The sequence below is a fragment of the Pseudomonas yamanorum genome, assembly GCF_013386765.1.
GTDB classification, from domain to species: domain Bacteria; phylum Pseudomonadota; class Gammaproteobacteria; order Pseudomonadales; family Pseudomonadaceae; genus Aquipseudomonas; species Aquipseudomonas yamanorum_A.
In genome coordinates, this window is the sequence record NZ_JACARE010000008.1 from 42,138 (window position 1) to 138,747 (window position 96,610).

At 59.2% G+C, this 96,610-nt stretch carries 79 protein-coding genes, 2 tRNA genes, 1 other RNA gene and 1 pseudogene; 44 read left to right on the top strand and 39 right to left on the bottom strand.

Features of this window, described 5'->3' with window-relative positions:
* Positions 1-19: 19 nt before the first annotated feature.
* The 5 genes and pseudogenes from HX875_RS33065 to HX875_RS05080 all read right to left on the bottom strand — a co-directional run bounded on the left by HX875_RS33065 (position 20) and on the right by HX875_RS05080 (position 6,362).
* Positions 20-883 (bottom strand): methyl-accepting chemotaxis protein, encoded by an 864-nt coding sequence (locus tag HX875_RS33065; protein WP_371132985.1) that lies wholly within the window; start codon positions 881-883, stop codon positions 20-22.
* Positions 875-1,972 (bottom strand): annotated as a pseudogene (locus HX875_RS33070) (methyl-accepting chemotaxis protein); the annotation flags it as partial. The pseudogene HX875_RS33070 and the gene HX875_RS33065, both read right to left, overlap by 9 nt.
* A 120-nt stretch (positions 1,973-2,092) precedes the next feature.
* On the bottom strand, positions 2,093-3,898 hold the full coding sequence (locus tag HX875_RS05070; RefSeq protein ID WP_177042264.1) for a CocE/NonD family hydrolase: 1,806 nt from the start codon (positions 3,896-3,898) through the stop codon (positions 2,093-2,095).
* Between the two features lie 19 nt (positions 3,899-3,917).
* Positions 3,918-5,357 carry a YfcC family protein gene (locus tag HX875_RS05075; RefSeq protein ID WP_177042169.1) on the bottom strand — a complete coding sequence of 480 codons (1,440 nt, stop codon included), beginning with the start codon at positions 5,355-5,357 and terminating at the stop codon, positions 3,918-3,920.
* 108 nt (positions 5,358-5,465) lie between these two features.
* Complete coding sequence (locus tag HX875_RS05080; RefSeq protein ID WP_177042171.1) at positions 5,466-6,362, bottom strand: LysR family transcriptional regulator; 897 nt, start codon at positions 6,360-6,362, stop codon at positions 5,466-5,468.
* Between the two features lie 172 nt (positions 6,363-6,534).
* Here HX875_RS05080 and HX875_RS05085 point away from each other — a divergent pair, with 172 nt between their 5' ends.
* Positions 6,535-7,758, top strand: coding sequence for an OprD family porin (locus tag HX875_RS05085; RefSeq protein ID WP_256348034.1), 1,224 nt, complete (start codon positions 6,535-6,537; stop codon positions 7,756-7,758).
* A 6-nt stretch (positions 7,759-7,764) separates the two neighbouring features.
* Here the strand turns inward: HX875_RS05085 and HX875_RS05090 are convergent, their stop codons facing one another.
* Together HX875_RS05090 and HX875_RS05095 are read right to left on the bottom strand one after the other, a co-directional pair.
* Positions 7,765-9,222, bottom strand: coding sequence for an ArnT family glycosyltransferase (locus HX875_RS05090; protein ID WP_177042173.1), 1,458 nt, complete (start codon positions 9,220-9,222; stop codon positions 7,765-7,767).
* 111 nt (positions 9,223-9,333) lie between these two features.
* Positions 9,334-9,879 (bottom strand): nucleotidyltransferase family protein, encoded by a 546-nt coding sequence (locus HX875_RS05095; protein WP_177042175.1) that lies wholly within the window; start codon positions 9,877-9,879, stop codon positions 9,334-9,336.
* Between the two features lie 278 nt (positions 9,880-10,157).
* Between HX875_RS05095 and HX875_RS05100 the strand changes: the two genes are divergently transcribed.
* On the top strand, positions 10,158-11,021 hold the full coding sequence (locus HX875_RS05100; protein ID WP_177042177.1) for an NYN domain-containing protein: 864 nt from the start codon (positions 10,158-10,160) through the stop codon (positions 11,019-11,021).
* A 94-nt stretch (positions 11,022-11,115) separates the two neighbouring features.
* Here HX875_RS05100 and HX875_RS05105 read toward each other — a convergent pair whose 3' ends face one another.
* The 10 genes from HX875_RS05105 to HX875_RS05150 all read right to left on the bottom strand — a co-directional run bounded on the left by HX875_RS05105 (position 11,116) and on the right by HX875_RS05150 (position 25,865).
* The gene (locus HX875_RS05105) at positions 11,116-12,144 is read right to left on the bottom strand and encodes a hypothetical protein (RefSeq protein ID WP_177042178.1); all 1,029 of its coding nucleotides are present in this window, start codon (positions 12,142-12,144) and stop codon (positions 11,116-11,118) included.
* Positions 12,145-12,321: 177 nt separating this feature from the next.
* On the bottom strand, positions 12,322-12,615 hold the full coding sequence (locus HX875_RS05110) for a DUF6124 family protein (RefSeq protein WP_177042180.1): 294 nt from the start codon (positions 12,613-12,615) through the stop codon (positions 12,322-12,324).
* 544 nt (positions 12,616-13,159) lie between these two features.
* Positions 13,160-15,484: a restriction endonuclease subunit S gene (locus HX875_RS05115; RefSeq protein WP_177042182.1), complete on the bottom strand. Its 2,325-nt coding sequence runs from the start codon at positions 15,482-15,484 to the stop codon at positions 13,160-13,162.
* Complete coding sequence (locus tag HX875_RS05120; protein ID WP_177042184.1) at positions 15,481-16,950, bottom strand: type I restriction-modification system subunit M; 1,470 nt, start codon at positions 16,948-16,950, stop codon at positions 15,481-15,483. Before HX875_RS05120 ends, HX875_RS05115 begins: the two co-directional genes overlap by 4 nt.
* 88 nt (positions 16,951-17,038) lie before the next feature.
* A complete protein-coding gene (gene hsdR, locus HX875_RS05125; RefSeq protein ID WP_177042186.1) occupies positions 17,039-19,405 on the bottom strand; it encodes an EcoAI/FtnUII family type I restriction enzme subunit R in 2,367 nt (788 codons plus the stop codon).
* A 235-nt stretch (positions 19,406-19,640) separates the two neighbouring features.
* Positions 19,641-19,934, bottom strand: coding sequence for a DUF6124 family protein (locus HX875_RS05130; protein WP_177042188.1), 294 nt, complete (start codon positions 19,932-19,934; stop codon positions 19,641-19,643).
* 386 nt (positions 19,935-20,320) lie between these two features.
* Positions 20,321-20,714: a transfer-messenger RNA gene (gene ssrA, locus HX875_RS05135) on the bottom strand.
* Between the two features lie 103 nt (positions 20,715-20,817).
* Positions 20,818-21,102 carry a hypothetical protein gene (locus HX875_RS05140; protein ID WP_003212250.1) on the bottom strand — a complete coding sequence of 95 codons (285 nt, stop codon included), beginning with the start codon at positions 21,100-21,102 and terminating at the stop codon, positions 20,818-20,820.
* Positions 21,103-21,289: 187 nt separating this feature from the next.
* Positions 21,290-24,100 (bottom strand): FAD-binding and (Fe-S)-binding domain-containing protein, encoded by a 2,811-nt coding sequence (locus HX875_RS05145; protein ID WP_177042190.1) that lies wholly within the window; start codon positions 24,098-24,100, stop codon positions 21,290-21,292.
* A 70-nt stretch (positions 24,101-24,170) separates the two neighbouring features.
* Positions 24,171-25,865 (bottom strand): lactate permease LctP family transporter, encoded by a 1,695-nt coding sequence (locus HX875_RS05150; protein WP_177042192.1) that lies wholly within the window; start codon positions 25,863-25,865, stop codon positions 24,171-24,173.
* 261 nt (positions 25,866-26,126) lie between these two features.
* Between HX875_RS05150 and HX875_RS05155 the strand changes: the two genes are divergently transcribed.
* Positions 26,127-26,894 (top strand): FCD domain-containing protein, encoded by a 768-nt coding sequence (locus tag HX875_RS05155; RefSeq protein ID WP_177042194.1) that lies wholly within the window; start codon positions 26,127-26,129, stop codon positions 26,892-26,894.
* Positions 26,895-26,949: 55 nt separating this feature from the next.
* On the opposite strand, the gene smpB is transcribed toward HX875_RS05155, so the two are convergent.
* A complete protein-coding gene (smpB, locus tag HX875_RS05160) occupies positions 26,950-27,432 on the bottom strand; it encodes an SsrA-binding protein SmpB (RefSeq protein WP_003212238.1) in 483 nt (160 codons plus the stop codon).
* 168 nt (positions 27,433-27,600) lie between these two features.
* Here smpB and HX875_RS05165 point away from each other — a divergent pair, with 168 nt between their 5' ends.
* Together HX875_RS05165 and HX875_RS05170 are read left to right on the top strand one after the other, a co-directional pair.
* Positions 27,601-28,035 carry a type II toxin-antitoxin system RatA family toxin gene (locus HX875_RS05165; protein WP_003212236.1) on the top strand — a complete coding sequence of 145 codons (435 nt, stop codon included), beginning with the start codon at positions 27,601-27,603 and terminating at the stop codon, positions 28,033-28,035.
* Positions 28,028-28,333 (top strand): RnfH family protein, encoded by a 306-nt coding sequence (locus tag HX875_RS05170; RefSeq protein ID WP_177042196.1) that lies wholly within the window; start codon positions 28,028-28,030, stop codon positions 28,331-28,333. The genes HX875_RS05165 and HX875_RS05170 overlap by 8 nt, the downstream gene beginning before the upstream one ends.
* 62 nt (positions 28,334-28,395) lie before the next feature.
* Here the strand turns inward: HX875_RS05170 and HX875_RS05175 are convergent, their stop codons facing one another.
* Positions 28,396-28,923 carry an outer membrane protein assembly factor BamE gene (locus tag HX875_RS05175; RefSeq protein WP_003212232.1) on the bottom strand — a complete coding sequence of 176 codons (528 nt, stop codon included), beginning with the start codon at positions 28,921-28,923 and terminating at the stop codon, positions 28,396-28,398.
* Positions 28,924-29,021: 98 nt separating this feature from the next.
* Here HX875_RS05175 and fur point away from each other — a divergent pair, with 98 nt between their 5' ends.
* Positions 29,022-29,426: a ferric iron uptake transcriptional regulator gene (gene fur, locus HX875_RS05180; protein WP_003212228.1), complete on the top strand. Its 405-nt coding sequence runs from the start codon at positions 29,022-29,024 to the stop codon at positions 29,424-29,426.
* A 95-nt stretch (positions 29,427-29,521) separates the two neighbouring features.
* Here fur and recN read toward each other — a convergent pair whose 3' ends face one another.
* The gene (gene recN / locus HX875_RS05185) at positions 29,522-31,195 is read right to left on the bottom strand and encodes a DNA repair protein RecN (RefSeq protein ID WP_177042198.1); all 1,674 of its coding nucleotides are present in this window, start codon (positions 31,193-31,195) and stop codon (positions 29,522-29,524) included.
* 253 nt (positions 31,196-31,448) lie between these two features.
* On the opposite strand from recN, the gene grpE reads away from it, so the two are divergent.
* The 8 genes from grpE (at position 31,449) to HX875_RS05225 (ending at position 41,915) form a co-directional block, all read left to right on the top strand.
* Complete coding sequence (gene grpE, locus HX875_RS05190; protein WP_003212224.1) at positions 31,449-32,009, top strand: nucleotide exchange factor GrpE; 561 nt, start codon at positions 31,449-31,451, stop codon at positions 32,007-32,009.
* 102 nt (positions 32,010-32,111) lie between these two features.
* A complete protein-coding gene (gene dnaK / locus HX875_RS05195) occupies positions 32,112-34,028 on the top strand; it encodes a molecular chaperone DnaK (protein WP_003212222.1) in 1,917 nt (638 codons plus the stop codon).
* Between the two features lie 316 nt (positions 34,029-34,344).
* Positions 34,345-35,469, top strand: coding sequence for a molecular chaperone DnaJ (gene dnaJ, locus HX875_RS05200; RefSeq protein WP_010174305.1), 1,125 nt, complete (start codon positions 34,345-34,347; stop codon positions 35,467-35,469).
* A gap of 10 nt (positions 35,470-35,479) precedes the next feature.
* Complete coding sequence (gene dapB / locus HX875_RS05205) at positions 35,480-36,286, top strand: 4-hydroxy-tetrahydrodipicolinate reductase (protein ID WP_177042200.1); 807 nt, start codon at positions 35,480-35,482, stop codon at positions 36,284-36,286.
* 259 nt (positions 36,287-36,545) lie between these two features.
* On the top strand, positions 36,546-37,682 hold the full coding sequence (gene carA / locus HX875_RS05210) for a glutamine-hydrolyzing carbamoyl-phosphate synthase small subunit (RefSeq protein WP_177042202.1): 1,137 nt from the start codon (positions 36,546-36,548) through the stop codon (positions 37,680-37,682).
* Between the two features lie 105 nt (positions 37,683-37,787).
* On the top strand, positions 37,788-41,009 hold the full coding sequence (gene carB, locus HX875_RS05215; RefSeq protein WP_003212212.1) for a carbamoyl-phosphate synthase large subunit: 3,222 nt from the start codon (positions 37,788-37,790) through the stop codon (positions 41,007-41,009).
* Positions 41,006-41,482 (top strand): transcription elongation factor GreA, encoded by a 477-nt coding sequence (greA, locus tag HX875_RS05220; protein ID WP_010174313.1) that lies wholly within the window; start codon positions 41,006-41,008, stop codon positions 41,480-41,482. Before carB ends, greA begins: the two co-directional genes overlap by 4 nt.
* Before the next feature lie 28 nt (positions 41,483-41,510).
* A complete protein-coding gene (locus HX875_RS05225) occupies positions 41,511-41,915 on the top strand; it encodes an MFS transporter (RefSeq protein ID WP_177042204.1) in 405 nt (134 codons plus the stop codon).
* An 8-nt stretch (positions 41,916-41,923) separates the two neighbouring features.
* Here HX875_RS05225 and HX875_RS05230 read toward each other — a convergent pair whose 3' ends face one another.
* Positions 41,924-42,232, bottom strand: a complete 309-nt coding sequence (locus tag HX875_RS05230) for a YhbY family RNA-binding protein (protein WP_177042205.1) — start codon at positions 42,230-42,232, stop codon at positions 41,924-41,926.
* A gap of 105 nt (positions 42,233-42,337) precedes the next feature.
* Here HX875_RS05230 and rlmE point away from each other — a divergent pair, with 105 nt between their 5' ends.
* The 16 genes from rlmE to HX875_RS05310 all read left to right on the top strand — a co-directional run bounded on the left by rlmE (position 42,338) and on the right by HX875_RS05310 (position 58,565).
* A complete protein-coding gene (gene rlmE, locus HX875_RS05235; RefSeq protein WP_003212203.1) occupies positions 42,338-42,988 on the top strand; it encodes a 23S rRNA (uridine(2552)-2'-O)-methyltransferase RlmE in 651 nt (216 codons plus the stop codon).
* Positions 42,989-43,188: 200 nt separating this feature from the next.
* Positions 43,189-45,099: an ATP-dependent zinc metalloprotease FtsH gene (gene ftsH / locus HX875_RS05240; RefSeq protein ID WP_008436840.1), complete on the top strand. Its 1,911-nt coding sequence runs from the start codon at positions 43,189-43,191 to the stop codon at positions 45,097-45,099.
* Positions 45,100-45,107: 8 nt separating this feature from the next.
* Positions 45,108-45,959: a dihydropteroate synthase gene (gene folP, locus HX875_RS05245; protein ID WP_177042207.1), complete on the top strand. Its 852-nt coding sequence runs from the start codon at positions 45,108-45,110 to the stop codon at positions 45,957-45,959.
* Positions 45,960-45,975: 16 nt separating this feature from the next.
* A complete protein-coding gene (gene glmM / locus HX875_RS05250; RefSeq protein ID WP_177042209.1) occupies positions 45,976-47,313 on the top strand; it encodes a phosphoglucosamine mutase in 1,338 nt (445 codons plus the stop codon).
* Between the two features lie 66 nt (positions 47,314-47,379).
* Positions 47,380-48,135, top strand: coding sequence for a triose-phosphate isomerase (gene tpiA / locus HX875_RS05255; RefSeq protein ID WP_010174326.1), 756 nt, complete (start codon positions 47,380-47,382; stop codon positions 48,133-48,135).
* A gap of 4 nt (positions 48,136-48,139) precedes the next feature.
* Entirely contained in the window at positions 48,140-48,523 is a 384-nt protein-coding gene (gene secG, locus HX875_RS05260; RefSeq protein ID WP_026078118.1) for a preprotein translocase subunit SecG, read from the top strand.
* Between the two features lie 21 nt (positions 48,524-48,544).
* Positions 48,545-48,630: transfer RNA gene (locus HX875_RS05265), tRNA-Leu, on the top strand.
* A 96-nt stretch (positions 48,631-48,726) separates the two neighbouring features.
* Positions 48,727-48,803, top strand: a tRNA-Met gene (locus HX875_RS05270).
* Between the two features lie 140 nt (positions 48,804-48,943).
* On the top strand, positions 48,944-49,402 hold the full coding sequence (gene rimP, locus HX875_RS05275; protein WP_003235029.1) for a ribosome maturation factor RimP: 459 nt from the start codon (positions 48,944-48,946) through the stop codon (positions 49,400-49,402).
* Positions 49,403-49,449: 47 nt separating this feature from the next.
* Positions 49,450-50,931: a transcription termination factor NusA gene (nusA, locus tag HX875_RS05280; RefSeq protein WP_003212187.1), complete on the top strand. Its 1,482-nt coding sequence runs from the start codon at positions 49,450-49,452 to the stop codon at positions 50,929-50,931.
* 27 nt (positions 50,932-50,958) lie between these two features.
* Positions 50,959-53,481 (top strand): translation initiation factor IF-2, encoded by a 2,523-nt coding sequence (gene infB, locus HX875_RS05285; RefSeq protein ID WP_177042211.1) that lies wholly within the window; start codon positions 50,959-50,961, stop codon positions 53,479-53,481.
* Positions 53,482-53,640: 159 nt separating this feature from the next.
* Positions 53,641-54,042, top strand: a complete 402-nt coding sequence (rbfA, locus tag HX875_RS05290) for a 30S ribosome-binding factor RbfA (RefSeq protein ID WP_088423539.1) — start codon at positions 53,641-53,643, stop codon at positions 54,040-54,042.
* 3 nt (positions 54,043-54,045) lie between these two features.
* Complete coding sequence (gene truB / locus HX875_RS05295; RefSeq protein WP_003212182.1) at positions 54,046-54,963, top strand: tRNA pseudouridine(55) synthase TruB; 918 nt, start codon at positions 54,046-54,048, stop codon at positions 54,961-54,963.
* A gap of 115 nt (positions 54,964-55,078) precedes the next feature.
* Positions 55,079-55,348 (top strand): 30S ribosomal protein S15, encoded by a 270-nt coding sequence (rpsO, locus tag HX875_RS05300; protein WP_003176135.1) that lies wholly within the window; start codon positions 55,079-55,081, stop codon positions 55,346-55,348.
* 194 nt (positions 55,349-55,542) lie between these two features.
* On the top strand, positions 55,543-57,648 hold the full coding sequence (pnp, locus tag HX875_RS05305; RefSeq protein ID WP_177042213.1) for a polyribonucleotide nucleotidyltransferase: 2,106 nt from the start codon (positions 55,543-55,545) through the stop codon (positions 57,646-57,648).
* A gap of 296 nt (positions 57,649-57,944) precedes the next feature.
* A complete protein-coding gene (locus tag HX875_RS05310) occupies positions 57,945-58,565 on the top strand; it encodes a BON domain-containing protein (protein WP_177042215.1) in 621 nt (206 codons plus the stop codon).
* A gap of 275 nt (positions 58,566-58,840) precedes the next feature.
* On the opposite strand, the gene HX875_RS05315 is transcribed toward HX875_RS05310, so the two are convergent.
* The 14 genes from HX875_RS05315 to dksA all read right to left on the bottom strand — a co-directional run bounded on the left by HX875_RS05315 (position 58,841) and on the right by dksA (position 78,499).
* A complete protein-coding gene (locus HX875_RS05315; RefSeq protein ID WP_177042217.1) occupies positions 58,841-61,774 on the bottom strand; it encodes a DUF748 domain-containing protein in 2,934 nt (977 codons plus the stop codon).
* Positions 61,775-61,882: 108 nt separating this feature from the next.
* Positions 61,883-62,899, bottom strand: coding sequence for a class I SAM-dependent rRNA methyltransferase (locus HX875_RS05320; RefSeq protein WP_177042219.1), 1,017 nt, complete (start codon positions 62,897-62,899; stop codon positions 61,883-61,885).
* Between the two features lie 43 nt (positions 62,900-62,942).
* Positions 62,943-63,818, bottom strand: coding sequence for an oxygenase MpaB family protein (locus HX875_RS05325; protein ID WP_177042221.1), 876 nt, complete (start codon positions 63,816-63,818; stop codon positions 62,943-62,945).
* A gap of 6 nt (positions 63,819-63,824) precedes the next feature.
* Positions 63,825-65,762: an acetate--CoA ligase gene (gene acs / locus HX875_RS05330; RefSeq protein WP_177042223.1), complete on the bottom strand. Its 1,938-nt coding sequence runs from the start codon at positions 65,760-65,762 to the stop codon at positions 63,825-63,827.
* Positions 65,763-65,945: 183 nt separating this feature from the next.
* Entirely contained in the window at positions 65,946-67,610 is a 1,665-nt protein-coding gene (gene pgi / locus HX875_RS05335; protein WP_177042225.1) for a glucose-6-phosphate isomerase, read from the bottom strand.
* 224 nt (positions 67,611-67,834) lie between these two features.
* Positions 67,835-68,686: a pantoate--beta-alanine ligase gene (gene panC, locus HX875_RS05340; RefSeq protein WP_177042227.1), complete on the bottom strand. Its 852-nt coding sequence runs from the start codon at positions 68,684-68,686 to the stop codon at positions 67,835-67,837.
* A complete protein-coding gene (panB, locus tag HX875_RS05345; RefSeq protein WP_177042229.1) occupies positions 68,683-69,483 on the bottom strand; it encodes a 3-methyl-2-oxobutanoate hydroxymethyltransferase in 801 nt (266 codons plus the stop codon). The genes panC and panB overlap by 4 nt, the downstream gene beginning before the upstream one ends.
* A 364-nt stretch (positions 69,484-69,847) precedes the next feature.
* Positions 69,848-70,333: a 2-amino-4-hydroxy-6-hydroxymethyldihydropteridine diphosphokinase gene (folK, locus tag HX875_RS05350; RefSeq protein ID WP_177042232.1), complete on the bottom strand. Its 486-nt coding sequence runs from the start codon at positions 70,331-70,333 to the stop codon at positions 69,848-69,850.
* 4 nt (positions 70,334-70,337) lie between these two features.
* A complete protein-coding gene (locus HX875_RS05355) occupies positions 70,338-71,744 on the bottom strand; it encodes a polynucleotide adenylyltransferase PcnB (protein WP_177042234.1) in 1,407 nt (468 codons plus the stop codon).
* Between the two features lie 712 nt (positions 71,745-72,456).
* Positions 72,457-73,893, bottom strand: a complete 1,437-nt coding sequence (locus HX875_RS05360; protein WP_177042237.1) for a sigma-54-dependent transcriptional regulator — start codon at positions 73,891-73,893, stop codon at positions 72,457-72,459.
* Positions 73,894-73,915: 22 nt separating this feature from the next.
* Positions 73,916-76,870: a sensor histidine kinase gene (locus HX875_RS05365; RefSeq protein ID WP_023659379.1), complete on the bottom strand. Its 2,955-nt coding sequence runs from the start codon at positions 76,868-76,870 to the stop codon at positions 73,916-73,918.
* Positions 76,854-77,030, bottom strand: a complete 177-nt coding sequence (locus HX875_RS05370) for a hypothetical protein (protein WP_003176118.1) — start codon at positions 77,028-77,030, stop codon at positions 76,854-76,856. Before HX875_RS05370 ends, HX875_RS05365 begins: the two co-directional genes overlap by 17 nt.
* A gap of 62 nt (positions 77,031-77,092) precedes the next feature.
* Positions 77,093-77,980 (bottom strand): tRNA glutamyl-Q(34) synthetase GluQRS, encoded by an 888-nt coding sequence (gene gluQRS, locus HX875_RS05375; RefSeq protein ID WP_177042239.1) that lies wholly within the window; start codon positions 77,978-77,980, stop codon positions 77,093-77,095.
* Positions 77,981-78,064: 84 nt separating this feature from the next.
* Positions 78,065-78,499: an RNA polymerase-binding protein DksA gene (gene dksA / locus HX875_RS05380; RefSeq protein WP_003212154.1), complete on the bottom strand. Its 435-nt coding sequence runs from the start codon at positions 78,497-78,499 to the stop codon at positions 78,065-78,067.
* A 321-nt stretch (positions 78,500-78,820) separates the two neighbouring features.
* On the opposite strand from dksA, the gene HX875_RS05385 reads away from it, so the two are divergent.
* Positions 78,821-79,993 carry a pyridoxal phosphate-dependent aminotransferase gene (locus HX875_RS05385; RefSeq protein WP_177042241.1) on the top strand — a complete coding sequence of 391 codons (1,173 nt, stop codon included), beginning with the start codon at positions 78,821-78,823 and terminating at the stop codon, positions 79,991-79,993.
* Positions 79,993-80,706, top strand: a complete 714-nt coding sequence (sfsA, locus tag HX875_RS05390; RefSeq protein ID WP_177042243.1) for a DNA/RNA nuclease SfsA — start codon at positions 79,993-79,995, stop codon at positions 80,704-80,706. The genes HX875_RS05385 and sfsA overlap by 1 nt, the downstream gene beginning before the upstream one ends.
* Here sfsA and HX875_RS05395 read toward each other — a convergent pair.
* A complete protein-coding gene (locus HX875_RS05395) occupies positions 80,703-81,020 on the bottom strand; it encodes a Rieske (2Fe-2S) protein (protein WP_177042245.1) in 318 nt (105 codons plus the stop codon). The two genes, sfsA and HX875_RS05395, sit on opposite strands and share 4 nt — an antisense overlap.
* 206 nt (positions 81,021-81,226) lie before the next feature.
* On the opposite strand from HX875_RS05395, the gene HX875_RS05400 reads away from it, so the two are divergent.
* From HX875_RS05400 to HX875_RS05410, 3 genes are read left to right on the top strand one after another with little or no spacing between them, the layout of a single operon-like run.
* A complete protein-coding gene (locus HX875_RS05400) occupies positions 81,227-82,105 on the top strand; it encodes a heme/hemin ABC transporter substrate-binding protein (protein ID WP_177042247.1) in 879 nt (292 codons plus the stop codon).
* A gap of 50 nt (positions 82,106-82,155) precedes the next feature.
* Positions 82,156-83,139, top strand: coding sequence for a FecCD family ABC transporter permease (locus HX875_RS05405; protein WP_177042268.1), 984 nt, complete (start codon positions 82,156-82,158; stop codon positions 83,137-83,139).
* Complete coding sequence (locus HX875_RS05410; protein ID WP_177042250.1) at positions 83,139-83,906, top strand: heme ABC transporter ATP-binding protein; 768 nt, start codon at positions 83,139-83,141, stop codon at positions 83,904-83,906. The genes HX875_RS05405 and HX875_RS05410 overlap by 1 nt, the downstream gene beginning before the upstream one ends.
* Before the next feature lie 249 nt (positions 83,907-84,155).
* Here the strand turns inward: HX875_RS05410 and HX875_RS05415 are convergent, their stop codons facing one another.
* The 3 genes from HX875_RS05415 to HX875_RS05425 form a co-directional block, all read right to left on the bottom strand.
* On the bottom strand, positions 84,156-84,428 hold the full coding sequence (locus tag HX875_RS05415) for a TfoX/Sxy family protein (protein WP_010174414.1): 273 nt from the start codon (positions 84,426-84,428) through the stop codon (positions 84,156-84,158).
* A 200-nt stretch (positions 84,429-84,628) separates the two neighbouring features.
* The gene (locus tag HX875_RS05420) at positions 84,629-84,973 is read right to left on the bottom strand and encodes a pentapeptide repeat-containing protein (protein ID WP_088423518.1); all 345 of its coding nucleotides are present in this window, start codon (positions 84,971-84,973) and stop codon (positions 84,629-84,631) included.
* Between the two features lie 94 nt (positions 84,974-85,067).
* On the bottom strand, positions 85,068-86,624 hold the full coding sequence (locus tag HX875_RS05425) for a bifunctional aminoglycoside phosphotransferase/ATP-binding protein (protein ID WP_177042252.1): 1,557 nt from the start codon (positions 86,622-86,624) through the stop codon (positions 85,068-85,070).
* Between the two features lie 118 nt (positions 86,625-86,742).
* Between HX875_RS05425 and mrcB the strand changes: the two genes are divergently transcribed.
* The 9 genes from mrcB to msrQ all read left to right on the top strand — a co-directional run bounded on the left by mrcB (position 86,743) and on the right by msrQ (position 96,562).
* Positions 86,743-89,067 (top strand): penicillin-binding protein 1B, encoded by a 2,325-nt coding sequence (mrcB, locus tag HX875_RS05430; RefSeq protein WP_177042254.1) that lies wholly within the window; start codon positions 86,743-86,745, stop codon positions 89,065-89,067.
* A 16-nt stretch (positions 89,068-89,083) separates the two neighbouring features.
* Complete coding sequence (locus HX875_RS05435; protein ID WP_177042256.1) at positions 89,084-89,818, top strand: tetratricopeptide repeat protein; 735 nt, start codon at positions 89,084-89,086, stop codon at positions 89,816-89,818.
* On the top strand, positions 89,818-90,147 hold the full coding sequence (locus HX875_RS05440; protein WP_003212129.1) for a YqcC family protein: 330 nt from the start codon (positions 89,818-89,820) through the stop codon (positions 90,145-90,147). The genes HX875_RS05435 and HX875_RS05440 overlap by 1 nt, the downstream gene beginning before the upstream one ends.
* A gap of 431 nt (positions 90,148-90,578) precedes the next feature.
* Entirely contained in the window at positions 90,579-92,303 is a 1,725-nt protein-coding gene (locus tag HX875_RS05445; RefSeq protein WP_010174427.1) for an acetolactate synthase 3 large subunit, read from the top strand.
* Positions 92,304-92,795 (top strand): acetolactate synthase small subunit, encoded by a 492-nt coding sequence (gene ilvN / locus HX875_RS05450; RefSeq protein WP_003176102.1) that lies wholly within the window; start codon positions 92,304-92,306, stop codon positions 92,793-92,795.
* A 50-nt stretch (positions 92,796-92,845) separates the two neighbouring features.
* Positions 92,846-93,862 carry a ketol-acid reductoisomerase gene (gene ilvC / locus HX875_RS05455; protein WP_003212125.1) on the top strand — a complete coding sequence of 339 codons (1,017 nt, stop codon included), beginning with the start codon at positions 92,846-92,848 and terminating at the stop codon, positions 93,860-93,862.
* Between the two features lie 144 nt (positions 93,863-94,006).
* Positions 94,007-94,864, top strand: coding sequence for a CDP-diacylglycerol--serine O-phosphatidyltransferase (pssA, locus tag HX875_RS05460; RefSeq protein WP_177042258.1), 858 nt, complete (start codon positions 94,007-94,009; stop codon positions 94,862-94,864).
* A 64-nt stretch (positions 94,865-94,928) separates the two neighbouring features.
* Positions 94,929-95,942, top strand: coding sequence for a protein-methionine-sulfoxide reductase catalytic subunit MsrP (msrP, locus tag HX875_RS05465; RefSeq protein WP_177042260.1), 1,014 nt, complete (start codon positions 94,929-94,931; stop codon positions 95,940-95,942).
* Entirely contained in the window at positions 95,942-96,562 is a 621-nt protein-coding gene (msrQ, locus tag HX875_RS05470) for a protein-methionine-sulfoxide reductase heme-binding subunit MsrQ (RefSeq protein ID WP_177042262.1), read from the top strand. Before msrP ends, msrQ begins: the two co-directional genes overlap by 1 nt.
* Positions 96,563-96,610 lie beyond the last annotated feature (48 nt).

Consider the following 96,610-nt stretch of genomic DNA (forward strand, 5'->3'; position numbering starts at 1 on the left):
GCTTGCGTTGAAGGTGGGTTTACACCCGGAAGTGGCTGACCATCTGCTGCAACTGCCCGCCCAATCGTGCCAGCTCCACACTCGACTTGGCTGTCTCGTCGCTGGCCGCAGCCGTCTGCTCCGACACGTCCCGCACGTTCACAATACTGCGGCTGATCTCTTCAGCCACGGCACTTTGCTGTTCGGCAGCGGCGGCAATCTGCTGGTTCATCGACTGGATATTCGACACCGTACGGGTGATGTTTTCCAGTGACACACCGGCCTTGCGCGTCAGTTCGACGCTGCTGTCGGTGAGGCTGCGGCTGTTGTTCATCACGGCGGCCACTTGCTGGGTGCCGTTCTGCAAACCGGCCACCAGGCCTTCGATTTCTTCGGTGGATTTCTGGGTGCGCTGGGCCAGCCCGCGGACTTCATCGGCGACCACCGCAAAACCGCGACCGGCTTCACCGGCACGGGCGGCTTCGATGGCGGCGTTGAGTGCCAGCAGGTTGGTCTGCTCGGCCACGGCCTTGATCACGTCCATCACGCTGCCGATCTTGTTGCTCTCTTGCTGCAGGTGCGTCATGGCGTCGGTGGAGCGGGCCACTTCGGCAGCCAGGCGTTCGATCTGGGCGATGGCTTCGGCCACCACCTTGTCACCGGCACGGGCTTCACCGTCGGCGGCCGAGGCAGCCTGGGAAGCTTGTTCGGCGTTACGCGCGACTTCCTGCACGGTGGCGGTCATCTCGTGCATGGCGGTGGCCACTTGATCGGTCTCGATCTTCTGGCTGTTGACCCCGGCGCTGGTCTGTTCGGTGACCGCCGACAACTCTTCGGCAGCGCTGGCGATCTGGGTGACGCCGTCGCGGATGCCGCTGATCAGCTCACGCAGGGTTGTGCCCATGCGCTGGATGCCTTGTTGCAAAACGCCGAGCTCGTCGCGACGCGTGACCTGGATGTTGTGGCTCAGGTCGCCGGAAGCGATGCGTTCCACCACGGCAAGGGTCTCGCGCAGTGGGCGGGTAATCTGGCGGGTGATGATCACGGCCGCCACGATGCCCACCAGTAACGCCAGCAACGTGCTGATCAGTTGCAGGCTGCGGGCCTGTGCGCTTTCGGCGTCGCGGCGTTGCAGCTGGATGTCATACAGCTTGTCGCTGATGGTGACGATGTCGGTGCCCTGGGTGGTCATTTCTGCCCGGGCCGAGACGATGTTGGCGTTGGCTGCCTTGTAGTTCTGCACCGCGCTGCGATAGGCACCGAGGGCCGTTTCCAGTGAACCCAGGGCGGTCTGCTGGCTGGCGCCGAAGGCTGCGTGCAGGTCTTTCAAGCCGTCGATGGCTTTCTCGATCTGCGCAGCCGCACGGGCTTCAGTCTCGGCGTTGACGTTGCCGGTGTAGCCGCGCACTTCGTAGCGGGCCAGCTGGAATTGTTCCTTGGCGCTGGTCACGGCCTGGAACTGGGTGAAGCGCTCAGCGCTGTCGGGCATCTGCCGCACGCTGGAATCCAGGGCACCGATCTGCGCATTGGCGATGTCCGCCTTGTCACCCATGACCTGGCGTGCGGCGTTGCCGTTGCGGTAAGCCTCACGCATTTTGTTCAGGGATTGCTGGTAGGCGGTGATGATCGCTTTCTGCTCGTTGAGCAGCTTGAGGTTGTCCGGGCTCTTGAAGCTGTCCAGCAGCTTTTGTTGCTGGGCCGAAAAACTGTCGAGGTTGGTCTGCACGTTTTGCGCCACGCCTTCGTCACCGTTGGCCAGCATATATTGCAGGCGCACGATCCGCAGTTTGGTCAGCGAAGCATTGAGCTGGGTAATGTCGCTCATCCAGTTGCTGCGGTCGATCAGGCCGCCCAGGCTGGTCCAGCCAGTGAGCGCGAGGATCGAAGTAAGCACCAGGACCAGGCCGAAGCCCAGGCCCAGTTTCATATTGACGCTGATGTTGCCGAACCAACTATTCATCGCATTCCTCCAGGAACAGATTTGCGGGTACATCCGGTTGCTGGAAGTAGCGACCAGCCGATGGGTAGTCAGGGGGTATCGGCAGGCCTGGCGAGAGCTGAAACGGTTTTTTCGTGGCGGCTGGGTTTATGGATCGTGAGCGACCAACGGTAGTCAGTTGGCCTCTGCGCACGGGGTCACGGTCAACACCATGCGCGAGGGATATCGCGGTGTCATGTGCACGGTGTTGCGCGCGACCCTCGGGTATTGCGCCTGGCCGGGTGCTTCACCGCTATTGGGGTTGACATCGAACCGCGGAAAGTTGCTGCCGGCAATGTCCAGGCGCAGGCGATGACCGCGCTGGAACAGGTTGCAGGTGGCGAAGGGTTCGATCACTACCTTGACCGGCTTTCCCGGGGTCAGCCATGTCGGTTGCTCCCACGAGTCACGGTAGCGGGCGCGACGAATGCCGTCGGTGATATTCATGGCGAAACCATCGGGGTAGACATCCACCAGTTTGGCGGTGATATCAGTATCGGGTGCATCGCTGTCGATCCACAGCTCAATGCACACGGGGCCTGCGACGATCAAGTCCTGAGTGAGGGGCTCGGTCTGGAAGCTCAAGACATCGTCACGTTCGGCCAGGGGGCGATTGTCGCCACGGGTACCAAAGAAGTCGGCCCGCTCGCGCTGGTCGAACGCGCCGCCGACAAAAATGGGGGCACCGGAGGTCAGCGCACCGCCGACGGTCGGCACGGGGTTGGCCGGGTCGGCGCAGTAGCTGAGCTGGCTCTCGGCGCTGGGTGGTTCACTTTGCAGGCGCCGCTGCGCGGTGAGGTGCAAGGTCATCTGGGTGCTGCCCGGCAGCGGCCATTGGCTGCTTTCGATCCAGCGACCGCCGTGTTGCAGGCGACCCTGTTGATCCCGCACGCCCGTGCCGCCGCCCATCAAAAACACCTTCACCGATGCCGGGCCCGGCAGCGGTGTGTCATTGAGGGCGCGCTCAAACCAGTCCAGGCGACAGCTCAGCCAGTCCCTGGCGACCTGGCCGTCGAAGGCGCCCATAGCGCCGAATTCAACCTCACCACTGTGGGTGATATTGCGATCGCCGTGGAGCCACGGGCCCATGATCAATTGATGTGCCGAAGTGGTGCCGGCGCTGAAAGCTGCATGGTTGGCCAGGGTCGAGCTGACATAGGCGTCATACCAACTGGACATGAACAGCACCGGAATATCCGGCAAATCCTGGTAATGCCCCTCGGCGTAAATTCCCGGCGCCTGCCAATACGGGCCGAAGTCGCCCTGGGCCCATTGCTCCAGCAAATACGCCTCATATTCCGGCACATGCCGCAGAGGCGAGTGCCCGGCTTGCCAGGGCATGCGCGTGAACCACTGGTGGATATCTTCCTGTTCCAGGGCCTCGAGGATCGCCGGGTCTGCCAGCGCCGCCGGGCTTTCCTTGGCCTGGCGAAACGCCCAGGTGGCCTGTTTGAGTTCCAGTGCGCCGCCCTGGCGAATCCCGCACTGGTAGGCATTGGCGAAGCCGCCACTGTCCAGGACCATGCTGTGCAGGCCCGGCGGGTGCAGACAGGCCATCGCCAGTTGGGTGTGGGCGGCGTAGGACAGGCCCATGCTGCCGATCTTGCCGTTGCACCACGGCTGTTCGACGATCCAGGCCAGGGTGTCGAACCCATCCTCGCCCTCGGCGGTGTATTTGGTGAACACACCTTCGGAGGCGTAGCGCCCGCGGCAATCCTGGAAGATCGCGACAAAGCCTTGGGCCGTAAACCGCGCGGCCATTTGCTCGCGGGAGATGTGCTGGCCGTCGAGCTGTATTTCCGAGCGCGACGGTTTGCTTTTGTCGTAGGGCGTGCGTTCGATCACCACCGGAAACGGGCCGGGACCTTGGGGCAAGTAGATGTCGGTGGCGAGGTGGATGCCGTCGCGCATGGCGATCATCTGGTTGTGCAGCGTCTGCATGGAAAAAACACTCATTGGTTCAGTACCCGGTGCCTACGGCAATGGCCAACAGCACCATCGCCAGCACGGCATAAATCAGAAACAGCGGCAGGATGTAGCGCGCCCACTGGCCCCAGCCGACGTTGGCGGTGGCCAGCAATACCAACAGGCCGCTGGAGGTCGGGGTGATCATGTTGGTCAGGCCGTTGCCCATCAAAAACGCGAACACCGTGGTTTGCGGGCTGACGCCGGAGAGTTGCCCCAGCGGCCCGAAGATCGGCATGGTCACCGCCGCCTGGCCCGAGGTGGAAGGGATCAGCACATCCAGCCCCAATTGCGCGAAGAACATGCCATAGGCCGAGACCACCGGGCCGTGATCGCCCACCAGGTTGGCCAGGCTGTTGACGATGGTGTCGAGCACCTGGCCGGTGCTGAGGATGATTTCCACGGCGGTCGCCAGGCCGATCAACACGCCGGCAATCAGCACCTTTTTCATGCCGTCGACAAAGGCGCTGGCGGCGGTGCTGGCGCCGAGCCCGGCGATCACGCTGAAGGCCACGGTCAGCAGCAGGTAGAACGCCGACAGCTCGTGGTATTTCCACTCCCAGCGGTTGGAGGCGTACACCAGGAAACCAATGCCCGCACCGAGTACGATCAGGTTCAGCAGATGGCGCAGGGGCAGCGGTTTGCGTTCGAAGGTGATCTGCGCGCCGGCATCAAAGCCGTGCTTGCGGATGCTCCACAACACGAATGCGATGCCCACCAGCAGGAACGTGCAGTAGGCCAGGACGCGCATGCTCAAGCCGCTGAAAATCGGCAGCCCCACCATCGGTTGTGCCACGGACAGCGCCACCGGGTTGGAGATGGAGGCCAGGTAGCCGATCTTCACCGAGATGGTCACGATGGCCAGCCCGATCAGGTTCGACAGCCCCAGGCGGTTGGCCATGGCCACCATCAACGGCACGATCAGGATGAATTCCTTGGCCAGGCCCATGAAGGTGCTGCCGGCGGAAAACACCAGCATCAGGCTCGGCACCAGCACGTAGATATTGCCCCGAGTCAGCCCCAGCAGGCGCTCAAGACCGGCGTCGATCACCCCGGCCTTGTTCAGTACGCCGAACATGCCGCCGATGAACAGCACCATGAAAATCAGCGCCGCGCGTTTTTCGATGCCCTGGGGAATGGCCATGAAACCTTCCACCAGTGACACCGGCCGGGCGACTGTATCGCCGGCCTTGCGCGGTTCCAGGGAGAACAGTTGGCCGAGGGAATCGTGTTTCTCCAGCACCTGGTAGGAGCCGGGAACCACCAGGCCATTCTGGCGCTGGAACTTGCCCGAGTTCACCGCGTAGGTGAAGGCGACAGCCAGCAGCACGATGCTCAACAGAATGATCGCCGGGTTGATCTGCTTGCGTTGCGCGGGTTTTTCCACCGGCGTTTCAGTCGGCGAGTGGGTACGGACGATCTGCGGTTCGGTCATGCTGGTTGCCCCGGTGTGCGCTGTTATTGTTGTGTCGGGTGACACTTGTGGAGCGGACACTAGGGCAAAGTTTTCGCGGCGACAACGTTATGCGCGGGCTGGGTTGGGCTATGCGTTTTGTGCGGCCAGGCGCTGCTTGAGGTGCTCGGCAAACGCCGTCACCACTTTGGATCGGGGCTCATTCGCACGAAACGCCAGGCCGAATGCATAGGGCAATGCCGGCCGAAACGGGCGGACCACAATCGGCAAATGCATGAAGTGACTGGCCAGCAAGCCATTGACGATCGATACCCCCAACCCCTCGGCGACAAAGCTGCACGCGGCGCCCACCGAATGCACTTCGACCCGCACCTGCGGCGTCAGGTTGGCCGCGCGAAACACCTGGTTCAACTCGGCCCGCAGCGCCCGTTGCCGGCCCAGCATCACCAGCGGCACGTCCCGCAATTGTTGCACTTCGATGCAGGCATGCCGGGCCAACGGATGGTCCGCCGGCATCACGCACACGCCTTCGGTTTCCAGCACCGGTTCAATCTCGAAGTCGGGAATCTCGGTGGGCAAGCGCACAAAACCGAGGTCGGCGGAACGGTCGAGCACGGCCCGTTCGATCATGTCGTAGGAGCCGGTCAGCAACTCGACGACGATGTCTTCACGGCCCTTGAGAAACTCGGCGACGATCCTCGGCAGCAGCTCCTGGGTCATGCTGGTGGGCACCCCGACCTTGATCAGGCTCTTGCGCGAACGGCCCACGCGCATCTCATCCGCCAGGCGCTGGATACGCTGCATGCCGTCCACCAGGCCGGCCACTTCGGTGAGCAGTTCTTCAGCCTCCGGGGTGGCCATCAAGCGGCCCTTTTTGCGCAGGAACAACGCGAAACCCAAGGCCTCCTCCAGCTGGCTCAACAACCGGCTGACGGCCGATTGCGACAGGCCCATGCGGGTCGCCGCACCGATGGTCGAGCCGGTGGACATGATCGCCTTGAAGGCTTCGAGCTGCTTGAGATTCACCGTGATGTTCCTGTGGTTTGAGGGCTTTGCGCATAGCCTGATGCGCTTCTCGCATAACGTTGCCGGGGGTTCGATCAGCCGTTAGTGTCCGCCGCAATGCGACACGCCGTCCAGCCTGTCGCAGGCAGCAACTGCCCATAAAAAACCACAATACGGCATTCGGGAGACGGTTATGCGTGAGCTTTTCACGAGGGGAGGAATGGTGTGTGCAGGCTTGTTGGCAAGCCTGTCACCGGCATTGATGGCCCAGGGTTTCTGGGAGGACTCCCACGGCAAATTGACCTTGCGCAATTACTACTTCAACGACGGTTACCGCGACGGCGGCGAGGACCGCAAAGAGTGGGCCCAGGGCTTTTTGCTCAACCTGCAATCGGGCTATACCGAGGGCACGGTGGGTTTTGGCCTGGATGCGTTGGGGCTGTCGGGGATCCGGCTTGACTCCAGCCGCGCCCATGCCGGCACCGGCTTATTGCCCGTGCACGACGACGGCCGCGCGGCCAGCGAATTCTCAAGCCTGGGCGTCACCGCAAAGATGCGCATCGGTGAGGCCGTGGTGAAAACCGGCACGCTGCTGCCGAAAATTCCGGTGCTGGTGTACAACGACGGCCGGCTGTTGCCGCAAACGTTCCAGGGCACTCAAGTGGAGTACAGCGGCATCCGTAACCTGTACGTGCACGCCGGGCATCTGGACAAGTTCAAGCTGCGAAACTCGACCGACAGCGTGGATATTTATCCCCAGGGCTACAGCGGGAAAAAGGGCAGCGACTTTGATTTCGCCGGCGCCACCTATGCCTTCACGCCGAAGCTGAGCGGCACCTGGTACTACGGTGAAATGCGCGAATTCTATCGCCAGCAATTCTTCGGCCTGGTGCACAAGCAGCCATTGGGTGCCGGCAGCCTCACCAGTGACTTGCGTTACTTCATCAGCAACGAAGCGGGCGAAGCACGCAATGGCAAGGTCGACAGCGACATGTTCAGCGGGCTGTTCACCTACCGGCTGGGGCCGCAGGCGCTGGGGGTGGGCTATCAGAAAGTCACCGGCGATACCGCGCTGCCCTACGCCAGCGTGTCGACGGTGTACTCCTTCAGCAACGCCGGCGTCGGCAAATTCATCCAGGCCGGTGAGCAAACCTGGATGCTGCGCTATGACTACGACTTTGCCGCCATCCTGCCGGGCCTGACCTTCATGACCCGTTACTACAAGGGCCAGAACGGTGACTTCAAGGGCCGCGAAGCCCGTGAGTGGGAGTCCGACACCAACCTGCGCTACGTGATCCAGGACAGCACCTTCAAAGGCGTGGGCATCGAGTTGCGCAAGGCCACGTATCGCTCGACCTATGCGAGCGATCGTGACAACTACCGGGTTTACCTCACGTACGACCTGGCGCTGTGGTAACAGGCCTTACTGCTCGACGAAATAGTACGGCTGACGGTTGACCGCCATCTCCTTGACCACCGTCACCGGCACGTTCAGCCGGTCTGTATTGTCCACCAACGCCACATTGCCGGGCTTGGCCGCGAGGTAGCTTTTGAGCTCCTCCGGCGTTTGCAGGATCGTCAGATAACCCTGCATGTAAAACACCCCGGCGCCGGCGATCCGCTCGTTGGCCTGATACAACACCACTTCCTTGCCTTGCGCCTGCATTGCCTGGACCTGGCTGATCACCGGCACAAACGACTGGCGCACATCGGCCTTGGGTGCGAACCAGAAAGCGGCAATCAGGTAGCAGGCAACCACCACCGCGAAAAAACCACCCACCAGGCCACGGCGATGTGCATAGACGTGTTCGGCAACGTTGGAGACCTGCCCGCGACTTTTCAGCCAGCCCAGCAACACGCCGCCATACTCGGCGGCCAGTACGGCGGCGGCGGGTGTCAGCGCCATCAGGTACACCGTGCGCTTGCTGGAGGCGAGCGTCAGCAAGGTGAATTGCGCCACCAGCCACACGCTGAAAAACAGCCGGTAGCGGTTACGCACCAGGCTTTTGCGGAAGTGCCACAGTCCCAGGTACACCAGGATGTTCCACGGCAAAAACGCTTCGGGCAATTTGACGATGTAGTAATAGAATGGCTCGTAGTGGCCGGCTTCGACAAACGAGCCGCTGAAGCGCCCGACGCTGTTGGTCAGTAGCACTTCACGTACCGCCTGAAGGCCGTCGCGCTGGTACAGGAAACCCAGCCAGATCATCAGCGGCACCAGCGCCAGCAGCGTGAACAGCCCGGGTTTGATCCAGTCCCCCAGCTTGAATCGTTTATCCATCAAGCTGGTGCTGGCCAGATAGACGAAGATCACGATGCCCGGCATGGCCAGGCCCAGCACACCTTTGCTCAAGGTAGCGATCACCATCCCCAGGGTGAACAGCAACCAGGTGCCCAGGTTGGAACTGTCGCGCTCCGACTCGGGGCGGTTGGCCTGATAGAACGCAAGCAAGGCCATGGTGATACCGAGGGTGAGTAGCGAATCTTCACCCACGCCGCGCACATTGCTCCAGTAACTGGCCATGGTCGCCAGCATCAGCGCCGCGACAAACGCCAGGGTCTTGGGCCGGCCAAACTTGCGCAGCATCCCGTACAGCAGCATCACACTGAACAGCCCGGCAAACGCCGACGCCAGGCGCACCGCCCAGGTGGTGCCGCCGAACAGCCGAATCGCCCCGGCGTCGAGCCACAGGCTCAGCGGCGGTTTCTCCAGGAACGGTTCACGAAACAATCGCGGCACCACCCAGTCGTTATCCAGGTGCATGGCCATGGCGATCCCGGCCACACGGGCCTCGGTCGAGCCTTGCAGCTCGTGATTGCCAAGGGCAAAGAAGAACAACAGCGCAGCAAGCAGGAGCAGCAGAGGAGCGGAACGCGTCATGGATTCTGGCTACCGGGGCAGGGGACCGTTCGGGGGAACGGCCCGGGCAATCGGTGAGTATACGAGGGCGATTCTTAATAATTCGTGAATGAATGTGAGGTTTTTGTTGGGTCAGAGTTGTTTCAGCAGCGGCCAGTGGGTGAGCCAGCGTTTGGAGGTGATGCGCTGCTGGTAAATGGCGTGTTTTTCTTGGACGAAGCGGTGTGTGGGTTTGAGTTGGAGGTTGAACAGGTCGTCCAGGCCGAGAGGGGCTGATACTTCGCACAGGTCTTCTGCGGTTCTTCTGACGGCGACTGCGGTGGCCGTCTCGGGCCAGTAGCGCATTGCATCGCTGGCGTTGCGATAGGGCGCATCGCCGTTTCGCAGGTGCATGCGGGCCTGGTTTTTGACTGACCAGTCGATGGCGGGTTCTGCTGCGCGTAACAGGGCTTCGAGACGGCGGTCTTCGTCGGGGTTGGTGCAGGTGGCGTCGAACCACAGTACGTCGACATCGCCGGTCAGTGGTGACAGGGGGCGACCGTGCAGGTGATCCCACACGGCGTTGCGTACGAAGCCGGCGCCGATCCAGCAGTCGGGGAGGGCGAGGGCGCGGACGACGTGAAGCAGGTGCCAGCGTTGCGTATCACCACTGATGAGAGCTTGGAGAGAGGTAAGCATCGGGCTTCCGTTTGTCTGAAGTGGTTAAGCTACACCGCTTGAGTGAAATGTCTGAAGTGCACTGAAAATCGTATGCCGGCTAGCCATCGGCTGGCTGCTTTCAAGTAGGGTTTCAGGCCCGTAACTCCTTGTGAGCTTCTCATGAATGATGGTCAATATTGCGCGCTTGACTCTCCTGCCGCCGTTCATCAAAATCGCCCAACAGCTCAGTACAGCGCGCAGGCATTCGTTAGAACCTGCCCAGCAGTCCTGGGCTTTTTTGTGCCCGGGGGAAACGAATGAAGCGAACAGCCATTCTCTTTGATGGTGGCTTCTTCTTTCAGCGAGTGCTGTTTTTCGCTAGAAAATATTTTGGTAGCGGACATGGTCTCACTGCTGAGCACCTGACCCAGATAATCAGGAAGTTGGTGAGGCTCCACGTTGAGGATGAGCGATCTGCCAGGCGGGAGCTGTATCGAATTTATTATTACGACTGCCCTCCGCCTTCAAATCAGGTACGCCTGCCGATCATCCCGTCTGGGAATAAAACACCAGGACACATGAATTTCAAAGCGCACCCTCCCTACCAGTTGCGTAGGGATCTACACGATCAGCTGCGCGCGAGTCGAAAAACCGCGCTTCGTCTCGGAGAGCTTGCAAAGAGTGGGGAGTGGCAACTGAACTCCCATTCCCTCAAGGCTTTGTTAAGGGGCGAAAAGACCTGGGACACCTTATCCAACGAAGATTTCCATTACAGCATCGAGCAGAAAACGGTCGATACCAAGCTAGGGATGGATATCACGACGCTCGCTCTGGATAAGCTTGTCGACGTTATCGTTTTGGTGGCGGGTGATTCTGACTTTGTGCCCGCCGCAAAGCTGGCGAGGACGAAGGGAATTGATTTTGTCATCGACCCGATGTGGGCTAACACCACGGGAAGCCTCAGCGAGCATGTCGACGGGCTGCGCTCTTTCGATATCGTACGAATTATTCGAGACGTTACAGGTACCCCCGTAACGTCTTGCCCTGAATGGTGGGTTGAAGAAGTACACATTGCGAGCCAACAAAGCGACGGTTCAATAATCCCGGTAGCGGGGAATCTTGATGTTGATCCTGGGCTTTCGCAGGTTGTTGTACAACAACCTCCTACCGTTAGAAGTTGAGGACTGCTGCCGGGTTGATGCTATGCAGTCAGCAAGTGCCTGCGAAGGGGGGGCTGCTGATCAGTGTCTGGACCATCGTGTGCTGGTCATGCATTCAAGGCGTCTTCAAGCTGGCAAGTGCGGCTTTACCCTTGGCCGACAAAACAGGTTCCAACTGCTCCCAGGTGAAACTCAGGTCATTGTCGCAACCGTCGCCATTGGCGGGCGTGGATAGCTTCATGCCTTGGGTGTCGAAGCTCAGGTCGAACGTCGAGTAACGAGTGACCGCCGGGCAGCCTTCATCGGTGGTGGTTTGCTTCTCCAGCCAGGCGCTGAATTTGGCGGGCAGTTTCAAATGGCCGGAGTAGGCGTCATACCATTCCTGGTGGCCGCCGAGCCAGGTCCATGGGTCAACGCTTTCGCCGGTTTGCAGGTTCCAGGAATGCAGCCCCCAACTGATGCCCCGGGCGCCGGTGCCGGCAGCCCATCGGTAAAACCTGACAGTGATCCACTGGGATGACCAGTAAGTGGGTTCGACGCTGATTTCGCTGGTATAGGCCGCGCCGTTGCGTCCCAGGTATTCGCGTCGTTCGCTGAAGTAATCGGATTGATCATCGGCGTTGACGGCCAGGCTCGCCAACTGCCGGTTGACCTTCTGAATCGCCGGGCTGTCGCCCTCAAGCTTGAGCGTCACCTGGGCGCCTTGGGTCTTTATCTGGTAGCTGTGCCCGACGAAGGACTGCTTCTGCGTCTTGACCGGTAGAGGCGCGGCCTCCATGGGCGCGTTGTACGCATCGCTGGCGCAACCTTCGGGCGGCGTTGCCACGCGCTGCAATGCCAGGGGCAGAGGATTGCTGCCCATGGTTTTGCGCCAGGTGCCTTTCAGGGAATCGCCCTGTGGCGCCTCCAATTGCCAGACACCGCTGTTGCCTTCCTCGGCCCAGGGAGCATCGGGTGTTTCCTGAGTGAGTTGAATGGGTGTCAGGAAGCGCTGGTAGTAGTAACTGCCGCCTGTATTGGGCGAGGCGTTGAAGCAGGCGGTGATTGGCGTCTTGCCGAGTGTGCCCTGCCAGACGCCTGCGAGGTCGGCGTTGGCGAGGGTGGACAGGGCGGCGAGGGCCAGGAATAGAGAGGGCTTGAGCATGGGGTATCGGACTTCCGGTTGTCTGATAGAGGTGTTTTCAGGTGGGGCTGTACTTGGCATGGGATGGAGAAGTATCACAACCATCCGCAATAGAAAAAGGTGACGGATATATTTTCAAGAAAATAGCCCGCTCACCCTTTTCTCAATGTGTGGCGCTTGCGAGTTGGATCGCTGTTTTTAGTACTGGGAAGCTGTACTTCCCTGAGTTTTCGAGTCTGCCGTTGGCACAAGAATGTCCAGTGCGCGCGTCACCAGTAACTCACCCAAGACGCTCAGTTGTTGGGTGGCGAGAAGTTTATGGCGCAGCGCTCCATCAAACTCGAAAGCTAGATCAGTAGTGATCGCGTTAAGCGAGGCTAGGGTTTCGCAGGCTTGTACAAGCAGGGTTTCGGGGTCGATGTTTTGGGCGATACAGAAGATATCCGTGCCGGATTGACTCGGGACTGGAGGATTGGGGCTGTGCTTTTTCATGACTGCAACTCCTTGATTGGTGGAGTCGCCAGACATCGCTGCTAAACGAAAAGGGTGGCGACTGTGCGCGGGTTAGCAGACCAGGAATCAAGGAACCCAGCGCACTCGAAAGTGCCCCACGCACAGCCGCCATAACGTGAGCAAGCGGGCGCAAGATGCTTCGCTTGAACGGATGGTGGCATTGCATGCCTTGATATTAACCGAGCTGCTAAACCCGGTCGCTGATTTTGCAGCGACGTTTCAAGGCTAGTCGTGTCGATTGATGAGTACCAGTTCATCAAGGGCGTGATGTCTTGCGGGAAAAATCCGAAGGTTCATTCGGGGGTGTGTTTTCGGGAGGCCAGAAACGACAAAGCCCGCACGAGGCGGGTTTTGGTGGGGCTTCGTGTTTGGTGGGCCGGGGTAAGTTGAACTGAGTTTTTAGGTATTTGATTTAATTTATTAATGTTGGTTTGTAAATTTCTTTGGAATACCGAGAGAAGCTGGAATGAGCAATATGCTTCGTTTCTATATCTTACAAAGGATGGGCAAAAGGGTCATCTGTTTACTCGAATCCGGGCAGGCTGAGCATGCCGCCCTTGGTGCGCTTGCCAAAGCCGGTAGGCATTAGGATTTTGTGCTTTTTCATCTCTGCGAGTACCGCCAACCATTCGGTTTTGCCAAAGCGCAGCTTGGTGTCGTTCCAGCTATGCATGACTTCGTCCACGATGGCGTCATCGGAAACCGGGCGGCCTTCGAGAATAAAGTCGTTCCAGGCGGCATAGAGCGTCACAGTCATTTCACAACGGTCCGTATCCCAGTCCCGCATTAGCTCGATGACCTGCTCAATGGTGGCGCGCTCAGCGGCCGACCAGGTGCTGCTATACGCCTGCCGATGCTGTCCTGCTTGGGAAAGTGGGCGGTAAGCATGGCCAACAGTCTCGCGCTCGATGCGCTCATACCACTGATGGTCTTGCATCTCGCCTTCGACCTTATTCATCAACTGGCGATCGTGGGGGCCAGCGGCGTCGCGCAGGTAGTTACCTTGGATAGCAGTGAGTCCGGCGGTGTGTTCGGCCAAGTAAATCACTTTCTGCAGCTTGCGTTGGCCGAAGGTGCGTTGGCTATGTAGCTGATGAGTGATCTGTGCGGCGAGCAGGGTGCGGGCTGCTTGCCGATCCGTGGCAATGGGGGATCGTTGGCCATCTTCGGCAATGGCCCGTTCGATCAAGGTGCTGCCCAACTGTTCGTTCAGTTTACGGACCTGGGTTAGTCGGGTCTTCAGTTGGTCACAGAGGGCCATTAGCTGATCGACTTTGACGACGATGCGGTGTTGCTCGGCTATTGGAGGTAGCGCAATTACAAGCTTTCTAAGGACACCCAAGCCTACAAACGGTTGTGCACCGCCTATTGCTACTTTCTGAAGATCAATAGCAATATTTTCGCTAATTAATTTAACGAAAAAAGGAAGGGTAAGTTCTTTGTCGTAGTACTTGAATAGGGCAACATTCTTGATGGCAAATTTAGCATCGGTATCCACTATGACTTGATTGCCAATATTGCCTCCTATCATTGAAAAGAGGATGTCAAAACGCTCCACGCAAGAGCGCTTTGCAATCTCAATGTAGTCGGCTTTACAGATTCTTTTGGCGCTTTCAAAGTTAATCCTGCCCTTATAAAAATCCTTGCTAGTAACCAAGGGGTATGTATCCAAGCCCATTGCAGGCTTCGGCGAATCGTGAGTCCCATCTCTTACATCAATTGCCGATTGTAGCCGAACCCACTCCCAACCAGTAGGTAGCGAAAACTTTTTCTCATCATCTGAGATAGAAGGCAGAGCTTTATCCCTTTTAAATACACCGCTTTCGATCAAACGATTTTTAGTTGCTAATATTCGATCTAAAAGTATGCTGGCAGGCTCATTAATGGGATCTTGCGGGGCTAATTTACCCTTCACGGCCAGTTGCAACAGGGTTTGCTTGAGGGCGTCGATGCTGGATTCGGAGGTAAACAAGGTGTGGAAGTGGTCGGCCAGGCGCTGCCAGTTGGAGGCGAAGTCGCTGGCGTCGCGGGCTTGGGTCAGGCTGTCGAGCAGCGCCTGCACCAGTTGGGCGTGGGCGCTTTCGGCGTCGGCCTGCTGGGCTTCCAGACGGTCGCAGAGGGCCATTAGTTCATTGACTTTGGCGACAATGCGGTGTTGTTCGGCGAGTGGAGGAAGCGGGAAAAAGGCCTGCCTACCGTCTTCGGTTCCTAGCCTAGGCATTTTCATACCGTAGCTTTTAGCATTTACATAGCTAAGGAAGTACGGGCTTTTCAGTGCGATTATGAAATAGTGCGCGACAAAAGGGCCGTAGCATCTGAACGGGAGAATCTCGGTTGTGCAGAACCCGTCGTCCTCAGCTACTAGCACCTTATTGAGATATGGACGGAGCTTCCCGTAAAGCACATCGCCTTTCGTGAAACTGTTCTTTTCACTAAGAGAGTTGCGCTCGTAAAAGCGAGCCTTCTGCAAAAGCCTTGAAGTGTCTTTTTCAATGTCCTCAAGATCGAGTACCCAAGCGTCGTCTGGGATTTCGTCTTTTTTGGTTGTGGTGCCAAAGTTGGTGATTTCGCCGAGGCGAGCCCACGCCCAGTTCGCTGGCACGTCATACGGTATTTCCCTAGGGGAAGTCTCCTCCAGCGGCTTCTGCTTCTTGAGCTTCCCCTCAGCCAGCAACCGTGCCTTTTCCTCAGCAATATGCTTTAGCAGCTCACTGGCCGGCTCATCACTGGGATCTTGCGGCACCAACTTGCCGCGTACTGCCAGCTGCAGAATCAGCTCGCGCAGCTTCTTGACGCCATTGGGCGCACAGGCCAGCAGTGGCAGGTTGTCGGTGAGAAAGGCCGTCATACCTGACGCTCTAGGGCTTCGGCCAGCACTGCTTTAAGCTGGTCGCGCAGGTCGCTGATTTCGTCCTGCAGGCTGGCGTAGTTATGCAGCAGCTCGTCCGGGTCGTGACTGATCTGTTCGCGGATATGCGGGTTTTTGCAGTCCAGGCTCCAGTGGCGCGCTTGCAGCTCTTCGATGCTGACCTGCCAGGCGAATTCGTTTTCCACCCGTGCGGCAAAGCCATCGGCCTCACTGCCCCACCAGTCTTGTTCCACGGCGAATTCTTCGATGCGCATGGGCCGGGTCTTGGAGTAGTTCTTCACTCCAGTCGGGTACTGGTGCTCGTAGAACCACACCTGTTTGGTGGGTGTGCCTTTGGTGAAGAACAGTAGGTTGGTTTTGATGCCGGTGTATGGGTTGAACACGCCGTTGGGCAGGCGAACGATGGTGTGCAGGTTACACTCGGTTAGCAGCTTTTCCTTGATACGACTTTTAATGCCTTCGCCAAATAGGAAGCCATCGGGCAGTACCACGGCGGCGCGGCCACCGTCCTTAAGTAGCTGCATGATAAGTACCAGAAACAGGTCGGCGGTTTCACGGGTGCGAAAGGCTGCGGGGAAGTTGGTTTCGATGCCGTCCTCTTCTATACCGCCGAATGGCGGGTTGGCGACGATGCAGTGCACGCGTTCGCTAGGCCCCCAGCTGATCAGCGGTTTGCCAAGGGTGTTGTCGTGGCGGATCTGGTTGGGCACCTCGATGCCGTGCAGGATCATGTTCGTGGTCGCCAGCAGGTGCGGCAGCGGCTTCTTCTCCACGCCGAAAATGCTGGCCTGCAGGGTGCGTTCGTCTTCGGCGGTTTTTACATAGCGGCTGCGTTTGTGTTCGATGGCGCAGGTGAGAAAGCCACCGGTGCCGCAGGCCGGGTCCATAACCTTTTCGTCCAACTTCGGATCGACCATACGCACCATAAACTCGGTAACAGGGCGCGGGGTGTAGAACTCGCCAGCGTTTCCTGCGTTCTGTAGGTCGCGCAGCAGTTGCTCGTAGAGGTTGCCGAACTCATGGCGCTCCTGGGCCTTGTTGAAGTCCACGCCTTCCTGAATCTTGTTGATTACCTGGCGCAGCAGTTGCCCGGACTTCATGTAGTTGTAGGCGTCTTCAAACACGCTGCGTACCACATAGGCCGAAGGTGTGTCGCTATATTCATTCAGGTTCTGCAACTGGGGGAACAGGTTGTTGTCGATAAAGCCCTTGAGCGCATCACCGGTCATGCCTTCCGGATCGGCGGCCCAGGTACGCCAGCGGCAACTATCGGGAATAGGCGAGCGGTAATTGTCGTCCATTAGCTCCCATTCCAACTCGCGGTCATCGAAGATCTTCAGGAACAGCAGCCAAACCAGCTGGCCGATACGCTGGGCGTCGCCGTCTACGCCAACGTCTTTGCGCATGATGTCTTGGATGGACTTGATGGTGGAGCTAATGGACATGAAGTTCTCTCAACGCGTACCGCAAGGGGGGCGAAATTCTACCGGATAGTGTGGACTGCTGCTTTGGCATGTCGTCGGAGAGTAGCCCTTAGCTTGCGTAAAGCTCGTCTTCCAGTTCGTGGATAGCTTTGTTGTAGCCAGCCTTGCCGCCAAAGGCTTTGACCAGCTCGATGGGAGCTCCGAACTGGCTAAAAGGATCGAGCTGAAGGATTTTGATGTCCTCGATATGCTCGATCCCGGTATCGGCGTATTTATCTAGTAACGCTTCCAGCACCAGGCGGGCTGCGCCTGAGTATTTGGCGAAATAGTTGCGCTTTTTCACCTGCTCGGCTCGCTCGCGGCGTGATAGGGCAGGCTGCTCGAAGGCGACGTGGCAGATTAGGTCAAACGGATCGAGAGGCTTGCCCTGTTTCTTTTCCACTTCCTCCGCCAAGGCTTCCCACATCACGCCCTGGACGGCCATCTCCTCGATGATGACTTTCTTTTGCTCGGAATCACTCCAACGCCGAAGGAAGTCATCTAATGAGGCGAACTGCTTTTGCACGCAGGCGCGGGTGTAGTCGTGCAGCGATTCGGTGATCAGTCGGCCATCCGGGCCGTAATACTGCACACGCTCGGCGATGACATAAATCGGGACGTTGTCGATGATGTACTTGATGCGTTTTTTGCCCTCATCTTCGCCGGTAAAATCCAGGTCATCGCCTTCGCTATCGTTGCCTGCGCTGATGCCATCTTCATCGGCAAGCGGGTCATCCGGCGGTACGGGGGAGTCATCGCCTTCCGGGGCGTAGATCACCACCGGGTCGCCGTCGAAGGCGGGGTCGGCAAACAGCTCGGTGGCCTTTTTGAAATCCATGATGGTGAACCAGTACTTGCCGTAGTCCTCGTTGATGCGAGTACCTCGACCTATGATTTGCTTGAACTCGGTCATCGATTTGATGTGCTGGTCGAGCACGATCAGTTTGCAGGTCTGAGCATCGACGCCGGTGGTCATCAGCTTGCTGGTGGTGGCAATCACCGGGTAGCGCTCTTCCGGGTTGATGAAGTTATCCAGTTCGGCCTTGCCTTCCTGGTCATCGCCGGTGATACGCATGACGTATTTGCGATTCTCGGCCACACGCTCGGGATTGAGGTTGACTAGGGCCTGGCGCATGCGCTCGGCGTGGTTGATGTCGTCGCAGAAGACGATGGTTTTCTGAAACGGATCGGTGGCTTTGAGGAGTTCGGTAACCTTCTGCGCCACCAGTTGGGTGCGCGCCTCGATCACCAGGGTGCGGTCCATATCCTTGAGGTTGTAGATGCGGTCTTCGATCAGCTCGCCATTTTTATCGAGCATGCCTTTGGGGGGGCGCCAGCCTTGCAGGTCTTTGTCGAAGTCGATGCGCACCACTTTGTAAGGGGCGAGAAAACCGTCTTCGATGCCTTGCTTCAAGGTGTAGCTGTAAATCGGTTCACCGAAGTAGGTGATGCTGGATACCTCTTTGGTCTCCTTCGGTGTGGCGGTAAGGCCGACATGGGTGGCGCTGGAGAAGTAGTCGAGGATTTCACGCCAGGCTGAATCCTCCGAGGCGCTGCCACGATGGCATTCGTCGATCACGATCAGGTCGAAGAAGTCGCGGGAGAACTGCTTGTAGATGTTCATCTCTTCATCAGTGCCGGTGACGGCCTGATAGAGCGACAGGTAGATCTCATAGGAGGTATCGATCTGGCGTTTGGCAATTTTGGTCATCGCCTGGCCGAAGGGCTTGAAGTCGTTGTTTTTGGTCTGGTCGACCAGGATGTTGCGGTCGGCCAGAAACAGGATGCGTTTCTTCTGTTTCGACTTCCATAGTCGCCAGATGATTTGGAAGGCGGTGTAGGTCTTGCCGGTCCCCGTGGCCATCACTAGTAAGATACGGTCTTGGCCACGCGCTACGGCTTCGACGGTGCGGTTGATGGCGTTCATCTGGTAATAGCGCGGCATGCGCCCGGAGCCGTCGTCGTAGTAGGGCGCTTCTATCTTGTGTTGGGCTCTTGTATCCAGTCCCTTCCACTGGCAGTAGCGCTGCCAGAGTTCGGTGGGGCTGGGGAATTGATCGAGGGTGAGTTGGGTTTCTACCTGGCTTCCTGTGCCACTGCGGTCATGAAACAGGAAACCATCGCCATTGCTGGAAAATACGAACGGCACGTCCAGCGCCTCTGCATAGCCCAGAGCTTGCTGCATGCCGGAGCCAATTGAGTGCTTGTTGTCCTTTGCCTCGATTACAGCGATAGGCAGGTTGGCCTGATGGTAGAGGATGAAGTCCGCGCGGCGTGCTTCGCCGCGGCTGTGCAGTTTGCCCCGGACGATAATGCGGCCTTTGGTAAAGCTGACTTCCTCGCGTACCTGCTTGTGCATGTCCCATCCAGCTTGCTGAACGGCTGGTACGATGTACTTGCTGCAGATGTCCCGCTCGGAAAGCGACTTTTTGTCCATAACCCCAATTCCCTTTCAAACCGGCCTGGTCGCTCCATTCCGGCACTGCTGATCGTGCTCGATGGGCGTAAATGTACCTTGTTTGATAGTGGCACGGGGGAAGATCAGATTATGTTGGCTGAAGCTGTAGGTAAGAGGAGTTTAGATCGTCGGAAAAAGGTGGCGGATTTATTCTTGAGGAAAATAACCGCTCACCTTTTTTGACTTTTTGGTATGTCCCCGCAGGATGGCTCTTTTAGTGTTTGGAGGCCGTCCTACCAGCAGCTTCTGAATCAGCCGTTGGCACAAGGATGTCCAGTGCACGCGTCACCAGCAACTCTCCCAAAACGCTCAGTTGCTGGGTGGCCAGAAGCTTATGGCGAAAGGATCCATCGGACTCGAAAGCCAGATCAGTAGTAAGCGAGTTTAGCGAGGCGAGGGTTTCGCAGGCCTGTACTAGAAGAGTCTCGGGGTCGACGTCTTGGGCGATACAGAAGATATCCGCGCCAGATTGGCTCGAGCATGGAGGATTGGGAGTGATCTTTTTCATGGTGACGCTCCTACACTGGTGACGGGAGCTGCCATCCCCTGCTGTCAAACAGGTGTGGGTGGCAGCTGTACGCGGGTTGACAGACCGGAAGTGTAGGAACCCGGCGCACCCGAAGATGCCCCACGCACAGCCGCCATGAACGAGGCGGAATGCGCGAAGCATGCCGACTTATCAAGGGGAGTGAAAGGTTACACTTTTCGGCCTGTCAAAGCCGGTTGCTGATGAGCAGCAACCAGGGAAGGCTAACTTCGTGGGATGACTCGCGCCAGTTCATGCGGGGCGCGACGTCTTGCAGGAAAAATCCGAAGGGCCATTCGGCGGCGTGTTTTCAGGACCCCAGAAACAACAAAACCCGCACAAGGCGGGTTTTGGTGACACTTCGTATTTGGTGGAGCCGGGGGGATTTGAACCCCCGTCCGCCAGTACTCCGCTGTCGGTACTACATGCGTAGCCGTTTCTATTAAGTTAACCCTCAGCGACCCGAAGGGCAGGGTGCTTTGGGCGAGTTGTGTAAGTTTTAGCCGCTTCGTCCACAACGTACTGCACGGCGATTCTGTTCTATATGACAATCACTTTGGGTTTACAGACATCCCCTGATGATTGCTGGACCCGAAGGTACCAGGAGGGAAGGGCTAAGGCTGCTTACGCAGCGAGAGCGTATTCCCCGTAGGTTTCGTCATTGGCAACTATAAGAAGTTGCAACAGTGGATTTACGAGTTCTGTTACCAACTCGGCATGCACCTAAAGTTTCGCAACCGGCGTCGAATCCTAAACGGCCCCGTGCTTGTAACTCGTTGTTTCTTGGTGAGTGACAAGCCTGTGCAGTGTACGTCAATCGGTCACAGAAGGCCAACCCGAAGGTTGGCCTTGGGCAATCAGCGGGTTACTGATTGCCGCCTTTGTCCGTGTCTTGCAGGCTTTGCAGGGCCTTGGAGGTGATCTCGATGCATTTCTTGTCATCGCCTGCCGCATGGGCCGCTTTGGCCTGGGAAACGGCGGTGTCGATTTCGCCGGATTTGCCGCTGGTGTCGGTGGCGAGCAACGCTTTACCGTTGTTGATTTTGTCCAGGTTGATTTGGCACAGATCGTCTTTTGTTCCGGCTGCAAACGCGGGGGAGGCCAGCATCGCAGCGGTAATGAACAAACCAGCAAGAGCGGAACGCTTCATGGGTATCTCCTTGTGCAAATAGGGCTCGATGCTGCCGGTTTTCCGTGCAGCCAGCGAGGTCACTGATGAGCCTCGTTTGTCGAGGCCTATGCAGATGACTACGCCAGCGCGCAGGGGTTCTGTTTTGTCGCTGGATTAGTCGAAAAACCCCTGAATCATTGGCTTTTTGCACCCAAACAGGGCGGCGTTAGTGGGCGCGCGCCTGGGTAACCCGATCCACCAAGTACACCAGGCCGTGGTAATCAATGCCGCCATGTTGCGTCAGACCAATCTCACACGTGCGGCTGGTGGAGATGCCTTCGCTGCAATGCTGCACGGCGTCCTTCAGGCTGCGCAGTGAGTGGGCATTCAGCTCCGGCGTGGTGAAGCCCTTGTCGCCGGCAAAACCACAGCAGTGAATGCCTTCAGGGATCACCACGGTTTTGCTGCAACGCCTGGCCAGGTCGATCAACGCCTGGCTTTCTCCCAGGTGTTGGGTGCTGCAGGTGACGTGCACGGCGATCGGGGCTTCCTGGGGGGTGAAGTCGAGGCGGTCCATCAGGTGGGTGCGGATAAAACGCACCGGGTCGTAGAGGTCGAGGCGGGTTTCGGCCAGGTCCTGCACCAGGCGCAGGGTGCACGGGCTGGTGTCGCAGTAGATCGGGTCGAGGCCGCCGCGGCTGGCGTGGAGCAGGGCGCCGATCAGTTCCTGGCGTTTGTGTTCGGCTTGTTCGGCGTAACCTTTGGACGCAAAAGGTTGGCCGCAGCAGAGGTTGTCCTGGTTGTCGGGAAAGACGACCTGGTAACCGGCTTTTTCCAGCAGGCCGCGGGTTTTGTCGTACAGCGACATCTGTTCCTTGTCACCGGCTGCCGGGCCCATTGCGCGTGATACGCAGGCGGCGAGGTACACCACTCGTGGTCGCTCATCGTTCACGGCGGGGCTGAAGCGAATGGCTTTTTCCGGCTGCGGCATGGCGTTGGTCCACTGGGGGATTTGCCCCTTGGACAGCCTGGTCACCGTGGCCGAGAGCTTTGCCAGCCGTGGGGCGCCCAGCAGCATGCGCGCACCGTTGGCTACGTGCAGCGTGAAGCGCGCGCCTTGCAAGGCGGTGGCGAAATGCGTCGACAGCCATTCGGCGGTTTTCGTACGGTCGGCGTCGCGGCTGCGCAGCTTTTTCACCAGGTCGCCGGTATTGATTCCTACCGGGCAGCGTTGGGCGCAAAGCCCGGTGGCCGCGCAGGTGTCGATGCCTTGGTATTGATAGGCCGCTTCCAGTTCAGTGGTGTCGACGCCGGCGCGTTTTCTGGCCTGTATATCGCGCCAGATCACAATGCGCTGGCGCGGGCTGAGGGTGAATCCTTTCGACGGGCAAACCGGTTCGCAGAAGCCGCACTCGATGCACTTATCCACCAGCTCGTCGGCGGCGGGCAGCGGCTTGAGGTGTTTGAGGTGGATTTGCGGGTCTTCGCTGAGTACCACGTCCGGGTTGAGAATACCGTTGGGGTCGAGCAGGCGCTTGAGCTGCCACATCAACTGGTAGGCATCGCTGCCCCATTCCAGTTCGACGAAGGGCGCCATGTTGCGACCGGTGCCGTGCTCGGCCTTCAGCGAACCGCCAAATTCGACGGCGACCAACTGGGCAACGTCGTCCATGAACGCCTGGTAGCGTGCGACTTCCTCTGCACTGTTGAAGCCTTGGGTGAACACGAAGTGCAGATTGCCCTCAAGGGCATGTCCGAAAAGGATCGCTTCGTCGTAGTGATGTTTATCGAACAGCTCGATGAGGCGGTTTACGCCGATGGCCAGTTGTTCCACCGGGAAGGTCACGTCTTCGATGATCACGGTGGTGCCGGTTTTACGCACGGCGCCCACGGCGGGGAAGGTGTCTTTGCGGATCGCCCAGAGGCGGGCGTTTTCCACCGGGTCTTCCGTGAAGTCGACCTGTTTTTCCACCGGGAAGCTGGCGAGGGACGCCATGATCAGCGCCAGTTGCTCGTGCAACAGTGAGGGTGAGGCGGCGCGGGATTCGATCAGCAGGGCGCAGGCATTTTCCGACAGCTGTTGTACGAAAGCTGGCATTCCGGGTTTGTCCTGCACCGAGCGCATGCTGCGCCGGTCCAGCAGTTCAACCGCTGAAACGGGTTGGGTTTTGAGTACGGTCACTGCGTTGCAGCAGGTTTCCACATCAGGGAACACGATCAGGGCCGAGGCTTTGTTCGGGTGATCGATCACCGTGTCGTAGGTCACTGCGCTGATAAAACCCAGGGTGCCCTCGGAGCCCACCAGCAGGTGGCTGAGGATATCCAGCGGCTCGTCGAAATCCACCAGGGCGTTGAGTGACAACCCTGTGGTATTTTTCAGACGGTATTTGTGGCGGATTTTTGCAGCCAGTTCGGCGTTGGCCCGCGTTTCGCGGCCCAGTGTTGCCAGGCGTTCGAGCAGGTCGCCGTGACGCTGGCGAAAGGCCGAAACACTGGCCGGGTCCTCTGTGTCCAGGCGGCTGCCGTCGGCCAGTACCAGGCGGATGCCCGCCAGGGTGTGATAGGTGTTCTGCGCCGTGCCACAGCACATGCCACTCGCATTGTTGGCCACGATGCCCCCGATCTTGCAGGCATTGATCGAGGCCGGGTCCGGCCCGATCTTGCGCCCGAACGGCGCGAGCCACGCATTGGCCTGGGCGCCGATCACGCCGGGTTGCAGGCGGATTTGCGTGCCTTGGCCGCGAATCTCGCGGCCGTTCCAATTGTCCCCCAGCACGATCAACACCGAGTCGCTGATGGCCTGCCCGGAGAGGCTGGTGCCCGCCGCGCGAAAGGTCACCGGCACGCGGTCGCGCTGGGCCAGTTGCAGCAGGGCCACTACTTCGTCTTCCGATTCAACGCGGATCACCACCTGTGGGATCAGTCGGTAAAAACTGGCGTCGGTGCCGAAGGCGAGGGTGGAAAGTGGATCGTCGAAGCGACGATCTTTCGGGATCAGTTGTGCGGCGTCGCTCAGAAAAGCAGCAGGCAGGCTCATCGGTCCTCCAGAAATAGCAGACGCCGGAATCGCTGCCCGGCGTCGGTTCTTACCCTATTACACGCAGGTCTCAGTGCACCAGCATGCCGGTGAACCAGTAGGCCTGGGCCAAGGTGATCAGCCCGACAATCGTCGCGAAAAACAGGCTGTGCTTGAGGGTGAAGCGGAACAGGTCGGATTCCTTGCCCACCAGGCCAGTCGCGGCGCACGCCACGGCGATCGACTGCGGCGAGATCATCTTGCCGGTCACGCCGCCGCTGGTGTTCGCTGCCACCAGCAAGACGTCGTTGACGCCTATCTGGTGGGCGGTGGTGGCTTGCAGCGAGCTGAACAGGGCGTTGGATGAAGTATCGGAGCCGGTCAGAAACACCCCGAGCCAGCCAAGGAATGGCGAGAAGAACGGGAATGCCGAGCCGGTGGCGGCGAGCACCAGGGCCATGGTCGACGACATGCCGGAATAGTTGGTAACGAAGGCGAAGGCCAGCACCATGCCGATGGACAGGATCGGCCAGCGCAGTTCATAGAAGGTTTCTTTCAAGGTGGTCAGACCAGTTTTGAAATCGATCTTCAGCACCAGCATCGATACCAGGGCGGAGAAGAAAATCGCCGTACCGGTCGCGGAAATCGGGTCAAGCTTGAACACTGCCGGAATTGCCGTTGGCGCAGCAACGATCGGCGCAACCTTGATCACCAGTTGGTCCAGGTGCGGGATCGCGAAATTGAACACCGAGCTGTACATCGCGCCGCCCGCGGCGAACAGCGCCTTGAATGGCTTGAGGGTCCAGATGGTGACGAGCACGGTCAGGATCAGGAACGGTGACCAGGCCTTGAAAATCTGCCCCAGGCTGTAAGGCGAGGCCAGGGTGTTGCGAGGCAGGCCAAAACCACCGGCGCTGGCGGTGACGGCAGTGCCGGACGTTGCGCCGGCAATTTGCGCATTGGCACTGCGCTTGGGCTGCCAGACTTTCAGGAACAGGGTCAGGGAAATCAGACTGGCCAGGGCTGAGGTGATGTCTGGCAGTTCCGGGCCGATGAAGTTCGAGGTGAAGAACTGGGTAACGGCAAAGCTCAGGCCCGCGACCAGTGCGGCTGGCCAGGTTTCTCTGACGCCACGCAGGCCGTCCATCATGAACACCAGCCAGAACGGTACGAACAACGACAGCAGCGGCAATTGGCGACCGGCCATGGCGCCGATCTTGAACGCGTCGATGCCGGTCACTTGCCCTGCCACGATGATCGGAATCCCCAGTGCGCCGAACGCTACAGGGGCGGTGTTGGCAATCAGGCACAGGCCGGCGGCGTACAGTGGGTTGAAACCCAGCCCTACCAGCAGTGCGGCGGTAATCGCCACCGGTGCGCCGAAACCGGCGGCGCCTTCCAGGAACGCGCCGAAGCAAAAGCCGATCAACAGCACCTGCAGGCGTTGGTCGTCGGTAATCGACAGCACGGAGCTGCGGATGATTTCGAACTGGCCGCTTTTGACGGTCAGTTTGTAGAGGAATACGGCGGCGACGATGATCCAGGCGATTGGCCACAGGCCGTAGGCAAAGCCATAACCGGCGGCGGCGAGCGCCATGTCGACCGGCATCTGGAAGGCAAAGATCGCTACCAGGATCGACAGTGCCAAGGTGATGCTGCCCGCAACGTGGCCTTTGAGGCGAAACACCGCCAGGGCCAGGAAGAAAAATACGATGGGAATAACGGCGGCCAGTGCGGACAGGCCGAGGCTGCCGAGCGGGCTGTAGAGCTGTTGCCAGGTTTGCATATGGGGTGGCCCCTAATTGTTGTTGGTCAGGCACTGCTTTAGTGATTTGGGTAATTGGTATTACCAATTTACAATCACCGTTGGCTAGGTTAAGAGTCTTCAGGGGGATGTGTCAATTTGCCGCTTGTGAATCTTTGGTCGTAGGTCGGCGTGAGCGGCTGCTGATCGGCTGAAACGAGGGCGTTCTGATAGGTGCCGGATGGGCTGCGATAGGCCAGAATAGGGGCCCCGGCGAGTGGTCGGGATGGTGGAGAGTGAGTTATGGGGTTTGATCAGGTGCGTCAGCGCCGTTTGTCTGACGATATCGTCGAGCAGCTTGAGGGCATGATCCTTGAGGGCACGCTGAAGTCGGGCGAGCGCTTGCCGGCCGAGCGCGCACTGGCCGAGCAGTTCGGGGTGTCGCGTCCGTCGTTGCGTGAGGCGATCCAGAAGCTGGCGGCCAAAGGTCTGTTGGTCAGCCGTCAGGGCGGTGGCAATTATGTAGTGGAATCGCTGGGTTCAACCTTCAGCGATCCGCTGCTGCACCTGTTGGAAAATAATCCCGAGGCTCAGCGTGATCTCCTGGAGTTTCGTCAGACCCTGGAAGCTTCGTGCGCGTATTACGCAGCGTTGCGCGCCACTGAGGTGGATCGCGAACGGCTCACTGCCGCTTTCGAAGAATTGCAGGATTGCTACACGCGATCAGATGAAGTGAGCCGTGCGGAAGAGGGCGCGGCGGATGCGAGGTTTCACCTGGCCATCGCCGAGGCCAGTCATAACGCAGTATTGCTGCACACCATTCGCGGCCTGTTCGACCTGCTCAAGCGCAACGTGGTGACCAACATTGGTGGCATGTATCAGCAGCGTACGGAGACCCGGGACATGCTGATCAATCAGCATCGTGACCTGTACCTGGCGATTATCGAGGGGCGTGCCGAGCAGGCGCGGGAAGTCTCAACACGTCACCTGCTGTATGTGCAGGAAGTGCTGGAGGAAGTGCGTCAGGAGGTTCAGCGCATGGCCCGGGCGGAGCGGCGCAAGGGAATGTAGCGATTGTTGTGGCTGAGGGAGCGGGCTCCCTCGGCCACATCAAGTCACAAGAAAGTCAGTCTTCCTTGCCCTTGTTACGCACGGCACGCTGCAATTCCCGGTTGGAATCGCGTTCGCGCTCGGTGTCGCGCTTGTCGTATTCCTTCTTGCCCTTGCCCAGCGCGATCTCGCACTTGACCAGGTGCTTGCTCCAGTACCACGACAGGCAGACACAGGCGTAGCCCTTTTGCTGCACGGCGGCGTGGAGCTTTTCCAGTTCGCGGGCATTGAGCAGCAGCTTGCGCGTGCGCACCGGGTCGGCAATCACGTGGGTGCTGGCGGTCATCAACGGCGTGATATGACTGCCGAGCAGCCATGCCTCACCGTCTTTGAGCAGCACATAACTGTCGACCAGTTGCAGCTTGCTGGCGCGCAGACTTTTTACTTCCCAGCCGGCCAGGACCAGACCAGCCTCGAACCGATGTTCGATGAAGTAATCGTGTCGCGCCTTTTTATTTTGCGCGATGGTCCCTGTTGGGTGTTTCTTTTGTTTAGCCATAGGGGCGGCATTATAGGGAGTTGCGAGCGCGTCGGCTACGGTCAACCTGCGTGCTTGAGCGTGTTGAATGAATCCCGGACAATGCAGGCTGGTTTTAGATTTTTTTCTTTCGCGAATCCTGTTGTCCTTTCGCGATGTTTGCCGCTCAGCTGTGGAAATAACGCTCACATGACGACGCATATTCAACGTTCGGCCCTGCTGCCTTACCCGGCGCAGGCGCTCTATGACCTGGTCAACGACGTGGCGCGTTACCCGGAGTTCCTGCCTTGGTGTTCGACTGCCGAGGTGTTGGAGAGCAGTGATGAGCACATGGTTGCCAGCGTGGGGGTGGCGAAGGGCGGCTTGAGCCAGCACTTTGTCACGCGCAACACGCTGGTGCCCGGGCAGTCCATCGAGATGAATCTCGAAGAAGGCCCGTTCACTCAGTTGCATGGGGTGTGGGTGTTCAAGGCGCTGAACGAGAAGGCGTGCAAGATCAGCCTGGATTTGTCGTTCGATTATGCCGGCCCTATCGTGCGTGCCACCCTGGGGCCGCTGTTCAATCAAGCGGCCAATACCCTGGTGGACGCGTTCTGCCAACGCGCCAAGCAAATGCATGGCTGAGCCATTGGTTGAGGTCGAGGTGGTGTACGCCGCGGTGGATCGCCAGGTGTTGATGAGCCTGGCAGTAGCGGCGGGCACAAGCCTCAGGGCTGCTGTGCTGGGTTCGGGAATAGATGCGCAATTTCCGGAACTGGATCTGCAGGGTTGCCCCTTGGGGATCTTCGGTAAGGTGGTGGCGGACGCGGATGTTCGTCGTGTGCAGGCCGGAGATCGAATCGAGATCTATCGCCCATTGCTGGCCGACCCGATGGAGATACGCCGCTTGCGTGCGGCCAAGGCAAAACAACAGAATTCTTAGCTTGCGAAACGGCAGGCAACAAAAAGCCCGGCATGCCGGGCTTTTTATCGAGCGTTGCAAACTTATTGCGGGCTGGCGTCCAGAGGTTCTGGAGTCGGCACCGGAACGGTTTGTACGCCGTCGACGCCTTTCTGGATCTCGTCCAGCAAGGAGCCAGGCTTGGCCGGTACTTCGGACTTGGGCTTCTCCTCGTTCTGCGCGGGCGCAGGGGCGGTGGTGCCGTTGTCCTTGCCCAGCAAGGCTTCATCGCGGCTTACGCCCGGTTTGAAGTCCCCCGACAGGCTGACGAGCTGGTCATTGCCATTGAAAATGACACTGACCCGCTCCTGCTGGCGTTCACCGCCACCAGGTTGGATGCTATAGAGATAATCCCAGCGATCGGCATGGAATGTGTCGGTCAGCAGGGGATTGCCCATGATAAACCGTACTTGCCGTCGGGTCATTCCCGGGCGTAACTGGTCTATCATGTCCTGCGTGACGACATTGCCCTGCTGGATGTCGATTTTGTAAACCCCGGGGAATGAACAACCGGCGAGTGCGAGCAGTCCCACAAAGGTGAAACTGGTTAGCAAGAGCTTGGTGTTTTGCATCGGTGGGCGACTTCCACTATCTTGGCTGGGACAACGTAAACGCCGATCATACCCGTATTAAGAGAAGCTGCGAAGCAGCATCCGCGAGAAAGCTAACCATGGTTGAAAATAGCGAACTACGCAAAGCCGGTCTTAAAGTGACTCTGCCACGAGTCAAGATTCTACAAATGCTCGATTCTGCTGAGCAGCGCCACATGAGTGCCGAGGATGTATACAAGGCACTGATGGAGTCTAACGAGGACGTCGGCCTGGCCACGGTTTACCGTGTACTGACCCAGTTTGAAGCAGCAGGACTGGTGGTTCGTCATAATTTCGACGGCGGTCATGCAGTGTTCGAATTGGCTGACGGCGGTCATCACGACCACATGGTTGACCTGGATACCAATGAGGTTATCGAGTTCACCAGTCCGGAAATCGAGAAGCTCCAGCACATGATCGCTGAGCAGCATGGATTCGATTTGGTGGATCACAACTTGGTTCTCTACATACGTAAGAAAAAGTAAGAAAGCTACGCAGATCCGCTCTGCGAAACGATCGAAGGCGACCCTAGGGTCGCCTTCGTGCTTTCTATAGAAAGAAAATGACCAGCAAGCAGGCCTCAGACCTTTGCGGTGACCACCATTTTCTTCGCGTGAGCCAAGGACTCCTTGGTCAGGTCGATGCCGCCGAGCATCCGCGCCACTTCTTCTACCCGTTCGGTCTTGTTCAGCTTGGACACGGCGGTATGGGTGGCATCGCTGCCCCTTACCTTGTGCACGAACAGGTGTTGATGCCCTTGCGCGGCCACTTGTGGCAAGTGGGTGACGGTCAGCACCTGGCCACGATCGCCCAGCCGGCGCAACAGCTGGCCAACAATCTCGGCCGTCGGGCCGCCGATCCCCACGTCCACTTCATCGAATACCAGTGTCGGCACGCGTGAGGTCTGGGCGGTAATCACCTGGATCGCCAGGCTGATCCGTGACAGCTCGCCGCCGGACGCCACTTTAGCCAATGCCTTGAGGGGTTGGCCCGGGTTTGCGCTGACCAGCAGTTCTACCTGCTCAAGGCCGTTGGGCAGCAGCTCGTTGCTGGTGTTGGTGTGCAGTTCGATGGTGAAGCGCCCGCCGGGCATGCCCAGGCGCTGGATTTCCTGCTCCACCGCACTGGCCAGGCCGGTCGCAGCCTGATGGCGCAGGTCGCTCAACTCTTGGGCTTTCTCTTGATAATGGCGAGCAAAGGACGCCAGTTCTTCGCTCAAACGCTCGATGGACTCATCATTGGCATTCAGGGTTTCTATCTCATCCAGCAGCTTTTGCTGCATGGTTGCGACTTCGGTCGGCTGGATTCGGTGTTTGCGTGCCAGGGTGTAGATGGTGTCCAGGCGCTCTTCTATATCCTGCAGGCGTGCCGGGTCGGCATCGAAGTGGTCGAGGAAGCGATTCAGCTCGCCCACGGCTTCTTCCACCTGGATTTGCGCGCTGGTCAGCAGCGTGGTGGCTTCATTCAGCGAGCCTGAGGCGTTATTCACGCTGGAAAGCCGGTTGAGGCTCGCCGTCAGGGCGTTGAGCACATTCCCGGAGTCACTTTCGCTGCACTGTTCCACCACTTGCCGGCAGATGCCCAGCAGGGTTTCTGCGTTGGTCAGGTTCTTGTGTTCCTGTTCCAGTTGCTCCAGTTCGGTCTCGCCAAGCCCCAGGCTTTCCAGCTCTTCCAGTTGATAGCTGAGCAGTTGGTGGCGGGCACGTTGCTCGTCGCCGGAGTTGGAGAGGCGCTCCAGCTCCTGGCGGGTTTGCCGCCAGCGCTGCGCGGCCAATTGCACCTGGCGCGCCAGATCGGTGGCGCCGGCGTATTCGTCGAGGAGCCGGCGATGGGTGTCGGTTTTCAGCAGGGATTGGTGTTCATGCTGGCTGTGGATGTCGATCAGCAGTTCGCCCAGGGCTTTCAAGTCGCCGAGGGGGCAGGGCGTGCCATTTATATAGCCACGGGAGCGCCCTTCGGCAGTGATCACCCGGCGCAGGATGCAGGGGCCTTCATTATTAAGGTCGCGCTCGGCAAGCCAGGCTTCGGCTTCCGGGATGTCAGCCAGGTCAAAGGTGGCGAGGATATCCGCCTTGTCGGCGCCTGGGCGTACCACGCCGCTGTCGGCGCGGTCGCCGAGGGTCAGGCCCAGGGCGTCGAGCATTATCGACTTGCCGGCGCCGGTTTCGCCTGTGATTACGCTCATCCCGCGATCCAGTTCAAGATCCAGATGTTCAACGATGGCGTAGTTATGTACGGACAGGTGCACCAGCATGACGGCCGCTCCCAGGCTTTAGGTCTGGTTATTTATACAGTGTTTTGTTCTGGGGTGACAATCCTGATGCTTAGTCCGATTTGCTTGAATAGACGTCTTTTTAAGTGCGACAGGGAATGACCGGCAGGAGTTGATCCAGGACAAGTGAAAGACTTTTGGTAACGCCTCAACCCTTGAACCTGAAAATTGTGGCCCCATATACCGGAACAGAAGCGCGAGTCGAGTTCGCGCATGATTTTGAAAGGAGAAATCTATGGCTGACGAACAGACGCAGGATACGCAAAATCCAGACGCCAACCAGGCAGCAGGTGAAGACCTGGCCGCTCGTGTACAAGTGCTCGAAGAGCAATTGGCAGGCGCACAGGATCAATCGTTGCGTGTTGCCGCCGATCTGCAGAACGTCCGCCGCCGCGCCGAGCAGGATGTAGAAAAAGCTCACAAATTCGCCCTGGAAAAATTTGCCGGTGATCTGTTGCCGATCATCGACAGCCTGGAGCGTGGCCTTGAGCTGTCCAACCCGGACGACGAAAACATCCGCCCAATGCGCGAAGGGATCGAACTGACCCTGAAAATGTTCCAGGACACCCTGAAGCGTTATCAGTTGGAAGCCATCGATCCGCAAGGCGGCGAGCCGTTCAATGCCGAGCATCATCAAGCGATGGCGATGCAGGAAAACGCTGATCTTGAGCCGAACAGCGTGTTGAAGGTGTTCCAGAAGGGTTACCAGCTCAACGGTCGCTTGCTGCGCCCGGCAATGGTTGTGGTGAGCAAGGCTCCTGCACCTGTTGCACCTTCGATTGATGAGCAGGCTTGAAATAAGTCGTAACGGCCCCATTTATAAGTCAAGCGTTTAAGTACTGCCGCAGTTAGCCACCACTGCTGCGGCAACAAAATCTAAGTTTCGGGAGAGTAAATCATGGGCAAAATTATCGGTATCGACCTGGGGACTACCAACTCCTGCGTCTCCGTGCTGGAAAACGGCGTATCCAAAGTTATTGAAAACGCCGAAGGCGCACGTACCACCCCGTCCATCGTGGCTTATGCCAACGACGGCGAAATCCTGGTGGGCCAGTCCGCCAAGCGTCAGGCTGTGACCAATCCGCATAACACCCTGTACGCGGTGAAGCGTCTGATCGGTCGTAAGTTCGACGAAGAAGTCGTACAGAAAGACATCAAGATGGTCCCGTACAAAATCGCCAAGGCTGACAACGGTGACGCCTGGGTTGAAGTGAACGGCCAGAAAATGTCGCCGCCACAAATCTCGGCTGAAATCTTGAAAAAGATGAAGAAAACCGCCGAAGACTACCTCGGTGAAGCAGTGACTGAAGCGGTGATCACCGTTCCGGCCTACTTCAACGACAGCCAGCGCCAGGCGACCAAAGACGCCGGCCGTATTGCTGGCCTGGACGTAAAACGTATCATCAACGAACCCACTGCAGCCGCTCTGGCCTACGGTATGGACAAGGCCAAGGGCGACCACACCGTGATCGTTTACGACCTGGGTGGCGGTACCTTCGACGTTTCCGTGATCGAAATCGCTGAAGTCGATGGCGAGCACCAGTTCGAAGTGTTGGCCACCAACGGTGACACGTTCCTGGGCGGTGAAGACTTTGACATTCGTCTGATCGACTACCTCGTTGACGAATTCAAGAAAGAAAGCGGCATGAACCTCAAAGGTGACCCGCTGGCCATGCAGCGCCTGAAAGAAGCCGCTGAGAAAGCCAAGATCGAACTGTCTTCGAGCAATTCGACCGACGTGAACCTGCCGTACATCACTGCAGACGCTACCGGTCCGAAGCACTTGAACGTGAAAATCTCCCGCGCCAAGCTGGAAGCGCTGGTAGAAGACCTGGTTCAACGCACCATCGAGCCTTGCCGCATTGCGCTGAAAGACTCGGGTATCGACGTTGGCGCGATCAACGACGTGATCCTGGTAGGCGGTCAGACCCGTATGCCACTGGTTCAGAAGCTGGTTACCGAGTTCTTCGGTAAAGAAGCGCGTAAAGACGTGAACCCGGACGAAGCCGTTGCCATGGGTGCTGCCATCCAGGGCGCGGTATTGGCCGGCGACGTGAAAGACGTTCTGCTGCTGGACGTAAGCCCGCTGACCCTGGGTATCGAAACCATGGGTGGCGTGATGACTGCGCTGATCGAGAAAAACACCACGATTCCTACCAAGAAATCGCAGGTGTTCTCGACTGCCGACGACAACCAGGGCGCAGTGACCATTCACGTGCTGCAAGGTGAGCGTAAGCAAGCGGGTCAGAACAAGTCCCTGGGCAAGTTCGACCTGGCCGAGATTCCACCAGCACCACGTGGCGTGCCACAAATTGAAGTGACCTTCGACATCGACGCCAACGGCATCCTGCACGTAGGCGCCAAGGACAAGGCCACCGGCAAGACTCAGTCGATCGTGATCAAGGCTAACTCGGGTCTGTCCGAGGAAGAAATCCAGCAGATGATCCGTGATGCTGAAGCCAACGCCGACGAAGACCGCAAGTTCGAAGAACTGGCCGCAGCCCGCAACCAGGGTGATGCACTGGTTCACTCGACTCGCAAAATGATCGCTGACGCTGGCGACAAAGTGACTGCCGAAGAGAAAACTGCAATCGAAGCCGCAGTAGTTGCCCTGGAAGCCGCTGTTAAAGGCGACGACAAGGCCGCTATCGAAGCCAAGGTTGAAGAGCTGTCGAAAGTCTCTGCGCCAGTGGCTCAGAAAATGTACGCCGAACAAGGCCAGCCGGCTGACGGTGCTGCACACCAGGCAGAACCTGAAGCCAAGCACGACGACGTTGTCGATGCCGAGTTCGAAGAAGTAAAAGACCAGAAGTAACTTGGTCGCCCGGTTGACCGCTCACAAGCGGTGACTGGTAGGATGTCGCCGCGCGGGAGCTTGCTCCCGCGTTGGCGTGTCTGGGGTACGCGAATTTTTACAGCATGCGACAACGCTCGGATGCTGGCGGTGTGATCGGGAATGCTCCTGCTTTCCGGGCGACAGTCACCGCGTTTTTGGCCGGTTGCCGGCTGAAAGCAGTAACGACCAGGATCGTTGAATTGACGTGAGTTGGGTCCGGGCCTGTATTGGGGCTCAACGAGTTTGGCAAGGCTCAGGAGGGTTTTGCCGGACGTCCTTAAGAGTGCAAAGACTTATGGCAAAGCGAGACTATTACGAAGTGTTGGGTGTGGAGCGCGGCTCCAGCGAGGCGGACCTGAAAAAGGCTTACCGTCGCCTGGCGATGAAGCACCACCCGGACCGTAATCCGGATAACAAAGAATCCGAAGACCTGTTCAAAGAGGCCAACGAGGCCTACGAATGCCTGTGTGATCCAAACAAGCGTGCCGCTTACGATCAGTACGGCCATGCCGGCGTCGACCCGAGCATGGGTGGCGGCGGTGCCGGTTTTGGCGGCCAGAACTTCTCCGATATTTTCGGCGATGTGTTCAGCGACTTCTTTGGTGGTGGCCGCGGTGGCCAGCGTGGCGGCGCCCAGCGTGGCAGCGACCTGCGCTACACCCTGGAGCTGAACCTGGAAGAAGCGGTGCGCGGCACCAGCGTCAATATCCGCGTTCCGACGTTGGTCAACTGCAAGCCGTGCGACGGTTCGGGTGCCAAGAAAGGCTCCTCGCCGATCACTTGCCCGACTTGCGGCGGTATCGGCCAGGTGCGTATGCAGCAAGGCTTCTTCTCGGTGCAGCAAACCTGCCCGCGTTGCCATGGCCAGGGCAAGATCATTTCCGACCCGTGCGATTCGTGCCACGGCGAAGGGCGTGTCGAAGAGTACAAGACCCTCTCGGTGAAAGTGCCGGCGGGAGTTGATACCGGCGACCGCATTCGTCTGTCGGGCGAAGGCGAGGCGGGTACTCAGGGCGGCCCTACGGGCGACCTGTACGTGGTGATCAATGTGCGCGAGCACTCGATCTTCCAGCGCGACGGCAAGCATCTGTTCTGTGAAGTGCCGATCAGCTTTGTGGATGCGGCCTTGGGTGGCGAGCTTGAAATTCCGACGCTGGATGGTCGGGTCAAGCTGAAGATCCCTGAGGGTACGCAAACCGGCAAGCAGTTCCGTATTCGTGGCAAAGGCGTTGCGCCGGTGCGCGGTGGCGGTGCTGGTGACTTGATGTGCCGTGTGGCGGTAGAGACGCCGGTGAACCTGGGCCGTCGTCAGCGTGAATTGCTGGAAGAGTTCCGCAGTTCCCTGGCTGGCGATGACACCCATTCGCCAAAAACCACTGGTTGGTTCGAAGGCGTGAAGCGCTTCTTCGGCGACCTGTAAGGAAGTGAGTATGCGACGTATCGCGGTGATGGGCGCTGCCGGGCGCATGGGCAAGACTTTGGTTGAAGCCGTACAGGCACGCTCGCCGGCGTCCGGGCTTACGGCGGCGATTGTGCGCCCTGGCAGCACCTTGATTGGTGCGGATGCGGGTGAGTTGGCGTCCCTGGGGCGGATTGGCGTTTCGTTGTCCGGCAACCTCGAGCAGGTCGCCGACGAGTTCGACGTGCTGATCGACTTCACCCTGCCGGAGGTGATGCTGAAAAACCTGGCGTTCTGCCGCAAGGCGGGCAAGGCCATGGTGATCGGCACTACCGGCCTGAGCGCCGAGCAAAAGCAACTGCTGGTGGAGGCGGGCAAGGACATTCCTATCGTGTTCGCCGCCAACTTCAGCGTCGGCGTCAATCTGTCGCTGAAGCTGCTCGACATGGCGGCGCGGGTGATGGGGGATGAGGCTGACATCGAGATCATCGAGACCCATCACCGGCACAAGATCGATGCGCCGTCGGGTACGGCGTTGCGCATGGGCGAGGCGATTGCCGATGCCCTTGGGCGGGATCTGTCGAAGGTGGCCGTGTACGGTCGCGAAGGCCACACCGGTGCCCGTGCTCACGACACCATCGGTTTTGCCACCGTTCGCGGCGGTGACGTAGTGGGTGATCACACGGTGCTGTTCGCAACCGAGGGTGAGCGTCTTGAGATCACCCACAAGGCGTCGAGCCGCATGACGTTCGCCAAGGGTGCCGTACGTGCGGCGCTGTGGCTGGATGGGCGTGCGCCGGCCCTGTATGACATGCGCGACGTGCTGGATCTGCATTAAGAAGTAGCTAAAACGGGGCCTCAGGATTATTCTAAGGCCCCGTTTTTACCCGCTAGGCGACGTCCTGTCGCATTCCCCTGCCTTTAAGGCTCATTAGCGGTGGACCAAAAAAGCCTTTTTCTGTAAGCTACAGCTTTAGTGTGTCCACTAAAAGCGCGCAGAATAATTCGGTGAAGAAGCGGGGTGACGTGTCCATACGTCACTCCGCTTTTTTACAACCTGCGATCGCCCTTTCAGGCTTTATTTACGGGAGGTCTTCTTGACTAAGCCAGCCATACTCGCCCTTGCTGATGGCAGCATTTTTCGCGGCGAAGCCATTGGAGCCGACGGTCAGACCGTTGGAGAGGTGGTGTTCAACACCGCCATGACCGGCTATCAGGAAATCCTTACCGATCCTTCCTACGCCCAACAGATCGTTACCTTGACCTATCCGCACATCGGTAACACCGGTACTACACCGGAAGACGCCGAGTCTGATCGTGTCTGGTCGGCGGGTCTGGTAATTCGTGACCTGCCACTGGTTGCGAGCAACTGGCGTAACACGATGTCCCTGTCCGATTACCTGAAAGCCAACAACGTTGTGGCGATCGCCGGTATCGATACGCGTCGCCTGACCCGCATCCTGCGTGAAAAAGGCTCGCAGAACGGCTGCATCATGGCCGGTGACAACATCTCCGAAGAAGCGGCGATTGCGGCAGCCCAAGGTTTCCCTGGCCTGAAAGGCATGGACCTGGCGAAAGTCGTCAGCACCAAGGACACGTACGAGTGGCGCTCCACTGTCTGGGACTTGAAGACCGACAGCCACGCGACCATCGACGCTTGCGAACTGCCTTACCACGTCGTGGCCTACGACTACGGTATCAAGCACAACATCCTGCGCATGCTGGTCGAGCGCGGTTGCCGCGTGACCGTGGTGCCGGCGCAAACCCCGGCCAGTGACGTGCTGGCCTTGCAGCCGGACGGCGTATTCCTGTCCAACGGCCCGGGTGACCCTGAGCCTTGCGACTACGCCATCAAGGCCATCAAGGAAGTACTGGAAACCGAGATCCCGGTATTCGGTATCTGCCTCGGCCACCAGTTGCTCGCTCTGGCTTCCGGCGCCAAGACCCTGAAAATGGGCCACGGCCACCACGGTGCCAACCACCCGGTGCAGGATCTGGACACGGGCGTCGTAATGATCACCAGCCAGAACCACGGTTTTGCGGTAGATGAAGCGACTCTGCCGGGCAACGTCCGGGCGATTCACAAGTCGCTGTTCGACGGTTCCCTGCAAGGCATCGAGCGCACCGACAAGAGCGCGTTCAGCTTCCAGGGCCACCCTGAAGCAAGCCCGGGCCCGAACGACGTAGCGCCGCTGTTCGACCGTTTCATCAATGAGATGGCCAAGCGACGCTAAGTGAGCGGCCTGAGGGTGGCCCGGGAAACCGGCGGCCCCCTCAGGCTCTTCAAAGATTGTTCAAGACGGCTTGCCGACTGACCTGCGGATTTGAGTGACAAACCCATGCCAAAACGTACAGACATAAAAAGCATCCTGATTCTCGGCGCTGGCCCGATTGTGATCGGCCAGGCCTGCGAATTCGACTACTCCGGCGCCCAGGCCTGTAAAGCCCTGCGCGAAGAGGGCTACCGCGTCATCCTGGTGAACTCCAACCCGGCCACCATCATGACCGACCCGGACATGGCCGACGCCACCTACATCGAGCCGATCAAGTGGCAGACCGTTGCCAAGATCATCGAGAAAGAGCGTCCGGACGCGCTGCTGCCAACCATGGGTGGCCAGACCGCCCTGAACTGCGCACTGGACCTGGAGCGCGAAGGCGTCCTGGAGAAGTTCGGCGTAGAGATGATCGGCGCCAATGCCGACACCATCGACAAGGCTGAAGACCGTTCGCGTTTCGACAAGGCCATGAAGTCCATCGGCCTTGACTGCCCGCGTTCCGGTATCGCCCACAGCATGGAAGAGGCCAACGCGGTCCTGGAACGCCTGGGCTTCCCGTGCATTATCCGTCCGTCCTTCACCATGGGCGGCACCGGTGGCGGTATCGCTTACAACCGTGAAGAGTTCGAAGAAATCTGCGCCCGCGGCCTGGACTTGTCTCCGACCAAAGAGCTGCTGATCGACGAATCCCTGATCGGCTGGAAAGAATATGAGATGGAGGTTGTCCGCGATAAGAAGGACAACTGCATCATCGTCTGCTCCATCGAAAACTTTGACCCAATGGGCGTGCACACCGGTGACTCGATCACTGTTGCGCCAGCACAGACCCTGACGGACAAGGAATACCAGATCATGCGTAACGCCTCTTTGGCGGTGCTGCGTGAGATTGGCGTGGAAACCGGTGGCTCCAACGTCCAGTTCGGCATCTGCCCGGACACCGGCCGCATGGTTGTGATCGAGATGAACCCGCGTGTATCGCGTTCTTCGGCGCTGGCATCGAAAGCTACCGGCTTCCCGATTGCGCGTATCGCCGCCAAGCTGGCGATCGGTTACACATTGGACGAGCTGCAGAACGAAATCACTGGCGGCGCAACCCCGGCATCCTTCGAGCCGTCGATCGACTACGTCGTCACCAAGCTGCCACGCTTCGCTTTCGAGAAATTCCCGAAAGCCGACGCCCGCCTGACCACTCAGATGAAGTCGGTCGGTGAGGTCATGGCCATCGGCCGGACCTTCCAGGAATCCCTGCAGAAAGCCCTGCGTGGCCTGGAAGTAGGCGTTTGCGGTCTGGACGAGAAACTCGACCTGAGCAACCCGGAAAGCATGAGCGTGCTCAAGCGCGAGCTGACCGTGCCGGGTGCCGAGCGTATCTGGTACGTGGCTGATGCTTTCCGCGCCGGCATGACCGTCGAAGACATTTTCGGCATGAACATGATCGACCCGTGGTTCCTGGTGCAGATCGAAGATCTGATCAAGGAAGAAGAGAAGGTCAAGACCCTCGGTCTGTCCTCTATCGACCGCGACCTGATGTTCCGCCTCAAGCGCAAAGGCTTCTCCGACATGCGCCTGGCCAAGCTGCTGGGTGTGACCGAGAAGAACCTGCGCACGCATCGTCACAAGCTGGATATCTTCCCGGTCTACAAGCGCGTTGATACCTGTGCGGCCGAGTTCGCCACCGACACCGCGTACATGTACTCCACCTACGAGGAAGAGTGCGAAGCCGCGCCGTCGGGCCGCGACAAGATCATGATTCTGGGTGGCGGTCCAAACCGTATCGGCCAGGGCATCGAGTTCGATTATTGCTGCGTACACGCCGCTCTCGCCCTGCGCGAAGACGGGTACGAGACCATTATGGTCAACTGCAACCCGGAAACTGTTTCCACTGACTACGACACTTCCGACCGTCTGTACTTCGAGCCGGTAACGCTGGAAGACGTGCTGGAAATCTGCCGCGTCGAGAAGCCAAAAGGCGTGATCGTCCAGTACGGCGGCCAAACCCCGTTGAAACTGGCTCGCGCACTCGAAGCCGCTGGCGTGCCGATCATCGGCACCAGCCCTGACGCTATCGACCGTGCTGAAGACCGTGAGCGCTTCCAGCAGATGGTTGAGCGCCTGAACCTGCGTCAGCCGCCAAACGCCACGGTGCGTAGCGAAGACGAAGCGATCCGCGCGGCCAGCAAGATTGGTTACCCGCTGGTGGTGCGTCCGTCCTACGTACTGGGCGGCCGGGCGATGGAAATCGTCTACGAAGAAGACGAACTCAAGCGTTACCTGCGTGATGCGGTGAAAGTGTCCAACGACAGCCCGGTGCTGCTGGACCACTTCCTCAACTGCGCCATCGAGATGGACGTGGATGCGGTCTGTGACGGCACCGACGTGGTGATCGGCGCGATCATGCAGCACATCGAACAGGCTGGCGTACACTCCGGTGACTCCGCTTGCTCGCTGCCGCCGTACTCGCTGCCGGCGCACATCCAGGACGAGATGCGCGAACAGGTCAAGAAAATGGCCCTGGAGTTGGGCGTGGTCGGCCTGATGAACGTACAGTTGGCGCTGCAAGGCGAAGATATCTACGTCATCGAAGTGAACCCGCGCGCCTCGCGTACCGTGCCATTTGTTTCCAAGTGCATCGGTGTTTCCCTGGCGATGATTGCCGCCCGTGTGATGGCCGGTAAGACCTTGAAGGAAATCGGCTTCACCAAGGAAATCATTCCGAACTTCTACAGCGTGAAAGAGGCGGTGTTCCCATTCGCCAAATTCCCTGGTGTGGACCCGATCCTGGGCCCAGAGATGAAGTCCACCGGTGAAGTGATGGGCGTGGGCGATACCTTCGGTGAGGCGTTCGCCAAGGCCCAGATGGGCGCCAGCGAAGTGCTGCCGACCGGTGGTACTGCCTTCATCAGCGTGCGTGATGATGACAAGCCACTGGTTGCAGGCGTGGCCCGTGATCTGATCAACTTGGGTTTCGAAGTCGTGGCCACTGCCGGGACCGCCAAGCTGATCGAGGCTGCCGGCCTGAAAGTGCGTCGCGTGAACAAGGTGACGGAAGGCCGTCCACACGTGGTCGACATGATCAAGAATGACGAAGTCACTCTGATCATCAACACCACCGAAGGTCGCCAGTCGATCGCGGACTCCTACTCCATTCGTCGTAACGCCTTGCAGCACAAGATCTACTGCACCACCACCATTGCTGCTGGCGAAGCTATCTGCGAAGCGCTCAAGTTCGGTCCTGAAAAAACCGTGCGTCGCTTGCAGGATCTACACGCAGGATTGAAGGCATGATCAAATACCCGATGACCGTCCAGGGCGCAAAAGCCCTGGAAGAAGAGCACGCCCACCTGACCAAGGTCGTCCGTCCGAAGCTGAGCCAGGACATCGGTACGGCCCGGGAATTGGGTGACCTGAAGGAAAACGCTGAATACCATGCTGCCCGCGAGCAGCAAGGTATGGTCGAGGCGCGGATCCGTGATATCGAAGGCCGCCTGCAAAACTCGGTGGTTATCGACGTCACGACCATTCCGAAGACCGGCAAGGTGATTTTCGGCACCACCGTGGAAATTGCCAACGTCGAGACGGACGAAAGCGTGGTTTACCACATCGTGGGTGAGGACGAGGCCGACTTCAAACTCGGCAAGATCTCCGTCGGTTCGCCGCTGGCCCGCGCCTTGATTGCCAAGGAAGAGGGTGACGTGGTGGCCGTCAAGACGCCTGGTGGCGTGATCGAGTACGAGATTGTCGAAGTTCGTCACATCTGAAAGACGGCGCCCGCTTCGTGCGGGCGCCATGCTTTGGCAGTTTGCCCAGATGCTTTGGGTTGGCGGCCTATGGCTGTTGCATATTGGTGTACTGCCGGTGCTGGGCCTGATTGGTCTGGCGCCGTTGCTGATCGATGAGTTCAGCGGATTATTAAGCGCGTTGCTGGTGGGTTTTGCGGCGGCGTGCGTAACGCTTCAGGCGCTGGTGCTGATCAAGGCCGAAGGCTTGGGGAGTTTGTGGCGGGATATTCGCGGGCAACTGCTGTTGATGGCGCTGTATGCGTGCGCAATGTTTTGCGTGGTACGCATCTTTCTGCCGGAAGCGTTGCGCTGGCAGCTGTTCAGCTATCTTGTGCTAGGGTTTTCCGGGTTGGTGCTGGTTGTTCAGCCGGTGCCGGGATGGAGTGGCAGGGCGTGCGAAGCACGCCCGTGACCCTTGTTTCACTTGAAGCGGTGTACGTTCGACAGTTGCTTGTTGGCGCTGAAGTTCTTGCGATACAGCAGTGCCATCTTGCCGATGACCTGAACCAGGTCCGCCTTGCCAACCTTGCACAGTTCTGCAATGGCTGCCAGGCGCGCCTCGCGATCAAGGATGCTGACCTTGATCTTGATCAGCTCGTGATCGCCCAATGCGCGTTCAAGTTCGGCTAACACACCTTCAGTCAAACCGTTGTCAGCCACAATCAAAACTGGTTTCAGATGGTGGCCAATGGATTTGTACTGTTTCTTCTGCTCTTGAGTGAGCGGCATAATCTGACCCCTGCGTCTGATCTTGTAAAAAGCGGCGGCCAGTTTACCCGAGCGAGTCCGGGACCGCCCAGTTAATCACGACCCGTTTTATTTTCGAGGTGGCCCGTGGCCCGTTCCAAAACTAGCCTTAAGTGGCTGCAAGAGCATTTCAACGATCCTTACGTCAAAATGGCGCAAAAGGATGGCTACCGTTCCCGGGCCAGCTACAAGCTGCTGGAGATCCAGGAAAAGGACAAGTTGATCCGTCCTGGCATGAGCGTTATCGACCTTGGTGCCGCCCCGGGTGGCTGGTCCCAGGTGACCAGTCGTCTGATTGGTGGGCAAGGTCGTTTGATCGCTTCCGATATCCTGGAAATGGACAGCATCCCGGATGTGACCTTTGTTCATGGTGACTTTACCCAGGATGAAGTGCTGGCACAGATCCTCGAGGCGGTCGGAAATTCGCAGGTAGACCTTGTGATTTCCGATATGGCCCCCAATATGAGTGGATTACCAGCTGTTGATATGCCGCGAGCCATGTTCCTCTGCGAATTGGCACTGGATCTGGCGGGACGGGTACTACGTCCGGGTGGTGACTTTCTGGTCAAGGTCTTCCAGGGTGAAGGCTTCGACGAGTATCACAAGAACATCCGCAAGCTGTTCGACAAGGTGCAGACACGCAAGCCTGACTCTTCCCGGGACAGGTCTCGCGAGCAGTATTTGCTGGGTCGTGGTTTCCGTGGCATTGAAGGCGCTGCCAGTGAAGAGCGTTTTTGAGGAATTTGACGGAGGCGATAGGTTTTTTTATATCGCTTTCGTCACGAAGCTTTACGAATATTGTGTAGTCAAAGTTTCACAAAGGGTTACAGACGGCGCCTGCCAGAGTTGTAGGTAATGTAGTAAGTTAGGCCGGTGAATATCATGCGAAGCGCGCGCCAGTAGCGGAGCTTGCTTCAGAGGGTAGTTAATTGAACGATATGGCAAAGAATCTGATCCTGTGGTTGATCATCGCGGCTGTCCTCGTGACGGTGATGAACAACTTCTCCAGCCCTAACGAGCCGCAGACCCTCAACTATTCCGACTTCATCCAGCAAGTTAAGGATGGCAAGGTCGAGCGCGTAGCGGTTGATGGCTACGTGATTACCGGCAAGCGCAACGATGGCGACAGCTTCAAGACCATCCGTCCGGCAATCCAGGACAATGGCCTGATCGGCGACCTGGTGGATAACCACGTGGTCGTTGAAGGCAAGCAGCCTGAGCAGCAGAGCATCTGGACCCAACTGCTGGTAGCCAGCTTCCCGATACTGGTGATTATCGCCGTGTTCATGTTCTTCATGCGCCAGATGCAAGGTGGTGCGGGAGGCAAGGGCGGGCCGATGAGCTTCGGCAAGAGCAAGGCACGCCTGCTCTCCGAAGATCAGGTGAAAACCACCCTGGCTGACGTTGCAGGTTGCGACGAAGCCAAGGAAGAAGTGGGCGAACTGGTTGAATTCCTGCGCGATCCAGGCAAGTTCCAGCGTTTGGGCGGGCGTATTCCTCGCGGTGTGCTGATGGTTGGCCCGCCAGGTACCGGTAAAACCCTATTGGCCAAGGCTATTGCGGGCGAAGCCAAAGTGCCTTTCTTCACCATTTCCGGTTCCGACTTCGTCGAAATGTTCGTCGGTGTGGGTGCCAGCCGTGTTCGCGATATGTTCGAGCAGGCCAAGAAGCACGCGCCATGCATCATCTTCATCGATGAAATCGACGCCGTTGGTCGCCATCGTGGCGCCGGCATGGGCGGCGGTCATGATGAGCGTGAGCAGACCCTTAACCAGTTGCTGGTTGAGATGGACGGCTTTGAAATGAACGACGGCATCATCGTGATCGCCGCAACCAACCGTCCTGACGTACTCGACCCTGCGCTGCTGCGTCCGGGCCGTTTCGACCGTCAGGTTGTGGTGGGTCTGCCGGACATCCGCGGCCGTGAACAGATTCTGAAAGTGCACATGCGCAAAGTGCCGATGGGCGACGACGTGGCTCCGGCCGTGATTGCCCGTGGTACTCCAGGCTTCTCCGGTGCCGACCTTGCCAACCTGGTGAACGAAGCTTCGCTGTTCGCTGCCCGTACCGGCAAACGCATCGTCGAAATGAAAGAGTTCGAACTGGCGAAAGACAAGATCATGATGGGCGCCGAGCGCAAATCAATGGTCATGTCCGAGAAAGAGAAGCAGAACACCGCTTATCACGAAGCCGGTCACGCCATTGTCGGTCGTGTTGTGCCTGAGCATGACCCGGTCTACAAGGTATCGATCATTCCTCGTGGTCGGGCGCTGGGCGTTACGATGTTCCTGCCGGAAGAGGATCGCTACAGCCTCTCCAAACGTGCGCTGATCAGCCAGATCTGCTCGCTGTATGGCGGCCGGATTGCTGAAGAGATGACCCTGGGCTTCGACGGTGTGACTACCGGTGCATCCAACGACATCATGCGTGCGAGCCAGATTGCACGGAACATGGTGACCAAGTGGGGTCTGTCGGAAAAACTCGGCCCTTTGATGTATGCCGAGGAAGAAGGCGAGGTGTTCCTGGGGCGTGGCGGTGGCGGTCAAGCTGCCAGCTTCTCCGGTGAGACAGCCAAGCTGATCGACTCCGAAGTGCGCAGCATCATTGACCAGTGCTACGGCACGGCCAAGCAGATCCTCACCGATAACCGTGACAAGCTCGACGCCATGGCTGATGCCCTGATGAAGTACGAGACCATTGATGCCGAGCAGATCGACGACATCATGGCCGGCCGTACGCCTCGTGAGCCTCGCGATTGGGAAGGTGGTTCGGGTACTTCAGGCACGCCGCCTGTGGTGCAGAACGAGCGCCCTGAAGCCCCGATCGGCGGCCCTGCTGCTGACCATTAAGGTTTGAAATGACTTCTGCGTTGTCCTCGACCCGGTTGCCTTGCGGCAGCCGGGTTCTTGATTTGGCCCGTACACACGTTATGGGCATTCTTAACGTAACCCCTGATTCCTTTTCCGATGGCGGCCGCTTCAGCCAGCTTGATGCTGCGTTGCGCCATGCGGAAGCGATGGTGGCTGCCGGTGCGACCCTGATTGATGTCGGTGGCGAATCAACCCGGCCCGGCGCACGCGCAGTGTCTCCCCTGGAGGAGCTGGAGCGGGTTGCGCCGATTGTCGAGCGCATCCACCAAGAGCTGGACGTGATCATCTCTGTTGACACCTCGACTCCTGCCGTCATGCGCGAAACCGCGCGGCTGGGGGCTGGGTTGATCAACGATGTGCGTTCCCTGCAGCGGGACGGCGCGCTTGACGCGGCGGCTGCCACGGGGCTGCCGGTTTGCCTGATGCATATGCTCGGTGAGCCGGGCACGATGCAGGACGATCCGCATTACGACAATCTGGTCGGTGAAGTGAAAGGCTTTCTGGCCGAGCGCATGGCTCAGTGCGCTGCAGTGGGGATAGCTCCCGAGCGGATCATCCTTGATCCGGGGTTTGGCTTTGCCAAGACCCTGCAGCACAATTTAAGCCTGTTCAAGCATATGGAATCCCTGCATGCCCTTGGTCGCCCCCTGTTGGTCGGGGTTTCGCGCAAGAGCATGATAGGTCTGGCGTTGAATCGTCCCGTGGGTGAGCGGCTGTATGGCGGCCTGGCACTCGCGGCACTTGCCGTGGTCAAAGGCGCGCGTATCTTGCGCGTGCATGACGTGGCCGAGACGGTCGATGTCATGCGAATGATCGCAGCGGTTGAATCAGCCGAATAAGAATGATGGAGCACTTATGACTAAAAAATATTTTGGCACCGATGGCATCCGCGGTCGGGTCGGCGAATTCCCGATTACCCCAGATTTCATGCTCAAGCTGGGCTGGGCCGCCGGCATGGCGTTCCGCAGCATGGGCGCTTGCCGCATCCTGGTGGGGAAAGACACCCGTATCTCGGGTTACATGTTTGAGTCTGCGCTGGAGGCAGGTCTTTCCGCTGCCGGTGCTGACGTGATGCTGCTGGGGCCGATGCCTACGCCGGCGATCGCTTACCTGACGCGTACCTTTCACGCTGAAGCCGGTATCGTGATCAGCGCTTCGCACAATCCTCACGATGACAACGGCATCAAGTTCTTCTCGGGCCAGGGCACCAAGCTGCCGGACGAGATCGAGCACATGATCGAAGAGCTGCTGGATGCGCCGATGACCGTCGTCGAGTCGAGCAAGCTGGGCAAGGTGTCGCGGATCAACGATGCTTCTGGCCGTTACATCGAGTTCTGCAAAAGCAGCGTGCCAAGCAGCACCAATTTTGCGGGGCTGAAAGTTGTCATCGACTGCGCCCATGGTGCGACCTACAAGGTGGCACCGAGTGTGTTCAAGGAGCTTGGCGCAGACGTTACTGTGCTGTCGGCCCAGCCTAACGGCTTGAACATCAATGACAATTGCGGCTCGACCCATATGGGGCAGCTGCAGGCGGCGGTCCTGGCCGAGCATGCTGACCTGGGCATCGCTTTCGATGGTGATGGTGACCGGGTATTGATGGTCGACCACACCGGCGCGATTGTTGATGGCGATGACTTGTTGTTCATTATTGCTCGCGACTTGCACGAGCGTAACAAGCTGCAAGGCGGTGTCGTTGGCACGTTGATGAGCAATCTCGGCCTGGAGTTGGCCCTGGCAGATCTGGGTATTCCGTTTGTGCGTGCCAATGTCGGTGACCGCTACGTGATCGCTGAACTGCTGGAACGCAATTGGCAGGTGGGTGGCGAAAATTCCGGGCATGTGGTCTGCTTCCAGCACACGACTACCGGCGATGCGATCATTGCGGCGCTGCAGGTGCTGCTCGCACTGCGTCGTCGCGAAGAAAGCCTGGCCCAGGCGCGTCAGGCGCTGCGCAAGTGCCCGCAGGTGTTGCTGAATGTGCGCTTCGCGGGCGGTGACAACCCTATCGAACATCCGGCCGTCAAGGAGGCCAGCGAGCGCGTCACTGCGGCGATGGCGGGCCGTGGTCGGGTGTTGCTGCGCAAGTCGGGCACCGAGCCTTTGGTGCGCGTGATGGTCGAAGGCGAGGACGAAACACAGGTTCGCGGCTATGCCGAAGAGCTGGCAAAACTGGTAACTGAAGTTTGCGCCTGAATTCGGCTTGCCAGTGATGATGTGGTTGGGTAACATCTGCGCCCACTTTGACCGACGAGGTACAGCATGCGTCGCACGATGGTAGCTGGTAACTGGAAGATGCACGGTACCCGCGCCAGTGTCGCTGAGCTGATCAACGGCCTTCGTCATTTGGCCTTGCCTGGCGGTGTTGATGTCGCGGTATTCCCGCCTTGCTTGTATATCAATCAAGTGATTGATGGCTTGAAAGGCAAGTCGATTCAGGTCGGCGCGCAGAACTCTGCGGTGGAATCCATGCAAGGTGCATTGACCGGTGAGATTGCACCGAGTCAGTTGGTTGATGCGGGTTGTTCCCTGGTGCTTGTTGGGCACTCCGAGCGTCGCCAGATCATGGGCGAGCGTGATGGGACACTCAATCGCAAATTCGCGGCGGCACAGGCTTGTGGCTTGATTCCGGTGTTGTGCATAGGGGAGACCCTTGAACAGCGTGAGTCCGGTAAAACTCTTGAGGTTGTCGGGCGTCAGCTGGGCAGCATCATCGAGGAGCTGGGAGTGGGTGCTTTTGCAAATGCAGTAATTGCTTACGAGCCGGTCTGGGCCATTGGCACCGGGCTGACTGCTTCGCCGCAACAGGCGCAGGATGTGCACGCAGCCATCCGCGCGCAGTTGGCGGCAGAGAATTCTGAGGTCGCACGAGGTGTGCGGCTTCTATACGGCGGCAGCGTGAAGGCGGCCAATGCGGTCGAACTGTTCGGCATGCCGGATATCGATGGGGGGCTCATTGGTGGAGCTTCCCTGAATGCAGATGAGTTCGGTGCGATTTGTCGCGCCGCGGGAAACTGAAAAAATGCTGGAAACAGTCATCGTTGTTTTTCATCTGCTGGGTGCACTGGGCGTAGTTGCTCTGGTTTTGCTGCAGCAGGGTAAAGGTGCGGACGCTGGTGCGTCTTTCGGGGCAGGTGCTTCAAATACTGTGTTCGGAAGCCAAGGTTCCTCTACCTTTCTTAGTAAGTTTACTGCTATACTTGCCGCCGGTTTCTTCATAACCAGCTTGGGGTTAGGTTACTTTGCTAAAGAGAAAGCTCATGTGCTGACTCAAGTAGGTCTCCCAAACCCAGCAGTGTTGGAAGTACCAAAAGCAAAACCGGCTTCTGATGATGTCCCGGTGCTTCAAGAGCAAAAGTCGGCTACTCCAGCGACTGACGTGCCTCCAGCTCAAGAGCAGAAGTAAGAAGGTTGTAAACGCTGTATTGCCGAGGTGGTGGAATTGGTAGACACGCAACCTTGAGGTGGTTGTGCCCATAGGGTGTAGGGGTTCGAGTCCCCTTCTCGGTACCAATTATCAGGAGAGCCCGCTGTTGCGGGCTTTCTTGTAGGTGGAAGGTTACATTGACCCTGTAAGGGATCGGTCGTATACTTCCGCCCCAGCTTTGTCGCGGGGTGGAGCAGTCTGGTAGCTCGTCGGGCTCATAACCCGAAGGTCGTCGGTTCAAATCCGGCCCCCGCAACCAGTTTTAGCGGAGCCCCTTTTAAGGGGCTTTTTGTTAGCTGGACACTTTCAACGCCGCTGTTCGACGGCGTTTCAAGGATGGGCGTTTCGCCCATTTTTTTATTTTGCACAGCATGCACATACATGCACGAGGGGGTTCAGGTGTCGAGCAAGCTAGAAGAGTTGCAGGCCTTGTTGGCCCCGGTGGTCGTGGCCCTAGGCTATGAATGCTGGGGTATTGAGTTTTCGGCTCAAGGTCGCCACTCAATGTTGCGCGTTTATATCGATAAAGAGGGCGGCGTGCTGGTGGACGATTGTGCCATTGTCAGCCGTCAGATCAGCGGTGTCCTGGATGTTGAAGATCCGATCTCCGTTGAATACACCCTCGAAGTTTCCTCGCCTGGCATGGAACGCCCACTGTTCACTATTGATCAGTTTGCAAAATTTGCCGGTGAACAAGTGAAGATCAAGCTGCGCTCTCCCTTTGAAGGGCGACGCAACTTTCAGGGCCTTCTGCGCGGTGTAGAAGAACAGGACGTCGTGGTGCAGGTAGAAGACCATGAGTTCCTGTTGCCGATCGATATGATCGACAAGGCCAACATTATTCCCAGTTTTGACTGAGACGCGGATCCCGCGGATCCAATGGCTTGCGAAAGGCGAGGCGTACGATGAGCAAAGAAGTACTGCTGGTTGTTGAGTCGGTATCCAATGAAAAGGGCGTACCGGCAAACGTGATTTTTGAAGCGCTGGAGCTGGCCCTGGCCACTGCTACCAAAAAGCGTTTTGAAGACGAAGTTGATCTGCGTGTGGAAATCAACCGCCACACCGGTGCCTACGAGACTTTCCGTCGCTGGACGGTCGTCGAAGAAGCCGATCTTGATGATCCGGCCATCGAAACCTGGCCGAGCAAGGTTGCTGAAACGCATCCTGGCGCCCAGGTCGGTGATGTCGTCGAAGAAAAGATTGAATCCATCGAGTTCGGCCGCATCGCTGCACAGACTGCCAAGCAAGTCATCGTGCAGAAGGTCCGCGAAGCCGAACGCGCTCAAGTCGTTGACGCCTATCGCGAGCGCCTGGGGGAAATCATCTCCGGCACCGTGAAAAAAGTCACCCGCGACAACGTGATCGTCGACCTGGGCAACAACGCTGAAGCGTTGCTGGCTCGCGAAGACATCATTTCCCGCGAAACTTTCCGGGTTGGCGTGCGTTTGCGTGCGCTGCTCAAGGAAATCCGCACCGAGAACCGCGGCCCACAGCTGATCCTGTCGCGTACCGCGCCGGAAATGCTGATTGAGTTGTTCCGCATCGAAGTGCCGGAAATTGCCGAAGGCCTGATCGAAGTCATGGCTGCGTCCCGCGATCCGGGTTCGCGCGCCAAGATCGCGGTCCGCTCCAAGGACAAACGCATCGACCCGCAAGGCGCTTGCATTGGTATGCGCGGTTCGCGCGTCCAGGCAGTGTCGGGCGAATTGGGCGGTGAGCGTGTGGACATCGTCCTGTGGGACGATAACCCGGCGCAGTTCGTGATCAACGCAATGTCGCCTGCTGAAGTGGCGGCAATTATCGTTGACGAGGATGCCCATGCAATGGACATCGCCGTTGGCGCAGACAATCTGGCTCAGGCCATCGGTCGCGGTGGTCAGAACGTACGTTTGGCCAGCCAGTTGACCGGCTGGACCCTGAACGTGATGACCGAATCGGACATCCAGGCTAAGCAGCAAGCAGAAACCGGTGACATCCTGCGCAACTTCATCGACGAGCTGGAAGTCGACGAAGACCTGGCACAGGTGCTGGTAGATGAAGGCTTCACCAGCCTGGAAGAGATTGCCTACGTACCGTTGGAAGAAATGCTCAACATCGACGGCTTTGACGAAGACACCGTCAACGAGCTTCGCGCTCGGGCCAAGGATCGTTTGTTGACTAAAGCCATCGCTACTGAGGAAAAGCTGGCAGACGCCCATCCGGCCGAAGACCTGCTCTCGCTTGAGGGTATGGACAAGGATTTGGCGATGGAACTGGCGGTGCGCGGCGTAATTACCCGCGAAGACCTGGCCGAGCAGTCTATTGACGACCTGCTCGACATCGACGGCATTGACGATGATCGTGCCGGCAAGTTGATCATGGCCGCCCGAGCCCATTGGTTCGAGTAATTAGGCGCGGCCTGAGGAGAGAAGTGCATGACGCAAGTCACGGTGAAACAACTGGCCGATGAGGTCAAAACACCGGTAGAGCGCCTGTTGCAGCAGATGCGTGAGGCAGGTCTGCCGCACACCGCCGCCGATGAAGGTGTGAGCGATAGTGAGAAGCAGTCTTTGCTGACTCACTTGAAGAGCAGCCACAAGGCGAAAGTGGAAGAACCGCGCAAGATTACATTGCAGCGCAAAACCACCAGCACCCTGCGTGTTGCTGGTAGCAAGAGCATCAGCGTTGAAGTACGCAAGAAGAAAGTCTTCGTACAGCGCAGCCCGGAAGAAATCGAAGCCGAGCGCAAACGCGAACTGGAAGAACGTCGCGCAGTAGAAAATGCTGCTCGTCAGAAGGCTGAAGAAGAAGCCAAGCGTCGCGCCGAAGAAGAAGCGCGTCGCCAGCCTGCTGCTGCGCAACCTGCTAACACTGAGGCCGTTGCTGCGCCTAGCGCGCCTGTAGAAGCTGTTCGTGAGGCCGCTCCGGTTGCCGCCGCGCCTGCTCCTGCAGCCGACACTCGCAAACGCGAAGAACCTCGTCGCCCGGACAAACCACGTGCCGACGATAACAATCGTCGTGGCAGTGGCGATGGTGAGCGTAAAAACGCTCCGCATCGTGCTTCGGTCAAAGAGAAGGCGCCAGCGCCACGTGTTGCTCCACGTACTACCGACGAAGAAAGCGACAGCTTCCGTCGCGGTGGTCGTGGCAAGGCCAAGCTGAAGAAACGCAACGCCCACGGTTTCCAGAGCCCAACCGGCCCTGTCGTGCGTGATGTGCAGATCGGCGAGACCATCACTGTTGGCGATCTCGCCAATCAGATGTCGGTCAAGGCTGCTGAAATCATCAAGTTCATGTTCAAACTGGGTACTCCAGCCACCATCAACCAGGTACTGGATCAGGAAACTGCCCAACTGGTTGCTGAAGAGCTGGGCCACAAAGTGACCCTGGTCAGCGACACCGCCCTGGAAGATTCCCTGGCTGAGTCCCTTAAGTTTGAAGGCGAGACCTTCTCCCGTGCGCCAGTCGTGACCGTAATGGGCCACGTTGACCATGGTAAGACCTCGCTGCTCGACTACATCCGTCGTGCCAAGGTAGCTGCGGGCGAAGCCGGCGGCATCACCCAGCACATCGGTGCATACCACGTTGAAACCGAACGCGGCATGGTCACCTTCCTCGACACCCCTGGTCACGCCGCGTTTACCGCCATGCGTGCCCGTGGTGCCAAGGCGACCGACATCGTGATCCTGGTAGTTGCAGCGGACGACGGCGTAATGCCGCAGACCATTGAAGCTGTCCAGCACGCCAAGGCCGCTGGTGTTCCACTGGTAGTTGCAGTGAACAAAATCGACAAGCCGGGCGCCGATCTCGATCGCATCCGTAGCGAACTGTCGGTTCACGGCGTGACTTCCGAAGAGTGGGGCGGTGATACGCCGTTCGTTTCGGTTTCGGCGAAAGTCGGTACCGGTGTAGACGAACTGCTCGAAGCGGTTCTTCTGCAAGCCGAAGTACTCGAGCTGAAAGCAACCCCATCGGCCCCGGGTCGTGGTGTTGTGGTTGAATCGCGTCTCGACAAAGGTCGTGGCCCGGTTGCAACCGTTCTGGTTCAAGACGGTACCCTGCGCCAAGGCGACATGGTGCTGGTCGGTTCGAACTACGGCCGTGTACGTGCCATGCTCGACGAGAACGGCAAGCCAATCAAGGAAGCCGGTCCTTCCATCCCTGTCGAGATCCTCGGCCTGGACGGTACCCCGGACGCTGGCGACGAGATGAGCGTGCTGTCGGACGAGAAGAAAGCCCGTGAAGTGGCTCTGTTCCGTCAAGGCAAGTTCCGCGAAGTCAAGCTGGCCCGTGCTCACGCCGGCAAGCTGGAAAACATCTTCGAGAACATGGGCCAGGCAGAGAAGAAGACGCTTAACATCGTCCTCAAATCTGACGTTCGTGGTTCCCTCGAAGCGTTGAACGGCGCCTTGAACGGCCTGGGTAACGACGAAGTGCAAGTGCGTGTTGTCGGTGGCGGTGTGGGTGGTATCACCGAATCCGACGCCAACCTGGCACTGGCTTCCAACGCTGTACTGTTCGGCTTCAACGTGCGTGCCGATGCTGGCGCACGGAAGATCGTCGAGCAGGAAGGCCTGGACATGCGTTACTACAACGTCATCTACGACATCATCGAAGACGTCAAGAAAGCCCTCACCGGCATGCTTGGCAGCGACGTCCGGGAGAACATCCTGGGTGTGGCCGAGGTGCGTGACGTGTTCCGCTCGCCGAAATTCGGCGCGATCGCCGGTTGCATGGTTATCGAAGGTGTTGTGCACCGTAACCGTCCAATCCGTGTACTGCGTGAAGACATCGTTATCTTCGAAGGCGAGCTGGAATCCCTGCGCCGCTTCAAGGATGACGCTTCCGAAGTACGTGCCGGCATGGAATGCGGTATCGGCGTCAAGAGCTACAACGACGTCAAGGCTGGCGACAAGATCGAAGTCTACGAGAAGGTCCAGGTTGCTCGCAGCCTCTAACTCGCGCACTTCAAGGGCCACGCGGCGCCCCGGCATGCAAATGCCTGGCGCAGCGTCCGGACTCTAAACGCAACGCCCGGTCTGGCTTTTGTCAGGCCGGGCGTTTGCCGCTTTCAGACCCCACGGGTTTCACCGTGTGGCAGTAACAGGTAACAAGACATGGCAAAAGAATACAGCCGTACCCAACGTATCGGCGATCAGATGCAGCGCGAGCTGGCCCAGCTGATCCGTCGTGAAGTAAAAGACCCCCGTGTTGGCCTGGTCACCATCACCGCCGTTGAAGTCAGCCGTGACGTTGGTCACGCCAAGATCTTCATCACCGTGATGGGCCAGGACAGCAGCGAAGAAATCGCGCAAAGCATCAAGGTGCTCAACTCTGCCGCAGGCTTCCTGCGGATGCAGCTGGCCCGCGAAATGAAGCTGCGCAGCGTTCCACAGTTGCACTTCCACTACGACGAAAGCGTCGTGCGTGGCGCGCACCTGTCGGCACTGATCGAGCGGGCCGTGGCTGAAGACAATCAGCACCCGGAATCCGCCACGCCTGAAGACGCCAAGGAGTAATCGGTGGCTCAGGTCAAACGTATCCGTCGTAACGTCAGCGGCATCATTCTGCTCGACAAGCCCATTGGCTTTACCTCCAATGCGGCGTTGCAGAAGGTCCGCTGGCTGCTCAATGCCGAGAAGGCAGGGCACACCGGCAGCCTCGATCCCTTGGCCACCGGCGTATTGCCTTTGTGCTTCGGCGAGGCCACCAAGTTTTCGCAATACCTGCTCGATTCCGACAAGGGTTATGAAACCCTGATGCAACTGGGCAAGACCACCACCACGGCAGACGCCGAAGGTGATGTTTTGCAGGTTCGCGAGGTGACCGTTGGTCGTGCTGATATCGAGGCTGCCTTACCTGCTTTTCGTGGGCAAATCAGTCAGATACCGCCGATGTACTCGGCTTTGAAGCGTGATGGCCAGCCTCTTTACAAGCTGGCACGTGCAGGTGAAGTGGTGGAGCGCGAACCGCGTTCTGTTACTATTGCGCGCTTGGAATTGCTCGCCGCTGAAGGCGACACTGCCCGATTGGCGGTGGACTGCAGTAAAGGCACCTATATCCGTACCCTGGTGGAAGATATCGGTGAGCAACTAGGCTGTGGCGCATACGTTGCAGAACTGCGACGTACCCAGGCCGGACCTTTCACCCTGGCCCAGACGGTCACGCTGGAAGAGCTGGAAGCGGTACATGCCGAAGGCGGCAACGAAGCGGTTGATCGTTTCCTGATGCCATCGGACAGCGGTTTGCTGGATTGGCCACTGCTGCACTTCTCGGAGCACAGCGCGTTCTACTGGCTTAACGGCCAGCCGGTACGTGCACCGGATGCCCCGAAGTTCGGCATGGTGCGGGTACAAGATCACAACGGTCGCTTTATCGGTATCGGTGAAGTGAGCGAAGACGGGCGCATCGCGCCGCGTCGACTGATTCGGTCAGAATGACCGAACGAGGGTGGCTGTTAACAGGCACGGTCACTACTCATTTTTAGATACAGGGATTTGTCCCTGGCCTGTTGAAACCGTCCTTTGGATGGTTTCCTGAAAAAAGGATTGCCTCATGGCTCTCGACGTTCAAGAAAAAGCTCAAATCGTAGCTGACTACCAGCAAGCTGTTGGTGACACTGGTTCGCCAGAAGTGCAAGTTGCACTGCTGACCCACAACATCAACAAGCTGCAAGGTCACTTCAAGGCCAACGGTAAAGATCACCACTCCCGTCGTGGTCTGATCCGCATGGTAAACCAGCGTCGTAAGCTGCTGGACTACCTGAAAGGCAAGGATCTGGGTCGTTATCAGGCTCTGATCGGTCGCCTGGGTCTGCGTCGCTAATAAGCGATTGCGCTAGAGGTTGGTTGGCTGTCGTGTGTCAGTGGGTTTCCCGCTGGCCCATGGCAGGCTTCCAGCCTCAAGTTTTATCTGGATGCACGTTTTACCCTGGACAGGCGTTGGGCCGATTCCCGACATTGCCCAAGAATTTCGCAAGAAGACAAGTTCCCCAAGAGCCACAAAGAAGGTAGGACACCGTGAACCCGGTTATCAAAAAATTCCAGTTCGGTCAGTCGACCGTTACCCTCGAGACAGGCCGTATCGCCCGTCAAGCCTCCGGCGCAGTGCTGGTCACCGTTGACGACGACGTCACCGTATTGGTGACCGTTGTAGGCGCCAAGACCGCTGACCCAAGCAAAGGCTTCTTCCCTCTTTCCGTTCACTACCAGGAAAAGACTTACGCTGCCGGTAAGATCCCTGGTGGTTTCTTCAAGCGTGAAGGCCGTCCTTCCGAGAAAGAAACCCTGACTTCCCGACTGATCGACCGTCCGATCCGTCCGCTGTTCCCAGAAGGCTTCATGAACGAAGTGCAGGTTGTCTGCACCGTCGTTTCCACCAGCAAGAAGACCGATCCGGACATCGCTGCGATGATCGGTACCTCGGCTGCCCTGGCCATCTCCGGTATTCCTTTCGATGGCCCGATCGGCGCAGCTCGCGTTGCTTTCCACGAAAGCACCGGCTACCTGCTGAACCCGACTTACGAACAACAGAAAGCTTCGAGCCTGGACATGGTCGTTGCCGGTACTTCGGAAGCCGTGTTGATGGTTGAATCGGAAGCCAAAGAGCTGACCGAAGACCAGATGCTGGGCGCGGTACTGTTTGCTCACGACGAGTTCCAGGTTGTGATCAACGCTGTCAAAGAACTGGCTGCTGAAGCTGCCAAGCCAACCTGGACCTGGGCTCCTGCGCCTGAAGCTACCGCACTGCTGGGCGATATCCGCTCCGAGTTCGGTGCTGCGATCTCCGACGCCTATACCATCACCATCAAGGCCGACCGTTACGCTCGCCTGGGTGAACTGAAGGACCAGGTTGTTGCCAAGCTGTCCGGTGAAGAAGGCCAGCCTTCCTCCAGCGAAGTCAAAGCAGCCTTCGGCGAAATCGAATACCGCACCGTTCGCGAAAACATCGTTAACGGCAAGCCACGTATCGACGGCCGCGACACCCGCACCGTACGTCCGCTGAACATCGAAGTCGGCGTTCTGCCAAAAACCCACGGCTCGGCCCTGTTCACCCGTGGCGAAACCCAGGCCCTGGTTGTTGCAACACTGGGTACTGCCCGTGACGCACAGCTGCTGGACACCCTGGAAGGCGAGAAAAAAGACCCGTTCATGCTGCACTACAACTTCCCTCCGTTCTCGGTAGGTGAGTGTGGTCGCATGGGTGGTGCCGGCCGTCGCGAAATCGGTCACGGCCGTCTGGCCCGTCGTTCGATTGCAGCCATGCTGCCTGCCGCCGACGTGTTCCCGTACACCATTCGTGTTGTGTCGGAAATCACCGAGTCCAACGGTTCCAGCTCCATGGCTTCGGTCTGCGGTGCTTCCCTGGCTCTGATGGACGCCGGCGTTCCGATGAAGGCACCGGTTGCCGGTATCGCGATGGGTCTGGTTAAAGAAGGCGAGAAGTTCGCCATCCTGACCGACATCCTGGGTGACGAAGACCACCTGGGCGACATGGACTTCAAGGTAGCCGGTACCGCCAAAGGTGTTACCGCGCTGCAGATGGACATCAAGATCAAGGGCATCACCGAAGAAATCATGGAAATCGCTCTGGGCCAAGCCCTGGAAGCGCGCCTGAATATCCTCGGCCAGATGAACCAGATCATTGGTCAGTCCCGCACCGAACTGTCGGAAAATGCTCCGACCATGATCGCGATGAAAATCGACACCGACAAAATCCGTGATGTTATCGGTAAAGGCGGCGCGACCATTCGTGCGATCTGTGAAGAGACCAAGGCTTCGATCGACATCGAAGACGACGGCTCGATCAAGATCTTCGGCGAAACCAAGGAAGCGGCTGAAGCGGCACGTCAGCGTGTTCTGGGTATCACCGCTGAGGCCGAGATCGGCAAGATCTACGTCGGTAAGGTTGAGCGCATCGTCGACTTCGGCGCATTCGTCAACATCCTGCCAGGCAAGGACGGTCTGGTTCACATCTCCATGCTGAGCGACGCTCGCGTTGAGAAAGTGACCGACATCCTGAAAGAAGGCCAGGAAGTGGAAGTGCTGGTACTGGACGTGGACAACCGCGGCCGTATCAAGCTGTCCATCAAGGACGTAGCAGCAGCCAAGGCTTCGGGCGTTTAATCACCCCGTCGCTGCCAGCTGAAAAAAGGGACTCTTCGGAGTCCTTTTTTTATGCCTGCGGGAAAGTGCCGGAAAATCAGGTGCTTACTAAAATCCCAAAGCCGCAACTTGCATGCAGGCACGATCGACTTCATGCAAGTTGCACGATTCCGAAAATGAGACTGTTTTATAAGTTGTTGTTTTATAAGGATTTAGTTTTGGTGTGAGACTTGGCACACTGCCTGCAATAACCCTGTTAACGCTGCAGCATCAAGGTTCACACACTGCAGACTTTTAATAAAACAGGAGTTACTCGTATGAAGAAGTTCGCTCTCGCTACTGCTACCGCTCTGACCCTGGCCATGGGTGCTAACGTGGCCTTTGCTCAGACTTCCCAAGCTCCAATGACACTGGCGGCTGGTGAAGCCACCAAGGCTAAAGAAAGCGTTTCGGATACTTGGATCACCACCAAAGTTAAATCCGACCTGCTGACCGAGAAAGGCATTCCTGGTTCGGACATCAAGGTTGAAACCAACAAAGGCGTGGTTTCCCTGTCCTCCACAGTTGCTATCTCCGACGCGCAGAAAGCCACTGCTGTAGCGATCACCAAGAAAATCAAAGGTGTAACCGCAGTTTCGGCTGACGGCTTGATGGCTGGCGGCGCGACCAAGGCTGACAACGTCGACAAAACCAAAAGCGCAGCTGCTGGCGCTAAAGAAACTACTTCCGATACCTGGATTACCACCAAGGTGAAAGCTGACCTGGTAACCGAGAAAGGTATTCCTGGCACCGACATCAAAGTCGAAACCAACAAAGGCGTAGTTTCCCTGTCTTCGACCGCAGCGGTCACTGAAGCTCAGAAAACTACCGCGGTGAATATCACCAAGAAAATCAAAGGCGTTAAAGCTGTATCGGCCGATGGCCTGAAAGCAGAGTAACGCTTAACGAATCGCCTGAACTAGGCGCAGGCGGCCACGAGCGAGTCTAGATATCCGCTCAATGCACCTCACAGGTTCATGCGACCGGCCACACGGATGTGGCCATTACAGGCCCCGGCACTTGTGCTGGGGCCTGTTCTATTGCGGGGGGAAATTGTAGGAGCGAGCTTGCTCGCGAAAAACCTGAGGACGACACGCCAACTCAGAAAGCACGCGTTATCGTTGACGTCCTTCGCGAGCAAGCTCGCTCCTACAGAGGATCTCCATCGTTTGAGTTACTCTGCATCCAGATGCATCGGTGTCACCACCCGACCATCTTTCTCGGCTTCACCCAGGTTTGCATCGATAAAGTAAACCCGGTCATCTTCCAACTGGCCCTTGTCCACCAGGTAGTCCTTGATCGCGCTGGCGCGGTCCTGGCCCAGTTGGCGTAGCAGCACGTCGCTGCCACTCCAGAACTTGATCACACCGTCCCGCAGCTTGGCTGTGCGCTCATCGCTGCTCAGGTCTTTCCACTCGGGCGGCGGCTGCAGTTTCAAGCGGGTGCGGTAGATGCCTTCCAGCAACGGCGCCTTTTCCTTCTCCGGGACTTCAAGCAGCGACGCCTGAGCCGGGACTTTATCGCCACGGCGCTGGAGGATCTTGTAATAGTTGTACTGGTATTCACGTTCCAGCCGTTGTGCGGCCAAAAGCGGGCCGTCACTGCTGGCAGCGGCAGTGCCTTCGATTTCCAGGCGCAGGGCAGGGCGCTCCTTGAGGGCCTTGGCCAGGCTGTCCAGGGCCGACTGGGAGTCCTTGCTCAGCTCGCTGGAACCTGCAGCGAATGACACGTTGCCCAGGTCCTGGGCACCGCCACCGCTAATCAGGCCGCCAATAAACTTGAACGGCGCCGTGGCCGCACGTACCACCAGGTTGCGCAGGGTTTGCCAGACAATTGGCATCACGCTGAACTGCGGGTTGTTCAAGTCACCGGTTACCGGCAGTTCAATGGAGATCTTGCCGTCGGAGTCCTTGAGCAGGGCAATCGCCAGGCGAATCGGCAGGTCCACGGCGTCTGCGCTGTCGACCTTCTCGCCCAACTGCAGTTGCTCCACCACCACCTTGTTCTCGGCCTTCAACTGACCCTTGGTGATGACGTAATGCAGGTCCAGGTTGAGCCGGCCCTTGCGGATGCGGAACCCGGCGAATTTGCCCGAGTACGGCGTCAGGGTGGTCAGTTCGACCCGTTTGAAGCTGGTGGCTATATCCAGTGCGGCCATAGGGTCAAACGGGTTCACGCTGCCCTTGATGGTGACCGGCGCATAGCGGTCGACCTTACCCTTGACGTCGACGCTCGCCGGTTTGGCCTGGCGACTGTCGATGGTGCCGATCTGGCCGTTGAGCTGTTGAATGGCGGTGGCGAAGTTCGGGGTCAGGCTGAAGTCGGCGAAGTTGGCCGAGCCGTCGTTGATCGCAATTTGACCAATACGAATGCCCAAGGGCTTTTCTTTACCGGCCGCAGGTTTGGCGGCGGATTTGCTGGCGCTGTTGGCCGGCTGTGGAATCAGCAGGTCATCGATGTTGGTGGTGCGGTCATCGTTGATCATGAAACGTGCGTAGGGTTGGAACAGGTTGACCTTGTCGATCGACAGGCTGTCGCCATGTTGATAGTTCAAGCCTTCGAGCACCAACCGCTGCCACTTCAGGAAGTCGCGGGTCTTCATGGTGTCCAGGGTGTGCAACTGATCGACCTGTGCCCGGCCAGTCACCTGGAACGCCAGGGGCTCGGTGCTTTTCAGGTTCACGTCGAGGTTGCTGCCGAGCATGCCGCTTCGCAGTTCCAACCGGATAAACGGGCTGATGTAGGACTGGGCGACGCGCAGGTCGATGTCCTTGGTATCCACTTTCAACTTGGCGCTGACCGGGCTCAGGTTGACCTGGCCGGTGGCCTGCAACTTGCCTTGTTTGCCCACGCCGGTATCGAGCTTGAGGGTAAACGGGCTCTGGTTGAGGCTGTCGAAATCCTGCAGGTCGAGGTTAAGCGGGCCGACTTCCAGGGCGACTGCCGGTTTGGCCGAGCGGTCCGCCAGATGCACTTGATAGTTGCGCAACTGCACGTCCTTGAGCAGCACTTGCCAAGGTTTGCTTGGCGCTGCCGGTGCAGGTTTTGGCGAATCAGCAGCGGCGGGGGCGGTAGCCGGCTCGGGTGCGGTTGCAGGCTTGCCAGGCTGGCTGGCAAACAGCTTCTGCCAATCCAGTTGGCCATCGGCCTCAAGGGCCGCCCAGGTTTCGAGCTTGTTGCTGCGAATCTTGCCGACGATCACCTGTTGCTTGGCCAGGTCGACCGTGGTCTCGCTGACGTCCAGGCGTTCCAGACGGGCCAGTTGGCGACCATCCGGTGCCTTGATCGCAAACGGCGCGACACTCAGGGCTACGTTGGTCAGGTTCAGCTCGGTTTCCTTGGCCAGGCTCAGCTTGTAGTCGGTGCTGAAGTTGAGAACCCCGTCCTCCAGGACCAGCGGCACCGCGTCACGCACATACGGCCACCAGACTTTCATCTTGCCGTCGGTAACCTTGAGTTTGCCTTCGGAGGCAATCGGAATAAGGCTGAAGTTGCCGGTCCAATCGATCTGGCCACCTTCAGGGCCAGCGGCCACCAAGGTCATATCGGCGTTGTCATCGGGCAGCGTGCTGAGGTTTTTCAGCTCGAAATCGAGTTTGTCGTAGAGAAACTCGATCGGCTCGCTAGGGCGCAAATCCTGGAAGTGCACATAGCCGCCCGCCAGCTTGATGCTGTCGATACGCAGCGGGAATGGTTTGGCGTCCGGATCGGTTGGCGTCGGTTCGCTGGCCGGCAATTTGAACAGCTGTGCCAGGTTGAGCTGGCCGGATTTATCGAACAGCAGCTCGGTCTTCGGCTTGTCGAGTTGTACGTCGGCCAGGTGCAGAGCGCGGGTCCACAGGCTGTCGATCTGCAGGTTGGCATAGAGGCGCTCAAAGGCCACTTGCTCCTTGCCGGGCTCACCGATATTCAGGCCCCACACGGTCAATTCGAGGCTGAACGGGTTGAGCTCGATACGCTGGATATGCGCCGGCACAGTGGCGTAATTGGCCAACTGTTGGTTGGCCACGCGAAGGGCAATACCCGGGAGAATAAGGAAGCCCAGCAAGCTGTACAGGGCAAGGGCGGTCAGCAAAGCGCCAGTGGCGCGAATCAATCCTTTGGGCATATGTGACGCCATCTATGTCGTTCAAGAGTGCCTTGGAGTATGGCACGGGTTTACGGTTCCGAAGAACCGGGCCTTTATTACTGCGCCCGGGACCTTTTAGGACAAGTCTTACAGCTGCAGGATCAGGGTCTTCAGTGGTGGTTGCTGGTCTTGTGACGGGAAGTCTGCGCCGGGTGTCATGACCTGCCAGTCGCGCACCGGGCGGCCGGCCTTTTCGGCGCAGCGCAGGACCTGGTCGCGCCAGTCTTCCATGCTGACTTTTGCCAGGTTGTTGCAGCAGATCAGCACGCCTTCATCGGCAGTGGCCAGCAGCGCAGGCTTGAGCAGGCTCTGGTAATCGCGCAGCAGGTCGACGGTGCCGAAGGCGCTCTTGGCCCAGGCGGGCGGGTCGAGCAGCACGAGGTCGTATTGGCGTTGATCCAGGCGCGGATAACTCGGCAGTTTCTGCCCGCGCCGCTGGCTGATAGGCAGACCGGCCAACTGGCGGATTGCCGGGAAATAGTCCGACTGCACGAATTCCATCGTCGGCAATTGCGGATTGAGCTGACCGTTTTCACGGCCCACCGCCAGGTTGCCTTCGGCGAAGTCGAGGTTGCACACCTCGCGGGCGCCACCGGCAGCGGCGCTCAGGCCAACGCCGCAGGTGTAGGCAAACAGGTTCAGCACGCTTTTGCCGGCGCTGTGGGCCTTGACCCAGCCGCGGGTGTTGCGCAGGTCGAGGAACAACAATGGGTCTTGCCCGGCATGCCGACCGCGCACGCGGTAATTGAGGCCCCATTCATGGCCGATCAGGTCTTCCAGGGCCGCAGGTTCCGCGCGGTACACCGTGTCTTCACGGTCGATGCGCGAGTTGCCCCGGGAGCGGTCGTTGTAGACCAGCAGCAACTCCAACCCCAGGTGCTGGTTGATCGCCTGGTGCAGGTGCAACAGATCGTCACTTTCCAGTGACTGGTGAAAGCTTTGCACCAGTAGTTGAGGGCCATAACGGTCGATGGTCAGGCCGCCGGCGCCTTCCTGGCTGCCGTGGAACAGGCGATAGCAGTCGGTGGCTCGGGCATGCAACTCGGCAAGCAAGTCCTGGCGATGATCGAGGGCGGCGCGCAGCGCCTGATTCAAGGAAGACATAACGCGCGCCTTGCAGGGTCATTGGGGCGCGGGAGTTTAACAGTTATGGCTCCAGCAGGCCCATTCGCCTGTGGGCCCGTTGCACTGAACCATTGCGCATCGCCCAACGCAGCAAGGGCGCGCTGCGCTTGACTCCTGCACGGATCATCTGGCGTTGCATCGGGCTTTGCTTCTGCCCAAGCATGTCGCTGGCCCAGTCCGGCAGCAGGTCGATGCCGGCCTGCATCATCAGCGCGCCGAACGGCTTGGCCAAGGTGCTCGGGGACGGCGCATTGAGCAGCAGGCGCAGCACTTCGTGGCTGCGTTCGTCACACAGCAGTTGCGGGCGAATACGCTCAAGGTAATCGGAAATTTCCTGGCGTGACCGCGGCACATGGCGGGCGCCCAGTTGCTCGGCCACCAAGGCGATTTCGCTGTAGTACCGGTCTTGATCCCTTGGGGATAAATCCGGGTTGCGATAACGCAGGTGGGCCGCGAGAAAGTTGCTGACCTCCGCCACATGCACCCAGGTCAACAGTTCGGGATCGCTGGCGGCGTAGGGCCGGCCGTCCGGTGCATGGCCGACCACTTGCAGGTGAATGGTGCGCACTTTCTCGATCAGCCATTCGGCGTCCCGCCGCGAACCAAATGTGGTGCCGGAAATAAACTGCGAGGTGCGCCGTAAACGCCCCAGCATGTCCTGCCGAAAGTTCGAGTGGTCCCACACGCCGGCCAGCGCCAGCGGGTGCAATGCCTGCAGCATCAAGGCGCTGATGCCGCCAATCAACATGCTGCTGAAGTCGCCATGGACCTTCCAGCTCACCGAGTTCGGCCCGAAGAGACCTGGATCACCCTTGGGGTTTTCCAGGTCGAGTTGGCCCAGCGACAAGCCGGTCAGGCTCATCAGCTGGTTTTCGATGCGGCTGCGAATGAATTCCATGGGTTCCTATCGGTTGAGGCGCTTGTCGATCAGGCCGTCCACTACGCTCGGGTCGGCGAGAGTGGACGTATCCCCCAGGCTGTCCAGTTCGTTGCAGGCAATCTTGCGCAAAATCCGTCGCATGATCTTGCCTGAGCGGGTTTTCGGCAAGGCCGGCGCCCATTGAATCAGTTCGGGCTTGGCGAAGCTGCCGATTTCCTTGCTCACCAGGTCCAGCAGGTGCTTTTTCAGCGCATCGTCGGGTTCGACGCCATTCATGGGCGTGACGAAGGCATAGATGCCCTGGCCCTTGACGTCGTGGGGGTAGCCCACCACTGCGGCCTCGGCGACCTGGTCATGCAGCACCAGCGCGCTTTCCACCTCGGCGGTGCCGATACGGTGCCCGGACACGTTGATCACGTCATCTATGCGCCCGGTGATCCAGTAGTCGCCGTCCTCGTCACGCCGCGCGCCGTCGCCAGTGAAGTAGTAGCCGGGGTAGGGTTTGAAATAGGTGTCGATCATCCGCTGCGGGTCGCCGTACACGCTGCGGATCTGCCCCGGCCAGCTCGATTTGATCGCCAGCACGCCGCTGCCGGCGCCGCTGATTTCCTTGCCTTGCTCATCGAGCAGCACCGGTACTACGCCAAACATTGGTTGGGTGGCGCAGCCGGGCTTGATGCGCTGGGCGCTGACCAGCGGGCTGAGCATGATGCCGCCGGTTTCGGTCTGCCACCAGGTGTCGACAATCGGGCAGCGTTGTTCGCCGACCGCGTTGAAGTACCAGTCCCAGGCTTCCGGGTTGATCGGCTCGCCGACGCTGCCGAGCAGGCGCAGGCTGGCGCGGGAAGTGTTTTCCAGTGGGCCGTGGCCTTCCCGCATCAGCGCGCGCAAGGCGGTGGGCGCGGTGTAGAAGATATTGACTTGATGCTTGTCGATCACCTGCCAGAACCGTGAGCTGTCAGGGTAGCTCGGCACGCCTTCGAACATCAGCGAGGTCGCGCCATTGGCCAGCGGGCCATAGACGATGTAGCTGTGGCCGGTCACCCAGCCGACATCGGCGGTGCACCAGAACACTTCGCCGTCGCGGTAATCGAGCACGTACTTGAAGGTCATCGCCGCTTGCAGCAGGTAGCCACCGGTGGTGTGCAGCACGCCTTTGGGTTTGCCGGTACTGCCGGAGGTGTAGAGGATAAACAGCGGGTCTTCCGCGTCCATCGGCTCGGGCGGGCAGTCGTCGCTGACCGCGTCCAGGGCTTGTTGATACTTGAGGTCGCGGCCTTCGGTCCAATTGACCGTCGCGCCGGTGCGCTGTACCACCAGCACCGTGCTGACGCCCGGGCAACTGGCCAGGGCCTTGTCGACATTCTGTTTCAACGCCACCGGCTTGCCACCGCGCACGCCTTCATCGGCGGTGATCACCGTGCGGCAATCGGCGTCGAGAATGCGGTCGCGCAGGGCGTCTGGCGAGAAGCCACCAAACACCACCGAATGCACCGCGCCGATCCGCGTGCAGGCCAGCATTGCGTAGGCCGCTTCGGGAATCATCGGCATGTAGATGCACACCCGGTCGCCTTTCTTCACGCCACGGCTTTTCAGCACATTGGCCAGGCGGCTGACGTTTTGGTGGAGTTGGCGGTAGGTGATTTTGGAGGATGTCGCAGGGTCATCGCCCTCCCAGATGAAGGCCGGCTGATCGGCGCGTTGCGCCAGGTGACGGTCGATGCAGTTGTAACTGACGTTCAGTTGGCCTCCGGCAAACCATTGGGCGGCGCCGGTCTTGATGTCGGACTTTTGGACGGTTTGCCACGGTGTGGTCCAGTCGAGAAAGCGCTTGGCCTGCTCGGCCCAGAAGGTGTCGGGTTGCTCGACGGATTGGCGGTAGAGGCGCTGGTAGTCCTCTTGACTGAGTTGCGCAGCCCGGCGGACGGCATCGGCGGTGGGGAACGTGCTGATATCGAACATGAGGGATCCTTATTCTTGTTTTTGCGACAAGAGGGGAGCTTTGCGACCCTCGTAGGAGCTGGCTTGCCAGCGATTGCATCACCTCGGTATTGAGTTTCACCGAGGTGTTTGCATCGCTGGCAAGCCAGCTCCTACAAGGGTCCGCTCCCGCAGGTTCAGACCCTCATTGTAGTGCTGATACCATCAACCGCGGTGACGGCCGCGGAAGTAGTTGATCAACCCCTGGGTGGACGCATCGTCCGCAGGCTGTTCTTCAGTGCCGGTCAGGCGGTTGTAGACGCCTTTGCCCAGCTCCTTGCCCAGCTCCACGCCCCATTGGTCGAAGGCGTTGATACCCCAGATGACGCTCTGCACGAACACTTTGTGCTCATACATGGCCACCAGCGCGCCGAGACGGCGAGGGCTGATGCGCTCAACCACAATGGTGTTGCTCGGACGGTTGCCCGGGATCACCTTGTGCGGCGCCAGCTTCTCTACTTCAGCTTCGGCCATGCCTTTGTCGCGCAGTTCAGCTTCAGCTTCGGCGCGGGTCTTGCCGAGCATCAGTGCCTGGCTCTGGGACAGGCAGTTGGCGTACAGCCACTGATGGTGGTCGGAGACCGGGTTGAAGCTGACGATCGGCACGATGAAGTCGGCCGGGATCAGTTGGGTGCCCTGGTGCAGCAGCTGGTGGTAAGCGTGCTGGCCGTTGCAGCCTACGCCGCCCCAGATAACCGGGCCGGTGTCGGTGGAAACCGGCGTACCGTCCTGGCGCACGCTCTTGCCGTTGGATTCCATGTCCAGCTGTTGCAAGTGCTTGGTGATGTTACGCAAGTAGTGGTCGTACGGCAGGATCGCGTGGCTCTGCGCGCCCCAGAAGTTGCCGTACCACACGCCCAGCAGGCCCAGCAGCACCGGCATGTTCGCTTCGAACGGTGCGGTCTGGAAGTGCTGGTCCATGGTGTAGGCACCGGACAACAGCTCCTTGAAGTTGGACATGCCGATGGCCAGCGCGATCGGCAAGCCGATGGCCGACCACAGCGAGTAACGACCGCCGACCCAGTCCCACATCGGGAAGATGTTTTCTTCGCGGATACCGAAGGCCACGGCGGCCGCGTTGTTGCTCGATACGGCGATGAAGTGGCGATACAGCTCGGCCTCCGAACCACCCTGGGCCAGGTACCAGGCGCGGGCGGCCTGGGCGTTTTTCAGAGTTTCGAGGGTGTTGAAGGATTTCGACGAGACGATGAACAGCGTGGTCTCGGCGCGCAGCTTCATGGTCAGCTCGTGGAACTCGCTGCCGTCGATGTTCGCCAGGTAATGGCAGCGCACGCCTTTGTGGGCGTAGGACAACAGCGCTTCGGAGACCAGCTCCGGGCCGAGGAACGAGCCACCGATACCGATGTTCACCACGTCGGTGATCGGCTTCTCGGTGTAGCCACGCCACAGGCCGTCGTGGATGCGGCCGACCAGGTCAGTGATCTGGTTCAGCACCTTGTGCACGTCCGGCATGATGTTCACGCCGTTGACCGACAGCTTGTCACCCACCGGGCGACGCAGCGCGGTGTGCAGCGCCGGGCGGCCTTCGGAAGAATTGACCGGCTCGCCGTTGAACAGCGACTTGATCGCGCCCTGAAGGTCGACTTCCTTGGCCAGGCCCACCAGCAGGTCGCGGGTTTCGCGGGTGATCAGGTTTTTCGAGTAATCGAGGAAAAGCCCGCAGCTGCTCAAGGTGAATTCGGTAAAGCGCTGGGGGTCGGCATTAAAGGCTTCGCGCATGCTGAAATCCTGCATGGCTTGGCGATGTTGATTGAGCGCTTGCCAGGCGGGCAGAGCGGTAACGTCATGAGGAGTGCGGTAGTACGCCATCGCTGCGGGTTTCCTTTTTATTGCTGGGACTGCTGTAGGACACTTCAAAGCCGGGAATGTCCTGTCTTTGTGAAGATGACAGGCTCCGGTCGACGCCAACCAATAGCGTAGGGCGAATACATTAAACCTAGCGTGTCGATCTGTCTTGGCTTTGTCTGCGCTGTGGCCGGTACTTTTTTATACCGGCCGATCAGGCAGTGCAACAGGCGGGGTGTGTCGCGGGGTCAGTTCAGGTGCAAATGCAGGTTGTCGATGAGCCGGGTGGCGCCCAGGTAGGCGGCGACCAGAATCACTACATCCTTGTCGTCAGCGGTGGCCGGGCGCAGGTGCAGGCCCTGGCGGACCTCCAGGTAGTCCATGCGAAAACCTGCAGCTTCGATCTGCTGGACCTGTGCGGCACGCAGTTTGGCGAAGTCGCGGTCACCTGCTTCAATCGCCGCGGCAATCTGGCTGAGGCTACGGTACAGCACCGGTGCGATGGCGCGCTGCTCCTCGGTGAGGTAACCGTTGCGCGACGACAGCGCGAGGCCATCGTCGGCGCGTACGGTCGGCTCGCCGATAATCTGGATCGGCATGTTCAGGTCATGAACCATGGCGCGAATCACCGCCAGTTGCTGGTAGTCCTTCTGGCCAAAGATCGCCAGGTCCGGCTGGACCATGTTGAACAGCTTGCTGACCACCGTGGCCACGCCTTCAAAATGCCCGGGACGGCTGGCGCCGCACAGGCCTTCGGACAGTTGCGGCACGCTGACGCGCGTCTGGCCGGCCATGCCGTCGGGGTACATCTCGTCGACGGTCGGGGCGAACAGCAGGTTGCAGCCGGCCTGCAGCAGTTTCTCCTGGTCGGCCGCGAGGGTGCGTGGGTATTTGTCCAGGTCTTCGCCGGCGCCGAATTGCAGCGGGTTGACGAAAATGCTCGCCACCACGAAGTCCGCTTGTTGCGCGGCTTTGGTCACCAGCGTCGCATGGCCGCTGTGCAGGTTGCCCATGGTGGGCACAAAGCCGATGCGTTTGCCCGCGCTGCGGGCATGGGCGACGGCGGCGCGCAGTTCGCGCACGGTCTTGACGGTGTTCATGCAGAGAATCCGTGTTCGGCGCCCGGGAAGGTGACGGCTTTGACTTCGCTGACATAGGCGGCGATGGCCGATTGAATGCTGTCCTGGCCCGTCATGAAGTTTTTCACGAACTTGGGTACGCGGCCGGAGAGGGACAGGCCCAGCATGTCGTGCACTACCAGAACCTGGCCGTCGGTGTCAGCGCCTGCGCCGATACCGATCACCGGTACCTTGACCGCCTGGGTGATTTCCGCTGCCAATTCGCTCGGCACGCACTCCAGCAAAATCATGCACGCGCCGGCCTGCTCAAGGGCGATGGCATCGGCGCGCATCTGGCGCGCCTGGGCTTCGCCGCGGCCTTGTACCTTATAACCGCCGAGGATGTTGACCGACTGCGGCGTCAGGCCCATGTGCGCGCAAACCGGCACGCCGCGTTCGGCCAGCAAGCGGATCGACTCGGCGAGCCAGGCCGCACCTTCAACCTTGACCATGTGCGCACCGGCCCGCATCAGCTTGGCGCTGTTGGTCAGGGTCTGTTCGATGGTGGCATCGGCCATGAAGGGCAGGTCGGCAATGATGAACGCGCCCTCGTTACCGCGTTTGACGCAGGCGGTGTGGTAGGCGATGTCTTCGGTGGTCACGGGCAGGGTGCTGTCATTCCCTTGCAGGACCATGCCCAGGGAGTCCCCCACCAGCAGCACTTCAACGCCAGCCTGGCAACTGGCCTGGGCAAAAGTGGCGTCGTAGCTGGTCAGCATGGTGATTTTTTCACCTTTGAGCTTGAGGCTCTGCAAGGTGCTAAGGGTAACGTTTGGCATGAAAAGGGTCCTCATTCAGGCGCTTGGAAACAGCGAGTAACGCGCGTGAGTCTTCGTTTATACAGGCGCACTTTCTTAAGGATCAGTGCTTATAAGGCCTGGATTGCGCCCTTTAGCGCCGGGTAGGCGGCAGCGGGACGCCTATAGTCGTGAGGAGAACTCTGGAAGTCAATTGGATGTGTTACCGCATTGTTACGGCCGGGGTGTTACCGCTGTTACTGATGCGATTCAGCAGGTCCACCGGTGTATTCAAAGGCGCCGCAGATCACTGTGGGAGCTGGCTTGCCTGCGATTGCATCACCGCGACATACCTGATGCACCGGGTCGTCTGCATCGCAGGCAAGCCAGCTCCCACATGATCGTGTCAGGCCTCCGGCAGGCGTTCCAGGCCGACAAACGGGCAGGCGTGGAGCAGGTCACTCAGCAAGCGGCCATCGGCCAGTTGCAGGCCGGCGGGAGCCAGTTCTGCCAGCGGGTAAAGCACGAATGCCCGCAGGTGCATTTGATAGTGCGGCACCTTCAGGCGCGGCTCATCGATCAGTCGGTCGCCGAATACCAGGATGTCCAGGTCCAGGGTGCGCGGGCCCCAGCGCTCAAGGCGCTCGCGGCCCTGGTCATTCTCGATGGCTTGCAGCGCATCGAGCAGTTCCAGCGGCGCGAGGGCGCTGTCCAGGGCCGCGACCGCATTGGTGTAGCGCGGTTGGCCCGGGAGCAGGGAATCACTTTGATAGAAGGCAGAGACGCCCGCCAGCGTGGTGTTCGGCAATTGCGCCAAGGCCTCGACGGCATGGCGCAATTGTTGTCCAGGGGCCGCCAGGTTGCTGCCCAGGCCGATGTAGATACGTTCCACGGGCTTACTCGCCAGAGGCGCTCGAGGCATCGCCAGCGCTGCGTTTGCGCTTGCTGCCACTGCTACGGCGACGTTTTTTCGGGCCATCACCGGCGGCTTCGCCTTTGCTGCCGAGCTCTTTGATCATCTCGCGGCGCTGGCTGTCGTTGGCGTCCTGGTAGTCGGTCCACCATTCGCCCAGGCCATCGGTCTGTTCGCCGGCGCTTTCGCGCAGCAACAGGAAGTCGTAGCCGGCACGGAAGCGTGGGTTGTCCAGCAGCAGGTCGGCGCGTTTGCCGCTGCGGCGTGGCAGGCGCTCCTGCATGTCCCAGATCTCGCGGATCGGCATGGTGAAGCGTTTCGGAATGGCGATGCGCTGGCATTGCTCGGCGATCAGCTCGTGAGCCGCTTCCTGCATGGCCGGAATCGCCGGCATGCCACGGTCTTGCAGGCGCATCACACGTTTTGGCAGCGCTGGCCACAACAGGGCAGCAAACAGGAACGCCGGGGTGACCGGTTTGTTCTGCTTGATGCGCAGGTCGGTGTTGATCAAGGCTTCGCTGATCAGCGTGTGGGTGTAGGTCGGGTTGTACTCCAGTGCTTCGGCGCTGGCCGGGAACAATGGGTCGAACAACTGCAGGTCTACCAGCATTTCGAAGGTGTCGGCGGCATAGCCGGAGAGGAACAGCTTGAGCACCTCTTCGAACAACCGGGCCGATGGGATTTCCCGCAGCATCGGTGCCAGGTCGCGAATCGGCGCGGCCGTGTGTTTCTCGATCCCGAAGTTCAGCTTGGCGGCAAAGCGCACGGCCCGCAGCATCCGTACCGGGTCTTCCTGGTAGCGTTGCGTCGGGTCGCCGATCAGTCGCAGCAGGTTGTTGCGGATGTCGTGTACGCCATTGGCGTAATCGAGGATGCGCTCGCTGACCGGGTCGTAATACAGGGCATTGATGGTGAAGTCGCGGCGTTGCGCGTCTTCTTCCAGGGTGCCGTAGACATTGTCCCGCAGGATGCGTCCGCTTTCATTGCGGGAAGACTGGTTAGTGTCTTCTTCTTCATCGTTTTGCGGGTGATTGGCGCGGAAGGTCGCGACCTCGATGATCTCGCGACCAAAGTGGATGTGCACCAACTTGAAGCGCCGACCAATGATCCGCGCATTGCGGAATTCGGCACGCACCTGTTCCGGCGTGGCGCTGGTGGCGACGTCGAAATCCTTGGGAGTGATGTTGAGCAACATGTCGCGCACGCAACCGCCAACCAGGTAAGCCTGGTAGCCGGCGTTCTGCAAACGTTCGACGATGTTCACCGCATAACGGCTGAACTGGGCGCGTTGCAGCGAATGCTGGCTGCTATTGAGCACTTCAGGCGTGCTGCGTTTGTGTTGCGTACGACGCAAGGGAGAACGGAATGACTGGAACAACTTCTTCAGCATGGGATGCACTGTTTGAAGGAATGTTCGGCCATAACGAAGAATGACCGCATGATGGGCGGGGATTCTAGCATTTAGTCAGGGGATGGTGTAGGAACTAGCTGCAAGGCTTGAGCCAGAAGCTTAAAAAGAAGGGGGGCAAGCGCCAAATCGCAGAAACTACAAGGGGAGCCGAAGCTCCCCCAGAAGTAGTTGCGTGCTCTATTTTTATTATTGGTTTCGGGCTTCTTGTTTTTGTTGATCGCCCTCGCCATGAAGCTTCACCTTCATGACACTCCCAATCGGGAGCCAAGAGCAAACGGATTGCTTTGGTCGCTGTGTTGCTGATCTACGATCCAACCAGTTCAGGCTCTGCCTTAGGGCAGTTTTTGTTGTTCTCGGCCTGGTTGCGGGGCAAGCCCCAAATGCAACGCCTCTCCAAAAGAATCAGTTAGCTGCGCCTCCGCCGTGTTGTTTTTGTTATGCGTGAGTCGATTCGTCTTATTTTTATTGTCTTGTACATTTGCTTGTTATTGTTTTTGTACTAAGCATATAGCAGGGTGCGTGCCAACTTTTGCGAGGCCCAGCAAAATAAGGGGTTTGGGGCGCTTTCGGGTTTTTTGAAGGCGAAAAAAAGCCGGGGCTTCGTTACCGTAAGCCCCGGCTTTTGTTACGTGAAAAATCAGCGGTAACAGTTTTTTCACATCTGAGGGTGTTACCTGTGGGGGAGACCCACTCAGCTTTCGCTGGCAACCCCGGTCTTGCGCCGCGGAATGCCCAGGCGCTGGCGCCGTTCCCACAGGCATTTACGGCTGACGCCCAGTTTGCGCGCCAGTTCGGTCTCGGTCATGTGGTCCTGATGTTCGAGGACGAAATGCTGGAAGTAATCTTCCAGTGACAAATCTTCCGTCGGCTCGTGGCTGTTGTTACTGCCACCCTGCTGCGGCGGCAAGCCAATGAAGTCGTCATCGTCCAGGTCGCTGAGCTCGATATCGATCCCCAGCAGCTCGGCGGAAATTTCCGGGCTCTCCGACAGAATCACCGCACGTTCTACCGCGTTCTCCAGTTCCCGCACGTTACCGGGCCAAGAGTAGTGGCGGATGGCCTGTTCGGCATCGGCGGCAAACTTCAGGTCGGTACGATTGATGCGCGCACTCTGGCGTGCCAGGAAGGCCGTGGCGATCTCGTTGACGTCGGTACCGCGCTCACGCAGGGCTGGCAGTTTGAGAGCGATCACGTGCAGGCGGTAATAAAGGTCTTCACGGAACTGGCCGATCTTGGCCAGGCTTTTGAGGTCTCGGTGAGTGGCTGCAATCAGCCGTACGTCGACCTTCTGCGATTGCACCGAGCCGACGCGGCGGATTTCGCCTTCCTGCAATACCCGCAGCAACCGCGCCTGGGCTTCCAGTGGCAGTTCGCCGATCTCGTCGAGAAACAGTGTGCCGCCGTCGGCAGCTTCGACCAACCCCGCACGGCCAGCGCTGGCGCCGGTAAAGGCACCTTTTTCATGGCCGAACAATTCGGATTCGATCAGGGATTCAGGGATCGCCGCGCAGTTCACCGAGATCATCGGTGCCTTGGCGCGCTTGGACAGGTTGTGCAGGGCGCGGGCCACCAGTTCTTTACCGGTACCGGACTCGCCCTGGATCAATACATTGGAGTCAGTCGGCGCCACCTTGCGGATCTTGCTGTACAGGTCCTGCATCGGTGGGCAGGAGCCGATGATGCCGATTTCGCCATTACTGTTATCAACGCCGGGTTTTTCTGCGCCGTTGACGGCCTTGCCCGCAGCCGGGCGTTCAGCCGGTGTGCTGCTGGCGGATTGGCGGTCACGCAGGATACGGGCCACGGCCTGGAGCATTTCGTCGTGGTCGAAAGGCTTGGCGATGTAGTCCACCGCGCCCATCTTCATCGAGTCCACAGCCGAGCGCAGGCTGGCGTAGCTGGTCATGATCAGCACCGGGGTGCCCTGGCCGAGCTTGATCAGCTCGGTGCCAGGGGCGCCCGGCAAACGCAGGTCACTGACGATCAGGTCGAACGTGGGAATGCTGAAACGCTCCTGGGCTTCCTGCACCGAGCCGGCTTCGCTGACCTGGTACTGATTACGTTCAAGCAGGCGACGCAAGGCAGAGCGGATAATGGTTTCGTCTTCGACGATCAAAATGTGCGGCATTGATTCAACTCTCTCGACGGTCTCAGTTCACAGCGGACGTCGCTTCGACATGACGCGGCAAGGTCACCCGAATACGGGTGCCGCGTTGGCTTTCGGTGTCAGCCGGGCTGTCGATGGTGATTTGTCCATAATGCTCTTCAACGATGGAATAGACCAGTGCAAGGCCCAGACCGGTACCTTCACCCGGATCCTTGGTGGTGAAGAAGGGTTCGAACAATCGGTCCATGATGTTCTGTGGAATGCCGCTGCCTTCGTCCTCCACGATCAGATCGACCGTGTGCTCGAAAGCCTCGCTCTTGACCCGTACTGCGCTGCCGGCCGGCGATGCGTCGCGGGCGTTGGACAGCAGGTTGATCAGCACTTGGGCCAGGCGTTGTGAATCACCGTCGACCCAGTGTTCCGGGTCGCACAGGTTGAAGAACTGTACTTCGAAATTGCGCCGGTTCAAGGCCAGCAGCCCAATGGCATCCTGAGCCACTTCGGCCAGGCACACGGCCTCGTCATGATTCTGATGGGCGCCGGCGTGGGCAAAGCTCATCAGCGACTGCACGATGCGCGAAACACGCTTGGTCTGCTCAAGAATCTGCCCGCTGATCTCGATGATTTCGCCGTCTTCCTCGCGCTCTTCCCGCAGGTTTTGCGCGAGGCAGGCGATACCGGTGATCGGATTGCCGATTTCATGGGCCACGCCGGCCGCCAGGCGCCCGATGCTGGCCAGGCGCTCGGAGTGCACCAGCTTGTCTTCGAGCATCTGGGTTTCGGTCAGGTCTTCCACCAGCAGCACCAGGCCGCTGTTGCCGGGCGCCAATGGCTCGTCGATAGCGGCCTTGTGCAGGTTGAGCCAGCGGGTCTGGCCGTCCAGCGCCAGGTGCTGTTTGTGCAAGTGTTCGTCGGGCAGGTTGATGAAGCCCTGGAGCAATTCTTTCCACGGGTCGCCAATGGTGTTCAGGCGCGAGCCCACCACGCGCTGGGCGGCGATGCCGGTGAGCTCTTCCATGGCCTTGTTCCACATCAGGATCTCTTGATCCTTGGCCAGGGAGCAGACGCCCATCGGCAACTCCTGCAACGTTTGGCGGTGATAGCGGCGCAAGGCGTCGAGTTCGGCGGCGAGGCCGGTGAGGCGCGAGTGGTAATCCTCCAGCCGGCTTTCGATGAAGTGGATGTCTTCGGTCACGTAGTTTTCGCCGCCGGCCTTGTAGGGCAGGAAGGTCTCGACCATGTCCTGGGACACACTCGGGCCCATCAGGCCGGAAAGGTTGGCTTCGATACGGTCACGCAGGCGGCGCAAGGCGTAAGGCCGGCGCTCGTCGAACGGCAGGTAAAGATCGCGCAGGGCCTGTTCGACTTCCTTTTGCGCGGCCTTGGCGCCCAGCGGCTTGGCCAGTTGCGTGGCGAATTCCTGGGGTGATGCGGCGTGCAGTTCACGGCGTTGCGGGCGGCGTACGTTATCCACCGCGCAGGCTTCGGCGGCGCTGGTTTCTTCGGGGCTGGCGTTGGTGAACAGCGAGATCAGGGTGAACATCAGTACGTTGGCCGCCAGCGAGGCAATCGCCGCCATGTGCCAGCTGGTGTCGTCGAGTACGTAGATCATGTTCAGCAACGGGATGTAGAAACCCTGCAGATTGCCCACCAGCGGCAACAGCATGGTTACGGTCCACACCAGGATCCCGGCCAGCAGCCCGGCGATAAATCCACGGCGGTTGGCAGTCGGCCAGTACAGCACCGACAACACGCCCGGCAGGAACTGCAATGTGGCGACGAAGGCGACAATGCCCAGGTTGGCCAGGTCCTGCTCGGCGCCCAGCAACAGGTAGAAACCATAGCCGGCCATGATGATCGCGACGATCAGGGCCCGGCGGGTCCATTTCAGCCAGCGGTAGATATTGCCTTCGGCCGGCGGTTGGTAGAGCGGCAGCACCAGGTGATTGAGCGCCATCCCCGACAGCGCCAGGGTGCTGACGATGATCAGCCCGCTGGAGGCCGATAACCCGCCGACATACGCCAGCAGCGCCAGAGACTTGCTGTTCGCGGCAATGCCGACGCCCAGGGTGAAGTATTCCGGATTAGTGGTGGCGCCAAGCTTCAGGCCGGCCCAGAGGATCAGCGGCACCGCCAGGCTCATCAGCAGCAGGAACAGCGGCAAGCCCCAGCTGGCGCTGACCAGTGAGCGCGGGTTGAGGTTCTCGGTGAAGGTCATGTGGTACATGTGCGGCATCACGATGGCCGAGGCGAAAAACACCAACAGCAGCGTGCGCCATGGGCCTTCCTGCAAGGGCGTGTGCAGCGCGGCCAGGGCAGTCTGGTTTTGCAGCAGCCACAGCTCCAGCTGTTGCGGGCCATCGAATACGCCATACAGCGCATACAGGCCGACGCCGCCAATGGCGATCAGCTTGATCACCGATTCAAACGCGATGGCGAACACCAGGCCTTCGTGTTTCTCACGGGTAGCGATATGCCGTGAGCCAAAGAAAATCGTGAACAGGGTGATCAGTGCGCAGAAGCTCAATGCAACACGGTGTTGTACCGGCTCGCGGGTCAGGATGCTGATGGAATCGGCCACGGCCTGAATCTGCAAGGCTAGCAACGGCAGCACGCCGATCAGCATGAAGATTGTGGTCAACGCACCGGCCCAGGTACTGCGAAAACGGAAGGCAAACAGGTCGGCCAGGGACGACAGCTGGTAGGTGCGGGTGATTTTCAGGATCGGATACAACAGCACCGGCGCCAGCAAGAACGCCCCGGACACCCCGAGGTAGCTCGAAAGAAAGCCATAACCGTACTGATAGGCCAGGCCCACCGTGCCATAAAACGCCCAGGCGCTGGCGTACACGCCCAACGACAAGGTGTAGGTCAACGGATGGCGAATGATCGCCCGCGGAATCATTCCACGTTCACTGATCCAGGCTACCCCGAACAGCGCGGCCAGGTAGGCGGCGCTGATCAGCAGCATCTCGGTCAGGCTAAAGCTCATCGGCATCTTTTTGGCTCTGCAGGATGAAAGTCACGACGATCAGAATCAGCCAAAGCAGATAGGGCCGGTACCAGGCGCCTGTGGCGTCGATCCACCAATCCATGATGGCGGGAGAAAACAGGTAGATCCCGACGACCAGCAGCAGGACCAATCGATAGATGTACATGTTGGCCTCTGATTGAAAAACTGCGGCGATGGTAACGGATGGCTCGCAAGCTGCAAGCGCCTTCAGCGCAATTGCGCTTCGGCCAGTGTGAGTGTGCGCGGGATCTGCGCGGCGTCCCAGTGTTGAATGCCCCAATCCAGCAGTTCCCGTGGGCTGGCGTGGTTCAGTTCGTCGCCCGCTGGCTGGCCGAGGGCACGCAGGGCTCTTAACAGCAAAGGCGTCGCCTGGTCTGTGGTCAAGGGCGGTGAACGGTAGGATTTGCCCAGCTTGTTACCGTCCGGCTGGATGATCAGCGGCACATGCAGGTAACGCGGTTGGGGCAGGCCGAGCAGTTCCTGCAGGTACAGCTGGCGCGGCGTGGAGTCGAGCAGGTCGGCGCCGCGCACGATGTCGGTAATGCCTTGCCAGGCGTCATCAAGGACCACGGCCAGTTGGTAGGCATAGAGGCCGTCCCGGCGGCGGATGATGAAATCGCCTACGTCGCGCCCCAGATGTTGTCGGAATTCGCCTTGTACGCCATCGGTGAAATGATATTCCAGCTCCGGCACCCGCAGGCGGATGGCGGCATCTTGCTGGTCATGGCCGGCATTGCGGCACAGCCCCGGATATATCCCGTTGTAGGGTTCCAGTTGCTTGCGCGAACAGGTGCAGGCGTAGGCCAGGCCGTGATTGAACAGGCGGTTGAGCACTTCAGCGTAGGCATCATGCCGCTCGCTTTGTCGGACCAATTCCCCGTCCCATTCGAAGCCGTAGCGTTCCAGGGCATTGAGGATGGCTGTCTGGGCGCCAGGCTCTTCCCGCGGCGGATCGAGATCTTCCATGCGCATCAGCCAGCGGCCTTGATTGGCGCGGGCGTCGAGGTAGGAGGCGAGGGCGGCGACCAGGGAACCGAAGTGCAGGTGTCCGCTGGGCGTGGGGGCGAAACGCCCGATATAGGAGGAGGCAGTCATGGGCCGGATATTACTGGAAAACCGTCAAACGCCAGAAACAAAAATGGGGCGTTCGCACGCCCCATTTGTTCAGCCCGGCAATGATTACTTGCCGACCTGTTTTTCCTTGATTTCGGCCAAGGTCTTGCAGTCCACGCACAAGTCGGCGGTAGGACGCGCTTCCAGGCGACGAATACCGATCTCGACGCCGCAGGACTCGCACCAGCCATACTCTTCGTCTTCGATGAGCTGCAGGGTCTTGTCGATTTTCTTGATCAGCTTGCGCTCGCGATCACGGGCGCGCAGTTCAAGGGCGAACTCTTCTTCCTGGCTGGCACGGTCTGCCGGGTCGGGGAAGTTGGCCGCTTCGTCCTTCATATGGTCAACGGTACGGTCAACCTCTTGCATCAAGTCCTGTTTCCACTGCTTCAGGATCTTGGAGAAGTGTTCGCGCATGGGCTTGCCCATGTATTCCTCACCCTTCGCCTCGACGTAGGGTTGGAAGCCGCTGATGCTCTGTTGCTTTGCTTGGGTGGGCATGAATGGACCGCCTCTCACTCTTCTAATCCATTGCGCAGGATTGCAACATCACCGACACCTGCCGGCCCTGCGGCTGCAAGCGGGCGAACTTACCAGATAGATTCGGGGTGCGCCACTCCCGGTTGTCGAGGCACCGTCTCCTGAGGCTTGCAAACCGCCGCAGGCCCCAGCAGGGCGGGCTTGTACGGTCTCGAATGTTGATTTTAGCTGTTTTGCAGGTAGTTGCCCGCCGTGCTTGCTACAGGTATTCGGGCAATAGAGCGGGTTTTGCGCGGCGGGTTGGGTAGAATCGGGGTTTGTCCTCACAGTTAAGGAAGGCTAATGGCTCAGCCCTACAGTGCGCGCAGCCGCGCTATCGAACCTTTCCATGTCATGGCGTTGCTGGCGCGGGCCAATGAATTGCAGGCCGCCGGTCACGACGTGATTCACCTGGAAATCGGCGAGCCGGACTTCACCACCGCCGAGCCCATCATCAAGGCCGGGCAAGCGGCGCTGGCCAATGGCAAGACTCGCTACACCGCGGCCCGCGGGCTGCCTTCGCTGCGCGAAGCCATCAGCGGTTTCTACCAGCAGCGTTATGGGTTGAGCATCGACCCTGAGCGAATTCTGATTACACCAGGCGGCTCGGGTGCCTTGTTGCTGGCGAGCAGCCTACTGGTGGATCCCGGCAAGCACTGGCTGCTGGCAGACCCTGGCTATCCGTGCAACCGTCACTTCCTGCGATTGGTAGAAGGCGCGGCGCAACTGGTCCCGGTGGGCCCCGATGTGCGTTATCAACTGACTGCCGACCTGGTGGCGCGCCATTGGGACCAGGACAGCGTGGGCGCGTTGGTTGCTTCACCCGCCAACCCCACTGGCACCATCCTGACGCGCGATGAGTTGGCCGGGCTGTCGAGCGCCATCAAGGCGCGCAACGGGCACCTGGTGGTGGATGAGATCTATCACGGCCTGACCTACGGCACCGATGCCGCCAGCGTGCTGGAAGTCGACGATGAAGCCTTCGTTCTCAATAGTTTTTCGAAGTATTTCGGAATGACCGGCTGGCGCCTGGGCTGGCTGGTGGCGCCACCGGCTGCCGTCGGCGAATTGGAAAAACTCGCGCAGAATCTCTACATCAGTGCGCCGAGCATGGCCCAGCATGCGGCCCTGGCCTGCTTTACCCCGGAAACGTTGAATATTCTTGAGGATCGCCGGGCCGAGTTCGGTCGGCGCCGCGACTTCCTGCTGCCAGCCCTGCGGGAACTGGGCTTCGGTATCGCCGTTGAGCCGGAGGGCGCGTTCTACCTGTACGCCGATATCAGCGCATTCGGCGGTGATGCCTTCGCTTTCTGCCGGCACTTCCTCGAAACCGAGCACGTGGCGTTTACCCCGGGCCTGGATTTCGGTCGTTATCAAGCCGGTCACCATGTGCGTTTTGCCTACACGCAAAACCTTGATCGCCTGCAGCAAGCCGTTGAACGGATTGCCCGCGGCCTGCGGAGCTGGCAAGGCTGATGCGCTTTGATCCTCCCCTCGAAGAAGGCCGGCTGATTCGCCGTTACAAGCGTTTTCTCGCCGATATCGAAACCGTTACCGGCGAGTTGCTGACCATTCACTGCCCGAACACCGGCTCGATGTTCAACTGCATGGTGGAAGGTGGCCAGGTTTGGTTCAGCCGCTCCAATGACCCCAAGCGCAAGCTGCCCGGCACCTGGGAAATCAGCGAAACCCCTCAAGGGCGCCTGGCGTGTGTGAACACGGCGAGGGCCAATCAGTTGGTGGAAGAAGCGCTGCGCGCGGGAGTTATCACCGAGCTCAATGGCTTTACCGCCTTGAAGCGCGAAGTCGCCTACGGCCAGGAAAACAGCCGGATCGACTTCCGCCTGGATTACCCGGCGGGTGCGGCGTATGTCGAAGTCAAAAGCGTCACCCTCGGGTTCGACGGGACCTCCACTGCCGCGTTTCCCGATGCTGTGACCCAGCGCGGTGCCAAGCATCTGCGTGAGCTGGCGCATCTGGCGCGTGAGGGTGTACGGGCGGTTCAGTTGTACTGCGTCAACCTCTCGGGGATCGATGCGGTGCGTCCTGCCGAAGAAATTGATGCCGGTTATGCGGCTGCGTTGCGCGAAGCCAAGGCGGCAGGTGTTGAGGTATTGGCGTATGGCGTGCGGGTGACGTCAGAGGAAATCTGTGTCGACCGTCGCCTGGAAGTACTGCTCGGCGACTAGATCTGCACCCAAAGGCCCTGTTCGTCCTCGCGGCCGGGCAGGGCGGTCAGGCTTTGGCCGGCGCAAGGCCCGGCGACGCACTCACCGCTCTCGATCAAAAACAGCGCGCCATGGGTGGCGCACTGGATCAGGCTGGCGCTGGGGTCCAGAAACTGGCCCGGCTGCCATTCCAGCGGCACCCCACGATGTGGGCAACGGTTGATATAGAAGTAGGCAACGCCTTCGCGGCGCACGGCAAACAGCTTGCGGCCGTCGATATCGAAACCGAGGCTGGTGTTGGGTGCGAGCTCGCTGGAGGCGCAGAGAAACTTCATATCGGTCCTTAAGTGCCGCCGTTTGCGGGCTGCAAGGCTATCCTGAGTTTGCCGGCGAGCCCGGTGCTTGACGTGCAAATGCAAACAATTATCAAATGCCGGCTTCGCCCGTTAGCTGACTGGGCGCTCTGTACGATGTCGGGCAGCGTTGATCTGTCACATTGCGAGTGTTTCAGCGGGCCCACCCCTTGGAAGGAAACCCTTTTATGCGCCTGAGTGCCAGCGCTATCGCGCTCGTTGTCGGACTGCTGGTCAACGCTGGGGCCCAGGCCTCTGAACTGCCACAACGCTGGGTCAGCGCCGGTGGTGCGTTGTCGGAATGGGTGACGGCCCTGGGCGGTGAGTCAAAGTTGGTGGGCGTGGACACCACCAGTCAGCATCCTGAATCCCTCAAGGCGTTACCGAGCATTGGTTATCAGCGTCAGTTGTCGGCGGAAGGCATCCTCAGCCTGCGTCCGCAAATCCTGGTCGGCACCGAAGAAATGGGACCGCCGCCGGTATTGGCGCAAATCCGCAATGCCGGTGTGAAAGTGGAGCTGTTCTCCGCCGAGCCGGACCTGCCAACCCTGCAAGGCAACCTTCAGCATTTGGGCAAGTTACTGGGCAGCGAAGCCAAGGCCGCCGAACTGTTCAGCGATTACCAGAAACAACTTGATCAACAAAAGAACTGGGTGACCAAGGCCCAGGCCACGCAAAAGGCGCCTGGCGTGTTGCTGCTGCTGGGGCATGCCGGTGGCAAACCGCTGATCGCGGGTAAAGACACGGCGGCTGACTGGATGCTGCAACAGGCCGGCGGCCATAACCTGGCAACCCACAGTGGTTACAAACCGTTTTCCGTGGAATCCCTGGCGGGGCTCAATCCCGAGGTGCTGGTGTTTGCCGATCGTGCCCTGACGGGTGATGCGGCCCGCGCGGCGCTGTTCAAGGAGAATCCGATCCTGGCTTCAACGCCGGCGGCCAAGAACGGGCGCGTCTATGAGCTGGATCCGACCCTGCTGGTGGGCGGGCTGGGGCCGCGCCTGCCGCAAAGTCTGGTGAAGCTGTCTGCCGGGTTCTATCCGTCCCAGGCTAAAACCGCCCCATGACCACTCTGGTTAAACCGCGAACCCTGTTTATCGGCTTGAGCCTGTTGTGTGTGTTGGCGATCTGGTTGTCACTGGCCCTGGGGCCGGTCAGCTTGCCGTTGATGGACACACTGCGGGCAGCCTTGCGCATGCTGGGTGTGCCGATCGAGGCTCAGGGGCTGGAACAGGCTGAGCTGATTCTCGGGCAGATTCGCCTGCCACGCACGCTGTTGGGGCTAGCCGTTGGCGGGGTGTTGGCGCTCTCGGGTGTTGCCATGCAGGGGTTGTTTCGCAACCCCTTGGCCGACCCCGGTCTGGTCGGGGTCTCCAGCGGCGCGGCGTTGGGCGCGGCGATTGCGATTGTCGGCGGCGCATTTTTTGGCGGCCTGCCGGATGCTCTCGGGCCGTACCTGCTGTCGTTGTGTGCCTTTCTTGGCGGCTTGGGGGTGACGGCGCTGGTCTATCGCCTGGGGCGGCGCAACGGCCAAACCAATGTCGCGACCATGTTGCTGGCAGGTATCGCCCTGACGGCCCTCGCCAGTTCGGCGGTGGGCCTGTTTACCTACCTGGCAGATGACGCCACCTTGCGCACCCTGACGTTCTGGAACCTGGGCAGCCTGAATGGCGCCAGTTATTCGCGGCTATGGCCGCTGCTGCTGGTGAGCGCCGGCGTAGCGCTGTGGCTGCCGCGTCGGGCGAAGGCTTTGAATGCGCTGCTGCTGGGTGAGTCGGAAGCCAGTCACTTGGGGATCGATGTTGAAGGCCTCAAGCGCGAACTGGTGTTCTGCACTGCGCTGGGCGTGGGCGCGGCCGTGGCGGCGGCGGGGATGATCGGCTTTGTCGGGCTGGTGGTGCCGCATCTGGTCCGCCTGCTGGCGGGGCCCGACCATCGGGTGTTGCTGCCGGCCTCGGTGCTGGCGGGGGCGAGCTTGCTGTTGTTTGCCGATCTGGTGGCGCGCCTGGCCCTGGCGCCGGCTGAATTGCCGATCGGCATTGTTACCGCGTTTATCGGTGCGCCGTTTTTTCTCTACCTGTTGTTGCGAGGGCGCGCCTGATGCTGCGAGTAGAAGACCTGCAGATTCGCCGAGGGCGCAAAACCGTTCTGGCGGACGTCACTCTGGATTTGCTGCCGGGTGAAGTGCTCGGTGTATTGGGTCCCAACGGTGCGGGAAAAAGTACATTGCTCGGTGCGTTATGCGGCGAGTTGCAGCCCGACCAGGGCCGGGTGTTGCTGGATCAGCGCGAGTTGAAGGACTGGGGCGGCGCGCAACGTGCCCAGCGCCTGGCGGTATTGCCACAGACCTCGACTCTGGATTTTGCATTTCGTGTCGAAGAGGTCGTCGGCATGGGGCGCTTGCCCCATCAGACCGGCCGTGTGCGTGACGACGCAATCATCGACGCCGCCCTGCAGGCCGCCGATGTTGGTCACTTGAGCGGTCGCAGCTACCTGGCATTGTCGGGCGGCGAGCGCCAGCGCGTGCACCTGGCGCGGGTGCTGGCGCAGCTGTGGCCGGGGGAAGCAGGGCAGACCCTGTTGCTGGATGAGCCAACATCGATGCTCGATCCACTGCACCAGCACACCACCTTGCAGGCAATCCGCACCTTTGCCGACCGCGGCGCTGCAGTACTGGTGATCCTTCACGACCTGAACCTGGCGGCACGCTACTGTGATCGCATCCTGTTGCTGGAGGATGGACGGCCACATGCGCTGGATACGCCTGCGCAAGTCTTGCGCCCCGAGCCGCTCAAGGCGGTATTTGGGCTGGATGTGTTGGTGCAGCCGCATCCGGAGCGCGGGCACCCGTTGATCATTGCACGCTGAAAAACGCCGCAGTTTTTTACAGGCAAAAAAAGACCCGGCAAGAGCCGGGTCAAATAACCGTGATTAGCCTGATGAGGAGATAATCTGAGAGTCCGAACCAATGGTCTTTCAGTTATCGGCTGATCTCGCGACCAGTTGTGATAATCATAACGATTCTCATTTGAGAGTCAACATTTGTTTTTAAGGTCTCGTTGGATTTCCTCAAACATTCGGTTGGAGTCCCCGGAAACATTGATGAAAATTGCCGTCTCAATTCTTTTGGCGTGCCGAAAGAGCGTCCAGCTGACGGTTCAATGCTTCCTTGCGCTCAACGGGAATGTCATTCCAGTGCACATCCATCAGCGCGCCTTCAATGGCATACAGCAGTACTTTGGATGCTCTGAAGCCCCGGGTACGTACGGCACGGTAAGCGTCGACTGCCCCCAGGCGGCGTAAGTCGGACGCGCTGTGGATGCCCACCGCATGCAGCCATTGCGCCGACGTCTTGCCAAGGTTTTTCAGGTGTTGCAGCTCATCATTCATCAAGCCTCCTTGCGACGGCCGAATGGTTCGGTGGGTATCGTTACCAGGCAAGCCTGAAAGGAGTGTAGCGCTCAGTAGGAAAAGCGTAGTTCTTTGGTCGGCAACGACCTAAAAGCTTCTAAGGCAGGCGGGAATTTTGCGTGGGAAAAGAGAGGGCGGCCCGGTACGCCTTGCGCGTAGCCGGGTGCCGATTCTGCTGTTCAGCGTGTGCGGTAGCGCAGGCGCGTGCCGAAATTGACGGACATCAGGATCTCGTCGGCGCTCAACTCCGGCGGGAAGTAAGTCCCGGAAATCTGGGCGTGCGCCAGGCTCGCCCCTTCCAGGGGGCACCCACGCAAATCCAGGCCGCGCAAGTCGGCGGAACGGAAGTAAGCGTCGGTGAAATCCACGCCCTCGGCGTTCAGGTCGCGCAAGTCCAGGCCGCGAAAGTCGCCGCCACGCATATCGATGGCGCCGTCTTTCGGGCGCTCCTGGTTGAAGCCTCGGATGTCATCTTTATGCAGAAGCGCGTAAAGCGGGGTATCAAGTAGCTTCGGCTGGCTCACAACGGCGACTCCCGTGTTGGAATTATGACGCCATTATAGTGCCACTATTGCTTGGCCGTGAGCCCCGGGAGGCTACACGACCAAGAAATATTTCTTACAGTCCCGGCAGACGCTGACGAATATGTGCCACCAACGCGTCCAGGGTCCCGCTTTCATTGGTCTCCACGCGTTTGCTGAGTAGCAGCTCTTCGGCGCTGAGTGGATCCCGGGTGGCCTGCTGCTCTTCGATGACGGCCAGGGTGGCGTCGGAAGGATCGGTTTTGTCCGCCTGCCGTTGTGCCAGCCAAGCGGCGATAACGGCCTGTGGCGCATTGCAGTCGAGGATCAAAAACGGCGCGCCGGTGGCCTCGGCGATTTTAGCCGCGGCGTCGCGTTGTTCGCGCTTGAGGAAGGTGGCATCCAGGACTACCGGGAAACCGGCGCGCAGCACGGTGTCGGCAATCTCGTTCAAGCGTGTGTAGGTCGCTGCGCTGGCGTCTGCTGCGTAGATGCCGGCCTGCGGCGTGTTCTCGACCTTCTGCTCACCGAACAGGCGCTTGCGCTCCACGTCCGAACGCAGGCGAATCGCCCCCAACGCCTCTACCAGGCGCATGGACACGTGGCTTTTGCCAACGGCCGATACGCCGTGGGTGATGGCCAGGAAGCGCGACGGGATGGTGCTGTAGCTTTCTGCCAGGTTGGCGTAGTTGCGGTATTGACGCAGGGTGGTCGCGCGCTGCACCGCGTCTGCCTCGGAAGGCATGCTGAACAGTGCGACTTTGGCACGTACCAGGGCGCGATAGGCTTTGTAGAAGTTCAGCACCTCCAGGCCTTGATAGTCGCCGGTCAGCTCCAGGTACTGGCTGATAAAGCGCCGCGCCAGGCTTTTGAGGCCACGGTCTTCAAGGTCCATCGCCAGGAAGCCAGTGTCGGCATACACGTCGGTAAAGCGAAACGGTTCGTTGAACTCGATGCAGTCGAAGATCACCACATGGCCATCAATCATCGTGGCGTTGCCGAGGTGGATATCACCGTGGCATTCGCGAGTGAAACCATTGAGCTTGCGTTGCTCGAACAGCGGCTTGAGGCGCTCGAAGCTGCTTTCGGCCCAGGCCTGGAGGGCGTCGAGTTGTATCAGGTCGGCCTTGTCGCTGAGGAACGGACGGATCTGCTCGAAGTTCTGGAGCACCGGCGCCATGACATCGTGCGGGGTGCCGGCGGAGTGGCTGGCGGGTACTTTCGGGGCGTTCAGGTGAAAGTGTGCAATCTGCCTGGCCATCTCGTCGATGTGCGCATTGGTCAGTTCGCCGTTGGCTTGCAGGGTGCTGAGCAGTTGGCTCTGCGGGAACTGGCGCATTTTCAGCACGTAATCAAGCACCGGGCCGTCACCGCCCAATTGTGGTGCTTCGGCACTGCCGGTGATTGGCAACACTTCCAGATACAAATCGTCGGTCAGACGCTGGTTGAGGCGCAGTTCTTCATTGCAAAAGTGGCCCCGGGCTTCCAGGGAAGTGAAATCGAGGAAGCCGAAATTGACCGGCTTCTTCATCTTATAGGCGTAGTCACCCGTGAGCAGGACCCAGGAAATATGGGTCTCGATGACTTGGAACTTATCCACAGGATGGGAAAACAGGGCCGGGTTTTGTAGGGCTGCAATCAGGGACTGGCTCACGGGCGATCCTTCAGAGTCTGGGAAAATTCATGGCGGGCATTATGGCTCCTACAGGCGGTCGTGCAAACCGCTGTCCGGCTCATGTTGGTCATCAATAAAGTGCGTATAATCCGCCGCCATGACTCGTACCCGATCTCCCCGTTCCCGTAAAAAACCTCCTTCCCGTGGCCTGCGTCCGTGGCTGGGCTGGGCGCTTAAGCTCAGCCTGGTAGGGCTCGTAGTGATCGCCGGCTTCGCGGTCTACCTCGATGCCGTGGTCCAGGAGAAGTTCTCTGGCAAGCGCTGGACCATTCCGGCCAAGGTGTACGCGCGCCCGCTGGAACTGTTCACCGGCCAGAAGCTGAGCAAGGATGACTTCCTCACCGAACTCGATGCCCTGGGTTATCGCCGCGAGGCCGTGAGCAATGGCCCCGGTGCCGCAGCCGTCAGCGGCAACACCGTCGACTTGAACACCCGCGGCTTCCAGTTCTATGAAGGCCTGGAAAAACCCCAGCCGGTACGCGTGCGTTTCTCTGGCGACTATGTGGCCGAACTGTCCTCGCTCAACGGCTCGAAACTGCCGGTGGTGCGTCTGGAACCCTTATTGATCGGTGGGATTTATCCTAAAAACCTGGAAGACCGTATTCTGATCAAGATCGATCAGGTGCCGCCTTACCTGCTGGATACCCTGATAGCCGTGGAAGACCGGGATTACTACAGCCACTGGGGTGTATCGCCCAAATCCATCGCGCGTGCCATTTGGGTCAACACCTCTGGCGGCAAGATGACCCAGGGCGGCAGTACGCTGACGCAACAATTGGTCAAGAACTTCTACCTCACCAACGAACGCAGCCTGACCCGTAAACTCACCGAAGCCATGATGGCAATGCTGCTGGAGTTGCATTACAGCAAGCAGGAAATTCTTGAGGCGTACCTCAACGAAGTGTTCGTCGGCCAGGACGGTCAGCGTGCGGTGCACGGTTTCGGTCTGGCCAGCCAATTCTTCTTCGGCCAGCCGTTGTCGGAGCTGAAGTTGCATCAAGTGGCATTGCTGGTGGGCATGGTCAAGGGGCCTTCCTACTACAACCCGCGCCGCAACCCGGAGCGCGCGCTGGAGCGGCGCAACCTGGTGCTCGATGTACTTGAGCAGCAAGGTGTCGCCACCCCGGAACAAGTCGCTGCCGCGAAAAAAATGCCACTGGGTGTGACCACCCGCGGCAAGCTTGCCGACAGCTCGTTCCCGGGCTTCATCGACCTGGTCAAGCGTCAGTTGCGTGACGACTATCGCGACGAAGACTTGACCGAAGAAGGCCTGCGGATCTTCACCAGTTTCGATCCTATCCTGCAGATGAAGGCCGAAGCCTCGGTCAATGACACCTTCAAGCGCCTGGCGGGCCGTAAAGGCTCCGACGATGTCGAGGCCGCCATGGTAGTGACCAATCCGGAAACCGGTGAAGTCCAGGCTATGATCGGCAGTCGCCAGGCCAGCTTTGCCGGGTTCAACCGGGCGCTGGACGCGGTGCGACCGATCGGCTCGCTGGTCAAGCCGGCGGTATACCTGACCGCGCTGGAAAAACCGAGCAAGTACACGCTGACCAGTTGGCTGTCCGATGACCCGTTGTCGGTCAAGGGTGCCGATGGCCAGATGTGGACGCCGCATAACTTTGATCGTCGCTCTCACGGTACGATTTTCCTGTATCAGGGGTTGGCGCATTCCTACAACATCTCGACTTCCCGTCTCGGCCTTGAGCTGGGTGTGCCGAATGTCCTCAAGACGCTCGCCCGCTTGGGCATCACTCGCGAGTTCCCGGCGTTCCCTTCGATGCTGTTGGGTGCTGGCGCGATGAGCCCGATGGAAGTGGCGACCATGTACCAGACCCTGGCCAACGGTGGTTTCAATACGCCGATGCGCGGGATCCGCAGCGTGTTGACGGCAGAGGGCGAACCGCTCAAGCGTTATCCGTTCCAGATCCAGCAGCGCTTTGACCCGGCCTCGATCTACCTGATCCAGAACGCCATGCAGCGCGTGATGCGTGAAGGTACCGGGCGCTCGGCCTATAACGTGCTGCCGGCCAACCTGACGCTGGCGGGCAAGAGCGGCACCAGTAACGATTCCCGGGACAGCTGGTTCGCCGGTTTCAGTCAGGACCTGCTGGCGGTGGTCTGGCTGGGGCGCGATGACAACGGCAAGACACCATTCACCGGTGCCACCGGCGCGTTGCAGGTGTGGACCAGTTTCATGAAGAAGGCCGATCCACTGCCGCTGAACATGCCGCAGCCAGACAATATCGTCCAGGCCTGGATCGACCCGCATACCGGCCAGGGTTCCGATGCCAACTGTCCGGGCGCGGTGCAGATGCCGTATATTCGCGGCAGCGAACCGCCTCCCGGTGCAGCGTGCGGCGCCAGTGCGCCCGCCAGCGCTGAATCGGTGATGGATTGGGTCAAGGGCTGGATGAATTAAGCAAAGAGGGTTTCACGTGAACAAGTTGTTGATTCCAGCTATTACAGTTTTGGCATTGCTCGGTGGTTGCGCTAGTGTTGAGCGGGGTTCTATCCCGGTGGTGGATTCCAGCACAACGGTGTCCAACAACGACCGGATCTCGGCCAATGGCGGCTTCCGTCAAACCGTCACCAAGCGTCCAGCCCAGGCTCAGGCGCAAGCTGTGCCTCAGGATTCGGGTGTAGTGGTGATGATCCCGGGCGGTGGTGCGGCTACCTCGGCACCGATCAGCACTCAGCCGTGGACCCCAGGCCCGAGCACCTCGGGTCCGATCGACTCCACGCCGATTCAATCGGCACCGATCAACCAGGGCACCTACAACATGCCGTCGACGCCAAGCGGGATTCCTTCTGCCAGCAGCGGCGGTGGCTTGTCCGCCGATGAACAGCTGGATGGCCCGGTGCTGGCGTTGCTCACCACTGCCCAACAGCAGCAGTCGGGCGGCGACTTGAACGGCGCATCGTCCAGCCTCGAGCGCGCCCAGCGCGTGGCGCCTCGCGAGCCGCAAGTGCTCTACCGCCTGGCCCAGGTTCGCATGGCCCAGGGCGATGCGCCGCAAGCTGAACAATTTGCCCGTCGCGGCCTGACCCTGGCCAATGGCCGGCCTGATCTGCAGGCCAGCCTGTGGAGCTTGATCGGCGACGCCCGTGAGAAGCAGGGCGATGCCGCCGGTGCCGCGCAGGCTCGGCAAAAAGCCAAGGTAAGCCTCTGATGGATGCACGCTTTCCGGCGATTGCCGAACAGTTGTTGTTGATTGAGCGCGAACTGCGCTTGCAGGGCTGGTGGGACGAAGTGTCCCCCAGCGCCGAAGCCTTGAGCAGTGTTGAACCGTTTTCCGTCGATACCCTGGACTTTCACCAGTGGCTGCAATGGATCTTTCTGACAAGGATGAAGCAGATCCTCGAGCAGGACCTGCCATTGCCCAATGCATCGGGGATTCTGGAGATGGCCGAGATGGTTTACGCCGATCGGCCCCTTGAGAGCCTTGGCTTGCGGACTGCGCTGAAAAAGTTCGACCAACTGATCGTCGACGCTCGTTAATTGCCTGGCTGCCGGTTTTTCCGGCAGTCTTGCGCATATTTCTACCGCTTTGCGCCATTCAGGCGAGTTTTATCCCTCCTCAAGCCCCTTTCTTCTGCGTTCTCATGCGCTTAGTTGGAGAAAAGCGCAATTATTGCTTGACTTGGAGGGGCTGAAACAGAAGAATCCAAAGTCCGCTTTAGAGGGACTGCCAGAAGCAGACCCACTTAGCAGATCATGAGGCGCACACCCGCGCCGACCTGTTACACCCGCAACGCGTTACCTCGCGCTGGGTGGGAAAATCCCGCAACACTTGGGACGCTCCCAATACTTGCTCAGTCAGTGCTGACGTAGTCGGCGACCACCGTCGCTCATGCTCTGCTGAGAAGTAAACCTATTAAGACCCGTCGGTTTTCAACGGACGGTATTCTGGCGTTTTAGAGGTGAACAACGTGGAGCTTTTATCTGGCGGTGAGATGCTCGTCCGCTTTTTGCGTGACGAAGGCGTCGACTATATCTACGGGTACCCAGGTGGTGCTCTGCTGCATGTCTACGACGCACTGTTCAAGGAACCGGCTGTTACTCACATCCTGGTTCGCCACGAACAAGCTGCTACCCATATGGCTGACGGTTACGCCCGTGCCACCGGTAAAGCCGGTGTGGTACTGGTGACTTCCGGCCCTGGCGCGACCAATGCCATCACTGGCATCGCGACGGCGTATATGGACTCCATCCCGATGGTGATCATTTCCGGCCAGGTGGCGAGCACCATGGTCGGTACCGATGCATTCCAGGAAACCGACATGATCGGTATCTCCCGGCCGATCGTGAAACACAGCTTCATGATCAAGCATGCCTCGGAAATCCCGGAAGTCATGAAGAAGGCGTTCTACCTCGCACAGTCCGGTCGCCCGGGCCCTGTTGTGGTCGATATTCCGAAAGACATGACCAACCCGGCTGAGAAATTCGAATACGTCTTCCCGAAGAAAGCCAAGCTGCGCTCCTACAGCCCGGCCGTTCGCGGGCACTCGGGGCAAATCCGCAAGGCGGCAGAAATGCTGTTGGCGGCCAAGCGTCCGGTGCTTTACTCGGGTGGCGGCGTGATTCTGGGCGGCGGTTCCGCACCGTTGACCGAATTGGCCAAGATGCTCAACCTGCCGGTAACCAATACCTTGATGGGCCTCGGTGCGTTCCCGGGTTCGGATCGTCAGTTCGTCGGCATGCTCGGCATGCACGGCAGCTACACCGCCAACCTGGCCATGCACCACGCTGACGTGATCCTCGCCGTCGGTGCGCGGTTCGATGACCGGGTGATCAACGGCGCGAGCAAATTCTGCCCGAATGCCAAGATCATCCACATCGATATCGACCCGGCGTCCATCTCCAAGACCATCAAGGCCGACGTGCCTATCGTAGGTCCGGTGGAAAGCGTACTGACCGAAATGGTCGCTGCGTTGAAGGAGATCGGCGAAGCCCCGAACAAGGATTCCGTTGCCAGCTGGTGGAAGCAGATCGACGAGTGGCGCGGTGACCGCGGCCTGTTCCCTTACGACAAGGGCGACGGCAGCGTCATCAAGCCGCAAACCGTGATCGAAACCCTGTGCGAAGTGACCAAGGGCGACGCCTTTGTGACCTCCGACGTAGGCCAGCACCAGATGTTCGCGGCGCAGTACTACAAGTTCGACAAGCCTAACCGCTGGATCAACTCCGGTGGCCTGGGCACGATGGGCTTTGGTTTCCCTGCGGCCATGGGTGTGAAGCTGAGCTTCCCGGATACGGACGTTGCGTGCGTCACCGGCGAAGGCAGCATCCAGATGAACATCCAGGAACTGTCGACGTGCCTGCAATATGGCTTGCCGGTGAAGATCGTCTGCCTGAACAACGGTGTACTGGGCATGGTCCGTCAGTGGCAGGACATGAGTTACGGCAGCCGTCACTCCCATTCCTACATGGAATCTCTGCCCGATTTCGTCAAGTTGGTTGAAGCCTATGGCCATGTCGGCATGCGCATCACCGATCTGAAGGATTTGAAGCCGATGATGGAAGAGGCGTTCGCCATGAAGGACCGCCTGGTGTTCCTCGATATTCAGGTCGACACCAGCGAGCACGTCTACCCGATGCAGATCAAAGACGGCTCCATGCGCGATATGTGGCTGAACAAGACGGAGCGTACCTAAATGCGGCACATTATCTCCCTGCTTCTGGAGAACGAACCGGGCGCTCTGTCACGTGTGGTCGGCCTGTTTTCGCAACGCAACTACAACATCGAAAGCCTGACCGTGGCGCCGACTGAAGACCCGACCCTGTCGCGCCTGACGTTGACCACCGTTGGCCATGATGAGGTGATCGAGCAGATCACCAAAAACCTCAACAAGCTGATCGAAGTGGTCAAGCTGGTCGACTTGTCGGAAAGTGCCCACATCGAGCGCGAGCTGATGCTGGTAAAAGTCAAGGCTACGGGTGCACAACGGGCCGAGATCAAGCGCACTACCGACATTTATCGCGGGCAGATCGTCGATGTGAGCGCCAGCGTTTATACCGTTCAACTGACCGGTACAAGCGACAAGCTGGACAGCTTCATCCAGTCGATCGGGACGGCCTCGATTCTGGAAACTGTACGCAGTGGCGTCACCGGGATTGCTCGTGGCGACAAAGTACTCAGCATCTAACTCAAATTTAGCGAATGGCCTTAAACGGCCTGGATATATAGAGGAATCTCATGAAAGTTTATTACGATAAAGATTGTGACCTGTCGATCATCCAGGGCAAAAAAGTCGCCATCATCGGCTACGGTTCCCAGGGCCACGCTCAAGCGTGCAACCTGAAAGATTCCGGCGTTGACGTGACTGTTGGCCTGCGCAAAGGCTCGGCCACTGTTGCCAAGGCTGAAGCTCACGGCCTGAAAGTGACTGACGTTGCTTCCGCTGTTGCTGCTGCCGACCTGGTCATGATCCTGACCCCGGACGAGTTCCAGTCCGCGCTGTACAAAAATGAAATCGAGCCGAACATCAAGAAGGGCGCCACCCTGGCCTTCTCCCACGGCTTCGCGATCCACTACAACCAGGTTGTGCCGCGCGCTGACCTCGACGTGATCATGATCGCGCCGAAAGCACCGGGCCACACCGTGCGTTCCGAGTTCGTCAAAGGCGGCGGTATTCCTGACCTGATCGCGATCTACCAGGACGCCTCGGGCAACGCCAAAAACGTTGCACTGTCCTACGCTGCCGGCGTTGGTGGCGGTCGTACCGGCATCATCGAAACCACCTTCAAGGACGAGACTGAAACCGACCTGTTCGGCGAGCAAGCCGTACTGTGCGGCGGTACCGTTGAACTGGTTAAAGCCGGTTTCGAAACCCTGGTTGAAGCTGGCTACGCGCCAGAAATGGCCTACTTCGAATGCCTGCACGAACTGAAGCTGATCGTTGACCTCATGTACGAAGGCGGTATCGCCAACATGAACTACTCGATCTCCAACAACGCCGAATACGGCGAGTATGTGACTGGCCCGGAAGTGATCAACGCCGAGTCCCGTCAGGCCATGCGCAACGCCCTGAAACGTATTCAGGACGGCGAGTACGCCAAAATGTTCATCAGCGAAGGCGCAACCGGCTACCCTTCGATGACCGCCAAGCGTCGTAACAACGCCGCTCACGGTATCGAGATCATCGGCGAGCAACTGCGCTCCATGATGCCGTGGATCGGTGCCAACAAGATCGTCGACAAAGCCAAAAACTAAGTCGTACGTATCAAGGGAAAACGCGGCCTAGGCCGCGTTTTTTCGTTTGCGGGGCAGGTTCTGGTATAAAGCTGCATCGTTTGCGGGCGAACACTCGCCGCAAGTTTCTGTCGAAATTTTTCACACCGTTGCAAGGTAAAGTCCATGAGCGAACGTCCCGAAGAGCCAAACCAGGCCTCTGACGCCGAAAGCCTGCTACCGATCGATGAACATGTCGAAGAAGGGCATGATGCTGAAGGCCGTAAAGTCCGGCATCGTGGCATCTATCTTCTGCCCAATCTGTTCACCACTGCGAACCTGTTCGCGGGGTTCTATTCCATCATCAATTCCATGAGTGCCCAGAGCGCGCTGGCGGCCGGCGATGCTGCCAGTGCCAGCAAGTACTTTGGTTTTGCCGCGATCGCGATTTTTGTCGCGATGGTCCTTGATGGCCTGGACGGGCGTGTGGCGCGCATGACCAACACCCAGAGTGCGTTCGGTGCCGAGTACGACTCGCTGTCGGACATGGTTGCCTTTGGTGTGGCGCCGGCGCTGTTGGCATTTGCCTGGGCGCTGGGAGACATGGGCAAGGTGGGTTGGATGGTTGCCTTCATCTATGTGGCTGGCGCAGCACTGCGCCTGGCGCGCTTCAATACCCAGGTGGGCACTGCTGACAAGCGTTACTTCATCGGACTGGCCAGCCCGGCAGCCGCGGGTGTAGTGGCCGGTATTGTCTGGGCGTTCAGTGACTACGGTATCCAGGGCTCCAAGATGTCGTTCCTGGTGGCCTTGATGGTCGCGGCGGCCGGCATGCTGATGGTCAGCAACATCAAGTACAACAGCTTCAAGGAGCTGGACCTCAAGGGGCGTGTGCCGTTTGTGGCTATCCTGGCGGTAGTGCTGGTGTTTGCCGTGGTCTTCAGTGATCCACCGAGAATCCTGCTGTTGGCGTTCCTTGTGTATGCCGCGTCCGGCCCGGTGCAGTACCTGCTGCATCTTCGTCAGCGCAAAACGTTGCCTTAATGTAATTTCCCCCATACTCCGCAGTCTATTGGTGCATCTGTTCTCCAAAAGCTGCGGAGTTGCCATGTTAATCAAGATCCCCAAAGCGTCTGATTGTCAAGAATCGGACGTCACGCCCGAATCCCTCTATTTCTCTCGCCGCAGCTTGCTCGGTGGTGCGCTTGCCGGCATAGCTGCCAGCAGCCTGCCGCGTTGGGCCAGTGCGGATGATGCTGGGCGTTATGCCGATGTCGAGCCGGGCAGGGCGCCCGGATGGTTTGCCGAAAAGCTGCCGGGTACAAAATGGCAGGCAGTAACCGTCAAGGATGAGGCGATCACTCCGTTCAAGGACGCAACCCACTACAACAACTTCTATGAATTTGGCACGGACAAGGGCGACCCGGCGGCTAATGCCGGGTCTCTGAAGACTGAGCCGTGGAGTGTGGTGATCGACGGTGAGGTCGCCAAGCCCGGGCGCTATGCGCTTGAAGACTTCATGAAACCGTATCAGTTGGAAGAGCGGATCTATCGTCTGCGCTGTGTAGAGGCGTGGTCGATGGTCATTCCATGGATGGGTTTCCCTATTTCGGAATTGCTCAAGCACGTCGAGCCGACCTCAAACGCCAAGTACATCCGTTTTGAGACCCTGCAGGATCCCAAGAGCATGCCGGGCCAGCGGTCCAGCTTCGCCTTGATTGACTGGCCTTATGTAGAAGGGCTGCGACTGGATGAGGCGATGAATCCACTGGCGATCCTGGCAGTGGGCATGTACGGCCGGGAGCTGCCGAACCAGAATGGCGCGCCGTTGCGATTGGTGGTGCCCTGGAAGTATGGGTTCAAGAGCGTCAAGTCGATCGTGCGCATCAGTCTGGTCAGCGAGCAGCCGAAAACAACGTGGCAAAGCATCGCCGCGAGTGAGTATGGGTTTTATGCGAACGTGAACCCTACCGTCGACCATCCACGCTGGACCCAGGCTCGGGAGCGGCGCCTGCCAAGTGGGCTGTTCAGTCCTAATGTGCGCGAGACGCAAATGTTCAACGGCTACTCGGATGAGGTCGCCTCTCTTTATACGGGCCTCGACCTGCGGAAGAACTATTGATGCGCTACCCGATCTGGCGCGTCGGCGTCTTTATAGCAGCGGCAGTGTGGCCGCTGTTCTGGTTGTACGAGGCCTGGAGCTTTGCGCTGGGGCCTGACCCCGGCAAAGTGCTGATGGACCGGCTTGGGCTTGGCACCTTGATTCTGTTGTTGATCACCTTGGCAATGACCCCGCTGCAGAAACTCAGCGGTTGGGCGGGGTGGATCGCTGTGCGACGGCAGTTGGGGTTGTGGTGCTTTGCGTATGTTGTTTTGCATCTTGTGGCTTATTGCGTCTTTATCCTGGGGCTTGATTGGTCGCAGTTGGGTGTTGAGCTGCGCAAGCGTCCCTACATTATCGTCGGTACCCTGGGGTTCCTTTCTCTGATGGTGCTGGCAGTCACTTCCAATCGCTACAGTCAGCGTCGCCTTGGTGCTCGCTGGAAGAAGCTGCATCGTTTGGTTTACGTGATTCTCGGGCTTGGTTTGCTGCATATGTTGTGGATCGTGCGGGCGGATTTAAAGGAGTGGGCTATCTATGCATCTATAGGGGCGCTGCTTTTGATCCTGCGGGTGCCACCTGTAATGCGCCGGATTCCCCGCCTTATTGCTAAAAAACCATCTTCTGCAACAAAAGCGTAATTAACCCTTGACGGCAGATTCTGGAAGTCTATAATTCGCCCCACTTCC

What these genes read in the sequence shown, in the direction of transcription:
- HX875_RS33065 (WP_371132985.1), bottom strand. Translation starts at nt 883, where the DNA reads ATGGGCACAACCCTGCGTGAGCTGATCAGCGGCATCCGCGACGGCGTC.
- HX875_RS05070 (WP_177042264.1), bottom strand. Translation starts at nt 3,898, where the DNA reads ATGCAGACGCTGCACAACCAGATGATCGCCATGCGCGACGGCATCCAC.
- HX875_RS05075 (WP_177042169.1), bottom strand. Translation starts at nt 5,357, where the DNA reads ATGACCGAACCGCAGATCGTCCGTACCCACTCGCCGACTGAAACGCCG.
- HX875_RS05085 (WP_256348034.1), top strand. Translation starts at nt 6,535, where the DNA reads ATGCGTGAGCTTTTCACGAGGGGAGGAATGGTGTGTGCAGGCTTGTTG.
- HX875_RS05090 (WP_177042173.1), bottom strand. Translation starts at nt 9,222, where the DNA reads ATGACGCGTTCCGCTCCTCTGCTGCTCCTGCTTGCTGCGCTGTTGTTC.
- HX875_RS05095 (WP_177042175.1), bottom strand. Translation starts at nt 9,879, where the DNA reads ATGCTTACCTCTCTCCAAGCTCTCATCAGTGGTGATACGCAACGCTGG.
- HX875_RS05100 (WP_177042177.1), top strand. Translation starts at nt 10,158, where the DNA reads ATGAAGCGAACAGCCATTCTCTTTGATGGTGGCTTCTTCTTTCAGCGA.
- HX875_RS05105 (WP_177042178.1), bottom strand. Translation starts at nt 12,144, where the DNA reads ATGCTCAAGCCCTCTCTATTCCTGGCCCTCGCCGCCCTGTCCACCCTC.
- HX875_RS05110 (WP_177042180.1), bottom strand. Translation starts at nt 12,615, where the DNA reads ATGAAAAAGCACAGCCCCAATCCTCCAGTCCCGAGTCAATCCGGCACG.
- HX875_RS05115 (WP_177042182.1), bottom strand. Translation starts at nt 15,484, where the DNA reads ATGACGGCCTTTCTCACCGACAACCTGCCACTGCTGGCCTGTGCGCCC.
- HX875_RS05120 (WP_177042184.1), bottom strand. Translation starts at nt 16,950, where the DNA reads ATGTCCATTAGCTCCACCATCAAGTCCATCCAAGACATCATGCGCAAA.
- hsdR (WP_177042186.1), bottom strand. Translation starts at nt 19,405, where the DNA reads ATGGACAAAAAGTCGCTTTCCGAGCGGGACATCTGCAGCAAGTACATC.
- HX875_RS05130 (WP_177042188.1), bottom strand. Translation starts at nt 19,934, where the DNA reads ATGAAAAAGATCACTCCCAATCCTCCATGCTCGAGCCAATCTGGCGCG.
- HX875_RS05140 (WP_003212250.1), bottom strand. Translation starts at nt 21,102, where the DNA reads ATGAAGCGTTCCGCTCTTGCTGGTTTGTTCATTACCGCTGCGATGCTG.
- HX875_RS05145 (WP_177042190.1), bottom strand. Translation starts at nt 24,100, where the DNA reads ATGAGCCTGCCTGCTGCTTTTCTGAGCGACGCCGCACAACTGATCCCG.
- HX875_RS05150 (WP_177042192.1), bottom strand. Translation starts at nt 25,865, where the DNA reads ATGCAAACCTGGCAACAGCTCTACAGCCCGCTCGGCAGCCTCGGCCTG.
- HX875_RS05155 (WP_177042194.1), top strand. Translation starts at nt 26,127, where the DNA reads ATGGGGTTTGATCAGGTGCGTCAGCGCCGTTTGTCTGACGATATCGTC.
- smpB (WP_003212238.1), bottom strand. Translation starts at nt 27,432, where the DNA reads ATGGCTAAACAAAAGAAACACCCAACAGGGACCATCGCGCAAAATAAA.
- HX875_RS05165 (WP_003212236.1), top strand. Translation starts at nt 27,601, where the DNA reads ATGACGACGCATATTCAACGTTCGGCCCTGCTGCCTTACCCGGCGCAG.
- HX875_RS05170 (WP_177042196.1), top strand. Translation starts at nt 28,028, where the DNA reads ATGGCTGAGCCATTGGTTGAGGTCGAGGTGGTGTACGCCGCGGTGGAT.
- HX875_RS05175 (WP_003212232.1), bottom strand. Translation starts at nt 28,923, where the DNA reads ATGCAAAACACCAAGCTCTTGCTAACCAGTTTCACCTTTGTGGGACTG.
- fur (WP_003212228.1), top strand. Translation starts at nt 29,022, where the DNA reads ATGGTTGAAAATAGCGAACTACGCAAAGCCGGTCTTAAAGTGACTCTG.
- recN (WP_177042198.1), bottom strand. Translation starts at nt 31,195, where the DNA reads ATGCTGGTGCACCTGTCCGTACATAACTACGCCATCGTTGAACATCTG.
- grpE (WP_003212224.1), top strand. Translation starts at nt 31,449, where the DNA reads ATGGCTGACGAACAGACGCAGGATACGCAAAATCCAGACGCCAACCAG.
- dnaK (WP_003212222.1), top strand. Translation starts at nt 32,112, where the DNA reads ATGGGCAAAATTATCGGTATCGACCTGGGGACTACCAACTCCTGCGTC.
- dnaJ (WP_010174305.1), top strand. Translation starts at nt 34,345, where the DNA reads ATGGCAAAGCGAGACTATTACGAAGTGTTGGGTGTGGAGCGCGGCTCC.
- dapB (WP_177042200.1), top strand. Translation starts at nt 35,480, where the DNA reads ATGCGACGTATCGCGGTGATGGGCGCTGCCGGGCGCATGGGCAAGACT.
- carB (WP_003212212.1), top strand. Translation starts at nt 37,788, where the DNA reads ATGCCAAAACGTACAGACATAAAAAGCATCCTGATTCTCGGCGCTGGC.
- greA (WP_010174313.1), top strand. Translation starts at nt 41,006, where the DNA reads ATGATCAAATACCCGATGACCGTCCAGGGCGCAAAAGCCCTGGAAGAA.
- HX875_RS05225 (WP_177042204.1), top strand. Translation starts at nt 41,511, where the DNA reads ATGCTTTGGCAGTTTGCCCAGATGCTTTGGGTTGGCGGCCTATGGCTG.
- HX875_RS05230 (WP_177042205.1), bottom strand. Translation starts at nt 42,232, where the DNA reads ATGCCGCTCACTCAAGAGCAGAAGAAACAGTACAAATCCATTGGCCAC.
- ftsH (WP_008436840.1), top strand. Translation starts at nt 43,189, where the DNA reads ATGGCAAAGAATCTGATCCTGTGGTTGATCATCGCGGCTGTCCTCGTG.
- folP (WP_177042207.1), top strand. Translation starts at nt 45,108, where the DNA reads ATGACTTCTGCGTTGTCCTCGACCCGGTTGCCTTGCGGCAGCCGGGTT.
- glmM (WP_177042209.1), top strand. Translation starts at nt 45,976, where the DNA reads ATGACTAAAAAATATTTTGGCACCGATGGCATCCGCGGTCGGGTCGGC.
- tpiA (WP_010174326.1), top strand. Translation starts at nt 47,380, where the DNA reads ATGCGTCGCACGATGGTAGCTGGTAACTGGAAGATGCACGGTACCCGC.
- secG (WP_026078118.1), top strand. Translation starts at nt 48,140, where the DNA reads ATGCTGGAAACAGTCATCGTTGTTTTTCATCTGCTGGGTGCACTGGGC.
- nusA (WP_003212187.1), top strand. Translation starts at nt 49,450, where the DNA reads ATGAGCAAAGAAGTACTGCTGGTTGTTGAGTCGGTATCCAATGAAAAG.
- infB (WP_177042211.1), top strand. Translation starts at nt 50,959, where the DNA reads ATGACGCAAGTCACGGTGAAACAACTGGCCGATGAGGTCAAAACACCG.
- rbfA (WP_088423539.1), top strand. Translation starts at nt 53,641, where the DNA reads ATGGCAAAAGAATACAGCCGTACCCAACGTATCGGCGATCAGATGCAG.
- rpsO (WP_003176135.1), top strand. Translation starts at nt 55,079, where the DNA reads ATGGCTCTCGACGTTCAAGAAAAAGCTCAAATCGTAGCTGACTACCAG.
- HX875_RS05310 (WP_177042215.1), top strand. Translation starts at nt 57,945, where the DNA reads ATGAAGAAGTTCGCTCTCGCTACTGCTACCGCTCTGACCCTGGCCATG.
- HX875_RS05315 (WP_177042217.1), bottom strand. Translation starts at nt 61,774, where the DNA reads ATGCCCAAAGGATTGATTCGCGCCACTGGCGCTTTGCTGACCGCCCTT.
- HX875_RS05320 (WP_177042219.1), bottom strand. Translation starts at nt 62,899, where the DNA reads ATGTCTTCCTTGAATCAGGCGCTGCGCGCCGCCCTCGATCATCGCCAG.
- HX875_RS05325 (WP_177042221.1), bottom strand. Translation starts at nt 63,818, where the DNA reads ATGGAATTCATTCGCAGCCGCATCGAAAACCAGCTGATGAGCCTGACC.
- acs (WP_177042223.1), bottom strand. Translation starts at nt 65,762, where the DNA reads ATGTTCGATATCAGCACGTTCCCCACCGCCGATGCCGTCCGCCGGGCT.
- pgi (WP_177042225.1), bottom strand. Translation starts at nt 67,610, where the DNA reads ATGGCGTACTACCGCACTCCTCATGACGTTACCGCTCTGCCCGCCTGG.
- panC (WP_177042227.1), bottom strand. Translation starts at nt 68,686, where the DNA reads ATGAACACCGTCAAGACCGTGCGCGAACTGCGCGCCGCCGTCGCCCAT.
- panB (WP_177042229.1), bottom strand. Translation starts at nt 69,483, where the DNA reads ATGCCAAACGTTACCCTTAGCACCTTGCAGAGCCTCAAGCTCAAAGGT.
- HX875_RS05355 (WP_177042234.1), bottom strand. Translation starts at nt 71,744, where the DNA reads ATGCTGAAGAAGTTGTTCCAGTCATTCCGTTCTCCCTTGCGTCGTACG.
- HX875_RS05360 (WP_177042237.1), bottom strand. Translation starts at nt 73,893, where the DNA reads ATGCCGCACATTTTGATCGTCGAAGACGAAACCATTATCCGCTCTGCC.
- HX875_RS05365 (WP_023659379.1), bottom strand. Translation starts at nt 76,870, where the DNA reads ATGCCGATGAGCTTTAGCCTGACCGAGATGCTGCTGATCAGCGCCGCC.
- HX875_RS05370 (WP_003176118.1), bottom strand. Translation starts at nt 77,030, where the DNA reads ATGTACATCTATCGATTGGTCCTGCTGCTGGTCGTCGGGATCTACCTG.
- gluQRS (WP_177042239.1), bottom strand. Translation starts at nt 77,980, where the DNA reads ATGACTGCCTCCTCCTATATCGGGCGTTTCGCCCCCACGCCCAGCGGA.
- dksA (WP_003212154.1), bottom strand. Translation starts at nt 78,499, where the DNA reads ATGCCCACCCAAGCAAAGCAACAGAGCATCAGCGGCTTCCAACCCTAC.
- HX875_RS05385 (WP_177042241.1), top strand. Translation starts at nt 78,821, where the DNA reads ATGGCTCAGCCCTACAGTGCGCGCAGCCGCGCTATCGAACCTTTCCAT.
- sfsA (WP_177042243.1), top strand. Translation starts at nt 79,993, where the DNA reads ATGCGCTTTGATCCTCCCCTCGAAGAAGGCCGGCTGATTCGCCGTTAC.
- HX875_RS05395 (WP_177042245.1), bottom strand. Translation starts at nt 81,020, where the DNA reads ATGAAGTTTCTCTGCGCCTCCAGCGAGCTCGCACCCAACACCAGCCTC.
- HX875_RS05400 (WP_177042247.1), top strand. Translation starts at nt 81,227, where the DNA reads ATGCGCCTGAGTGCCAGCGCTATCGCGCTCGTTGTCGGACTGCTGGTC.
- HX875_RS05410 (WP_177042250.1), top strand. Translation starts at nt 83,139, where the DNA reads ATGCTGCGAGTAGAAGACCTGCAGATTCGCCGAGGGCGCAAAACCGTT.
- HX875_RS05415 (WP_010174414.1), bottom strand. Translation starts at nt 84,428, where the DNA reads ATGAATGATGAGCTGCAACACCTGAAAAACCTTGGCAAGACGTCGGCG.
- mrcB (WP_177042254.1), top strand. Translation starts at nt 86,743, where the DNA reads ATGACTCGTACCCGATCTCCCCGTTCCCGTAAAAAACCTCCTTCCCGT.
- HX875_RS05440 (WP_003212129.1), top strand. Translation starts at nt 89,818, where the DNA reads ATGGATGCACGCTTTCCGGCGATTGCCGAACAGTTGTTGTTGATTGAG.
- ilvN (WP_003176102.1), top strand. Translation starts at nt 92,304, where the DNA reads ATGCGGCACATTATCTCCCTGCTTCTGGAGAACGAACCGGGCGCTCTG.
- ilvC (WP_003212125.1), top strand. Translation starts at nt 92,846, where the DNA reads ATGAAAGTTTATTACGATAAAGATTGTGACCTGTCGATCATCCAGGGC.
- pssA (WP_177042258.1), top strand. Translation starts at nt 94,007, where the DNA reads ATGAGCGAACGTCCCGAAGAGCCAAACCAGGCCTCTGACGCCGAAAGC.
- msrP (WP_177042260.1), top strand. Translation starts at nt 94,929, where the DNA reads ATGTTAATCAAGATCCCCAAAGCGTCTGATTGTCAAGAATCGGACGTC.
- msrQ (WP_177042262.1), top strand. Translation starts at nt 95,942, where the DNA reads ATGCGCTACCCGATCTGGCGCGTCGGCGTCTTTATAGCAGCGGCAGTG.